This is a genomic window from Pseudomonas palleroniana, from assembly GCF_003031675.1.
Lineage (GTDB): Bacteria > Pseudomonadota > Gammaproteobacteria > Pseudomonadales > Pseudomonadaceae > Aquipseudomonas > Aquipseudomonas palleroniana.
The window spans coordinates 57,672-139,712 of sequence record NZ_PYWX01000017.1 but is presented as its reverse complement, the minus strand read 5'-3'; the positions used below and the strand labels follow the sequence as shown (position 1 = coordinate 139,712).

The window sequence follows — 82,041 nt, the reverse complement described above, 5'->3', positions numbered from 1 at the left end:
TAGGCCGCGCAGCGGCCTCAAAAATGGGCCTGCTACGCAGTCCATCGGGAGCAAGTCGAATCGTCGCACCGCCCCTCCCACAGTGACCGCGTTAATCCTTAACTGACTGGCATTAGGGCGAGCCCGCTCACTACAGTCAGTGCATCTTGCTGTGGTCCATGCCGTTCAAGGCACGGACCGCTGCTTTCACTTCGATGGACTGTTTCTCGCCCTTGGCGTCCTTGACGGTCAGGGTCAGCGGCACCTGGTCGCCTTCCTTGATCTGGCCGGTGAGGCCCATCAGCATCACGTGGTAGCCGTCCGGGTCGAGCTTGACGGCTTTGCCGGCGGGCAGGGCGACCGAGTCTACCGGGCCCATTTTCATCACGTCGTCCTTCATGCTCATCTCATGGATCTGTACGTCCTTGGCCACCGGCGACGCCACGCTGAGCAACTGGCTGTCGCTGTCGGCGGTGAGGGTCATGAACGCGCCGCTGGACGGCTGGCCCGGCACTGTGGCACGCACCCAGGCATCGCTGACTTGTACCTGGGCGCTGGCGTGGGCGGCAAGGCCCAGCAGGGTCAGGCCGAAGGCAACGCGTTTGAGGTGTTGAACGGCAGTCATTAGCAGACCTCCATGACGGTGAGCAGGTCTTCTGCGCACTCTTTAGCGGTAAGGGATGCCGACAGGCCCAGGCGCAGGTTGCCGCGGGTGTCGAAGACGAAACTGGTCGAAGTGTGGGACAGCGTGTAGGTGTCACCGGCCGGGATCTTTTCATAGAAGATCCCGAATTCCTTGGCGGCCACGGCGATTTCTTCCGGGGTGCCGTACAGCGCTTCGAAGCTGGGGTCGAAGGCTTTCACGTAGCGGTCGAGCAGTTGCGGTGTGTCACGCTCGGGGTCCAGGGTGATGAACACCACCTGCATGATCTCGCCGTCGCGGCCCATCAGCTTCTTGGCCTGGGCGGCACGCGCCAGAGTGGTGGGGCATACGGCCGGGCACTGGGTGAAACCGAAGAACACCACCGGCATCAGGCCACGGAACGAGCTCAGGGTGACGGTTTCGCCGTCGGTGTTCTTGAGCTTGAAGGTGCGGCCCATAATCTTGTCACTGAGGTCCTTGCCGTACTTGAAGTTCAGCTTGGGGCTGTAGTCACAGCCGCCCAGCAGGCTACCCAGGCCCAACAGGCCCATACCGGTCAGCACTTTGCGGCGGGTGAATAACGTACTCATCAACTGTGCATCCTGTGAAGCGCCTGCATGGCTCTGGATCTACACATCAGGCTTTGAAAAGGCATTGAAACGTAGAAACGAGGAGGGCGCACAGTCTACCAACCCAGGCCTGCCTGCGTAATCTGCGACGTTCTGCCACAGGGGCGCGTCGCGCTTCATCCTTTTACGGCTTCGGTGGTAGAGTCGCCGCCATGAAACTGAGCCATCCCGACCGTTCGCTGATCGCCTGGACCCTGTACTTCTGCGTGCTGATGAACGTGTTCGTGTGCGGTTTGGGCCATGGGCAGATGCTGGGCCAGCAGCTCAACGGTATCGGCGGCGCGTTCTGTTCGGTGGACGGTAGCCAGGCGCCACTTTCCGATAAAGGGTTGGGCACTCCGTCGTCCAGCAACATCTCGAACTACTTTGCCTGCCCGGTGTGCAACGCGGTCACCGTGGCCATCGTGTTTCTTATCGGCCTGGCCTGGCTGCTGAGCCTTCAGCAAACCCCGGGCCCGGCCCATGAGCGGCGCAACAAGGCGCCGCCGCGTTATTCCTGGCCCTCGGCCAACCCCCGCGCTTCTCCCGCAGCCTGACGTGTGCCTTGGGCTTCCTGTGATCAGGAGGCGTTCTATCGTCACGACTGTGAGTCCATCTGATGACCTCTCTATTGCCTGCAGGCGCCAGTCGCCTGGTCAGCAAGGCGTCCCGTCGCCCGCTTGCGCAACCCTTGCGTACGGAACCGTTGTTGGCGCACTACCCGAGTAATTCCCGTTGCTTCGTGCACCTGGATGCACGCCTGCTGCCTCATTGGCACAGCTTGTTCGACATCTGCCCGACGCTGCTCAAACTCGACCCGCCCGAGGGCTTGAACCTGTTCCGCAGCTTCATGACCTGGGCCTATCGCAAGCAGCCGCCACTGGATTGGACCTACCACCTGAATGTGGCGCGCTGGCTGCTGGGCTCCCCGTACCGTGCGCAAATCAATGAGGAGCCGATCGAGACGTTCATGGCGGCCGCAGCGGCGTGCTGGATCAGCCTAGACACCAGCCAGGCCCGGGGTCTGGTCCTGGCCTGGCAAGGCGCCACTCTCTTCGATTGGAAAGGCCCGCCGATCAGCGCCGCGCAACAGCAGGCATTACCCGCTTCTACTTTGGACTTCGCCTGGAGCCCGCTGAACGCACGGGGTGAATTCAGCGGTTGGTTGCCGGTGCCCTGAGCAGTCAGCAGCACGCTGCGATGGCTGCGCAATTTTAATGAACCCTTGGCGCATCGGCTTGACCTAACGCATACGACCTAGGAGGTGAAGCATGCAAACTGAATACATCTGGATCGGCCTGGCCGTGGTTCTGGTGCTGGTGGAATTGTGGGCGATCAGTACCGTGTTGCGCAGTACCGGGGGCTGGGAAAGCAAGGGTTTCTGGCTGGTGATCTTGATCTTTGTGCCGCTGTTCGGGCTGATCGCCTGGGCGATGTTCGGGCCTAAACGCGAGATGCCTGAGCAACGTAGAAGCTAACGTACAAGCTGAAGCAGAACAGGCGCCCTTGAGGCGCCTGTTTTCATTCAAGGGTTCGGCTTATCCAGCAACCGCCTTGGCAATCGCGTCATTGAACGCCGGCAGGTCATCGGGTGTGCGCGAGGTGATCAAGGTCCAGCCATTGGCCTTGCATACCTTGACCTCGGCGTCGACCCAGCCCGCAGCTCCGGCATTTTCCAGGTCGATGCGCACGCTTTTATACGAGGTCAGCGTCTTGCCCTGGATCACGCCGGCGTCGATCAGCGTCCACGGCCCATGGCAAATCGCTGCCACGGTCTTGCCGGCCTTGACGAAATCGTTGATCAACTTCAACGCGCCGGCGTCCTGGCGCAGGGTGTCGGCATTGACGGTGCCACCCGGGATGACCAGGGCATCGAAATCGCTGCTCAACACATCCGACAGCGCCACGTCGGACTCTACGGTTTTGTCTTTCTCTGTATCGCCGACGAACGTCTGCGTGGTGCCGCCCTTGCTGGAACCGTGGGTTACGGTCGCGCCGTAGCCGCGCAATGCCTCCAGGGGCTTGAGCAGTTCATCGCGCTCGATACCGGTGTTGGAGGTGATGACCAGAATCTTCTTGCCGCTAAGGGGTGAGCTCATGATCGAGAGTCTCCTGATGGCTGGGTTTATGCGTGGATATGGGAGAGTTGATCAAGGCCAGGGGCTAAAGGTTTAAATTAATTTGGGTTGATGGGCTGGACGGTTGTGCGGGGCAGTTTCCTTGAACTATCGAAAGGGGGCGGGCTCTGCTGCATAAGGGCTCGCCTTTATTGCGAGCATTAAAAAAAAGCCTGGAGACCAAGCATGACTGTCGATAAAACCCCTGACCCGATCAGTTCCGAGCAAGCGCAGAAGGGCGCGGAAAAACCCGTCAAAGGCCGCACGCTGGAGCATCCGAACCCGAAGACCGAAACCATCGACAAGGTGCTCACGCCCACCTCGATCAAGGACACCGAGCGCCAGGTGGAGGCGATCAACCGGCAGGCCGACAAGGCTGAGCGCAAGCTGGACCACTGATCATGGCCAAGTCGATCACCGCTTCCGAACTGGGTATCGAACTGGCGCCCGAAGACGACGCCAGCCTGTTCAAATGGTTTATTGCCAGTTTCCTGATGGGCAAGCGAATCCAGGCGCCGATTGCCGCGCAGGCGTACCGCGTGATCGTCGAGCAAGAGGGGCGTGATACTGCGCGCAAGTTGCAGCACTGCACTGCTGGCGAACTGGTCAGGATGCTGGGGCGTGCCCACTACGTGCGCTATGACGAAACCACCGCGCAACGGCTGTTGGACCTTAGCGCCAAGTTGAACGCCGAGTATGCCGGCAAGATCACGCAGATACGCGACGCCAGTGGCGACCGTCCGGGGTTCGAGAAACGCCTGGGTGAGTTCGAGGGGGTCGGCCCCAAGACGATCGAAATCTTCATGCGCGATGCGGCCAAGGTGCTGTTTTGACCGCACCGTTGTATCTAGGCTGTGCGGGGTGGAGTTTGCCCCGTGAGCACTGGCCGGCATTTGCCGACGAGGGCACGCATTTGCAACGTTATGCGTCGCGCTTCAATGCAGTGGAGATCAACAGTTCGTTTTATCGCGCGCACCAGCCCAAGACCTACGAGCGCTGGGCACAATCGGTGCCGGCAAGCTTTCGCTTTTCGGTCAAGGTGCCCAAGCGCATCACCCATGAACTGCGTTTGCAGCGTTGTGACACGGCACTGGATGAGTTTCTGGAGCAGTGTCTGCACCTGGGTGAAAAGCTCGGTTGCCTGCTGGTGCAGTTACCGCCCTCACTGAGCTATGACCCGGCCGTGGCGTCGAATTGGTTCCTGGCATTGCGCCAACGTTTTGCCGGCGCCGTGGTGCTGGAGCCGCGTCATCCCAGCTGGCGAGAGGCCGAGTCGCTGCTGATGGACCTGCACATCGGCCGGGTGATCGCCGACCCGGTTGTCATCCAGATGAGCACCGGTTGGCCAGGCGTGCAGTATTGGCGCCTGCACGGCGCTGAGCGCATCTATTACAGTGCCTATGGGCCCGAACGCGTGAAGGCGTTCGGGCAACAGCTCGACCTCTCGGTAGCGGCGGGCGTGCCCACGTGGTGCATTTTCGATAACACCGCCAGTGGCCACGCGACGGCCGATGCCTTGTGCCTACTCGACCTCTACCCGAACCACTTCCAGACCTAGCTGTTCATAGGCTTCGACACTCGGCACATGCCACTCGGTAATCAGCGTGTGAAGACGGTTGCAGGGTGCTACGACAAAGGGCTCCACCGCGCCGAGCTTGTCCGCCATGGTCACTGCGACCACGTGGGAGGCGCTGTCGAGCAAGGCCTGTTTGACCACCACTTCATCGAAGTGCAACGAGGTGATGCCCACTTGCGGGTGCAGGGCGCACACGCCCGTGAACAACAGGTCTGCCTTGATACTCTGGATCAGGCGCACGGCATCGTGGCCGCCGGTGGAAAGCGTGGCTGGGTTGAGCTGGCCGCCGGCCAGGATCACTTTCACATGGGGATGGTCGGCCAGGGCGATGGCGATCATCGGTGAGGGCGTGACCACCGTCAGGTGAATCGAGCGCGGCAGCGATTGGGCAATGCGCAGGGTGGTCGAACCGGAATCGAACAGCACGATCTGGCCGTCCTCCACGCGCTGCGCCGCCAATTGGGCGAGCTGACGCTTGGCCTCGTTGGTCTCGCCGACCCGGGTAAAGAAGTCTTTGCCGGTGTCCTTGGGCCGGGGCAGGGCGCCACCGTGTACGCGCTGCAACAAACCGGCGGCGGCCAGTTCGCCGAGGTCGCGGCGGATGGTGTCTTGGGATACGGCAAAATGCTCCACCAGCTCCGCTGCGGTGACTTTTCCGTCGCGCTCCAGCAGCAACAGGATCTTCTGTTTGCGCAAGGAAGGCAGGTCAGTGGCTTGATGAGTGTTATGCATGTTTGTGCGTCTTTTTGCTGGTTTGTGCGACATTAGCCGCCTGCTGCTATAAACGCAATGGCTGGTTGCGCAACCGCTGGACGGTTACTCTTCGTGCTCGGTTCAGGGAGAGGTGACCTAGATGACGTTGATCACAACCATCGAAGACTTACGCAAGCTGGCGCAAAAACGTGTCCCACGAATGTTCTACGATTACGCCGATTCCGGCTCCTGGACTGAAAGCACCTACCGGGCCAACGAAAGCGATTTCGCCCGGATCAAATTCCGCCAGCGCGTGGCGCGCAATATCGACCAGCGCTCGATCCGCACTACGATGATCGGCCAGGACATGGCCATGCCGGTGGCCCTGGCGCCGACGGGCCTGGCGGGCATGCAGCACGCCGACGGCGAAATTCTTACCGCCCGCGCCGCCGCCGCATTCGGCCTGCGCTACACCTTGTCGACCATGAGCATCTGTTCACTGGAGGACATCGCCGAGCATGTCGGCCAGCCGTTCTGGTTCCAGCTGTATGTGATGCGTGATCGCGGGTTTATCGAACAATTGATCGAGCGTGCCAAGGCTGCCGGCGTGGATGCGCTGGTGCTAACACTCGACTTGCAGATCCTCGGGCAACGCCACAAGGACTTGATCAACGGCCTGTCGGCACCGCCGCGATTGACCCTGCCGAATATCCTCAACATGGCGACCAAGCCACGTTGGGTGATGGGCATGCTCGGTACCAGGCGCCGTGGGTTCGGCAACATCGTTGGCCACGTGAAAGGCGTGGCCGACATGAGTTCGCTTTCGTCATGGACCGCCCAGCAATTCGACCCGCGCCTGAGCTGGGACGATGTGGAGTGGATCAAACAATGCTGGGGCGGCAAGCTGATCATCAAGGGCATTCTCGATGTGGACGATGCGCGTCTGGCGGCAGACGCCGGTGCCGATGCACTGGTGGTGAGTAACCACGGTGGCCGTCAACTTGATGGGGCGCCGTCGAGCATCAGCCAATTGCCGGCGATTGTCGACGCGGTAGGCCAGCGCATTGAAGTGTGGCTCGATGGCGGTATCCGCAGCGGCCAGGATGTGCTCAAGGCGGTCGCGCTGGGGGCCAGGGGCACGATGATCGGCCGCCCCCATCTGTACGGTCTGGGCGCGATGGGGGAGGCGGGCGTGACCAAGGCTCTCGACATCATCGCCCGCGAGTTGGACGTGTCGATGGCGCTGTGCGGCTATAACGATATACGCGATGTGAATCGCGAGATTTTGCTGCCGGGAACCTTGCCTGAAGGGAATTGCTGAGCAAAAAAATCGTAAAAAAGTAAAAAGAGTTGTCCACGAAAACCGTGGGTATCTCTGTGGATAACTTTGCGAAGACCCGGCTGGGTTGGCGATTTAACCTGCGGTTAATATTTGATCAACTGCCGGCGAGGGCCAGTATGGGCAGGGTTTGCGCTTGACAGGCAAGCGCGAACTCAGTGCCGAAATGCGTGTTCAGGAGTCGCCGTCGGGTGCTGTGGAGTGTGTCACGACCTGGGACGGCGCCTTCGCTTGCATCAACCTGTCCAGTGCCTGGCCATAACTGCGACCGGCCAGGCTCATGCTGTTGTTGTGGGTGGCACCGGGCACCAGCAGCAGTCTCTTGGGCTGCTGGGCGGCGTCGAATAATTGCTGGCTGAAACGCGGCGGCACGTACTGGTCGGCCAGGCCGTGGACCACCAGCAGCGGCATGTGCACATCAGCGATCTTGTCGATGGAGTCGAACTTCTGCGAGAGCAACCAGCGCACCGGCAGCGAGGTGTTGGCCACGGCGGTCGCCGCGTCCCCCAGCGAGGTGAAAGTGGATTCGATCACCAGGCCGCGCACGGGGATCGGCGTTTGCCGGCTCAGTTCGGCCGCCAGGTCGATCGCCACCGCGCCGCCCAGGGAGTGCCCGTAGATCAGGCGCTTGTTCGGGTCGGGTTGCAGCACCTTGAAGCGTTCCCAGGCGATACGCGCGTCTGCGTAGACACTGGTTTCCGACGGCAGATCACCCTGGCTCTGGCCGAAGCCACGATAGTCGATGGCCAGCACCGAATACCCCAAGGCGTGCAATTGCTCGATGCGAAACAGCTGGCCGGTGAGGTTCCAGCGCACGCCGTGCAGGTAGAGGATCGCCGGGGCGTCCTTCTTGTCTGCCGGGTACCACCAGCCGTGAATGTTCTGGCCCGACTTGAAACTGGCCGGCTTGAGGTCGAATTCCTGTACCGCTTTGGGCAGCCCGGTATACCAGCCGGCGGTGCCCGGTTCGATGCGAAACACCAACTCACGTTCTTTGTGTTGCAGCACGGCACACCCCACCGGCAGGCCGATGATCAGCAGCGCCATGCACAGCAGGGGAAACCAGCGCAGGCCGAGGCGAGACAGAAAACGAGAGGACATGAAGATTCCAGGACAAAAACAAAGCAGGGGTTTTACCAGATGGCACATCGGGTAAGGAATTAATTCGACAGTCGTGAGTGGGCATTGCTTGCAAAGTGTTACATCGCCTCCGTTGAACTCGAGCGCACCTGCCAACTTGACGCTGGCCGGCGCCCGGGAACATGCTCGCCCTCCCACGTACAGAGGCCCAACCATGGACAACAGCCCCGTTCGCATCACCGCCGAAGAAACCCTCTCGAAAAACTGGTACCTGTTGAAAAAATACAGCTTCGACTTGCGCCGCCAGGACGGCAGTTGGCAAGCCCAGACCCGTGAGGTGTACGACCGCGGCAATGGCGCGACCATCCTGCTGTACAACCGTGCGCAGCGCACGGTGTTGCTGATCCGCCAGTTCCGCATGCCCACCTTCGTCAACGACTACCACGGCTATCTGATCGAAGCGGCGGCCGGCTTGCTCGACAACGCCAGCCCCGAAGAACGCATTCGCCTGGAAGCCGAAGAAGAGACCGGCTATCGCGTCGGCCACGTGGAGAAAATCTACTCGGCGTTCATGAGCCCGGGTTCGGTGACTGAGCGCATTCACTTCTTTATCGGCGAGTACCAACCGACGGATCAGGTCGGTACGGGGGGCGGCCTGGAGGAGGAGGGCGAGGATATCGAAGTGCTGGAGCTGGGGTTCGAGCAGGCGCTGGCGATGGTACAGGACGGCGAGATTGTGGATGGCAAGACGATCATGCTGCTGCAGTATCTGGAACTGCGGATGTTGAAAGACGGCTGGTGAGCCCCGACTGGCGGTTATTGTCAGAAATTTCCCAGAGGAGTACAAATGTACTCCATGACGACTCTCACTCCCCGCCGTACCGCCATCCTGACCTTTATCCGCGACCGTATCGCGCAGCAAGGTCAGCCCCCCAGCCTCGCCGAGATCGCCGAGGCGTTCGGCTTCGCCTCGCGCAGCGTCGCGCGCAAGCACGTGGTAGCCCTGACTGAAGCCGGGTTCATCGAGGTCAACGCCAACCAGGCGCGGGGCATTCGCCTGCTCAACCAACCGGCGCGCCCCGAATGGCTGGATGTGCCGGTGCTCGGCCGAGTGGCTGCGGGCCGGCCCATCGGCGCCGACGCCGAAGTGCACAGCCGCCTGCAACTGGACCCTGCCACCTTCACGAAAACCCCGGATTATCTATTGCGGGTGCAGGGCGACTCGATGATCGATGACGGCATCCTCGACGGCGACCTGGTGGGCGTGCGCCGCAGTGCCGAGGTGCTGAACGGGCAAATCGTCGTGGCGCGGCTGGATGGCGAAGTCACCATCAAGCGTTTCGAGCGCAGTGGCGAGCGCGTGCGCCTGCTGCCGCGCAACCCCGCCTATCAACCCATCGTGGTCGGGCCCGACCAGGACCTGGCCATTGAAGGGGTGTTCTGTGGCCTGGTGAGGCAAGGCTGATGGGCGCCGTGGTTGCCCTGGACGCGCTGTTCAATGGTGGGCGCGTGTGGAAGGGCCGGCCCGTTGCACCACCGGCCAGCGTGCACCCCACGGGGTTGGCGAGGCTGGATGCGGTGTTGCCAACGGGCGGCTGGCCGGAGTCGGCCTTGAGCGAAATCCTGATGGCCAAAGAGGGCATCGGCGAATTGCAATTGGTGCTGCCGACCCTGGCGCGCTTGTCGGCGGCGGGGGAGCGAATTGTGTTGGTCGCGCCGCCTTACACGCCGTACCCCCACGCCTGGCAGAACGCCGGGGTGGATGTGCGCCAGCTGTCGGTGATCCGGGCCGAGGAGCGCGATGCGTTGTGGGCGGTGGAGCAATGCCTGCGCTCCGGCAGTTGCGGCGCGGTGCTGTGCTGGCCGCGCAAGGCCGATGACCGAGCACTGCGCCGCTTGCAGGTGGCGGCGGAAACCGGGCAGACCCTGGCGTTTGCCTGGCGTGCCTTGAGCGAGGCGGTCAATGCGTCGCCGGCGGCTTTGCGCCTGGCGGTTGAGGCAGCGCCTGCACAAGTGCGGGTGCTCAAATGCCGGGGCGGGTTGGCCCATCCGGCGCCCATCGCGTTGGCGGGGCACTGAGGTTGCCATGCGTTGGGTGTGTATTGTCTTTCCGCAATTGGCGCTGGATGGCGTGCAGCGTGCGCACCCCGAGCCGGACGCGCCCCTCGCGTTGTTGGCCGGTACCCCGCAACGTCGCGTGCTGCAGACCGTCAATGCTGCCGCCCGTGCCTTGGGCCTGCGCCCCGGGCAATCGCTGACGGCGGCCCATGCGCTGGCCAAGTCCTTTGCCTGCGCCGAATACGACCCCGCCGAGATCGAGCGTTGGCAGCAGTTCCTCGCGGCCTGGGCCTACTGTTTCAGCTCCCAGGTCAGCCTGCACTACCCACGCGCCTTGTTGTTCGAGATCGAGTCGAGCCTGGGCCTGTTCGGGCCGTGGCCGCAGTTCGAAGCGCGTTTGCGCCAGGAGCTGAACGAGTTAGGTTTTCGCCACCGTATCGTCGCCGCGCCCAACCCTGCGGCGGCGCGGGTACTGGCCAATCTCTACGATGGCCTGGCGGTGACTGACGACGCCTTGAGCCAGGCCCTGGCGTCGCTGCCCATCGACCGCGCCGGCCTCGACCCGCAGGCCGCCATCGCGTTGTCCCGCATGGGCCTGCGCACCCTGGCCCAGGTGCAGGCGTTGCCCCGGCACACCCTGGCGCGGCGTTTCGAGGCGGGCTTGCTCAAGCACCTGGATACCCTCACCGGGCAACGGCCATTGGCCTTGGCGTTCTATCAGCCGCCGGATCAGTTCGAGGCACGCATCGAATTGAATTTCGACGTGCAATCCCACCAGGCGCTGCTCTTCCCCTTGCGCCGTTTGACCGGCGACCTGTCCGCCTTCCTCTGCGGTCGTGACAGTGGTGTGCAGCGCTTTGACCTGCACCTGGAACACGCCCAGCAACCCGATAGCGTGATCAAGGTCGGCCTGCTCAGCGCCGAGCGGGAACCTTCGATGTTGTTCGAACTGGCCCGCGGGCGCCTGGAGCAGGTGCAAGTCAGCGCGCCGGTACGCGGCGTGCGCCTGCTGGCCCAGGACTTGCCCGTATTCGTGCCGCAGCGCCAGGACCTGTTCGACGACCGCCCGCAACAGACCTTGCCCTGGGAGCAACTGCGCGAACGCCTGCGTGCGCGGCTTGGCGATGACGCGGTGCAGAGCCTGCGTTTTCATGCCGACCATCGCCCCGAATGCGCCTGGCAAGCGGCAGCGGCCAAACACCCGTGCCAGCCCCTGGACAACGTGCGCCGCCCCGGCTGGTTGCTGGCCGAGCCGACCCTGCTGGCCGAGCTTGGCGTGCAGATCCTCATGGGCCCGGAGCGCATCGAATCCGGCTGGTGGGACGGCGCGGATATCCGTCGCGACTATTACCTGATCCGCACCCGTGCCGGCCAGCAAGGCTGGGCCTACCGCACCGTCGGCGAACCCGATGGGTTGTGGTTGCAGGGTTGGTTTGCATGAATTACGCCGAGCTGCATTGCCTGTCCAACTTCAGTTTCCAGCGCGGCGCCTCCAGTGCGCTGGAGTTGTTCGAGCGCGCCAAAGGCCAGGGCTACAGCGCCCTGGCGATCACCGACGAATGCACGCTGGCAGGTATCGTGCGGGCCTGGCAGGCGGCAAAGGCCGTGGCGTTGCCGTTGATTATCGGCAGCGAAGTGCGCATCGAAAACGGCCCGAAACTGGTGCTGCTGGTGGAAGACCTGAGTGGCTACCAGCACCTGTGCCGCTTGATCACCCTGGCCCGACGGCGTGCCGCAAAGGGCGGTTATCGCCTGCTGCCAGCCGATTTTGAACAACCGTTGCCGGGCCTGCTGGCATTGTGGGTGGCCGAAGACAGCGACACCCAGGCGTCGATCCAATGGCTGCGCCACACCTTCGCCGAACGCCTGTGGCTGGCGGTACACCTGCACTGCGGCCAGGACGATGCGCGTCATCTGGAACAACGCCTGCACCTGGCCGCCAGCCTGAATATCAAGGCGGTGGCCTGCGGTGATGTGCATATGCATGTGCGCGGCCGTCGGGCCCTGCAAGACACCATGACTGCTATCCGCCATCACGTGCCGGTGGCCGAGGCCGGCACGCGCCTGCACCCCAATGGCGAGCGGCACTTGCGTGATCTCGACGCCCTGGCTGCGCTGTATCCGCAAGCGTTGCTCGACGAGACCCAGGCCATTGCGCGCCGTTGCACCTTTGACCTCGGCCAGTTGCATTATCACTACCCACGCGAGCTGGTGCCGGAGGGGCATGACGCAACGTCCTGGCTGCGTGCCGTGACGCAAGAAGGCATTGTCCGGCGCTGGCCAAAGGGGGTTGATAGCAAGACCTTGCAGCAGATCGACAAGGAACTGGAGGTGATCGGCACCCTGGGTTATGAAAGCTATTTCCTCACGGTTCACGACATCGTGCGCTTCGCCCGCAGCCGTTCGATCCTGTGCCAGGGTCGGGGTTCGGCGGCCAACTCGGCCGTGTGTTTTGCCTTGGGCATCACCGAGATCGACCCTAGCCTGACGGCTATGCTGTTCGAGCGCTTCCTGTCCAAGGAGCGCAATGAGCCCCCGGACATTGATGTGGACTTCGAGCACGACCGACGCGAGGAGGTGTTGCAGTACGTGTTCCAACGCTACGGCCGCACCCGTGCGGCGTTGACGGCGGTGGTCAGTTGTTATCACGCGGCCGGCGCGGTACGCGACGTGGCCAAGGCCCTGGGGCTGCCGCCGGACCAGATCAACGCCCTGGCCGACTGTTGCGGGCGCTGGAGTGACGATGCTCCGCCCCTGGAACGCCTGCGTGAAAGCGGCTTTGACCCGCACAGCCCGATCCTGCGCCGCGTGCTGACGCTGACCCGGCAACTGATCGGTTTTCCCCGTCATCTGTCGCAGCACCCCGGCGGCTTCGTGATTTCCGAATACCCGCTGGACACCCTGGTGCCGGTGGAAAACGCGGCCATGGCCGAGCGCACCATCATCCAGTGGGACAAGGACGACCTCGATGCGGTCGGCCTGCTCAAGGTGGATATTCTGGCCCTGGGCATGCTCAGTGCGATCCGCCGCTGTTTCGACCTGTTGCGCCGCCACCGTGGCCGTGACCTGGCCTTGGCGACGATCCCCAAGGAAGATCCGGCGACCTACGCGATGATCAGCAAGGCCGATACCATCGGCGTGTTCCAGATCGAATCGCGGGCGCAGATGTCGATGCTGCCCAGGCTCAAGCCGAATAATTTCTATGATCTGGTGATTGAGGTGGCGATTGTGCGGCCGGGGCCGATCCAGGGCGGCATGGTGCATCCTTACCTGCGTCGTCGGAACAATGAAGAAGCCACCACTTACCCGTCGCCGCAATTGAAAACGGTGTTGAAGCGCACCCTGGGCATTCCGCTGTTCCAGGAACAGGTGATGCAGATCGCCATGGTCGCCGCCGACTACAGCCCCGGCGAGGCCGACCAGTTGCGCCGTTCGATGGCTGCCTGGAAGCGCCACGGCGGGCTGGAGCCGCACCAGGAGCGCTTGCGCGACGGCATGCTCAAGAACGGCTACACCGAAGCCTTTGCCGCGCAGATTTTCGAGCAGATCAAGGGCTTTGGCAGCTATGGTTTCCCCGAGTCCCACGCGGCCAGTTTCGCCTTGCTGACCTATGCCAGTTGCTGGCTCAAATGCCATGAGCCGGCGGCCTTCGCCTGTGCGCTGATCAACAGTTGGCCCATGGGGTTCTACAGCCCGGACCAGATCCTGCAGGACGCCCGGCGCCATCGGTTACAGATTCGCCCGGTGGAAGTCCAGGCCAGCGACTGGGATTGCAGCCTGGAGCCTATCGACGGCGCGCAACCGGCAATCCGCATGGGCTTGCGCATGATCGCGGGGTTTCGCGAGGAGGACGCACGACGTATCGAGGCCGCTCGCCAACACCAGGCATTCAGTGACATTGCCGACCTGGGCGCACGCGCCGGGCTGGATGCGCGGGCCCAGGCCTTGCTGGCGGATGCCGGGGCCTTGCGGGCGTTGGCCGGGCATCGGCACAAAGCGCGCTGGGAGGTGGCGGGCGTGCAGCAGCAACTGGGCCTGTTCGCCGGCCTGCCCAGCCCCGACGAAGCGGTGGTGGAGTTGCCGGCGCCTTCGGTCGGCGAAGACCTGCACGCTGATTACGCCACCGTTGGCACCACCCTTGGCCCGCACCCGTTGGCGCTGTTGCGTGAAGAATTGCGCAAGCGACGCTGCCGCAGCTCCCATGAACTCCTGGCGGTCGAGCATGGTCGTAACGTGAGCATTGCCGGGCTGGTCACGGGGCGGCAGCGGCCCGGCACGGCCAGTGGCGTGACCTTCGTCACCCTGGAGGATGAGTTCGGTAACCTCAACGTGGTGGTCTGGCGTGACTTGGCCGAGCGCCAGCGCCAGGCGCTGGTGGGCTCTCGGCTGCTCAAGGTGGATGGGCGCTGGGAGGCGGTGGGCGACGTGCGACACCTGATTGCCGGACGTTTGACCGACCTGACGCCGCTGCTGGAAGGGATCCATGTGCGCAGCCGGGATTTTCACTGAAGACTGTGACACGGGTTGCATTTACCTGCTGGCGTTAAGGCAGTGAAACGATCTAGGGTTGGCGCGCTCCAACGCTGGTCGATGTTTTCTTTTCGTACTGAGTCAACCCATGCATTTTTTATCCAACTCTCATGGCTGCGAAGGCTGGGCCGGTGAAATGGCCCGGCGAATCCGCGCGTTCGACTGGTCGACCACTGATCTTGGCCCCATCGACTCGTGGTCCACCAGCCTGGTCTGCAACGTGCAAATGATGCTGGCCTCGCCCGTGCCGATGGTGATGCTGTGGGGGCGGGCGGGGTACATGATCTATAACGACAGCTATTCGGCGTTTGCCGGTGGCCGCCACCCGTATCTATTGGGCAAGCCGGTGGAGTTGGGTTGGCCGGAAGTCGCCGACTTCAACCGGCATGTGGTCGACACCTGCCTGGCGGGCGGGACCTTGTTATTCAACAACAAGGACCTGGTACTGTCGCGCCATGGCAAGCCGGAGACGGTCTGGCTGGACCTGTATTACAGCCCGGTTGCCGGCGACAACCAGCAGCCGGCCGGCGTGCTGGCGATTGTGGTGGAGACCACCGAACTGGTGAAGTCCGAGCAAGTGCGCCAGGAACTCACCCACAATCTGGAACAACGCGTCGCCGCTGAAGTGCAGGCGCGCTCCGCTGCCGAGGATCAACTGCGCCAGTCGCAGAAGCTGGAAGCCATCGGCGGCCTGACCGGTGGTGTAGCCCACGACTTCAATAACCTGCTGCAGGTGATCGCCGGCAACCTGCACCTGCTGGCCCGGCATGAGCCGGATAACGCCCAGGTGCAGCGCCGGGTCAACGCAGCCATTGAGGCCGTTGAGCGCGGCGCCAAGCTATCGGCGCAACTGCTCGCCTTCGCCCGTCGCCAGCCGCTGTCGCCGGCGGTGTACAACCCACAGCGCATCTATGCGGGCCTGGGCGAATTGCTGCAGCGTGCGTTGGGTGAAACCATTCATATCGATGTGCAGATGCCCACGGATGCCTGGTGCATCAAGGTCGACCGCAACCAGCTGGAAAACGCGCTGCTCAACCTCGCGATCAATGCCCGGGATGCCATGCACGGCGAAGGCGTGATTCGTATCACCGGCGAAAACATCATCCTCAACCCTGACGATTGCGCCGGTAAAAGCATCAAGCCGGGCGAGTATGTGCGCCTGGCGGTCAGCGACACCGGCGTGGGGATGTGCCCGGAGGTGCTCAAGCGCGTCTTCGAGCCGTTTTTCACCACCAAGCTCGAGGGCCAGGGCACCGGGCTGGGCTTGAGCATGGTGTTCGGCTTCGTGCGCCAAAGCGGCGGGCACGTGGAGATGTGGAGCGAGGAGGGCAAGGGCTCGACGGTGCAGATGTATTTCCCCCACAGCCTGGAGCCGGAATGCCTGGACACACAGGAAGAACTGGCGCTGCACTGCGGCGGCCAGGAGACCATCCTGGTGGTGGAGGACAATGAAGGCGTGCGCCTGACGGTCGTCGAGTTGCTCAAGCAAGCGGGCTATACCGTACTCACCGCCGAGGACGGCGACCGGGCGATGCGGGTGTTGCAGGACGGTGTACGGCCGGACCTGATTTTCACGGATGTGGTGATGCCCGGCCGCGTCAAAAGCACGGACCTGGCCGACTGGGCCCGCGTGCAGCAGCCTCCCGTGCCGGTGCTGTTCACCTCCGGGCACACCCGTGACATTCTCTCCAGCAATCATTTGCTGAGCCCGGATATCAACTTGCTGAGCAAGCCCTACAGCCCCGATGCCCTGACGCAACGGGTGCGCTCGGTGCTCACTACCCGACAAGGTTGTCCATGACCTCACAGCGCAACATGCCCAAGCTTTCTACCCCGGTCGGCTTCGTCCGGGTGCGTGGCGCCCGCGAACACAACCTGCGCGATGTCGATGTGGACATTCCCCGTGACGCCCTGGTGGTGTTCACCGGGGTGTCCGGCTCCGGCAAGTCGTCGCTGGCATTTTCCACGGTGTATGCCGAGGCGCAGCGCCGTTACTTCGAGTCGGTCGCGCCGTATGCGCGGCGCCTGATCGATCAGGTCGGTGTCCCGGACGTGGACAGCATCGAGGGCCTGCCCCCCGCCGTGGCCCTGCAACAGCAGCGCGGCACGCCGAGTGCGCGTTCATCGGTGGGCAGCGTAACCACGCTGTCGAGCCTGGTCCGCATGCTGTACTCCCGCGCCGGCAGCTACCCGCCGGGCCAGCCAATGCTGTACGCCGAAGACTTTTCGCCGAACCTGCCCCAGGGGGCCTGCCCGGAGTGCCATGGCCTGGGTCGCGTGTATGAGGTGACCGAGGCGCTGATGGTGCCTGACCCGTCGTTGACCCTGCGCCAGCGTGCGGTGGCATCCTGGCCGCTGGCCTGGCAGGGCCAGAACCTGCGCGATATCCTCGTGACGCTAGGCTATGACGTCGATATTCCGTGGCGCGACCTGCCGAAAAAGCAGCGCGACTGGATCCTGTTCACCGAAGAAACCCCGACCGTACCGGTGTATGCCGGCTTCACCCCCGAACAGACCCGCGACGCCCTCAAGCGCAAACTGGAGCCGAGCTACCAGGGCACGTTCAGCGGTGCGAGGCGTTATATCCTGCACACCTTCACCCACACCCAAAGCGCACTGATGAAAAAGCGCGTCGCGCAATTCATGCAGGGCAGCGCGTGCCCGTTGTGCGAAGGCAAGCGACTGAACCAGGCGGCGCTGTCGGTGAAGTTTGCTGGGGTGGATATCGGTGAGTTGTCGCAGTTGTCGTTGTCCCGGTTGGCCGAGCTGTTGCGCCCGGTGGCGGCGGGGCAGGACAAGATGAAACTGTCGGTGGAAAAGCGCCTGGCGGCGCAGCGCATCGCCCAGGACCTGCTGGAGCGGGTCAACACCTTGATCGAATTGGGCCTGGGTTATCTGTCCCTGGAGCGCAGTACGCCGACCTTGTCGTCCGGTGAATTGCAGCGCCTGCGCCTGGCCACTCAATTGGGCTCGCAGTTGTTCGGGGTGATCTATGTGCTGGATGAGCCTTCGGCGGGCCTGCACCCGGCCGATGGTGAAGCGTTGTTCAGCGCATTGGAGCGTTTGAAGGCGGCGGGCAATTCGTTGTTCGTGGTCGAGCACGACCTGGAAACCATGCGCCGCGCCGACTGGCTGATCGACGTCGGCCCGGCGGCGGGCGAGCAGGGTGGGCAGGTGCTGTACAGCGGCCCGCCGGCCGGTTTGGCCGACGTTGAGGCGTCGCAGACCCGTGAGTATTTGTTTGCCGAACAGCGCCCGCCGAGGCAGCCGCACCGTGCGCCCTCGGGCTGGTTGAAGCTCGAAGGGGTGACGCGCAATAACCTCAATGACCTGGACGTGGAGTTTCCGCTGGGGTGCTTCACGGCGGTGACCGGTATTTCCGGCTCGGGTAAATCCAGCCTGGTCAGCCAGGCGCTGCTGGAACTGGTGGGCACGGGCCTGGGGCGCGTGCTGGAGAACGACGAAGAACCAAGCCTGGAAGACGACGCGCCGCAAGCCAGCGGCGGGCGGATCAGCAGCGGCCTGGAACACCTTCGCCGTCTGGTGCAGGTGGATCAGAAACCCATCGGCCGTACCCCGCGTTCGAACCTTGCGACCTACACCGGGCTGTTCGACAACGTGCGCAAGCTGTTCGCCGCCACGCCGGCGGCGAAAAAGCGCGGTTACGATGCCGGGCAGTTTTCCTTCAACGTCGCCAAGGGCCGCTGCCCGAATTGCGAAGGCGAAGGCTTTGTCAGCGTCGAATTGTTATTCATGCCCAGTGTGTATGCGCCGTGCCCGACGTGCCATGGCGCCCGCTACAACCCCGAGACTCTGGCGATCCAGTGGCAGGGCTTGAACATCGCCCAAGTGCTGGGGCTGACGGTGGCGCAGGCGGTCGAGGTCTTCGCCGAGCAGCCGGGGATATTGCGCTCCTTGCAGGTACTGCGGGATATCGGCCTGGGCTATTTGCGCCTGGGCCAGCCGGCGACGGAGTTGTCGGGCGGTGAGGCGCAGCGCATCAAGCTGGCGACCGAACTGCAACGCAATGCGCGGGGCGCCACGTTGTATGTGCTGGATGAGCCGACCACCGGCCTGCATCCGCGAGACGTCGACCGCCTGCTCAGCCAGTTGAATCAGCTGGTGGATGCCGGCCACACCGTGGTGGTGGTGGAGCATGAAATGCGCGTGGTTGCCCAGAGTGATTGGGTGATCGATATCGGGCCGGGAGCGGGCGCTCAAGGCGGCAAGGTGGTGGCGTGTGGCACGCCGCAGAAAGTCGCCAAGAGCAAGGCCAGCCGCACCGCCCCCTTCCTCGCCCGGGAACTGTGAGGCCGATGCGGGACAAACTGTGGGAGGGGGCTTGCTCCCGATGACGGCCTGTCAGTCACTTCATGTGTCGACTGAACCCCGCCATCGAGAGCAAGTGCGAATCAACGCATTCAGTGTTGAGCCCGTTGGATCTGCTGCCTGGCCAGCTCCACCACATTCTCAACCGTAAACCCGAACTTCTCCTGCAACTTGGCCAGCGGCGCCGACGCCCCGAAGCTGTTCATCACCACTTTGGCCCCGGTCTGCCCGACATAGCGGTCCCAACCCAGGGGGCCGGCCTGTTCTATCGCTACCCGAGCCTTCACTGCGGGCGGCAACACACTGTCGCGATAGCTGCGTTCCTGCTCTTCAAACAGCTCCCAACTGGGCATTGAAACCACCTGCGCGGCAATCCCTTCGGCGGTCAACTGTTCATAGGCCGCCACGGCCATGCTGACTTCACTGCCGGTCGCCAACAGCAACACCTCAGGGCGCTCGGCACCCGCCAGCACATAGGCGCCCCTGGCCGCCCCCGAGGCGCTCGCATACTGCGTACGGTCCAGGGTCGGCAACGCCTGGCGCGACAGCACCAGGCAACTGGGCCGGTGGGTTTGCGCCAGGGCTACCTTCCACAATTCCAGGGTTTCATTGGCATCGCCGGGGCGCAGGGTCAGCAACCCCGGCGTGGCCCGCAGCTGCGTGAGGTGCTCGATGGGTTGGTGCGTTGGCCCGTCCTCACCCACGCCGATCGAGTCGTGGGTAAACACGAACACCACCGGCAACTCCATGATCGCTGCCAGGCGGATCGGCGGTTTCATGTAGTCGCTGAACACCAGGAACGTCGAGGTGTAGGGCCGCAGGTAGGACAAGGCCATGCCGTTGGCGATGGCGCCCATGGCATGTTCACGAATCCCGAAGTGCAGGTTGCGCCCGCTGTAGTCGTCGGCGCTGAAACGCCCGGCACCATCAAAGGTGAGATTGGTCTTGGTCGAGGGCGACAGATCCGCCGACCCGCCGATCAGCCAAGGGATATGCTGGGCGAAGGCGTTCAGCACCTCGCCGCCCGAGGCACGGCTGGCGACGCCCTTGGTATCCGCCGCAAAGTCCGGCAGGTCGGCTTGCCATTGTGCCGGCATTTCCCCGGCGCGCATGCGCTGGAGTTCGTCGGCCAATGGCGCGTCGAGCTGGGACAGGGTCTGGTTCCATTGGCTGAACAAGGGCTCGGCGCGTTCGAGCAGCGCATCGCGCAACGCCGTACGCGCCGCATCGGGCACCAGGAAGCTGGAGTCCTGTGGCCAGCCATAGGCGGCCTTGGTCAGGCGGATTTCTTCTTCACCCAGCGGCTCGCCATGGGCGGCGGCTGTGTTGTGTTTGTGGGGCGAGCCATAGCCGATCACGCTGTCGACCACGATCAGGGTCGGGGCGCCGGTGTTGGCCTGGAAGGTTGCCAGCGCAGCACTCAGGGCCTGCAGATCATTGGCATCGGTGACGTGCAGGGTGTGCCAGCCATAGGCCTGGAAGCGCTGGATCACATCTTCGCTGAACGCCAGCTCCGTGTGGCCCTCGATGCTGATGGTGTTGTTGTCGTAGATCCAGCACAGGTTATCCAACTGCAGGTGCCCGGCCAACGATGCCGCTTCGCCGCTGATACCCTCCATCATGTCGCCGTCACCGCACAGGGTGTAGACGTTGTAGTCGAACAGCACCTTGCCGTCACGGTTGAAACGCTTGGCCAGCCAGCGCTCGGCCATGGCCATGCCGACGCTGTTGGCACAGCCCTGGCCGAGCGGGCCGGTGGTGGTTTCCACGCCGGTAGTCATGCGGTATTCGGGATGGCCTGGGGTCTTGGAGCCCATCTGCCGGAACTGCTTGATGTCGTCGAGGCTGATCGCGGGCGCTCCGGAGCGTTTGCCATGGGCATCGATCTCGACCACACCGGCCAGGTGCAGCAGCGAATACAGCAGCATCGACGCATGCCCCACCGACAACACAAACCGGTCACGGTTGGGCCAGTCGGGTTGCTGCGGGTGATAACGCAGGAAGCGACTCCACAACGTATACCCCACCGGCGCCAGGCCCATCGGCGTGCCGGGGTGGCCGGAATTGGCCTTCTGCACGGCGTCCATGGCCAGGGTGCGAATCGTGTTGATGCATTGGGTGTCGACAGCGGTGGCAGCATGATTCATGAACCGGTCTCCCTCGGGTGGCGATCTAGAGTGGAGGGCAGGGCTGGGCAAAAGGTTTGATCCCATCGCCCGCCTTGCGACGAACGGAGCCCTATTGATCCCGGACATGACAAGACCCTGCGCAATGGGCTAGCTTCAAGAGCGTAGGCCATTGATCAACGTGCAGAGGTACGCCATGCCAGTGAAACACGACCTGATTCAGGACTTGGGTAAAAGCAAGGAAGAGGTTCACCAACGTAGGGCGAGTGATAAGCGCCTGGACGCGCTGTTCGACCAGTACAAGGACGCCGACGACGCGGTACTGAAAGCGGAATCGGCCAGCGCCAGTGATGAACAGGTGGAGGTACTGAAGAAGAAGCGGCTGTTGATCAAAGACGAAATTGTGCAACGGATGTTGTAGGAACGAAGGCAATATTTGTTCAGAATTGTCTGGGGGACAGACGGCGCCTTACTGCCTATGATGCCCCCCGTCCACCCGGCTCTGGGGATTTTTGCAGCGCATGGAATGCGCAGCTGAGCCGGGCGGGCACCTTTAGAAAACACGCGATGTTGAGTTGAATCGGTGTGCGGAAAATGATGAGAGAGAGACAAAAGGTTGTTGGCCGACAGCAACGTTGGCCAAAGCATCACCGATAGCCGGGGCGAATTTAAACCCGTGTCCTGAGCAAGCGGACGCAAAGTAAGTCGACTTCAATGCTTCAGATTTACCGATCAAGAACGACTCATCAGGACTCATCGTGTAAAAGCAATTTTTTTCTTTTATAGGAGAGCGCTCCAGCTTTGGAAACAGTGCTTCTACCGCCTCAGTTATTTCTTTTACGCTACTATCTTGCACCGCAAAACTCTTCCAGTCCGGTCTAGCGAAACTCTGCTGTCTATTGTGAAAACCAATTTTCACACCTGGCTCATCGCTGGCGATTGAGGGCATTCCGTAAAGAATGCTTCCATTTGGGCATTCATAGAGAAAGACCGGAAAACGCTTCCTTGAAAACAGTTTCTCGGAGTCAATTTTAGGTTTGAACCAATAGATCGGGACCCGCCGCGGTTCCAAGAGCCCATAGAGCTCAGGCATTAGCTCACTGGCAATCCATGGGCCGGTGGTGACTACTACCGCTCTCGCACGATAAGACCGACTGTTTCGAGTAGTCACAAGCACTTCTGCTCCCTGATTTTTAATGTCTACGACAGTGTTGCCAAATTCAGTAGTGGCCCCTCTACGCAATGCCTCATCCAACATTCCTAATCTGGCAACCTGCGCCGATATTGCGTAGGCACCGGGCTCGTGCACAGTTTGCATTCCCTCCGGGATGCTGAATGCCGGGAAGACGTTTTTTGTTTCTGACGGGGTCCATATCTCGTGTTCGATTCTTCCCTGCCTGGCGGTTTCAATGCTTCCCGCCACCACGCGACTAGACTGCGGTCCGATAAAAATCCCCCGTGTCCGAAATATAATTTGCTTCTGCAGCAAATGTTCCAGCTCCTGCCAAAGCAAGTCGGCATGTTGAAGCAAAGGAAGATATTTATTGCCCTCCCAATACGCGCGGCGAAAGATTCTGGAGCTTCCTTGCGAGGAACCATAGCAATGAGTTGGGCCAGAGGCGTCAATGCCTAGTGCGCGATCGCATTTCGCTGCGACTCTCCACAAAGCTGCAGCACCCATAATGCCAAGACCTATAACAATAACATCATATGTGTTTTTCATTTTGGCACTCTTTCATGGAGAGCGAGTTTTTAATGTGTCGTAAGCGAGTAGTGTGATAAGTATGCTGATGATTGCGATGGTTGAGGCTAACGCAGTGGTAGATGCTACTTCCTGGTAGAAAAAAACTCCAATGACAGTTAATGTAAGTGGCAATATGAACTGTAGGAATCCAGTCAGCGATAGCGGTAGTTTGCCAGTTGCATGTGAGAACATTAATAAAGGCGCGACCGATACTGCCCCGGCCAGCCAGATAAGCGCCCCTGATTGGCTGGGAAGCTTGGAGGGCCATGGAACGGGAAAGCTGAATAAATAAATGGCTGTTATTAAGCCTGTTGTCAAAAAAAGCGTTTCTATAAAAAGGCCGTTTATAGCGTTAAGTGAGCTTTTCTTTTTGATATACGTGTAAAAGCCCCATGATGTTGAAATTGTCAGGTAGGTCAGGTGATTTAGGTTATCATTAAAAATGATTAACACGGCAGTCAGGGCTAAAGCGATGATTGTTAATGTGAGTTTTCTGAGATTTAGTGGTTCATGGTATATTATTGCTCCGCCAATAATGGATATGAATGGGGCTAGTAAATATCCGATTGCGCTTTCTAAGAAATAACCATTAATGGAAGACCCTATGAAAGCTCCCCAGTTTATGGCGACAAAAAAAGATGCGATGCAATGCAGGGTGATTGAGCTAAGGTTAAATATTTTTTGTGGGCGCATGTGTTTTAATAGGGTGAAAAAAAGTATGAGGGTGGCCGCAGATAATATTATCCTGTAGGCGACTATTGTTGTGGGGGAGATATCACGAAACTCTCGCCAGTACAATGAGGAGAGCCCGAGGAAAAAATTCGCGAAGCCAGCCAGAAGCATCGCTAAAGCTGGAGACTGTTTAAGCTCTTCACGTGTTTTCATTTTGATTTATATCGTGCGAAGGGAAAATTCTATAATTTCGTACGACCAGTAAATATTGCCATTATGATCGATGCAGTAAGTCGCTAGGTCTTGGCTGGACCAGTGTTCGAATTCTTTCGTCAAGTGTTTTCTGCACGCTTTCCAATTGGCCGAGTAGTAAAGAAGCGGCAAGGTATGGCGCTCTGCCAATTTATAGACTAGCGGAGGTGCGCCATTGTGACGTTGGTTGTATCTGCTCAATACATCACGTATACCTACTAGTGAGTTAAGTCCCACGATTGCTTTGCCCGTAGGTTCAAGGTATTGCGGAAGATCTTCAAGAAAGCGAGTAATGACCTGCTCACCATAAAACATTGATTCAATAGGTATCTCTCCCGGAAGCTCTATGGCTTTCAAACGTTGAAGAAGTGACGGGGAGGGAGTGCGCCATCCGGGAGGGTTGAAGACAATGGTATGAAATTTCCTTCCTGCAATATTGTTGAATAGGTCGCTGACAAGGAAAGAAATTTTAGCTTGATTGAAATTGATGTGTTCGTGGAGCCTTGCCTGATCAATAGATTTTTCAGAAATGTCTGTCGCAATAATATCGTGGCCGCCGAGTGCGCGTATCAATAGGGCATGTACGCCACTTCCCGTGCCGATATCCAAAAAACTTCTGTTGGGAATGTCGGGGGCTAATGTGTGTGTTAAATAGTTACCGAGTTTTATGCCTGCAACGCTTACCTTAAAAACTTCAGGTGTGTTGATGAGTGTTAGATGTTGACCTAATCCGAAGTAAATTTTATAGTTACTGTCCATGCAGTCTATATGCCCTTTATTCAGGTGGTGCAAGCCTGCTACTCCATGATCGATAAGTCCCTGCATCTCTAGGTTCTCCCGCCCAGAATTTTCGAGCGCCTGCTTGATTGCTTCAGTCCGCTGATGATTGTTGCGCGCACATGTTTTTTGTCAAAGTGGTTAATCGCTAATTCTGTGGTTCCTTTGGGTGTCATGACCTGTTGGCAAAGTTTTTCTGGGGGCTCTTGATTTATTTCTAAAAGTGCAGCTGTCCCTTGTAGTATTTTGGTTGTCATTAAAAACGCGCTTTTGCTCTCAAAACCGACGGACTGTGCATATTCAATGAGCGCTGTTGCAAAGTAGCAGATGTAGGCGGGGCCTCCACCAATTATAGCTGTAGCATCGTCAATAAGATTTTCATCTTTAACGTGGAAATATGTGCCGAGTGTGGAAAATAAGTTGTTGATCAGGCCTTTATTGTCTTTGCTTAACCGTGGGGCACAAATTAGAGCAGTGACACCTTCATTGATAGCGCAGGGAAGGTTGGGTATTGCTCTACATATTTTGGAGTTTTTTAAGCGTGATTTGAGTTCGGCTATATTTATGCCTGCCATAACCGAAATTATGACCCCTGGATATTGCTCTAGTTGAGGAGTTCTTTTTGAAAATTCCAAGAAGGTTTGAGGTGGTATTGCGAGAATTAGGACATCTGATAGAAGAGGATCCGAAAGGCACTCCAAAGACGGAATACCTGCGGTGATTATTTCGTTGCGACGGATAGGGTTCGATTCTATGACAGTTATCGATAGAAATGAATTGGAACGCCTAAGGCCTAGCGCGATTGCCGAGCCCATATGACCTGCACCGACAATTACCACGTTGGTTGACGTCATGATGAAATTGTCCTTTCTCACGATTAGCGTCGCATGTTGTCTGCATGCTTTCAGCTTCATGTCGAATAGGATTTACATCAAACCCCTAGCTTCCTAAAGCAACGTAGGTCATTTCTGATGCTGGAAGGTAGTTGGGTATGAGTGACCGGCCGGCTCTGGGGATTTTTGCAGCGCATGGAATGCGCAGCTGAGCCGGGCGGGCACTTCATTTCATTTCAGCAGGGTTTTCAGGCATTCGTCGATGGAGCGCTGCTGCGTCTCGCCATACAGCTGCAATTCATCAATCGTCTGACGCCCCAGCGCCTGTTCGAACTGCGCCTGGTTGGCGTTGGCTGCGTAGTGACTTTGCGCCGCATCCCCCAGGTTCGACTGGAAAATCCCCGCCGCACTCACCGGCAGGAAATCCTCATAGACCAACGGCTCTACCGCCACATGGCCGGCTGCGATCAATGCCGCCAGGGTCTGTGGTTGATCGGCGTGGCCGCGTGCCGTCAAGCCTTGTTCGGTGGCGAAGTAGCGAAAGTACGCCAGGCCCTGTTCACGCATCTGTGCATGATCATCGGGGAAGGCCTGGAAGTGTTGTTCCATCAACGCCACATAACGCGCAGCGTTGCTTTCATTGGGGAAGGCGCCCAGCGCGTCGCGGGCGGCGTTCAGCAACTGGTCGTACAGGGCGCGGCCTTTGGGTGTCAGGGCGACGCCGCGTTGTTCGATTTCGCCGAAGCGTGCGCTGTGGCTGCCCTGGGCATCGGTGAAGGCGATGGCTTCGTCGAGGGCCTTGAAGCTGGTCTGGCGCAGCAGGATCGGGCAGCGACGGCGGGGTGGGCCTTCGATCACCGCCTTGGGGGTGATGCCTTTGCCAGGCATGGCGGCCTGCACTTGGTCGATATCCAGGGTGCGCGGTGTCAGGTGGTTGATGTGCGGGCCCTTGAACGCCACGACATCGGCGATCAGGCGATGCTGGTCGCTCAATTGCTGGTATTGCGCAGCGGTGACGGTGGCGGTGTGGTGCCAGCGAAAGGTTTCCAGGGCCTGGCGGATGAATTCATCAGCGTCCTGGGCGTTGAGGCCGCCGTCCCGTTCTGATTGTGCAATCAGCGCCAGTGCGCCCGGGGTGAAGATCGCACGTTTGGCCAGGGCCTGTTCGGCGAAGGCGCGCAGCTCGGGGTTTTCGATCAGTTCCAGGCGTAGCAGCGAGGTGAACACGCGAAACGGGCTGACCTGCAGCGAATGTTCATGCACGGCGCGAAAGGCCGTTGAATGCACCGGCACCCCGGCGGGGGTCAGGTCGTAGTAGCCCACCGGTTGCATGCCCATCACCGCAAACAGGCGGCTGATGGTTGCCAATTCCTCGGCGGTGCCCAGGCGGATGGCACCGTGGCGCTCCATGTCCAGGCGCTCGATCTCTGCAGTGCGCCGCAACTGCCGGGCCAGGCCCGGATCAGCGCTCAACACCCGGCTGTTGGTTTCGGCCACCAGCGCCATCAACGCGCCGTACAGCGGAACTTCATCTCGGTACATGTCCGACATCGCCTTGGAAAAACCTTTGCGGATCTCGTCGGGGCTGACATACGCGGCGCTGGGCATAAAAAAATTCCTGAACACTAGAGAGAGGGACATGCAATGACGCGGCCTGTGTCTGGATTTTGTTGGGCTGGGTGCCGGCGCGCAAACGAAGAATCTTCAGGACTTCATTCTGCGAATGAATGACATGACGCAAATATGACAAAAACCATGCTCTGCGAAATTTCATTTTTCCCCGACTTTCCTAACAAATTCTTCACGAGGTGCGCCCAGGGCGTCATGAAACAATCGTCACGTTTGTAGGGATGAAAGCTGTTCTAAACACCGCACACATAAAAATAGATTTAGGGGCCGTCATTAATGAAAATTTCGACACTGGCGTTAGCCGTCACCGCCGCCGTGCTCGCACAGCAAGCGAGCGCCGATGGTTTTGGGCTGGGTTCTCTGGGTACAGGCAACGGTCACAGCGGTTTTCTTGAAGACAGCCATGCTTCCGTCAGTTCGCGGACCATGTACTACAGCGCCGATAACCGCTCGGGAACCAACAACGATTTGCGCGAAACCGCGACCGCCCTGCGTTTTGACTATAAATCCGGCTACACCCAAGGCACCCTCGGCGTCGGTTTCGACGTGATGGCCTTTGGTGCGTTGCGCCTGGACGGTGGCGATGGTCACACCGCAGGCCCGGGCCTGGCGGGTAACGGCAACAGCTTCTTCCCGACCAAGAACAACGGTACCGAACCGGCCGACTCTTTCAGCCGTGCCGCCGGCAATGTGAAGTTCCGCATTTCCCAGACCGAGCTGCATGTGGGTGGCGGCCTGGCGCCGGTGTTGCCGATCCTGGTCTCGAACGACAGCCGCGTGGCGCCGCAGACCTTTGATGGCGGCATCCTCACTTCCAACGACATCCCGAACGTGAGTATCACCGCCGGTGAGTTGAACAAGGCCGAAGGCCGTGCGTCGAGCAACTCCACCGGGCTGAGCGTGGCCGGTGGTACCCGTGACAGCGACAGCTTCAAATTCGGCGGGTTTGATTACAAGCCGTTTGGCTCCTCCGACAACGCCATCGCTAAAAACCTGACGTTGCAGTACTACTACGCCAACCTGGAAAACTTCTACAAACAGAACTATTTCGGCCTGGTCCACGTGTTGCCGCTGGGCAACGATCAATCGTTCAAGACGGACCTGCGCTACTTCGACAGCAGCAGCGACGGTAAAAACGGCGAGTCCGGCTACGCGTTCAACAACAACGGCGGCTACGCCAAGCACGCCGGCGAAGTGGACAACAAAACCTACAGCGCTGCGTTCACCTACCAGTTGGGCGGCAGCAGCCTGATGCTTGGCCATATCGGTGTGAGCGATGACGGTGGCTTCGTCTGGGTCAATCAGGGCAGCCTTGCCGACCCTAACCCGCAAGGCGCGGGCGGCAGCGACTTCTACCTGTTCACCGACGCCGTGGTCGGCCAGTTCTCCCGTGCCGGTGAGCAGGTCAACTTCGGTCAGTACTCTTATGACTTCAAGGCTTTCGTACCTGGCCTGAGAGCGTCCGTGGCCTACCTGGACGGTACCGGCATCAAGTCCAAAGTGGCCGGCGGTTCCGACCAGAAAGAAAACGAAACCGACTTCCGTCTCGACTACGTCGTGCAGGAAGGGCCGCTCAAGGGCTTCGGTACTACGTTGCGCACCGGTACTTACCACGGCCACAACACCGGCACGCCGGATCAGGACCAGACGCGCCTGATCTTCAACTACACCTACGCGATCTTCTAAGAACGCGCCGGGATAACAAGCGGCCGCTGAATCAGCGGCCGTTTTTTTTGGCGCTCATAAAATGAGACTTCATGTGCATCCGGGCACGGCGGGGCTCTACACTGCCCCTCACTGTGTCAGTGATGGAGGACTCGATGACGGCCAAGCCCGCAACCCACATCCTTGAAACCCTGGAAGGCCGGCGCCTGGCGGCTCAAGACGCCGAGCGCTGGCGCGAATGGGGGCCTTATCTGAGTGAACGCCAATGGGGCACCGTGCGCGAAGACTACAGTGCCGACGGCGACGCCTGGGCCTACTTTCCCCACGAGCACGCCCGCAGCCGGGCCTATCGCTGGGGTGAAGACGGCCTGGCCGGTTTCAGTGACAAGGCGCAACGCTGGTGCCTGGGCCTGGCCCTGTGGAACGAGCGCGACGCGATCATCAAGGAGCGCCTGTTCGGCCTGAACAATGCCGAGGGCAACCACGGTGAAGACGTCAAGGAGCTGTATTTCTTCGTCGACGGCGTGCCCAGCCATGCCTACATGCGCATGCTCTACAAATACCCGCATGCCGCCTTTCCCTATGAAGATTTGCTCAACGAAAACGCCCGGCGCGGTCTGGACGCCGCCGAGTATGAAGTGCTCGACACTGGGGTATTCGAAGACAACCGCTACTGCGATGTCAGTGTCGAATACGCCAAGCATCAACCCGACGATATCTGCATGCGCATCACCGTGCACAACCGCTCGGACCAACCGACGCGCTTGCAAGTACTGCCCCAGCTCTGGGCGCGCAATGACTGGAGCTGGACCTACGACGCGCCCAAGCCAAGCCTGACCCTCAGCGGCGAGCAGGTGCTGGCCCGTCACCCTGAGCTGCCCGATCGCCATCTCAGCGCGTGGGGGCAGGAGGGTGTCGAATGGCTGTTTTGCGAAAACGAGACCAACTTCCCCAAGCTGGATGGGCTGGCAGCCTTGGGGCCGTTCAAGGATGGCATCAACGATTACGTGGTGGGTGCGGTGCAATCGGCGATTCGCCGCGACCGCGGCACCAAGGTCGCGGCGCGCTTTGTCCTTGAACTGGCGGGCCTGGAAAGCAAGACCCTGTACCTGCGGTTTGCCCCCACCGATGCGCCTGAGCTGAATGCGCGCAAGCTCTTCGAGCAGCGTCGCCAGGAGGCGGATGATTTCTACGCGGCCTTGCAGCAGGGTATTGCCGATGAGGATGCGCGTAATGTGCAACGCCAGGCACTGGCCGGCCTGCTGTGGTCCAAGCAACTCTATTATTTTGACGTGAACCAATGGCTCGACGGCGACCCGGCCCAGCCCGCGCCGCCGCCCGAGCGCCTGCATATCCGCAATACCCATTGGCGGCACCTGTCCAACTTCGACATCCTGACCATGCCCGATACTTGGGAATACCCGTGGTACGCCTCCTGGGACCAGGGCTTCCAGGCGGTGGCGATCGCACTGATCGACCCAGGGTATGCCAAGCAACAGCTGCTGTTGCTGGTGAAAGACCGCTTCATGCACCCCAACGGCCAATTGCCGGCCTATGAATGGCGTTTTGACGACGCCAACCCGCCGGTACGCGCCTGGGCCAGCTGGCGGGTGTATCAGCAGGACAAAGCGCTCAACGGCGTGGGCGACATGGACTTTCTTGAGCGGATATTCCACAAGCTGCTGTTGAATTTTTCCTGGTGGGTCAACCGCAAGGACGCCGAAGGGCGCAACCTGTTCCAGGGCGGCTTCCTCGGCCTGGACAACATTGCGTTGTTCGACCGCTCGGCGGCGCTGCCGCCGGGTTACCAGTTGGATCAGGCCGACGGCACGGCCTGGGTGGCCGCCTATGCCCTGGACCTGATGCGCATCGGCCTGGAGCTGGCCAAGCGCAACGCGGTGTACGTGGACATCGCCGTGAAGTTTTTCGAGCACTTCCTGTATATCGCCGGCGCGATCAATCGCGTCGACGACAGTGCCGAAGGCTTGTGGGATGAGCAGGACCGGTTTTTCTACGACGTGCTGCACCGCCCCGACGGCCAGAATGAACCGGTGCGCCTGCGTTCCATCGTCGGCCTGATGCCGCTGTTTGCAGTGCTGGTGCTGGAGCAGCGTGAGCACGAAGGCTTGCCGGGCTTGCGTGAACGTCTGTTGGGGTTCATGAAGCACCGGCCAGACCTGGCCAAGCTGGTGTCACGCTGGAACGAACCGGGGCAGGGCAATCGCCTGTTGTTGGCGCTGTTGCGCGGCGAGCGCACCAAGGACCTGCTGCGGCGCATGTTGGAGGGCGATGAGTTCCTTTCGGCGTATGGCGTGCGCTCTCTGTCCAAGGCATTTGCCGAGCAGCCGTTGGCGCTGAAAATGAATGGCGACACCCTGTGTGCGCGCTACCAGCCTGCTGAATCCGACTCACGCCTTTACGGCGGCAACTCCAACTGGCGGGGGCCGCTGTGGATGCCGGTGAACTACATGCTGATTGAGTCGCTGCGCGAGTTTCATCGTTACTACGCGGATAATTTTTCGGTGGAGTACCCGACGGGGAGTGGTTATCTGTCTTCCCTGGAGGAAGTCGCCGACAGCCTGAGCCAGCGTCTGACGGGTTTATTCCTGCGCGATGAAAATGGCCTGCGGCCTTCGATGGCGGGGTATGCGCAGTTGGAGGCAGATCCGGCCAGCCGGGATCTGGTGTTGTTCCATGAGTATTTCCATGGGGAAACAGGACGGGGGTTGGGCGCATCCCATCAAACGGGATGGAGTGCGTTAGTGGCGTTGTTGCTACAGCCGAACCGCAGTTGAATGTAGGAGGGAGCAAGCCCCCTCCCACCATTGGAGTTTCAGTGCACTCAGGCTGGGAACAGTTCGCTCAGCTTCATGGCCAACATCATGTCGCCTTCAGTGCGCAGTTTGCCGCCCATGAACGCCTGCATGCCGTCGGTGGAGCCGTCGACGATGCCTTTCATGGTCTCGCCGTCCATGACCAGGGTCACTTGGGCGTCCGGGTTTTCGCCTTCCAGCAGTTCGCAGGTGTTGTTTTTAACCACCAGCGAGAAGTTCTGGGTGTCATCGATACGGAAACCGAAGACCAGGTCCAGGCCGTCGGCGGCAGCTGGGTTGAATTTGGCTTTCATTGCTTCTACGGCTTTAGCTACGTCAGTCATGGTTTCGATCCTTTAGGGTGAGTCCAGTGACCTTGGGGTCACGGTTGGCCGCAATTCATCGGAAAGTGATGAGCTGCGGCGCCTTCAACAATTGCAAGTGGGTATGACTGTTGAAGGAAGCCAGTGCCACCTCGCGACCGCGGAATTTCAGCTGGTTGAGCGAGGTGTTAACAATTTGCCAGTTCAGTTCGAAGGCCTGGGCGGCAGGCATCCGGGTAATCAGGTGGAGCAGGGCGGTGATGGTGCCGCCGGAGGTAAACACGGCGATCTTGTGGGTGTTGTCGGCCGCCTCGAGGATGCGCTGCAGGCCACCCTGGACGCGCTCGACAAACCCCAGCCAACTTTCCAGCCCGGGCGGGTCATAGGTGCCGGCCAGCCAGCGCTCGATGATCAGCGCGAAAATGCGCTGGAATTCGCTGCGGTTCTGCGCAGCATTGCGCAGGATCTCCAGGGCGTGGGGCTCGGTGCCGAGCAGGTCGGGCAGCAGGGCGCGGATGATCGCCTCGGCGTCGAACTCGTTGAAGGCACTGTCGACTTCAAGCGGTGGCACCGCGAGGCCCAGAGCCGTGTACTGATCGAAGGTAGCGCGGGCGGTGTGCTGCTGGCGACGCAGGTCGCCGGCGATGCAACGGTCGAATGCCAGGCCGAGGTCGGCCAGGTGGCGACCGAGCACTTGCGCTTGCTCCACACCGACGGGCGACAGCACGTCGTAGTCGTCTGCACCGAAGGAGGCTTGGCCATGTCGAATCAGGTAGATGCTGCCCACGTCCGTTTTCCCGGTACGTTGAAAGTCTGGCGAGGTTATGAGGATGCCCGCGAGCTGTCAATGAAAAAACATACGCTTGTTTTAAAAGCGCGTTAGAGGGGCATTGCTGGCGGTTTGAGCACTGGTCCGAAGGCGGTGCCGCCGGTATGCTGGGGCATCTGCGCCTGGCGCACATCCATTTAAATTGTCCTTATAAGGAGCGACATGGATTTTCTGGCTGAATACGCGAGTTTCCTGGCAAAGACCGTCACCCTGGTGGTCGCCATCCTGGTGGTACTGATCAGTTTCGCGGCGCTGCGCAACAAAGGCCGTCGCAAGTCCGCCGGCCAATTGCAGGTCAGCAAACTCAACGATTTCTACAAGGGCCTGCGTGAGCGCCTGGAGTCGAGCCTGCTCGACAAAGAGCAGCTCAAGGCCCTGCGCAAAGCCGAAAGCAAAACCGAAAAGAAAAACAGCAAGAAGAAACCCGAGGCCAAGCCGCGGGTGTTCGTGCTGGATTTCGACGGTGATATCAAGGCCTCTGCCACCGAGAGCCTGCGCAATGAAATCACCGCGTTGCTGAGCCTGGCCACGCCCAAGGACGAAGTGGTGCTGCGCCTGGAAAGCGGCGGCGGCATGGTGCACAGCTATGGCCTGGCGTCATCGCAACTGGCGCGTATCCGCCAGGCGGGCGTGCCGTTGACCGTGTGCATCGACAAAGTGGCGGCCAGCGGCGGCTATATGATGGCGTGCATCGGCGAGAAGATCATCAGCGCACCGTTCGCAATCCTCGGCTCCATTGGCGTGGTGGCGCAACTGCCGAACGTCAATCGCCTGCTCAAGAAGCACGATATCGACTTCGAAGTGCTGACGGCCGGTGAGTACAAGCGCACCTTGACGGTGTTTGGCGAAAACACCGAGAAGGGCCGCGAGAAGTTCCAGGAGGACCTGGACATCACCCATCAGTTGTTCAAGAACTTCGTCTCACGCTACCGCCCACAGCTGGCGATCGACGACGTGGCGACCGGCGAAGTGTGGTTGGGGGTTGCCGCCCTCGACAAACAACTGGTCGATGAACTGCAGACCAGCGACGAATACCTGGCGAACAAGGCCAAGACTGCCGAAGTGTTCCACCTGCACTATGCCGAGCGTAAAAGCCTGCAGGAACGTGTGGGCCTGGCCGCCAGCGGCTCGGTTGACCGCGTGTTGCTGACCTGGTGGAACCGGCTGACCCAGCAGCGGTTCTGGTAACCGATGCTGGACCTGTAGCTTGTAGCTGATCCCTTGTGGGAGGGGGCAAGCCCTAATGCCTGTCAGTTAAATGGTGATGTAGAAAACATCATCTGTAGTGAGCGGGCTTGCCCCGCGCTGGGTGGCGCAGCCGCCCCAAACCCAGGCACCCCGGTCCTGCTGAAATACCGCGGCGTCTTTGTTGGGGCGGCTTCGCCACCCAGCGCGGGGCAAGCCCGCTCACTACAGAGTTTGGTTGCGGCAGGTTCTCTTAACTGACTGGCATTAGCGCAAGCCCCCTCACACATTTGTTGTGTGCTGTTGAAATCAGCGGGTCGGCAGTGGCGATGGGGTGGCTGCCGGAATGGGCTTGCGCATCAAGATCCCCACTACCACCGCCCCGAGCAACCCCAACAATCCGGCCACCCACAATACCCCGCCGAACCCACCCACAAACGCCTGTTGCGCCAGCGGTTGCACGCCTGCCCGTGCCGATGGCGGCAACAAGCCCATCGCCGCCGGCATATCCCCGGCCACGACGCGCGATGCAATAGCCGCCACCTGGGCCTGCCACTGAGCGTCAAGACTCGCACTGAGCAACCGCTCGCTATGGTTGCTTAACAACGCCCCATACACGCCGATGGCCAGCATGATCGCGCTGAAACGCATGGTGGTGCTCATGCCCGACGCCATTCCGGCGCGGTCGCGTGGCACGCAGGCCATGATGTTTTTCTGTGTATCGCCATTGAGCAGCCCCGCACCGGCGCCGGTGACGGCAATCGCCAGGGCGAAGGGCAGATAGCCGCCGACGTTCACGGCCCAGGCGCTCAGCAGGTTGCCGCAGCCCACCAGGGTCAAGCCGGCGGCCATCATCGTCGCGGGTGCAAAGCGTCCAGCCAGGCGGGCGCCGATCCGGGGGCAGATGAGCATGGTCAAAGCAAACGGCAGCATGCCCAGCCCCGAGGCAATCGCGGAAAAGCCCAAGCCGTTTTGCAGGTAGAACGGCAGCAGCGTCATCATCACCTGGGCGCAACCGGCGTAGGCAAACATTCCCAACAGTGCGCCGATAAAGCGCGGGTGGCGCAACAGTTGCAAATCCACCATGGGCCGTTGTTGTAGGCGTTCGACGAGCACAAACACACCCAGCAACAGCGCACCACCGACCAGGCGGGCGTAGGTCAGCGGGTTGTCCCAGCCAATGCGATTGGCCTCGATCAAGCCCCAGATCAGGCACAGCAAGCTTGCGCTGAAGGCCAGGCTGCCCCATGGGTCGAGGCGTGCCGACTGGGTGTCGCGTGATTCAGGAATTGCGCGCAGCACCAGGCTCATCAGCATCAGGCCCACGGGCAGGTTGAGGTAGAAGATCCAGCGCCAGCCCAGATAGTGGGTAATCAGGCCGCCCAGGGTCGGCGCGGCGGTCATCGCCACGCCCATGCAGGCGCCCCAGAACGCCCAGGCTTTGGCACGTTCCACTTCATCGTGGAAGGTGTGGCCGATGGAGGCCAGTGCCGAGGTCAACAGCAAGGCCGCGCCGACCCCTTTGACGGCACGGGCGATATCGAGCAACAACGCGTTCGGCGCAGCACCACAGCCCAGGGATGCCAGGATGAAAATGCTCAACCCCCAGATCAGCGATTTCTTGCGGCCAAAGCGATCGGCAATGCTGCCGGCCGGCAGTAACAAGGCAGCGAAGGCGAGCATATAGGCGCTGACCACCCATTCGATATCGGCAAAATTGGCGCCCAGGTCGCGGGCGATGCTTGGCAATGTCACCGCGACGATATTGGTATCCAGCACGATCAACGAACAGACACCGGAGGCGGTCAGCAGCGTCAGGCGTGGGCTGGCCGGGTTCATGGTTGAATTACCTTGCAGGCAATCCTGAAAAGACAATTGACGGGCATCGCGAGGGCTCTCTAGTGTTGAAGTGGTATGAGCTTATCCTTGGCTGTTAACGTCTTTGTTAGCCGCTGCGAAGCACTTCATTACCTTTGAGCTAATCCTCTATGGAACTACGCCATTTCCGTTACTTTCTGGCCGTTGCCCGGCACCGCAACTTCAGCCGCGCGGCCGAGCAGTTAGGCATCGCGCCGCCGACCCTGAGCCGGCAGATCCAGGACATGGAAAACAGCCTGGGCACACGTTTGTTCATCCGCCGGCAGCGCGAGGTCAGCCTCACCGAAGCGGGCGCCGCCTTGCTGATTGAAGCCGAGGCCACGGTGCGGCAATTCGAGTTCGCCCAACGCAATGCCCAGCGCGCCGGCCGTGGGGAGATCGGGCATATCGAGTTGGGTTACGTGGCTTCGGCGCTGTACTGCGGTTTGCTGCAACGGCAAATGCAGGGGTTCAGCCAGGCGTTCCCCGACGTGAGCGTGAACGTGCGCGAGTGCGCGATGGCGACCTTGGCCAATGCGGTGGCGGATGGGCGCTATGACATCGGCTACATCCGCTCACCCATGACCTTGCCCGATGGCGTGGAGGCGGTACGCCTGGACAGTGAGGGCTTCGTGCTCGCGCTGCCGCAGGATTCCTGGTTGCTCGGGCTCAAAGCCATCGGCTGCGAACACTTGCAGAATGAGACGTTTATCCTGCCGGAACAGATCAGCGGCACCCTGCACGTGGCCGCACAAGGTGGCTATGCGCCGCGCCTGGGGCCGCAACCGGGAGGTTTGGTCGCGGTGGTGGCGCTGGTGTCATTGGGGCAGGGCGTGGCGGTGGTGCCGGCGTCCATGGTGGGGCATGTGAGTTTGCCGGGCGTGGTGTACCGCACGATTCAGGGATGCGAAGCCTCGTCATGGTTGTCGTTGATTCACCGGCGCTTTGAGCAAGCGCCGGCGGTGGTGCGCTACCTGGAGCACATCAAGCAATCAGTCGCGGTTGTACCGAGTCGGCCAGGCGCGTGAGGATCAGGCAGCATGACACCGCGCCCGCATCCAGCACCCCCAGGGAGCGCTCGCCCAGGCGACTGGCGCGGCCGATTTTCGCCACCAGGTCCTTGGTCGAATCGCGGCCGCGTGACGCAGCGCTTTTCATCGCCTCCAACGCATCATGGAAGGACGCGCCGCCGGCATGCGCGCCCTCAAAGGCTTCGACCGCCGGGATCAGCGTATCCATCAAGCACTTGTCGCCCACGCCGGCTTCGGTAATGTCCTGCAGCGAGGTCAAGCCGCCGCGCAGCAAGTGGGCGAAGGTGGCGGCGTCGATGTCATCACAGCTGCGTACCTCGTCGGCCATGCCGATAAACAGGCTGCCGTACAACGGGCCCATGGAGCCGCCGATGCCTTCCATCAGGCTCAGGGTCAGTTCATCCAGGGCTTCGGCCAGCGTCAGTTGGCGGCCTTCGATTGTGCGCCCGCAATGGGCGAACCCTTTGGCCATGTTGATGCCGTGGTCGCCATCGCCGATGGCGCCGTCCACTTCGCTCAAGTATTCACGGTTGGCGACGATCACGCTGACCAGGTCGGCAACGATGGCGCTGCCGTCGTGGGTGGAAAAATGCTGGCTCATGGTTCACTCCGCCTGGGTCATGCCGATGGAACGGCAGGGATGATCGATCAGGGTTTTCAGCTCTGCGTCCAGGCCGAGCAGGGTCAAGGTCACGCCCATCATCTCCAGGGAGGTGAAGTAGTTTCCGACGTAGCAACGGTGAATCTTCAAGCCCTTGGCGCTGAGCTGGCGCTCCACTTCGGCGTAGAACACATACAGCTCCATCAGCGGCGTGGCCCCCAGGCCTGAGACCAATACCACCACGCTGTCGTCCTGGCTGAAATCGCGGTCGGCGAGGATTGGCGCGAGCATGCGTTCAGCCATCGCGGCTGCCGGTTCGATGGCGACCACTTCGATGCCCGGCTCGCCATGATGGCCGATGCCCAATTCCATCTGCCCGTCGGGGATCTGGAAGTTCGGCTTGCCGACGGCGGCAATGGTGCAGGGGGTGAGGCCGATGCCGATCGAGCGGCAATGATCGACGGTTTTTTGCGCGACCCGTATGACCCCGTCCAGATCGTAATGCTGGGCTGCAGCGGCACCGCCGACCTTCCACATGAAAATTTCCCCAGCCACCCCTCGGCGCTTGGCGATATCGGCCTTTGGCGCGGAGGCCACGTCATCGTTGGCGACCACCGTGCGGATGCGCATGTCTTTGCTGGCCGCCATTTTCATCGCCAGCTTCACGTTCATATTGTCGCCGGCATAGTTGCCGTACAGGCAGGCCACGCCCGCGCCATGGTCGGCGGCGCGGAAGGCATCGAAAAAGCTTTTGGCGGTGGGTGACGAAAAAATTTCGCCGACGGCTACCGCGTCCACCAGGCCCGGGCCGACATAGCCGAGAAACGCCGGTTCATGGCCTGAACCGCCGCCGGTGACAATGCCTACGCGGCCCTGGCCGGAGGGCCTGGCTTTGGTGATGACCCGAGGGTTGGTCTCGTACTGGCGCAACTCGGGGTGCGCGACCAGGATGCCGCGCAGCATGTCCTCGACCACTTGGTCCGGATCGTTGATGACTCGATTCATAACGCGGGTTCCTGTGTTCTTGTTCTGTTGGACGACAGCAATCCAGTGTGGAGCGGCTTGCTCCCACGTGGTGCGCCTAAGGTTTGAGCACAACCTTGAGCGACTTGTCTCCACGCTCCATCACCGCAAACGCCTCCTTGAAATCCGCGAGTGCGAACGTATGGGTCACCACATCGCGCATGTCGATCTTGCGGTTACCAATAAAGTCGATGGCGCGCGGGTACATGTAAGGCCCCAGGTGGGAACCGAGGATATCGAGTTCCTTGCGGTCGCCGATGATCGACCAGTCGACCGTGGCCTCGTCGTTGAACACGCTGAACTCGACGAAGCGCCCCAGTTTGCGCAGCATTGCCAGGCCCTGGTTGACCGCTTTGTGGTGCCCGGTGGCCTCGATGTAAATATCGCAGCCGTAGCCATCGGTGATCTCGCGGATTTTGCCCATGACGTCGACTTCGGCCGGGTTCCAGACTTCGTCGGCGCCCAGGCGCAGGGCGAGGGCGGCGCGCTCGGGCTTCATGTCCAGCACGATGAGCCTTTTCGGATTGCGCAGGCGCACGGCGCCGATGATGCCCAGGCCCAGCGTGCCGGCGCCGGCGACCACCACAACGTCGTCGTGGTCGACATTGGCGCGCTCGGCGGCGTGCAGCGAACAGGCCAGCGGCTCGATCAGGATCGCTTCATCGGGGGCGATGGATTCCGGCACTTTGTGAATGATGCCCTCCTTGGTGAAGATCATGTACTGGGCCATCGCACCCTGGACATTGTTCTGGAAACCGTAGAGGTCATGCTTCTGGCACATCCAGTACTGGCCGTGGTTGCAGAAGCGGCAGCCCCAGCAGGGCACGATCTGCTCGGAGATCACCCGGTCGCCGACCTGTACACCCCGCTTTTGCGCGCCCGGGCCCAGGGCGACTACACGACAGACAAACTCATGCCCGGGAATCATCGGCGGTTTCACGTAGCGCGGTTGTTCGGCATCGCCCCAGAACGACGGTGCGCCGCGATAGGTCTTGATGTCGCCCATGCAGATACCGCACAGCTCGACTTTGGTGAGGATTTCATCGGGGCCCGGCGTCGGGACGTCGACGGTTTCCAGGCGATAGTCTTCCGGGCCGTGGCAGACCACGGCCTGCATGGTTTTCGGGATGACCGGGTGCAGTTGATCAGGTGTGCGTTCGGTAGCGGTGGACATGACAGAACCTCACGACAAAAAAGAATTACTGAATGCTGTAGCCGCCGTCGATCACCATGTTGGCGCCGGTAATCATCTGTGCGGCATCGCTGAGCAGGTACAGCGCCAGCCCGGCGATTTCTTCGGGCTGGGCAAAACGGCCCGCCGGGATCTGCAGTTTGGCCCGCTCACCCACTTCACCGGCCCAGGCTTTCTTGCCCAGGGCAGTCTCGACGATGGTCGGGGAGATGGCGTTGACGTTGATCTGCGGCGCCCATTCCATGGCCAATACCTTGGTCATGCCGACGATCGCGGCCTTGCTGGCGCAATAGGCAACGTGGCGGTCGAGGCCGATCACGGCAGCCTGGGAGGCGAGGTTGACGATACGCCCGGCGCCCTGGGCCAGCATGTGCCTGGCGCAGGCCTGGGCCACGAAAAAACTGGCTTTCAGGTTGATGTCCAGGGTGCTGTCCCAGGCGCTTTCGCTGACGTCGATGGCTTTGTCCAGCAGCGCGATGCCGGCGCTGTTGATCAAGTAATCCAGGCGTTGAAAGTGTTCGAACACCTGGTCGATGGTGTGTTGCACCTGGCTGATCCGGCTGAGGTCGACGGCGATACCCAGATGTTCGGCACCCAGGCTTGCCGCGACATCCACGACCGCCGGATCACGGTCCAGCAGCGCCACGCGGGCGCCGCGTTCGGCCAGCAGGGTGGCGCAGGCCAGGCCGATCCCGGCGGCACCGCCGGTGATCACGGCGCAACGGCCGCTGAGGTCGAAGGCTTGGTTCCAGAATCCAGACATGCATGGCTCCTCTTGTGAGTGCTGTGACGATCCAATGTGGGCGGTGTTTCAGGCCAATAGCTATTTGCCGCCGCTGACTTGTTTGTACAGGGCGTCGGCGTTGGCGTCGGTCACCGGCACCCACGGCAGGATGTAGTTCTTGGCCGTGCCCTCAGCCCATTTCAGCTCTTTGGCATAGCGCTCCCAGATCACCGACTGGGGTTTGTAGTCCTTGCCGGCCAAGGCGCGCAGCGCTACATCCAGCGCACCTTGGGACTGGGCCTGGGCGTCCTGGAGGAAGGTGGTGACTTCGCCTTTCTTCGCCGCCTGGATCGCATCGGGCATGCCGTCAATCGAGGTCACCGGCACGTCTTTGGCGGTCAAGCCGTGGGACTTCAGCGCCTGCACGGCGCCCAGGGCCATGTCATCGTTCTGCGCGATCACACCGTTGATGCCTTTGGGGTGGGCGTTCAACCAGTCTTCGGTCAGTGCGAGGGCTTGGGCGCGGTCCCAGTTGGCGGTTTTTTTCTCGATGATCTTGATCTCGGGGTGTTGACCGAGCACTTCCAGCTCGCCTTTTTCCCGGTCGATTTGCGCCGATTGGCCAATCGGGCCCTGGATGATCACCACGTTGCCTTTGCCGTTGAGCTTGTCAACCATGGCCTGGGCCTGCAGGCGACCACCCTCCACATCGTCGTTACCCACATAAGGGACGGCGGCATCGGCGACTTTGGTATTGGACGCGATGACCACTACGTCGTTGCTCATGGCTTGCTTGACGGTGCCGACGCCGGCCTTGGTGTCGATCGGCACGAACAGGATGGCGTCGTAGTGCTGGGTCACCATGTTTTCGATCTGGTTGTTCTGGGTCAGGGCGTCGTAGTTGCCGTCGAAAATGGTCAACTGCACGGTGCCGTCCTTGACGGCCGGGTGTTCCTTCAGCTCGCGCACCCAATTCTGCATGAACTGGCCCTTGAGGCCGTAGACGGCCGCGCCGATCTTGTAGGACTTGCCTTCGGCGGCCAGGGTGATACTGCTGGCGAGCAGGGAGAGGGCCGCCACGGCGGCCAAGGTGGTACCAAGTTTCATGAGTAGAACTCCGGTTATTGTTGTGGGTCGTTCTTTAGGGTTTTTTCTTGCGCCACACGTCAATCAGTACTGCGAACACGATGATCAGGCCCTTGGCGACCTGCTGGTAATAGGAGGACACGCCGAGCAGGTTCAACCCGTTGTTGATCACGCCGATCAACAACGCACCAAACAGCGTGCCGACAATGCTGCCGGTGCCGCCCGACAGGCTGGTGCCGCCGATCACCACCGCGGCAATCGCGTCCAGCTCATAGGACACCCCGGCCTGGGGCAGGGCGGATGTGGTGCGGGCCGACAGCACCACGCCGGCCAGCCCGGCGAGCAGGCCCGAAACCACGTACACCGAAAACATCACTTTGCGTACGCCAATGCCGGAAGTGCGTGCGCTCTTTTCGTTGCCGCCTACCGCATACACATAACGGCCGTAGGTGGTGTAGCGCAGCACCATCCAGAAGATCAGCGCGACCACGGCAAAGATGATGATCGGCACGCCAATCGGGCCGATCTTGCCGATACCCAGCGCCAGGTAAGCGTCGGGCAGGTCGGTGATCGGGCTGCCGTCGTTGAGGATGAACGTCATGCCTCGTGCCACGCTGAGCATGCCCAAGGTCGCCACGAAGGGCGGGATCGACAGGTTGGCGACCATGAAGCCGTTCACCACGCCGAGCATCGCCCCGGCAAACATCCCCGCGCTCACGGCGGCCAGCAGGCCGTAGCCCTGAGTGGCAACCATGGCGCTGCACAGCCCGGCGAAGGCCAGGATCGAGCCCACCGACAGGTCGATGCCCTTGGTCAGGATCACGTAGGTCATGCCTACGGCCAGGATGCCGTTGATGGAGGTCTGGCGCAGGATGTCCATCCAGTTGCGCCAGGTCATGAAGTATTCGCTGGAAAATGCCATCACCCCGCACAGCAGGATAAACACCAGCGGCAGGCCGAAGCGGTCGATGGAAAGGCGCAGGCGATTGCGCGGCGCGGCGGTAATCGGAGCAGCAAGGGTTTTGGCATTCATGAGGCAAGACTCAACAAGGCTTCCTGGGAAAGGGCGGTGTCAGTACTGATGGTCACCAGCCTGCCGCCTTTGAATACGGCGATGCGATCACTCAGGTGCAGCAACTCAGGGGCTTCCGACGACACCACGATGGCCGCGCCGCCGGCCCTCACGAACTGATCGAGCAGGTGGTAGATCTCCTGTTTGGCGCCTTCGTCGATACCGCGGGTCGGTTCATCGCACAGCAGGCACACCGGCTCGGTGGACAAGCATTTGGCGAGCACGACTTTCTGTTGGTTGCCGCCGCTCATGGAGGCCACCGGCAGGTCCAGTGACGTGGTCTTGATCTGCAGGCGCTTGACCATGTCGCGGGCCAGTTGGGTTTCCTTGCGCGCATTGATCAACGACCAGTTCGACAAGCGCTTGTAGGCCGACAGGGCAATGTTGGAAAGAATGCTGCCGGTCAGCACCAGGCCGCTGTCTTTACGGTCTTCGGTAACCAGGGATACGCCGGCATTGATCGTGGCCTTGGGCAGGCCGATCGGCATGGGCTTGCCGTGCAGGGTGACGCTGCCGGAATCCGGTGTGGTCAGGCCATAGATGCAGTTGAGGAATTCACTGCGCCCCGACCCCATCAGGCCATAGATGCCGAGGATTTCCCCCTGGCGCAGTTGCAGGCTGATGTCGTGGAATTCGCCGGCGCGACTCAGGTTGTCCACTTGCAGGCAGGTACTGGCGGCGCATTCGCGGCCGACCTTGTGGTCGATGCGCGTCAGTTCCTGGCCGACGATGCCACGCACCAGGTGGTTGCGATCGATATCTGCCATGCGCCCGCTTTCTACAAAGGCGCCATCGCGAAAGATGCTGTAGTCGTCGGCGATCTGCGCCAGCTCGCTCAGGCGGTGCGACACATACACGATACCGGCACCTCGGGCGGTGAGGCGGCGGATCGCCTTGAACAGGGTTTCAGCCTCGCGCTCGCCGATGGCCGAGGTGGGTTCGTCCATGATCATCACCTGACAGTCATGGCTGAATGCCTTGGCTATTTCCACCAGTTGGATCTGCGCCACGCTCAGGCGGTGCATGGGCTGGGTCGCGTCGACGTCGAACTCCAGGCTTTCAAGCAGCTCGCGGGTGCGACGGTTGAGGGTCTTGCTGTCGACGATACAGCCGGCGCGGCGCGGTTCGCGGCCCAGCCAGATATTTTCGGCGACGGTCATGTAGGGGATGGGCTCCAGCTCCTGGGTGATCATCGCGATCCCCGCCGCCAAGGCTTCGCCTGGGCGGTTGAACTGCACCGGTGCGCCGTTGAGCAGAATGGTCCCGGCGTCACGTTGGGTGATGCCCATCAGGATACTCAGGAACGTCGATTTGCCTGCGCCATTGCCACCGCACAGGGCGTGGACGCTGCCGGCCCGCAGCGAGAGGCGCCCATCACGCAGGGCAGGCACCCCGGCATAAGCCTTGGCGACGTGTTCAGCCTGGAGCAGTAATGGCGTAGCCATCGGCGTGTCCTCGTGCTGTGAATTCTTATTAGGTCGCACAGTGATGTTTTGCTGTGATCATATGTGTATCAAATGAAATTCTGATCAGTCAATCTCTTTCATTGAAAAGCCATGATTCTGGTCCTGAGTGGCAATATCGCCTCTTTAAGCCGCTTTGACTGCTAGGTCAGTTAGAACTTGCTTGACAGAAAGGGGTGAATGCAAGCGAAATGACTGAGAGAAATTTCACTGAATGATCATATGATCAGTCGCAAGCATAAACACGGCAGCGGAGTCAGACGCCATGAACACACCTTTCCCGGTGGCTATCGGATGCGATGAAGCGGGTTTCGAGCTCAAGGAGCTGTTGAAGCGTCATATCGAGGCGCTGGGTTATCCGGTCACCGACTTCGGCACTCATTCCACCGCGCCGGTGCTGTATCCGGATATCGCCCTGGCCGTGGCCAACGCCATTAATGCCGGTGAGCAACGCTTGGGTGTGCTGGTGTGCGGCACCGGTATCGGCATGGCCATTTCCGCGAACAAGGTATTGGGCATTCGTGCAGCCCAGGCCCACGATACCTACTCGGCGGAGCGTGCCCGCAAGAGCAACGATGCGCAGATACTGTCCATCGGTGCGCGAGTGATCGGTGCGGAATTGGCCAAAAGCATCGTCAAGGCATTTCTGGAGTCGGAGTTCGAAGCGACGCGTTCCGGGGCCAAGGTCGAGCGCATCAATGCGATTGAGCGCGATGGGCATCAGTAGTGGACTAAACGGGGCAAGAGTCGGGAGAATGCGCCTTTGACGCCGAAACGGAAGCCCGTCCCCATGAGTGACAGTACCCAGCGCATTGCCAGCGATATCGATCAGATGACCGAAGTGGCGATGCTCTATTACCTTGAGAACGTCACTCAGGAAGCCATCGCCAAGCGCTTCGACCTGTCGCGGGCCAAGGTCAGCCGCCTGCTCAAGCGTGCGCGGGATGAAGGTATCGTCGAGGTGCGCGTCTTGCAGCATCCGGCGATGAACAACGAACTGGAGCGGGCATTGGTGGAGCGCTTCAAGTTGGATCGTGCGTTGATCGCGGTCGACCACAGCGACCCCGACACCCAGCGCTCGGCAGTCGCCAGCCTGGTGGCCAACTACCTGAACAAAACGTTGAGCGATGGCATGATCGTCGCCGTAGGCATGGGGCGCAATGTCGGCGCAGTGGCCGATAACGTCTTTCTGCCGGTGACGCGCAACTGCACATTTGTGTGTGCTATCGGTGGTTCGCTCAAGGCCGGCGAATACATGAACCCTGACCATATCTGCCGGCGCCTGGCGCTGCGCTTTGGTGGCGAAAGCGAAAGTCTGTATGCCCCTGCCTTAGTGGCCAACCCGGAATTGCGCGGCGTACTGATCAACAACGACACCGTGCGTTCCACACTCGACCGCGCCCGGCGCGCTGACATCGCGTTGATCGGCATTGGCGATATGAGCGAAAACAGCAATATGGTGCGCATGGGCTGGTTCTCGCCCCAGGAGATTGCCCAGGCGCGGTTGTCCGGTACGGTCGGGGACATGATGGGCTATGACTTCATCGACATTCATGGCCAGCCGGCGGTCAACGCCATTCAAGGGCGGGTGATCGGCTTGACGGTACAGGAACTGGTCCGCATTCCGGATGTGGTAGCGATTGCCAGCGAAAACACCAAGGCGGCGGCGACGCTGGGTGCGTTGCGCTCGGGGGTGATCAACACGCTGGCAACGACGGTTACCAACGCTCACACCATCCTGGCGCTGGATGATGCCACCCGTAAAGGCTGACTCAGCCGAGATCGGAATGAGGGTGGGGCGGTGCGATGATTCGGCTGGTTCCCGATGGCGGCGGATCAGTCGGTAGATAGGTTGACTGACAGGCTGTCATCGGGAGCAAGCCCCCTCCCACAGGGTGGCGGGGCGGCGTTGAGGACAGGTTTTGTAATAGTTTTGCGTTGTAGGAAATTTGTGTTCAGGCTGTACGATTCAAGTCCTTTTATGATTTCAGGACCTGCATGAACACCCTCTCGGAGCCTCCCAGTCGTCTTTCCCCAAGACCACCATTGCCGCTGTTCCAGCTGAAACCCTACCGTATTGCGCCTGCTAACCTTGTCCCGGTCCATCGACCGCACATTGCCGTGCCCGGCATTCTGAAAAATTCTAAAGAGGTTCTATAAATGGAGTGGTTAGCGGACCCCACGGCCTGGCTCGGCCTGTTGACGTTGATTGTGCTGGAACTGGTGCTGGGTATCGACAACCTGGTGTTTATCGCGATCCTGGCCGACAAGTTGCCGCCGGAGCAACGCGACCGTGCGCGGTTGATCGGTTTGTCCCTGGCGTTGCTGATGCGCCTGGGCCTGCTGGCAAGTATTTCCTGGTTGGTGACCCTCACCCAGCCGCTGTTCGAGGTGTTCGACAAGAGCTTCTCCGGCCGTGACCTGATCATGCTGTTTGGTGGCGTGTTCCTGTTGTTCAAAGCCACCATGGAACTGCACGAGCGGCTGGAAGGTCATGTGGCCCAGCGCACGGGCAATGTCGCCTATGCGATGTTCTGGCCGATCGTGGCGCAGATCGTGGTGCTCGACGCGGTGTTCTCCCTGGATGCGGTGATTACCGCTGTGGGTATGGTCGACGAGTTGGCCGTGATGATGATCGCGGTGATCGTATCCATCGGCCTGATGATTGTGGCGAGCAAGCCGCTGACCCGTTTCGTCAACGCGCACCCGACGGTGATCATGTTGTGCCTGGGCTTTTTGATGATGATTGGTTTTGCCCTGACCGCCGAGGGCTTGGGCTTCCATATTCCGAAGGGCTATCTGTATGCGGCGATCGGCTTCTCGATCCTGATCGAACTGTTCAACCAGATTGCCCGTGCCCGTCGCAAGAAGTCGGCGCAAGGTACGCTGCCGGTTCGCCAGCGTACCGCGCATGCGGTCATGCGCTTGTTGGGTGGCCGCAGCCTGGCGGTGGAAGGCATGGATGACGACGTGGCTGACTTGCTGGGCGAGCCCGACGCCAGCCAGGGGCCGTTATTTGATCGGCGCGAGCGCGTGATGATCAGCGGTGTGCTGCAACTGGCCGAGCGGCCGATCCGCACGTTGATGACGCCCAGGGCCAAGGTCGACTGTATCGATCTGGCGGACGATCCCGAGACGATTCGCCTGAAGCTGATGCATTCGTCCTACTCGCGTTTGCCGTTGATCCGCAACGGTGCGGTGGATGAACCGCTGGGCTTTGTGCACAAAAAGGAGCTGCTCAAGGAGTACCTGGCCGGTCACGAGTCTGACCTTGAGCGCCTGGCGCGCCGTGCGATCAACCTGCTGGAGAGTTTTTCGATCCTCAACGCCCTGGAGCAGATGCGCCAGGAATCCACCCACATTGCCTTCGTGATCAACGAGTTCGGCGATTTCATGGGCGTGTTGAGCATGACCGACATTCTGGAGTCCATTGCCGGTGAATTGCCCGATGCCAGCGAAATCGAAGGGCCGGATATCGTCGAGGAAGGCAACGGCTTCCGCGCCAACGGCGCATTGACCCTGAGCCAGGTCAGTCGGCGCACCGGCTTCAATGCCGTAGCCACCGAGGATTACCAGACCCTGGCCGGCCTGGTGATGAGCCTGCTCGACCGCCTGCCGGTGGTGGGCGACAGCCTGGAACATGCAGGCTGGCGCCTGGCGGTGGCGACGGTGGAGGAGCGGCGAGTGACCCAGGTTCACCTGGCACCCCTGCCTAGCCCGTAACCGGTCGCCGGGTGTGCGCTTCGAAAGCGCTTTCGAGCGCTTGCTCACCGAGCCCGGGAATGCTTTGGATCAGGGTCTGATTGAGGTAGATCAGCAGCATCGGAATACGATCGACCCGAGGGTGGCGCGGCGTATTGGCGCAATCGAGGATCAAGAGTTTGATTTGGTCCTTGTAGGGTTCGCTGATGCGCATGAACACTGGCATTCTCTCGCGACAGGCTCCGCAGCTCTCTGAGGTGAACACCACGAATACTGGCCTCGGTGTATCAAGCGCACGCTCAAACGCAGCCTTGTCCTCAATCACAGCGTTGACATAGTTCATCTGTATCTCTCCCGTTGGCACCTTGGCTTACGCTAAGGCCGGGCGAGATACGGGTCTACTGTCAACCTTCACAGGTACCTGCACCTCACGCGTCGCGGTCGCGCTCCAGTCGCTCGCGTTCCTTGCGCGCCTGGCTTGCACATTTGCGGTATTCCTCATTGTCCCGAGAGGCCTTGGCCTTGCGATAGCCGTGGTGGTTCTGGCTGGTGTAATTGGTGTCGAAGGCTTCCTTGAGTTTTTGCAGTTCTTGCGTGCATTCGTGGCGGTCGCTGGCGGCTGAAACGCTGCCGGCGGCCAGAAAGCTGAGCAGAACCAGAATAAGGCTGAGCTTCATCAGTGAGGTCCTTGTGGGGTGGCAATCTGCCAAGGCTAGTCCAGCGCAGGCTTTTTTGCACCGGTGTGGGCGCACTCGAAGGGGGCGCGGTAACACGCTTGTGACGCACTTTGCTGGAGCAATCACTGCGTGGTGGGGCATTGGGTAGCAAGGTGACCCTGGATGCTGGCGCAACGCCTTATATGGCTATTTGAATTAGCACGCTGATTTATAACGACTTTATCCCGCTCATATTTTTCTGCTGGCGCCTGTGGCACACTTTCTGCTGTCTATTCCGTTGTTACAAACCAAGTTCCGGTATAGCGGAATACACAATCCCTGGAGTGCTTGTCATGCATCACCGACCTTCCGTGTTTAAAGCGTGTGTTTTTCTCTTCGCCGCATCGGCTTCCCTCGCAAGCCTGGTGCAGGCGGCGGACAGCAAGCTCGATGATGTGCTCAAGCGTGGGCATCTGATCGTGGGTACAGGCAGTACCAATGCGCCGTGGCACTTCCAGGGAGCGGATGGCAAGTTGCAGGGTTTTGATATCGACATCGGCCGCATCGTGGCCAAGGGATTGTTCAACGACCCGAGCAAGGTGGAGTTTGTGGTGCAGTCTTCCGACGCCCGTATTCCCAACCTGCTGACCGACAAGGTCGACATGAGTTGCCAGTTCATCACCGTCACCGCCAGCCGTGCGCAGCAGGTTGCCTTTACCTTGCCGTACTACCGCGAAGGGGTGGGCCTGCTGTTGCCGAACAACAGCAAGTACAAAGAGATCGAAGACCTGCAGGCCGCCGGCGACGGCGTCACCGTGGCCGTGCTGCAAAACGTGTATGCCGAAGAGTTGGTGCACCAGGCACTGCCCAAGGCCAAGGTCGATCAGTACGACAGCGTCGACCTGATGTACCAGGCCGTGAATTCCGGTCGCGCCGATGCCGCCGCCACCGACCAGTCTTCGGTCAAGTACCTGATGGTGCAGAACCCCGGTCGCTATCGCAGCCCGGCCTATGCCTGGAGCCCGCAAACCTATGCGTGTGCCGTCAAGCGTGGCGACCAGGACTGGCTGAACTTCGTCAACACCGCGCTGCATGAAGCCATGACCGGCGTGGAGTTCCCGACCTACAAAGCCTCGTTCAAGCAATGGTTCGGCGTAGATCTGCCGGAGCCTGCGATTGGTTTCCCGGTTGAATTCAAGTGATGTGTAAACCGCGGGCGCCGCACATGGCGCCCCGTTTCAGGTACTGCCGACCATGAACTATCAGTTGAACTTTGCCGCCGTGTGGCGCGACTTCCCCAGCTTGCTGGCAGGGCTTGGCCTCGGCCTTGAGCTGGCGTTGCTGTCGATCGCCATCGGCTGCGTGATCGGCCTGATGATGGCGTTTGCCATGCTGTCCAGGCACCGTGCGTTGCGCCTCTTCGCCTCGGTGTATGTGACGGTGATCCGCAACACGCCGATCCTCGTGCTGATCCTGTTGATCTATTTTGCATTGCCCAGCCTGGGCATCCGTCTGGACAAGATCCCGTCGTTCATCATCACCTTGTCGTTGTACGCCGGTGCCTACCTGACCGAAGTGTTCCGCGCCGGGCTGTTGAACATTCCCAAGGGTTTGCGTGAAGCCGGCCTGGCCATCGGCTTGGGTGAGTGGCGCATCCGTGCCTACATCACGGTGCCGGTGATGCTGCGCAACGTGCTGCCGGCGCTGTCGAACAATTTCATTTCGCTGTTCAAGGACACCTCGCTGGCCGCCGCCATCGCGGTGCCCGAACTGACTTACTACGCCCGCAAGATCAACGTCGAGAGTTACCGGGTCATTGAAACCTGGCTGGTCACGACGGCGCTCTATGTGGCCGCCTGTTACCTGATTGCCATGCTGCTCCGTTACCTGGAACAGCGTCTGGCGATCCGTCGTTAAGGAGGGTTTCCATGTACGAATCTCCCAGCTGGTTGCACGAGTTGTGGGTCGCCCGGGACACCCTTTGGGCGGGGTTTGAAACCAGCGTGTATTGCTCGGCACTGGCGATTGTGTTCGGCACGCTGATCGGCATCGTCGCCGGGTTGATCCTGACGTACGGCAAGTTCTGGATGCGTGCACCGTTTCGTCTGTATGTCGACCTGATCCGCGGTACGCCGGTGTTCGTGCTGGTGCTGGCGTGTTTCTACATGCTGCCGGCCCTCGGCTGGCACATCAGCGCATTCCAGGCCGGCGCGGTCGGGCTGACGTTATTCTGTGGTTCCCACGTCTCGGAAATCGTGCGGGGCGCACTGCAAGCCATTCCGCGTGGGCAACTGGAGGCGGGCAAGGCCATCGGCCTGACGTTCTACCAGTCCCTGGGTTACGTGCTGTTGCCCCAGGCGCTGCGCCAGATCCTGCCGACCTGGGTCAATTCCTCCACGGAAATCGTCAAGGCCTCGACCTTGCTCTCGGTGATCGGCGTGGCCGAGTTGCTGCTCAGTACCCAGCAGGTGATCGCACGCACCTTCATGACCCTGGAGTTCTACCTGTTCGCGGGTTTTCTGTTCTTTGTCATCAACTACGCCATCGAGCTGTTCGGGCGTTACCTTGAAAAGCGGGTGGCCTTGCCATGAATCAACCTCAAACCCAGCAACCGCTACTGAACATCAGTGGCCTGCGTAAACAATACGGTCAGGTGGAAGTGCTCAAGGGCGTCGACCTGTCCATGCAACGCGGTAACGTGGTGACGTTGATCGGCTCCAGCGGCTCGGGCAAGACCACGCTGTTGCGCTGCGTCAACCTCCTCGAAGAGTTCCAGGGCGGGCAGATCACCCTGGACGGCGAGTCCATCGGCTACAGCGACGTTGCCGGCAAGCGTGTGCGCCACCCCGAGCGCGTGATCGCCCAGCACCGGGCGATGACCGGCATGGCGTTCCAGCAATTCAACCTGTTCCCGCACCTGACGGCGCTGCAGAACGTCACCCTTGGCCTGCTCAAGGTCAAGAAGATGAACAAGGATGAAGCCGTGGCCCTGGCCGAAAAATGGCTGGACCGCGTCGGCCTGCTGGAGCGGCGTAACCACTTCCCCGGGCAATTGTCGGGCGGCCAGCAACAGCGCGTGGCGATTGCCCGCGCCATTGCCATGAACCCCAGCCTGATGTTGTTCGATGAAGTCACCTCGGCCCTCGACCCGGAACTGGTCGGTGAGGTGCTCAGTGTGATCAAGGGCTTGGCGGAAGAGGGCATGACCATGCTGCTGGTCACCCACGAAATGCGCTTCGCCTATGAAGTGTCTGACAAGATCGTATTCATGAACCAGGGGCGCATTGAGGAACAAGGTTCGTCGAAGGACATCTTCGAACGCCCGCAATCGCCGCGCCTGGCTGAATTTTTGAAGAACATTCGTTTTTAATCAGGAGTTATTTTATGAGCATTACTCGTTACGGCACCGGCAGCACCGCCGGCGGCGGCCAGCCACGTCCTTTTGCGCGTGCGGTGGAAGCGGACGGTTGGCTCTACGTCTCGGGCCAGGTGCCGGCGGTGGACGGTGAAATCATCACCGGCGGCATCGTCGAGCAGACCCGGCAGACCCTGCGCAATGTGGTGGCGATCCTCGAAGAGGCCGGTTACGAACTCAAGGACGTGGTCCGCGTTGGCGTGTGGCTGGAAGACCCACGGGACTTCTGGAGTTTCAACAAGGTCTTCGGCGAATACTTCACCCCGGAACACGCTCCGGCGCGGGCCTGCGTACAGGCCAGCATGATGGTCGACTGCAAGGTCGAGATCGATTGCGTGGCCTACAAGAAAAAAGGCTAAATGCCCCCGACTCTAAATGATTGTTCCCGCGCTCTGCGTGGGAACGCCGCCTTGGACGCTCTGCGTTCGCTTCTGTGACGCAGAGCGTCACGGTATGCGTTCCCACGCGGAGCGTGGGAACGATCAATAACTCGGACCGATTACCGTTATGACCGAAGACACCATCAAACGCCGCGCCAAAGGCCTGGACCGTGCATTCGATATCCTCGATTTTCTCAAGGAAGTCGGCCAGCCCCTGCGCCCGAATGATATTGCCAACGGCATCGGCAGCCCCAAGTCCACGGTCTACGAATTGGTCGCCTCCTTGCTCGAGCGGCGCATCCTGGAAACCGTGGGCAAGGACGGCCATGTCTACCTGGGCCGCCAGCTGTATTTTCTCGGCCAGGCGCACCTGCGCCATTTCGACCTGACCCGCGAGGCTGACCATGCCTTGCAGGAAATCGTCAGCCAGACCCGCGAAACCGCGCAGATGTGCCTGCTCAACGGGCGCAAATACACCGTGGCGCTGATGCGCGAAGGCGAGCGGCATTTCCGCATTTCGTCGGACATCGGTGAAAACGCGCCGATCCCATGGACCGCGTCCGGGCGCCTGTTGCTGGGGCACTTGAGCGACCAGCAGATCATCGACTTGATCGACCCCGACGACTTTATCCTGCCGGACGGCCAGCGCTTGCCGCTGGAGACGTTCCTGGCGCAAATCCGTCAGGCCACCCTCGACGGGTTCTTTTCCTTCGACAGTGTGGCCGACACCTTTACCCATTGCTTTGCCGCCCCGGTCAGGGACGCGCAGGGCGTCAGCATCGCGACGCTGTGCATCGTCGCACCGCGTGCGGATGCCATCACCCATTACCACGACTATCGCCGGGTGCTGATCGAAAGCGCCAACAACCTGGCCCGTCGCATCAACGAATAGGAGCATGTCATGTCTGCCTTCAATGCTGTCGAAAAGGGCGCCGCCGCAGTGGGAGCCCACCTGGTCCGTGATGTCAGCCTGCCGGCGCTGGTGCTGCATCGCGACGCCCTGGCACACAACATCCGCTGGATGCAGGCGTTTGTCAGCAACAGCGGCGCCGAGCTCGCGCCCCATGGCAAAACCAGCATGATGCCTGCGCTGTTTCAGCGCCAGATCGCGGCAGGCGCTTGGGGCATCACCCTGGCCAACGCCGTGCAAACCCGTGCGGCCTATGCCGGTGGCGTGCGCCGTGTATTGATGGCCAACCAGCTGGTGGGCGCGCCGAACATGGCGCTGATCGCCGACCTGCTGGCCGATCCGGCTTTCGACTTTCACTGCATGGTCGATCACCCGGACAATGTCGCCGACCTGGGCCTGTTCTTCGCCGCCCGTGGCCTGCGCCTGAACGTGATGATCGAGTACGGCGTGGTCGGAGGCCGTTGCGGTTGCCGCAGCGAGCAGCAAGTGCGTGACCTGGCCAAGGCGATCAAGGCGCAGCCGGCGCTCGCGCTGAGCGGCATCGAAGGGTATGAAGGCGTGATCCACGGCGAGCATGCCGTCAGCGGCATTCGCGAGTTCGCCGCCAGCCTGGTGCGTTTGGCGGTGGAGCTGCAAGACAGCGGCGCTTTCGACCTGCCCAAGCCGATCATCACGGCGTCGGGTTCGGCCTGGTATGACCTGATCGCCGAGTCTTTTCAAACCCAGAACGCCGCCGGCCGTTTCCTCAGCGTATTACGCCCGGGCAGCTATGTGGCCCACGACCACGGCATCTACAAAGAAGCGCAGTGCTGCGTGCTCGACCGCCGCAGTGACCTCGACGAAGGCTTGCGCCCGGCCCTGGAAGTCTGGGCGCATGTGCAGTCGCTGCCTGAGCCGGGCTTTGCGGTGATCGCCCTGGGCAAGCGCGATGTAGCCTACGACGCCGGTCTGCCGGTGCCGCTCAAGCGCTACAAGGCCGGTATTGTGCCGGCGCAAGGTGATGATGTGAGCGCGTGCAAGGTCACAGCGGTGATGGACCAGCATGCGTTCATGACTGTGGCGCCGGGGGTCGAGCTGCGCATCGGCGATATCCTTTCGTTCGGTACTTCGCACCCGTGCCTGACCTTCGACAAGTGGCAAGTCGGCTGCCTGGTCGATGAGCAGTTGCAGGTGATCGAGTCCCTGGAAACCTGCTTCTGAACCGAGTCGCTCCTTTCGCGAGCACGCCCGTCCCACCGTTGAAATGCATTCCAAATGTGGGAGCGGGCCTGCTCGCGATGAGGCCATCAGCCACACCCGAGACCATCGCTATGAGCACCCATCCGCACATCGCCCTGATCGGCGAATGCATGATCGAATTGCAACACCGCGCTGACGGCAGCCTGCACCAGAGCTTCGGCGGTGACACCTTGAACACGGCGGTGTACCTGCGCCGTGAGCTGGGCGACAGCGGCAGTGTCGACTACGTCACCGCGCTGGGCGATGACAGTTTCAGCGATGCCATGTGTGCCCAGTGGACACAAGAAGGCGTGGGCCTGGGCATGGTCCAGCGCTTGCCTGGGCGCTTGCCGGGGTTGTACTGCATCCAGACCGACGCCAACGGCGAGCGCAAATTTCTCTATTGGCGCAACGAGGCCGCCGTGCGTGATTGTTTCACCACGCCTGCGGCCGAACCGATCCTCGCGGCCTTGCCGGGTTACGACGTGGTGTATTTCAGTGGCATCACCCTCGCGGTACTGGGTGAGGTCGGGCGTCAGCGCTTGCTGCAGGCCCTGATCGAAACCCGTCGACGCGGCGGCAAGGTGGTGTTCGACAACAACTACCGCCCCCGGCTGTGGGCCACTGTCGAGGCGGCGCGCGCGGCGTATCACCAGGTCATGGCCGAGGTGGATATCGCCTTGCTGACCGAGGATGACGAACGTGCATTGTTTGGCTATGCCGACAGTGAGCAGGTGTTCGCAGCGTATCCGAGGTTGGCCGAGGTGGTGCTCAAGCGTGGGGCGGATGCGTGTCTGATCCGTTGTGATGGCGAGCGTTTTGCGGTGCCGGCCTTGAAGGTGGAGAGGGTGGTGGACACCACGGCAGCGGGGGATTCGTTCAGTGCGGCGTATCTGGCTTGTCGGCTGAAGGGCGGCTCGCCTGGGCAGGCGGCTTTGGCTGGGCATCGATTGGCTAGCCGGGTGATCCAGTCTCCCGGCGCTCTCATCCCCCGAGTGTAGTGAGCGGGCTTGCCCCGCGCTGGGCGGCAACGCCGCCCCAACAAAGACGCCGCGGTATTTCAGAAGGACCGAAGTGCCTGGGTTTGGGGCGGCTTCGCCACCCAGCGCGGGACAAGCCCGCTCACTACAGACACTCGGTTCGACTTGCTCCCGATAGCGGTTTGAAGTCAAACGCTCAGTCGCGGTAGAACACCTGTACCAGGTGGTACCCGAACTTGCTCTTGATCGGCCCGTGAACCACCTTCACCGGTTTCTTGAAGATCACCGCATCGATCGCCCCGACCATCTGCCCTGGCCGTACTTCGCCCAAGTCGCCGCCGCGCTTGCCCGAAGGGCAGGTGGAGTACTTTTTGGCCAACACATCAAACGCTTCGCCCTTGGCGATGCGTTGCTTGAGCTGTTCGGCTTCTTCACTGGTTTTCACCAGGATGTGACGGGCTAGGGCTTTCATCTTGTTACCTTGCAACGGTCAAACGTCAGGGCGCGCGATTATGCCTGAACTCAGGCGTCAACGCCGATCATGCTGCGGATTTTCGTGGCCAGTAACTCGATGGAAAAGGGTTTGGCGACCATGTCCATGCCGTCTTCCAGAAAGCCTTGGCGCTCGGCGGCTTTTTCAGCGTAGCCGGTCATGAACAAGACCCGCAGGCCCGGGCGGTGCTGGCGGGCGATTTCCGCCAGTTGCCGGCCGTTCAGGCCCGGCAGGCCGACATCGGTCACCAGCAGGTCGACACGCAGGTCCGACTCCAGCAACGGCAGCGCCGTGCGTGCATCGCCAGCCTGGTGCGCGGTGTAGCCCAGTTCACCGAGCACGTTGACCACCAGCATCCGCACGGCGGGGTCGTCCTCGACCACCACGACGGACTCACCGGCCAGTGCCAGCGGGGCTTCGCTCAAGTTCGCGGGCTGGCGGCTTTCCAGTGCGGTGCCATGCAGGCGCGGCAGATACAGGCGCACGCAGGTGCCCTGGCCCGGTTCGCTGTGAATGGTCACATGGCCGCCGGACTGCTGGGCAAAGCCGTAGATCATCGACAACCCCAGGCCCGTACCCTGGCCGATGGGCTTGGTGGTGAAGAACGGGTCGAAGGCTTTGGCGAGGATTTTCGGTGCCATGCCGGTGCCGTTATCGCATACGCCGAGCATCACGTAATCGCCGGCCTTGACCGGTTCCAGGGTGGTGATATCAGTGCCATCCAGGTAACTGTTGGCGGTTTCGATCAGCAATTCGCCGCCGTCGGGCATGGCGTCGCGCGCGTTGATCACCAGGTTGAGCAGGGCGTTTTCCAGTTGGCTGGCGTCGGTGTTGACCGGCCAGATGTCCTTGCCCAACTGCACCTTGAGCGTGATATGCGCGCCTTTGGTGCGGCGGAACAGATCTTCCAGGGAGGCCACCAACTGGTTGGGATCGATCGGCCGACGGTCCAGCGACTGGCGCCGTGAAAACGCCAGTAGCCGGTGGGTGAGGGCGGCCGCGCGGTGGGCGGAGGACACCGCCGCGTCAGTGAAGCGGCCGATTTCGTCGCTGCGCCCGGCGGCGATATAACGCTGCATCAGGTCCAGGCTGCCAATGATGCCGGTGAGCATATTGTTGAAGTCGTGGGCGATGCCGCCGGTGAGCTGGCCCACCGCCTCCATCTTCTGCGCATGGCGCAGTGCGTCTTCGGCGCGCTCGCGCTCGAACATTTCGTTTTGCAGGCGCTGGTTGGCCTCGGCCAGCGCCTGGGTGCGCTGGGCCACGCGTTCTTCAAGGTTTTCGTTGAGGTGACGCAAGGCTTCTTCAGTGAGGATGCGTTCGGTCTCGTCGATCACAAAGATGTAGAAGCCGTTGACCGAACCGTCATTGCTGAAACGCGGCAGGTACTTCATCAAGGCGTGGCGCGCCCGGCCGTCGCGATGCGGGGTGATGGTCAGGAAACTGCAGGCCTTGCCCTTGAGGGCGGCGGCGATCTTGTCGGCGCGCCCGGCATACACCTCGTCGCCGAGCACTTCACGGATGCTCTTACCGTACAGCTCCTGGGGCGTCAGGCCGTACCAGTCGAGGTAGGCGCTGTTGTTCAGGCGAAAGCGCTCTTCGTGGTCGACGTAGCCGATCAGCACCGGCATGGCGTTGATGATCAGCTGCAATTCGGTCTGGCTTTGACGCAGGGCCTGCTCGGTGTGCTTGCGTTCGGTCAGGTCCAGTGCGGCACCGAGGAAACGTGCCGGGCGACCCTGCGGGTCCTTGTAGCAGCGGCCGCGGGCAAACACCCAGCGCAACTGGCCGTCGGCTTGCAGCAAGCGGTACTCCTCGGCGTATTCGGTGCCGAAGGTGATGCAGTGCTTGATGCTGCGCGCCACCATGCCACGGTCTTCGGGGTGCACGCCTTGCAGGTACGCGCTGATCGGCAACAGGTCGGCGTCTTGCGGGTCGACGCCGTGCAGGTAGGCGAAATGGGCGTCGGCGATAAAGCGGTCTTCGCTGATATCCCAATCCCAGGTGCCGACCGCGTCGGTCGCGGCCAAGGCCAGTTGCAGGCGTTGTTCGGTGTTGTGCTGGGCCTTGAGGCTGTCTTCGGAGCGTTGCTGCAGTTCGAGGGTTTTGCTGCGGCGTTCGTTGGTTTCAATCGCGGTGACCAGAATGCCGGCGACCGTGCCGTGCTCATTGCGTACCGGGCTGTAGGTCAGGTCGAGCCAGATCTCGGTGTCGCGGTGGTCACGCTGCAAGACGAAGCGCTGTTCGCTGAAGGTGCGTACCTGCCCGCCAAGGACCGCGTCATAGATCGGCGCAGCGAAACTCTCAAGCTCCGGCCAGGTTTCATGTGCCGGTCGGCCCAAGGCCTCGGGGTGCTTGTTGCCGGCGAGCCGGGCGAACCCATCATTGTAGAGTTGGGTCAGTTGGCTGCCCCACAACAGCAGCATCGGCATCGGTGAGTGGACGACGATATCGACGGCGGTGCGCAGGCTTTGCGGCCAGTTAGCCGCATCACCGAGAGGGCTTTGCGCCCAGTCCAGCCGCGCGATCAAGACTGCTGCTTCGCTGTCGGTGGATGTTCCATTCATGAAAAAAACCCTACGCTTGACGCTTTGAAATACGACAAAAGCCGATTATCCCGTGAGAGGGGAACGGCTGACTACCCCACGAAAAATAGCATGCATTGGGCGTTTGTCTTCAAATCAGTGCGTCAGGCTGAAACCTTTCCGCTTCATGTCGCCAGTTCAGGGCGGTCGCGAAACTGCGCCAGGGCCTGCGGGTTGGCCAGGGCGTCGGTGTTTTTCACCGGCTCGCCGTGAACCACATTGCGCACCGCCAATTCGACGATCTTGCCGCTGATGGTGCGCGGGATATCGGAGACGGCGAGAATCCTCGCCGGCACGTGGCGCGGTGTGGTGTTGGCGCGGATTACCTGGCGGATCTGCTGTTGCAGGGCGTCGTCCAGCTCGATACCGTCATTGAGGCGTACGAACAGCACTACACGCACATCGTCTTGCCAGCGTTGGCCGATGGCCAGGCTTTCCAGCACTTGCGGGATTTTTTCCACCTGGCGATAGATCTCTGCGGTGCCGATCCGTACGCCGCCGGGGTTGAGCACGGCGTCCGAGCGCCCGTGGATCAGCAGGCCGCCATGGGGGCGCTGCTCGGCGTAGTCGCCCTGAGCCCACACCCCGGGAAATTGACTGAAATACGAGGCGCGCAGTTTCTGCTGGTCCGGATCGTTCCATAAGCCGATCGGCATCGCCGGAAAATGCCGAGTGCACACCAGCTCGCCTTTTTCGCCGATCAACGGCCGGCCGTGTTCATCCCACACTTCGATGGCCATCGCCAGGCTCTTGCACTGCATTTCGCCGCGCCGCACCGGCAGCACCGGGTTGCCGATCACAAAACAGGAGACGATGTCGGTACCGCCCGACATCGACGCCAGGCACAGCTCGGGTTTGATCTCGCGGTAAACATAGTCGTAGCTGTGGGGCGACAGCGGCGAACCGGTTGAAATCAGACCCTTGAGGCTGTGCAGATCATGGCTCAGGCGCGGTTGCAGCCCGGCTTTTTCCAGGGTGGCGAGGAATTTCGGGCTGGTGCCGAACACGCTGATGTGTTCCGCATCGATCAGGTCGATCAACCGTTCAGGCCCAGGGTGGAATGGCGAGCCGTCATATAGCACTGCGGTTGCGCCAAGGGCCAGCACCGACACCAGCCAGTTCCACATCATCCAGCCGCAGGTGGTGTAGTAGAACAGGCAATCATCCCTGGACAGGTCGGCATGCAGGCCGTGCTCCTTGAGATGGGTGAGCAGCACGCCGCCGGTGCCGTGGATGATGCATTTGGGCACGCCGGTGGTGCCGCTGGAATAGAGGATGTACAGCGGGTGATCGAACGGCACGGCCACAAACTCAGGCTCGCCGCCAGGTTGATAGAAGTCGTGCCACAGCGTGACCCTGGCTCGGCTGCGGTAGTCGTCGACCCGCGCCTGAGGCCGTGCGTACGGCACGATGATCAGCTGTTCGAGGGACGGCAGGCGTTCGAGGATTTCATTGAGCTTGGCGCTCTGGTCGATGTCTTTGCCGGCATAGCGGTAACCGGCGCAGGTGATCAACACTTTGGGCTCGATCTGGCCGAAGCGGTCGATCACGCCCTGGGTGCCGAAGTCCGGCGACGAACACGACCAGATCGCGCCGAGGCTGGTGGTGGCCAGCATACCCACCAGGGTTTGCCAGGTGTTGGGCATGCACGCGGCGACGCGGTCGCCCTGGGTTACGCCGGCGTCGCGCAGGCTGCGCTGCAAGCCGGCGACATGCTGGGCGAGTTCGGCGTAGGTCAAGGCTTCGCGGTGGCCATCCTCACTGATGGCGACCACGGCCGGGTGTTCGTCGCGGCGGCGCAGCAGGTGTTCGGCGAAGTTCAGCGTGGCGCCGGGAAACCACTGGGCGCTGGGCATCTCGGCCTCTTCGATCAGCGTCGCAATGGGCGGGCTGCGAAACGCTACGTCGAAATAGCTGACGATGGCTTGCCAGAAATCCGGGCGCTGGTCGATGCTCCACTGGTGCAGGGCGGGGTAATCGTCGAGCTGCACGCTGTAGCGTTGGTTGATGTAGCGGCGGAACTGGTCCATGCGCGTGTTGGCGATGCGTTCCGGGGAGGGTTGCCAGAGGATGTCGGACATAGGCGAATCTCTTGTTCGTCAACGACGATCAAATAGGGGGGCGGGCTGCCTCACCCCTATTTGAATCTTCAGTGCCTGGATTACTGCGCCAGCCAGCCGCCGTCAATATTCCAGGCGGCGCCGCGCACCTGGGCACCGGCTTCGCTGCACAGGAACAGCACCAACTCGCCCAGCTGCGGTGGGGTGACAAATTCCAGCGACGGTTGTTTCTCGGCCAGCAGGTCATGCTGCGCCTGCTGGGGATCGACACCCGCGGCGGCACGATCGTCAATCTGCTTCTGCACCAGCGGTGTCAGCACCCAGCCTGGGCAGATAGCGTTGCAGGTGACGTTGCTGGTGGCCGTCTCCAGGCCCACGACTTTGGTCAGGCCGATGACGCCGTGTTTGGCCGCCACATAGGCCGCCTTGCCCACCGAGCCGACCTGGCCGTGCACCGACGCGATGTTGACGATGCGCCCCCAGCCCTTGGCCTTCATTCCCGGCAAGCTCAGGCGTGTGCTGTGGAACACCGAGGACAGGTTGATTGCGATGATCGAGTCCCAGCGCTCCACCGGGAAATCTTCTACCGCCGCCACATGCTGGATACCGGCGTTATTGACCAGGATATCGACGCCGCCGAACTCACGCTCGGCATAGGCGATCATGTCGGCGATCTGCGCCGGATCGCTGACGTCGGCCGGGTGGTGGCCGACCTTGCCGCCGAACGCCTGTACCTGGGCGATCACCGCGCTGGCATCGCCGAAGCCGTTGAGGATCAGGTTGGCGCCGGCCTTGGCCAGGCTCAGTGCGATGCCCAGGCCGATGCCGCTGGTGGAGCCGGTAACCAGGGCGGTCTTGCCATTCAAAGTCGTCATGAAAACCTCACACAATGCCGGTGGCGTAGAAAGTACCAATCACCACGAAGACCGCGAGGGTCTTGATGAGGGTGATGCCGAAAATGTCCTTGTAGGCTTCGCGGTGGGTCAGGCCGGTGACCGCCAGCAGCGTGATCACCGCGCCGTTGTGGGGCAGGGTGTCCATGCCGCCGCTGGCCATGGCCGCGACCCGGTGCAGCACTTCAAGAGGAATATTGGCCGCGTGGGCCGCCGAAATAAAGCTCTCGGACATCGCCGCCAGGGCGATGCTCATGCCGCCGGAGGCGGAACCGGTGATACCGGCCAGCAGGGTCACGGTAATCGCCTCGTTGACCAGTGGGTTGGGGATACCCTTGAGCCAGTCCGCCAGCACCAGGAAGCCCGGCAGCGAGGCAATCACCGCGCCGAAGCCGTATTCCGACGCGGTGTTCATCGCCGCCAGCAAGGCGCCGCTGACCGCACTTTTGCTGCCGTCGGCAAGCTTGCTCTTGATCGCCGACCAGCCGAATGCCAGCACCATCAGGATGCCCACCAACAGTGCCGCCTGCACCGCCCAGATCGCGGTGAGCTTGGCGATCTCGGTGGTCACCGGCGCGCTCATGCCCGGCAGGCTGAGGCTGTGGGTCTTGCCGTACCACTGTGGAATCCAGTGGGTGAACAACAGGTTCATCACGCCCACCAGAATCAGTGGCGACAGGGCGATCCAAGGGTTGGGCAGCCTCAGGTTTTCGGCGGTTTCCGGTTCGTTGCGCAACTCGGTGCCATAACCCTCGGCGGCGCGTTGTGCCTTGTTGCGCTGGCGTGTCAGGTAGAGCATGCCGGCGCAGAACACGAAAATCGTGCCGATCAGCCCCAGCCACGGCGCTGCCCACGCCGTGGTGTTGAAAAAGGTGCTGGGGATGATGTTCTGGATCTGCGGTGTGCCGGGCAGGGCGTCCATGGTGAACGAGAACGCGCCGAGGGCGATGGTCGCCGGAATCAGGCGCTTGGGGATATTGCTCTGGCGGAACATCTCGGCGGCGAACGGGTACACCGCGAACACCACCACGAATAGCGACACGCCGCCGTAGGTGAGCAGGGCGCAGACCAGCACGATCACCAGCATCGCCTGGCGGGTGCCGAGCAGGCGGATCGCTGCGGCAACAATCGAACGCGAAAAGCCCGACAGCTCGATCAGCTTGCCGAACACCGCACCGAGCAGGAACACCGGGAAATACAGTTTGATGAAGCCGACCATTTTCTCCATGAACACCCCGGTAAAGGCAGGGGCGACGGCGGAGGGGTCGGTGAGCAGTACCGCGCCGAGGGCGGCGATGGGCGCAAACAGGATAACGCTATAGCCACGGTAGGCAGCCAGCATCAGCAGCGCCAGGGCTGCCAGGGCAATGATCACACTCATGGTGTGTCTCCAGATTGTTATTTTTGTGGGGTGGTGCTTTGGAGAGGAGCTATAGCTAGATGTGTGCCAAAAATTTAACTGGTTGATATATAAAAGAATTTTCCGGAGGTTGACTGATAATTTGAATTTTTGTCTCTAATCTGAGACAGGTGAAAATCCACTCTGGGAGGGGGCTTGCTCCCGATAGCGGTGTTTCAGTCGGTACTTGTGCCAGCAGGAATGCAGCTATCGGGAGCAAGCCCCCTCCCACAGAAGGATGTCTCTACTTTGAGATTTGTATCTCTTTATTGAGATTTGATGATGCCTAGCGCCACCATCTTCTTGTACAGCGTCGACCGCCCAAGCCCCAGGCGCCTGGCCGCCTCCACCACATTGCCGTCACAGGCTTGCAATGCGCCCGTGATCACCTGCCGATCAAAGCGTTCCCGTGCGGCACTGAACGATTCACCCTCGATCGCCCGCAGCGTACTGCGCTCCACCGGGCTGAACGTACCGATCGCCGCTCGAATGTCTGCGGCATTCAACACCAGGTCATCACTCAACAACGCCGCACGCTCCAGCACATTGCGCAGCTCGCGAATATTCCCCGGCCACGCATGTTGCGCCAGCAGCCCCAGAGCCTCGGGGGCGAGTTCGTGGCGGCTGAGCAGTTCTTCAAGAATCGCCTCGCTCAGCGCCGGGATGTCCTCCAGGCGCTCACGCAAGGGCGGCACCTGGATCGGCAGCACGTTGAGCCGGTAATACAAGTCCGCACGGAACTCACCGCGCTTGATCGCCGCTTCCAGGTCCATGGAGGTGGCGGCGATCACGCGCACATCGCTGTGCAGCATCTCGTTGGAGCCGACCGGTTCATATTCCTTTTCCTGCAGCACCCGCAGCAGTTTGCTTTGCAGCGGCAGTGGCATATCGCCGATTTCATCGAGAAACAGCGTGCCGCCCTGGGCGATCTGCAGTTTGCCGGGGCGCCCCTTGCGGTCGGCGCCGGTAAACGCGCCGGGGGCGGTGCCGAAGAATTCGGCCTCGAGCAGGTCTGCGGGGATGGCCGCGCTGTTGATACTGACAAAGGCTTTGCTCGCCCGATTCGAAGCGCCATGAATCGCCTGGGCGAGCAGCTCCTTGCCGGTGCCGGTTTCGCCCAGCAGCAATACCGGTGACTCGGCACTCGCACTGCGGCGTGCCCGGCGTTTGACTTCCAGGCTGGCAGTGCTGGTGCCGATAAAGTGGGCGAAGTTGTACTTGCTCTGACGCTTGCGCAGCAGCGAGCGGGTCGACGCCAGCTCCTGTTGCATACTCAGGTAACGTTCGATCATCGGCGACAGGTTGCGCAGTTCATCAAACAGCGCAAAGCCAATCGCCCCGATCACTGCCCCGGCATCGTCATGGATCGGCAGGCGCATCACCACCAGCGGGCCTTTGGGCGTGTCCTGGATATCCAGCAGAATCGGCCGATCGGTGCGCACCACTTGGCGCAGCAGGCTGTTGGAAATGACCTTCTCACAGGGCTGGCCGATGGCTTCGTCAGCACTGTTGAGCCCGAAGCGCTTGGCGTAGCGCTCGTTCATCCAGACGATATTTGCGTCGCGGTCGACAATCACCGTGCCTTCACTGGACTGCTCGATGATCTCGAACAGCGACTGGATCGCCTGGCCGCGAACCTGTTGGTAGTCCTTGAGGCTGGTACTCATGCGTGCAGAATCCTGTAGGCGCGAGCTTGCTCGCGAAAAACATCAACGATAACGCAGCGCTGCCCGATACCCCGTGTCGCCTGTCTGTGCTTCGCGAGCAAGCTCGCTCTTACAAGGGGATGTGCGCCGCTGCCAGCAGCTCTTTGGTGTAAGGGTGTTGCGGTGCATCGAACACGTCGTGGCTCGCGCCGCGCTCCACCACTTTGCCGTCCTTGATCACAATCATGTCATGGGCCATGGCGCGTACCACGGCCAGGTCATGGCTGATAAACAGGTAGGTCAGGCCGTATTTTTCCTGCAACTCGCGCAGCAGCGCTACCACCTGTTTCTGCACTGTCCGGTCGAGTGCCGAAGTGGGTTCGTCGAGCAGCATCAGTGCAGGCTTGAGCACCAATGCGCGGGCGATGGCGATGCGTTGACGCTGGCCGCCGGAAAACTCATGGGGGTAACGATGCCGGCTCTCTGGGTCGAGGCCCACATCCTTGAGCACCTGGATCACCTGGGCGTCGCGATCTTCCAGGCTGCACGGCGCATGCACTTCCAGGCCTTCGCTGATGATCTGTTGTACCGACATGCGCGGGCTGAGGCTGCCATAGGGGTCCTGGAACACCACCTGCATCTGCTTGCGCCACGGGCGCATCTGCTGAGGGTTCAGCGGGTCGAGGGCTGCGCCCTGGAAGCGGATGCTGCCGGTGGACTCCAGCAGGCGCAGGATCGCCTGGCCCAGGGTGGATTTGCCCGAGCCGGATTCGCCGACAATCCCCAGGGTCTTGCCGCGCTGTACGCTGAGGCTGATGCCATCCACTGCGCGCAGGTAGGTCTTGCGTCGAAACAGACCGCCGCCGAGCGGGAATTGCACGCTCAGGTCGTCCACCTGCAACACCGTTTCGCGTTCGTCACGGCACAGCACATCACCGCTCGGCTCGGCGTCCAGCAGCAGGCGGCTGTAAGGGTGCTGCGGTGCGTTGAACAAGGTCTGGCAGTCCGCCTGCTCGACAATGTCCCCGGCGCGCATCACGCACACGCGTTGAGCAATGCTGCGGACCAGGTTGAGGTCGTGACTGATCAATAGCAGCGACATGCCCAGGCGTTCCTGCAGGGACTTGAGCAGCAGCAGGATCTTGCGTTGTACGGTGACGTCCAGCGCGGTGGTCGGTTCGTCGGCGATCAGCAGTTCCGGTTCGCACGCCAGGGCCATGGCGATCATCACCCGCTGGCGCTGGCCACCGGAGAGTTGGTGCGGGTAAGCCTTGAGCCGCTCCCGGGGTTTCTGGATGCCCACCAGGTCGAGCAATTGAAGGATGCGCGCCTGCGCCGCCTTGCCGCCCAGGCCCTTGTGCAGCAGCAAGGTTTCGCCGATCTGTTTTTCGATGCTGTGCAGCGGGTTGAGGGAGGTCATCGGCTCCTGGAAGATCATTGCAATCCGGTTGCCACGCAGCTTTTGCAGGGTGGCTGGCGACGCCCCGATCAACTCCTGGCCACGGTACTTCACCGAGCCGGTGGTACGCGTACCGGCTTCGGGCAGCAGTTGCAGGATCGAATGCGCCGTCACCGACTTGCCCGAGCCCGATTCACCCACCAGCGCCAGGCATTCGCCAGGACGGATATCCAGGCTCAGGTTGCGCACCACGGTCTGGCCGCTGAAAGCGACGCTGAGGTCGCGGATTTCGATCAGGTTCATACGGCGTCACTCATGAACGTGGGTCGAAGGCATCACGTAATGCCTCACCGATAAAGACCAGCAGCGACAAGATCAGCGCCAGGCTGAAAAACGCCGTCAGGCCCAGCCAGGGCGCTTGCAGGTTCTGCTTGCCCTGGGCGATCAGCTCGCCCAGGGAAGCGCTGCCCGCAGGCATGCCGAAGCCGAGGAAATCCAGGGCGCTCAAAGTGGAAATCGCCCCGGTCAGGATAAACGGCAGGTAGCTCAGGGTGGCGGTCATGGCGTTGGGCAGGATATGCCGGCGAATGATTTTGCCATTGCCCAGGCCCAATGCCCGTGCGGCCTTGACGTATTCCAGATTGCGTCCGCGCAGGAACTCGGCACGCACCACGTCCACCAGGGCCAGCCAGGAAAACAACGCCATGATCCCCAGCAGCCACCAGAAATTCGGCTCGACGAAACCCGACAGGATGATCAGCAGGTAAAGCACCGGCAACCCGGACCACACCTCGAGGATGCGCTGGCCGAGCAGGTCGACCCAGCCGCCGTAAAAGCCTTGCAATGCGCCGGCAGCGATGCCGATAGCGGCGCTGATGGCGGTGAGCGCCAGGGCAAACAGGATCGACACACGGGCGCCGAAGATCACCCGCGCCAGTACATCCCGCGCCTGGTCATCGGTGCCCAGCCAGTTCACCGCAGACGGTGGGCTGGGCGCTGGGCGGGTCAGTTCGTAGTTGGGCGTGTCGTCGCTGAACGGAATCGGCGGGAACAGCATCCAGCCGCCGTCCTGCTTGATCAGCTTTTGCACGTAGTCGCTGCGGTAATCGGCCTGGAACGGCAACTGCCCGCCGAACTGCTGTTCGGTGTAGCGCTTGAAGACCGGGAAATACAGCTCGTTCTTGTAGCTGAGCACCAGGGGTTTGTCATTGGCGATCAGCTCGCCGCCCAATGTCAGGATAAACAGCCCGATAAACAGCCACAGTGACCACCAGCCGCGACGGTTCTTCTTGAAACGCTCGAAACGCCGACGGGCCACGGGGGAAAGATTGAGCATCAGGCGTTCCTCGCGGCGAAGTCGATACGCGGGTCCACCAGGGTGTAGCAGAGGTCACCGATCAGTTTTATCAAGAGCCCGAACAGGGTGAAGATAAACAGCGAGCCGAACACCACCGGGTAATCGCGGGACACCGCCGCTTCGTAGCTCATGCGGCCCAGGCCATCGAGGGAAAAGATCACCTCGATCAGCAGCGAGCCGGCAAAGAACACCGCGATAAACGCTTGGGGAATGCCCGAGATCACCAACAACATCGCATTGCGGAACACATGCCCGTACAGCACGCGTCGCTCGCTCAAGCCCTTGGCGCGGGCGGTCACCACGTACTGGCGTGTGATTTCATTGAGGAACGAGTTTTTGGTCAGGATAGTCAGCGTGGCGAACCCGCCGATCACCAATGAGGTGACCGGCAAGACCAGATGCCAGAAATAGTCGGCGATTTTGCCCACGGTGCTCAGCTCTTCGAAGTTTTCCGACACCAGCCCGCGCACCGGGAACCAGTTCAACGAAGTGCCGCCGGCAAAGAGCACGATCAGGAACATGGCGAACAGGAACGCCGGCATGGCATAGCCGATGACAATCGCGGTGCTGCTCCACACGTCGAAACTGCTGCCATGGCGCACGGCCTTGCGAATCCCCAGGGGGATCGACACCAGGTAGGTGATCAGCGTGGCCCACAGGCCGAGAGAAATGGTCACCGGCATTTTTTCGAGGATCAGGTCGATCACAGTCTTGCCGCGAAAGAAACTGTTGCCAAAGTCCAGTTGGGCATAGCTCTTGAGCATCAGCCAGAGGCGTTCCGGCGCCGGCTTGTCGAAGCCGTACTGTTTCTCGATGTCGGCGATCAACTTCGGGTCCAGGCCCCGGCTGGCGCGCGAGCCGCCGCTGACGCTTTCGCCGGACGAGCCGCCGACGCCACCGCCGCCGATCCCCTGCAAGTGGGCGATGGCCTGTTCCACCGGGCCACCGGGCGCGGCCTGTACGATCACGAAATTCACCAGCAGGATGATCACCAGCGTCGGGATGATCAGCAGCAGGCGCCGTACGATGTAGGCAAACATCAGTGGGTCGCTCCGCGTTTTTTCAATTCGGCGTTCATTTGCTCATTGGTCAACGGTGTCGGACTGATCTCCCACCAGGTTTCCAGGGCTTCGTCGTTTTTGGCCTCGATGGCGGGGCGGCCGAAGCGGTTCCACCAGGCCGCCGAGGTGCCGGGCGGGTAGTAGTTGGGAATCCACAGGTAGTTCCACTGCAGCACCCGGTCCAGGGCGTGGGCGTAGGTGAGCATCTGGGCTTGGGTGTCGGCTTTGACCAGGCCCTTGATCAACGTGTCGACGGCCGGGTCCTTGAGCACCGCGTAGTTGTTGGCGCCTGGATCGTAGGCCGCAGCTGAACCGAAGTAGTTGTACAGCCCCATGCCGGGTGAGGTGGTGACCGGGAAGCCGATCACGATCATGTCGTAGTCTCGGGCCATGATTCGATTCACGTATTGGGAAGCGTCGATACGCCGGATATTCAGGGTGATGCCGATCTGCGCCAGGTTGCGCTTGTACGGCAGCAGCAGGCGTTCCAGCCCGGCCTGGGCGCTGAGAAAGGTGAACTCCAGCGCTTCGCCGTCGGCGTTGACCAGTTTGTCACCGTCGGGTTTCCAGCCGGCTTCTTCCAGCAGGGCCAGCGCTTGCAGCTGTTTGTCGCGGATCATGCCGCTGCCGTCGGTGACCGGTGCCTTGAACACCTGGGTGAACACCTCGTCGGGCACTTGCCCACGCAAGGGTTCGAGAATCGCCAGTTCCTCCTGTGTGGGCGGTTGGCTGGCGGCCAGCGGGCTGTTGGAGAAGAAGCTCTGCTGGCGGATATACATATTGCGCATCATCTGCCGGTTGGCCCATTCGAAATCCCACAGCATTGCCAGGGCCTGGCGCACGCGGCGGTCCTTGAACATCGGTTTTTGCACGTTGAACACATAGCCCTGGGCCGGTTGCGGCATTTCCTTGGCCAAATGGGCGCGTTGCAGGCGGCCATCGTCCAGGGCCGGCCCGTTGTAGCCGATGGAATAGCCGGTGGCGGAAAACTCGCGGTTGAAATCATAGGCGCCACCGCGCAGCACCTGGCGGGCGACTTCGGTGTCGCCGAAATATTCCAGGCTCAGGTGGTCGAAGTTGTACAGGCCACGGCTGACCGCAAGGTCCTTGCCCCACCAGTTGGGGTCGCGGGTAAAGGTGATGGTGCTGCCGGAGTCGATCTTGCTGATGGTGTACGGGCCACTGCCCAGTGGGGCTTCGTAGCCGCCGCCGTTGGCGAAGTCGCGGGTTTTCCACCAGTGCTCGGGAAACACCGGCAGGGTGGCGACATCCAGGGGCAGGGTGCGGTTTTCATTGCTGGAAAAGTCGAAACGTACCTGGCGCTCGCCTTCGACTTCGACGTGCTTGACGTCGGCGAACAGCGTCCGAAAGCGCAGGCTGCCCTGGGTCATCAGCAGGTCGAAGCTGTAGCGCACGTCTTCGGCAGTGATCGGCGTGCCATCGGCGAAGCGTGCCTTGGGGTTGAGGAAGAAGCGCAAGGACAAACCGTCATCGGCGCGTTCCATCTTCTCTGCCACCAGGCCATACACGGTGTAGGGTTCATCCAGGGAGCGCTGGGCGAGGGGCGCATAGAGCCAGCCGTCGACCTGGGATACGCCGATGCCTTTGTCGATATACGGCAGCACGTGGTCGAAGCGCCCGATCTCGATGGCCGAGCGCCGCAGGCTGCCGCCCTTGGGGGCGTCGGGGTTGACATAGTCGAAGTGGCTGAAGCCGGCGGGATACTTGGCCGGTTCGCCGTACACCGTCAGGTAGGTCTGCGGGGCCGCGATCACGGCGGTACTGGCCAGCAGCAGGGCCAGGGAGGTACTGAGCAGTCTGGAAAAAGCCAATCGCATTATCAGCCTTGAACGCCGGGTGAAGAAGAATAGGGACTTGTACGCTAACGGCATCCGTGTCGCCAGTCATCACATGCACAACGGCCCACCAAGAGGCGGGCCGTTGTTTATCGCATCAGCGCGGACGGGATCAGTCCTGGCGGCTGGTGACTTCCAGCAGGTGGTAACCGAACTGGGTCTTCACCGGGCCTTGCACGGTATTGATCGGGGCGCTGAATACGACGGTGTCGAATTCCTTGACCATCTGGCCTGGACCGAACGAACCCAGGTCACCGCCTTGACGGCTGGAAGGGCAGCTGGAGTTGGCTTTGGCGATTTCTGCGAAATCAGCGCCGCCTTCGATTTGGGCCTTCAGTTCGTTGCACTTGTCTTCGGTGGAAACGAGGATATGACGGGCGGTGGCTTTGGCCATGGGAGTAACTCCTTGAATGAAAAGGGTGAGCCTACCGGATTCAGGCGGTTATTTCCTGGCAAAGTTCCGATCCGATGAACCAGCGGTCATTCTTGAACGCCCAGGAACTGCCTGTGCTCAGCCCAGGACGATATAGTCATTTTGCTGAATGATGGGGCGATGCGAGCCTTGTACGAGGTGAATATAGCGGCCGTCCACCAGGTCGATGGGCAGGCAGTCGTCGACATCCATCACACGGTCGGTGTGGGCCAGAGACCAGTGGCTCAGCATCTTCTGTTTGCCTTTGGCCTTGGCTTCCTGCGGGTTGCGGGCCACGACCAGCACGTAGTGATGAGCTTCGCCAAAGGCGCCGGCTTCATAGCCGCCGAGGTTGATGAAGTACAACCGCTGGGCATCGGCGCTTGGCGCCAGGTGGCTCACTTCGACTTTCCAGCCATCCACACCGTCGACCCCCATCCACGCATCGATGTGCATACCGGACGGGCTGCCGAACCAGTTGTCGCGCAATTGCGGATAAGTGGCTTGCAGCGTATCTGCCACGGTAAAGACCACATCGTGCACTTCGATCCTGGCCCTGGGGTGCTTGCCCCCGAGCATCACTACAAACAGCATGGGAGAGCTTCCTGGCGAGTGGGCAAAACGTAACCATACTTCGATTGAACCCTTCTGTCCGCTCAGTGCCACACTCTAGACCTGCGAACTCATCAGGAGATTGTCATGCGTACCATTGATCTGGCTGGCATTCCTGTGCCGGTCATCGGCCAGGGGACCTGGCGCATGGGCGAAAACCCGGACCAGCACCGCGCCGAAGTGGCCGCGTTGCAGTTGGGTATCGACGAGGGCATGCGCCTGATCGATACCGCCGAAATGTACGGCGAGGGCGGCGCCGAACGGGTGGTCGGCGAAGCTATTCGCGGCAGGCGTGACCAGGTGTTCCTGGTCAGCAAGGTGTACCCTCACAATGCCAGTCACCAGGGCGTTCCACGAGCCTGCGAAGCCAGCCTGCAACGCTTGGGCACGGACTACATTGACTTGTATCTGTTGCATTGGCGTGGTCAGTATCCCCTTGAAGAAACCGTCGAAGCGTTCGAGCGCCTGCGTGAGGCCGGCAAGATCGGCCGTTGGGGTGTCTCCAATTTTGATGTCGCCGACCTGCAGGAGCTGGCATCGCCGGCCTGTGCGACCAACCAGGTGCTCTACAACATCGAAGAGCGCGGTATCGAGTTCGACTTGCTGCCGTGGTGGCAGCAACATCATTTGCCGTTGATGGCTTATTGCCCGATTGCGCAAGGCGGTGAGCTGTTGTCCAGTTCCACGCTCAAGCAGGTTGCTCATCGCCATGATGTGACGCCTGCCCAGGTTTGCCTTGCTTGGGTTTTGCGGCAGGAAGGGGTGATTGCGATCCCCAAGGCGGTCAAGCCTGAGCATGTGCGGCTTAATGCCGGGGCTGCGAAACTGGTGTTGGATGAGCATGATCTGGATGCGATTGATCGTGTATTTGGTGCGCCCAGGCGTAAGCATCCGTTGGCGATGGTGTAGCCCCTGTGGTGAGGGGGCTTGCTCCCGTGGCGGCCTATGGGCCGACCAGGATGTCGGAATGGGTTGTGTACATATCCATTGCTGCGGTAACGGCGGCTTAGGGTTCCGCTCTTACAGCGGCTCACTTTTGGAAAGGCCCAAAAGTAAGCAAAAGGCCTTTGCCCCACCACTCGGCACCTCGCTCAGGCTCGGTGTGCCCGAACGCAGGTTTGAATCCGTGGGCCGCCGCCACGCGCCATCCATGGCGCGGGGCGGCTAACCCGGCGTCCTGCCGGGTTACCCACGGATTCAAACCTGCGTTCGGCCAGCGTGGTTTAACGGGGCGCCTGAGATCAAGATCAAAAGCAGATCTAGAGCAGATCTAGAGCAGATCAAAAGCAAGATCAAAACACGGCAGACAGCGCGTCACGGCCGTTGTTGCTGTAGGTACCCACGCCTCCAGCAGCAGGAGCGGCGCCTTCCCTGGCTGCCGGTCCTGCGTGAGCCTTACTTAACTGGCCACTGGGCTGCGCCAGTCGTCAGAGCCGGACGTGCCGGCGACTTCGTGGGTCCAGACGATTTTGCGATAGGTGAAATACACATCCTCCAGATGGGTGAAATGCGCGTTGTCAGGGTCCTGGCAGTTGGGCATGCGCGATTGAATGTCCACGATGGTCGCGCCCTCGAGCTCCATGGTGAAGTAGTGTTCCTGGGTTCCGGCTGACGAAGTGCGGAACCATTCGAGCCGGCACGACACTTCCTCGCCTGAGGTCAGTGCGCTGAATAGCAGCGGTGAGGATTTGTCGAAAATCTTGCTGATCATGAGGGGCTTATGTACCCGTTGCCCCGTCGGCTGGCCTGATTGCGGGTCGCGGGGAATGATCACCTGGTGAGCAAATGCCTGCACCAGGATCTGATCTTCATGACCTTCCTGAAAAAGATTGCCTACTGAGTCCTGGGTGAATGTACCCGCCGTAATCAAACCTTGTTTGACGCCGGTGACGGAGAGGTACGCGGGTGTTGGCATGACTGGTTTCCTTGCCTGATTAAGTAGGGATTGCCGAACGGCTTCGTTGCCGGACGGGCGAGTAGTTCCTATAACAAGAAGCGTGCCTGAAATTGGAAGGGTCAATGAAATAAGGGGGCGGAAGAATTAATCGGGGAATGTTGGTAAGTTGTGATGAGAGTTTCGCAATTTTTTTGGTAGTTGTTTGCGCATGTATGTGCAGTTAGTTGCTCGTGCAGTTTTGGTTGTTACTGTTGAGTGCTGGGGTATGACGCGATTTTTTGATCGTTTTGACTGTGCAATTTGTTGCGCAGTCCTTGTTTTTATTGGGTTGTAGGAAATTCCTTAAGTGATTTTCTGTTGCTTGATGATTGGCTCGGGCATGGCTAGTGTTCGCACACTTCATTCACTCGCTGGATGAAAGTTAAATGGCATTCTGATACGCATCTAAAAAGCGGTTAGTTTGCTTTTCCTGTGATGGATAGTTGTGTGCGCCTCTAAATGGATTACTCAGAAAAGCTTTGCGACTATTACCTTGAATTGGCGCGGCGACCGTGTTCGCCAAACGCGTTTGCTGGAAGTGATATGCGCTTCTCAGGCGAGTTCGAGGCACTGGAAGCGGAGCTGGGCAAAGCGCATTCGATTCATGGCGCGAGCCTGCCCGATTGGCAGAAGGTCAGTGCGCTCAGCGAGCACTTTTTGCGTGAGCATTCCAAGGACCTGCGAGTCGCCGTCTGGTTGACCTGGGCCCTTCATCAGCGTGATTCATTCGCCGGGCTGTTGGCGGGGCTCGGCCTGCTGCGGCATCTCTGTGAGCATCACTGGGTTGTGGTCTACCCGGTCAAGCCGCGTACACGCGTTGCCGCGTTGGGCTGGTTGGTGCTGCGGCTGGAGCAGCTCTTTGCGCAGGACCTTTCGCTTCTGGATCAGCGGCCTTTGTTTCAGGCGTTGCATGACCAACTCATCCGACTCGATGAGCTATGGGACCAGCATCTTGGAGCGGACGCACCCCTGTTGTTACCGATCCGCAGGCAGCTGTCGGAGCGTTTGGCACGTACTTCGCGAAGCGAGGCTGAGCCTGGCGGTGTCTTGAGTGTGATTGCCCAGGTCAAGCAGGCGACCACGCAATTGCTCAAGCCGGAGCCGGCGGTGAACAACGAAAAAGACGCGTACAAATTACTACGCGCCTTGCAGGAGCAGGCCCGTCCTTTGTGCGCCTGGTGGTTGCGCCAGAGTGCCAGTGACGTTCGTGCATTGCGCCTGAGCCGCACCTTGGCGTGGCTGACGCTCATCAATTATCCCGACGCCAATGGTGAGCGCGTTACGGCTCTGCGCCCGCTCTCTGCCGACAAACTCAAGCGTTGTCAGGAGCGCCTCAGCCAAGGTCATTACGCTGATCTGTTGCTGGAGCTTGAAGTCAGCCTGGCCGGTGCATTGTTCTGGTTTGACGGACTGCGTATGGCCTGGGAGTGCCTTGAGGCGTTGCAGGCAGAACCCGCCAGGACCGAGCTGGAAATGCATTTCGCTTTGCTCCTGCAACGCCTGCCGGGCTTGCCTGACTACAGGTTCGACGACGGCACACCGTTCGCGGATCCGGCCACCTGTGAATGGATCAGCCTGCACGTCATGCGTCACCTGCAAAGGACCGAGCCCTCCAGCGTTGTGCCCGATGTGGCAGGCGAATCGTGGGATGCGGCCTTGCAGGCGGTGATGCCGGTGCTGCGCAAGGAAGGACTCAAGGCCGCGGTTGCTGTGCTCAAGCAAGGGCAGCAGGCGGCACGCGGCGAACGGGCCCGTTTCCACTGGCAACTCGCACTCGCCCGGTTGTGCATGCGGGCCGGCAAGCACGACCTGGGCAGGGTTCAGCTGGAACAACTGGACCTCGAATTGCAACGCGCCGGGCTCGAACGCTGGGAGCCGCAACTGGCTCTGCAAGTCGCTCGGCTGCTGTATCGCTGCTATGACCGCTTGCCACAAAGTCACGCCGTGCGCGAAAGCAAGGATCTCACCCATCGCCGGTTGTGCCACTTCGACCTTGAAGCAGTACTTGAATGAAGCCCGATCAAAAAGGAGAAACAACATGGCCAAAGACGGTTCGGTAGCCCCCAAGGAACGTATCAACATCACCTTCAAACCTGCGGTCGGCGGGGTTCAGGAGGAGATCGAGCTACCGCTGAAGTTGCTGGTGCTGGGGGATTTCTCCCAGCGTGAAGACCCGCGCAAGCTCGAGGATAGAAAGCCCATCGGCATCGACAAGAACACCCTTGATGAGGTGTTGGCGAAACAGGCGCTCAGCTTGACGTTGAGTGTGCCCAATCGCCTGCAGGAGGCGGCTGAGGTCGAGGAGCTGGCCGTCGAGGTGCGGATCAATTCGATGAAGGATTTCAACCCGGCGAATCTCGTCGAGCAAATTCCCGCATTGCAGAAGCTGATGGTACTGCGTGAAGCGTTGATGGCACTCAAGGGGCCGCTGGGTAACACCCCCAGTTTTCGCAAAGCCATCGAACAGGCGTTGGCCGACGACGGTTCCCGCGCTCGGGTTCTGGCCGAACTCGGGTTGAACAATCCAGATGCCTGACATTTTCAGTAAAAGGACACTGACAGCATGACGACCACCCCAAGCAACTCGCAGCCGCTGCAAGGCTCCGTCGAGGGCAGCATCCTCGATAACATTATTGCCCAGACATTATTGAGCGCCGACGACGAGGCTTACGGCATCGCCAAGCGCGGCGTGTCGGCGTTTATCGAAGAGCTGGTCAAGCCGCACAACCGTGCAGAACCGGTCAAGAAACACCTGGTCGACCGGATGATTGCCGAGATCGATATCAAGCTCAGTCAACAAATGGATGAGATTCTGCATCATCCGGATTTCCAGGCGCTGGAGGCTTCCTGGAGAGGGTTGCAGTTACTGGTCGAACGCACCGATTTTCGCGAGAACATCAAGATCGAACTGCTGAATGTCTCGCGCACGGACCTGCTGGACGATTTTGAAGACGCCTCGGAAATTACCCAGTCGGGGCTGTACAAGCATATCTACAGCGCCGAGTACGGCCAGTTCGGCGGTCAGCCGGTAGGCGCGATCATTTCCAACTATTACCTATCCCCCAGCGCACCCGATGTGAAGCTCATGCAATACGTCGCCAGTGTCGCGTGCATGGCCCATGCCCCTTTCATCGCCGCTGCCGGCCCGAGCTTCTTCGGGCTGGAAAGCTTCACCGGATTACCCGACCTGAAGGACCTCAGGGACCATTTCGAAGGCCCGCAGTTTGCCAAGTGGCAAAGTTTTCGGCAGAGCGAAGACGCCCGTTACATTGCCTTGACCGTACCGCGCTTTCTGCTGCGAACCCCGTACGATCCCCTGGAATGCCCGGTGAGAACCTTTGCCTACCAGGAAAATGTGGTCAACAGCCACGAGCATTATCTATGGGGTAATACCGCCTACGCGTTTGCCACAAGATTGACCGACAGCTTCGCGCGTTTTCGCTGGTGCCCGAACATCATCGGCCCACAGAGTGGCGGGGCGGTCGAAGATCTTCCCTTGCATCATTTCCAGAGCATGGGTGAGATCGAAACCAAAATTCCTACCGAGGTCCTGGTTTCAGATCGGCGTGAATATGAACTCGCGCAAGAGGGCTTCATTGCCCTGACCATGCGCAAGGGCAGTGACAACGCAGCGTTCTTTTCCGCCAGCTCAGTGCAAAAGGCCAAGACCTTCGGCATCAGTGAAGAGGGCAAGGCCGCCGAGCTGAATTACCGGCTTGGCACCCAGCTGCCTTACATGATGGTCGTAAACCGCCTGGCCCATTACCTCAAGGTGCTGCAACGCGAGCAATTGGGCTCGTGGAAGGAGCGCACGGACCTGGAGCTGGAGCTCAACAAGTGGATTCGCCAATACGTGGCCGACCAGGAAAACCCCAGTGCCGAGGTGCGTGGGCGTAGGCCATTGCGTGCAGCGCGCATTGTCGTCAGCGATGTCGAGGGCGAGCCGGGCTGGTATCGGGTCAATTTGAGTGTGCGCCCGCACTTCAAGTACATGGGGGCAGACTTCACATTGTCCCTGGTCGGAAAGCTCGATAAAGAATGAGCGGAGGCCAGGGAATGCCCCATCGCAATAGCCTGTTCGAGCGCCTGGAATGTGAGGGCTCGAGCCGAACGTGCGGCGTGATGTCCGTCGCCGCACATCTGGGAAAAATGCTCAGTACGCGTGCAGGCAGTGTTCAGACATTGCCGGACTATGGTCTGCCCGACCTCAATGACATGCGGCTCAGCCTGCACGAGTCGCTGTCCCGGTCGCGCTTGCTGATCGAGCGTTTTATCCGGGCTTATGAACCGAGGTTGGCGAATGTACATGTCAGAGTGTCTCCCATTGCTCGGGAACCCCTGGCCTTGGCATTTGCCATTGAGGCCGAAATGGCCATCGACGGTGTCAACCAGGCGGTCGTGTTCCATGCGCGCCTGGATGATGCAGGACGGGTTGAGGTCGGCACCGATGGCTTTTAACCGTTATTTTCAGAGCGAACTCAGTGCACTTCGCCAGCTGGGTCGGCGTTTTTCCGAGCGTAATCCGGCCTTGGCACCGTTTCTCGCGGAGCCGGGTCAGGACCCGGACGTCGAGCGATTGCTTGAGGGGTTTGCGTTCCTGACCGGTCGTCTGCGCCAGAAGCTGGAGGACGAACTGCCGGAGCTGGCGCATTCCTTGATGCATCTGCTGTGGCCCAACTACATGAGGCCCTTGCCGTCGTTCAGCATCCTGCAATTTGACCCTTTGAAACGCGCGGGCCCCAGTGTTCGTGTGGCGCGGGATACGGCAGTCGAGAGTCTGGCTATCCAGGGCGAGCGCTGCCGCTTTCGAACGTGCTACGCCACGGATGTCATGCCATTGCAACTGTGTGGCCTGGAGTACCTGTGCCGAGGCGAGGGCGCCTGGTTGGACCTGCGCCTGGTGATGAGTGCCGAAGGGCATTTCGGTGACTTGGTGTTCGACTCGTTACGCCTGCATCTGGCTGGCGACCGCTACGCGAGCCAGGCGCTTTATCTTGACCTGTTGCGCCATCTGGATGGCATCCATCTGTTGCTGTTGGACGAGGCTGGTTCGCAGGTGACGGGAGCCGATGGCCAACCCATGACGGTGAGGCTCGGTGCCGGCCAGGTTCAACCGGTGGGGTTTTCCCAGGAGCAGGCGCTGATTCCCTATCCGCAGAACACATTCCGTGGTTACCGCCACTTGCAGGAGTACTTCGCATTTCCCGAGAAGTACCTGTTTGTCGATATTGCGGGGCTGGATGTACTGCACACACTCCCACGAGCATCGCTGGAACAGGTGCACGGCATGGTCATGCGTTTTGAATTGCGCACCCAGACATCCAGCCCCCTGCGGCCCACCCTGGACAACGTCAAGCTGTACTGCACCCCCATCATCAATCTGTTCAAGCTGGATGCGGTGCCCATTCGGCTGGATTGCAAACAGGATGAGTACCTGTTGATGCCCGGGGATTACACGCCGGGCAACGCGGCGGTGTTCGCGGTGGACCGGGTCATCGGCTGGCGTCCTGGCGGGTTGGGCTACCAGACGTATGTGCCGTTCGAATCGTTCGAGCATGACGGCGATGCCGAGTCTCTGGAGGCGCGTCCCAGCTACAGCATTCGTCAGCGCCTGTCGGTGCAGCATGACGGGCTCGACACCTGGATGGGATTCGACGGTCGTCGCGAACAAGGTCATGAAACCGTATCGGTCGAACTGACCTGCACCAACTGCAACTTGCCACGGCGGCTGCGAGCAGGCGAGATCAATCAGCCCAGTGAGCAGACCCCAGAGTCGTTGACGTTCCGAAACATCACGGCGCCCACCGCAAGTTTCGCGCCGCCACTGGATCAGGACTTCCTGTGGAAAGTCATCAGCAACATGTCGCTCAACTATTTGTCACTGGCCGATATCAACGCCTTGAAAGTGATTCTCGAAACCTACGATCTGCCGCGTTATCACGATCGGCAAGCGTTGAAAGTCAGCCGCAAGCGCTTGGGTGCACTGCGTTCCATCAGCCACGAGGCTGTTGATCGATTGCATCGAGGGTTGCCCGTCCGGGGGGTGCGGGTGGACCTGAGCATCGACCCCCAAGGCTTTCTGGGGCAGGGCGACATGTTTGTGTTTGCGTCGGTCCTCAACGAGTTCTTTGCGCTTTACGCCAGCCTCAACTCGTATCACGAGTTGCGAGTCATCAGCACACAAGGAGATGTGTACCTATGGCCATCCCGGATGGGACAGCAACCCCTGCTTTGACCCTGATCTGCCAGGTTATCCGCGAGTACACGCTATTTCAGGCCGTGCTGCAGGTGATGGAACGATTGCGCGAGGCTCATCCGTTGCTGGATGACGACACGCTGTACGACCAACTGGAGTTCCAGGCCAATCCAGGGCTGGGATTTGCAGGGCATGACATTGACCGGGTGGAGTTCTTCAGGGAGCACGGGCAATTGCGTGCTCGCCTGCGCCTCAACGTATTGGGGCTGTTCGGTGCCGGATCTCCTTTACCGGCCTTTTATGCCGAGCAGGCCTTTGCCGAGCAGCCGAATGGGAATCCTACCCGCGATTTTCTCGACCTGTTTCACCATCGCCTGCAACGGCTGATGCTGCCGATCTGGCGTAAATACCGCTACCGGGTCTGTTTCCAAACGGGAGCCCGTGATGCTTTTTCCGAGCAGATGTTTGCACTGATTGGCTTGGGGGGCACTGCGATACGAGAGGCCTCGCAACTCGACTGCAAGCGTTTACTGCCTTACCTGGGGCTTTTGAGCTTGCGCGCCCACTCGGCCGCCTTGATTGAGTCGGTGCTGCGTTACTACTTCAAGCACGACCTCATAGGGATCGAGCAATGGGTCGAACGCACGGTGGAGATTACCCACCCACAGCGCAATGAACTGGGCTGCGGCAACAGCTCGCTCGGTCTCGACCTGGTGCTGGGGCACCGGATTGCCGACCGCAGTGGCAAATTCAGGGTGCACATTCTGGCGCTGTGTTGGCGGCGCTTTCACGAGTTCCTGCCCATGGGGCCTGCGTATCAGCCCCTGTGTTCGCTGGTGCGCCTGGCCACGCGTGACCCACTGGAATACGACCTGCGGCTGGTATTGGCGCAAGGGGAAGTGCGGGCGTTGCACATCGGTGAGAGCAATGTCTGTCGCCTGGGTTGGACCAGCTGGCTGGGAACCGAGCGCGCCGATGGTGTGGTCACCCTCTCCGGTAATTTTCATTAGGGACTGATGGTTATGATGAATGTGGACCTGCAACAACTGATCCGCACCTTGACAACCCAGGCACGCCAGGACCTGGAGCGCGCGGCCGAGCGGTGCGTGATGCGCGGCGGTCGTGAAGTGTTAGTGGAAGATTTGCTCCTGGCCTTGCTTGAGCATCCCGAGGGAGTAATGGCCAAGGCATTGGCAGACGCCAATGTCAACGCCGGTGAGCTGCATGCAGCCTTGCAGCCCCGCAGTGAGCAGAGTGCAACCCGCAACCCGGTCTTCGCGCAGGCACTGGTGTGTTGGCTGCAGCAGGCATTGATGGTTGCTCATGTTGAGTTGGGGCAGTCTTTCGTGGACCACGGCGCATTGATGCTGGCACTCCTGCGTCACCCACTGGAGTATGCGGGCAGTGGTTATCACGAGGTACTGAGCCGCGTGGATGCAGATCGGGTACGTGATTTTCTGACGAGCCAGCCTGCCGAAACCGAACCGGTAGCCAGCGCTTCTCTACTGCAGCGTTTTACCCATGACCTGACCCGACAGGCGCGTGAAGGGTTGATCGACCCGGTGCTGTGCCGTGATGGGGAAATCCGCCAGTTGATCGAGATCCTGGTACGACGACGCAAGAACAACCCGATGCTGGTTGGAGAGGCCGGAGTGGGCAAAACGGCGATCGTCGAAGGGCTTGCTCGGCAGATCGTTGCTTCGCAGGTGCCTGCGGCTCTGAAAGGGGTTCGCTTACTGACCCTGGATATGGGCTTATTACTGGCAGGCGCCAGCCTCAAGGGCGAATTCGAACGGCGTCTCAAAGGCCTCATCGATGAAGTGAATGCATCGCCGGAGCCGGTGATCCTGTTTATCGACGAGGCCCATACCCTGACCGGTGCCGGGGCACAGGCGGGCGGTGCCGATGCGGCAAACCTGCTCAAGCCGGCGCTGGCGCGGGGAGCCTTGCGGACCATCGCCGCCACCACCTGGTCGGAGTACAAGCAGTACATTGAGAAGGACCCGGCGTTGGCGCGGCGCTTCCAGCCAGTGTCGGTCGATGAACCCAGTGTCGAGGCGGCGGTGTCCATCCTGCGTGGCCTGGTTCCTGTTTATGAGGAAAGCCACGGCGTTTATGTTCGCGATGATGCTGTCGTCGCGGCGGCGCATATGAGCGCTCGCTATCTGGTGGGGCGGCAGTTGCCGGACAAGGCTGTGGATGTGCTGGACACCGCCTGTGCCGCGGTTCGCACGCGCCAGGCAATGCCACCTGAGGCGTTGCAGAAACTGTGTGTGGAGCTGGGCGAAGGTCGACGCCAACAGCGGGCGTTAAGTCGAGACACCGACCTCGGATTGCCCGTGGATACCCAGGCGCTGCAAACCTTGAACCTGCGTCTTGAAGCGCTTGAGCGACAGCATCAGGCGTTGGAGCAGTCGTGCGGGCAACCCACTCAGAACCTTGAGGTGTGCCCGCATCAGGTGGCTCGCGTTATCAGCGCCTGGACCGGCATCCCGGTCGAGCAGTTGGCCCTTGAACCGGATGAAAAAATCCTCGGCCTGGCCGGCGCCCTGCGTAAGCGCATCCTGGGACAGGAGCACGCGGTGCAAGCCCTTGACCGCGCTTTACGTGCTGTTGCCGCCGGCCTGAACAACGCGGATGCACCCGCAGGCGTATTTTTGTTGGTGGGGCCGAGCGGTGTCGGCAAGACTGAAACGGCACTGGCCCTGGCGGATCTTTTGTATGGCGGCGAGCGTTTTGTTACCACCATCAATATGTCGGAATACCAGGAGAAGCACACGCTCTCGCGCTTGATCGGGGCGCCTGCGGGTTATGTCGGTTACGGCGAAGGTGGGGTGCTGACGGAGGCCGTACGCCAGCGCCCTTACTCGGTGGTGTTGCTCGACGAGGTAGAGAAAGCCGACCCGGAGGTGTTGAGCCTGTTTTACCAGGTTTTCGACAAAGGGCGCGTCAACGATGGCGAGGGGAGAGAGATCGATTTTCGCAATACGTTGCTCCTGCTGACCTCCAACCTTGGCAGTGACCGC

At 60.9% G+C, this 82,041-nt stretch carries 74 protein-coding genes (1 of these 74 cut by a window edge); 38 read left to right on the top strand and 36 right to left on the bottom strand.

Going from position 1 to position 82,041, the window contains the following annotated elements; translation table 11 throughout:
- Positions 1 to 136 precede the first annotated feature (136 nt).
- The gene (locus C9383_RS06170; RefSeq protein ID WP_060752521.1) at positions 137 to 604 is read right to left on the bottom strand and encodes a copper chaperone PCu(A)C; all 468 of its coding nucleotides are present in this window, start codon (positions 602 to 604) and stop codon (positions 137 to 139) included.
- A complete protein-coding gene (locus C9383_RS06165; RefSeq protein WP_060752522.1) occupies positions 604 to 1,212 on the bottom strand; it encodes an SCO family protein in 609 nt (202 codons plus the stop codon). The genes C9383_RS06170 and C9383_RS06165 overlap by 1 nt, the downstream gene beginning before the upstream one ends.
- Positions 1,213 to 1,403: 191 nt before the next feature.
- On the opposite strand from C9383_RS06165, the gene C9383_RS06160 reads away from it, so the two are divergent.
- The 3 genes from C9383_RS06160 (at position 1,404) to C9383_RS06150 (ending at position 2,708) form a co-directional block, all read left to right on the top strand.
- Entirely contained in the window at positions 1,404 to 1,787 is a 384-nt protein-coding gene (locus C9383_RS06160; RefSeq protein ID WP_060752523.1) for a DUF2946 domain-containing protein, read from the top strand.
- A 62-nt stretch (positions 1,788 to 1,849) separates the two neighbouring features.
- Positions 1,850 to 2,410, top strand: a complete 561-nt coding sequence (locus tag C9383_RS06155) for a putative natural product biosynthesis protein (RefSeq protein WP_090370510.1) — start codon at positions 1,850 to 1,852, stop codon at positions 2,408 to 2,410.
- Positions 2,411 to 2,501: 91 nt separating this feature from the next.
- A complete protein-coding gene (locus C9383_RS06150; protein ID WP_060752525.1) occupies positions 2,502 to 2,708 on the top strand; it encodes a PLD nuclease N-terminal domain-containing protein in 207 nt (68 codons plus the stop codon).
- 60 nt (positions 2,709 to 2,768) lie between these two features.
- Here C9383_RS06150 and C9383_RS06145 read toward each other — a convergent pair whose 3' ends face one another.
- On the bottom strand, positions 2,769 to 3,329 hold the full coding sequence (locus C9383_RS06145) for a type 1 glutamine amidotransferase domain-containing protein (RefSeq protein ID WP_090370511.1): 561 nt from the start codon (positions 3,327 to 3,329) through the stop codon (positions 2,769 to 2,771).
- Positions 3,330 to 3,533: 204 nt separating this feature from the next.
- Between C9383_RS06145 and C9383_RS06140 the strand changes: the two genes are divergently transcribed.
- Genes C9383_RS06140 through C9383_RS06130 form a run of 3 tightly spaced genes read left to right on the top strand, consistent with a single transcriptional unit; the run spans position 3,534 to position 4,905 of the window.
- Positions 3,534 to 3,746, top strand: coding sequence for a hypothetical protein (locus C9383_RS06140; protein ID WP_090370513.1), 213 nt, complete (start codon positions 3,534 to 3,536; stop codon positions 3,744 to 3,746).
- A 2-nt stretch (positions 3,747 to 3,748) separates the two neighbouring features.
- On the top strand, positions 3,749 to 4,180 hold the full coding sequence (locus C9383_RS06135; RefSeq protein WP_060752528.1) for a hypothetical protein: 432 nt from the start codon (positions 3,749 to 3,751) through the stop codon (positions 4,178 to 4,180).
- Positions 4,177 to 4,905 (top strand): DUF72 domain-containing protein, encoded by a 729-nt coding sequence (locus C9383_RS06130; RefSeq protein ID WP_090370515.1) that lies wholly within the window; start codon positions 4,177 to 4,179, stop codon positions 4,903 to 4,905. The genes C9383_RS06135 and C9383_RS06130 overlap by 4 nt, the downstream gene beginning before the upstream one ends.
- On the opposite strand, the gene C9383_RS06125 is transcribed toward C9383_RS06130, so the two are convergent.
- Entirely contained in the window at positions 4,870 to 5,655 is a 786-nt protein-coding gene (locus C9383_RS06125) for a DeoR/GlpR family DNA-binding transcription regulator (protein ID WP_060752530.1), read from the bottom strand. The two genes, C9383_RS06130 and C9383_RS06125, sit on opposite strands and share 36 nt — an antisense overlap.
- Positions 5,656 to 5,776: 121 nt before the next feature.
- Here C9383_RS06125 and C9383_RS06120 point away from each other — a divergent pair, with 121 nt between their 5' ends.
- Positions 5,777 to 6,937 carry an alpha-hydroxy acid oxidase gene (locus tag C9383_RS06120; protein ID WP_090370517.1) on the top strand — a complete coding sequence of 387 codons (1,161 nt, stop codon included), beginning with the start codon at positions 5,777 to 5,779 and terminating at the stop codon, positions 6,935 to 6,937.
- Positions 6,938 to 7,129: 192 nt separating this feature from the next.
- Here the strand turns inward: C9383_RS06120 and C9383_RS06115 are convergent, their stop codons facing one another.
- Positions 7,130 to 8,056: an alpha/beta hydrolase gene (locus tag C9383_RS06115; RefSeq protein ID WP_060752532.1), complete on the bottom strand. Its 927-nt coding sequence runs from the start codon at positions 8,054 to 8,056 to the stop codon at positions 7,130 to 7,132.
- A gap of 193 nt (positions 8,057 to 8,249) precedes the next feature.
- Here C9383_RS06115 and C9383_RS06110 point away from each other — a divergent pair, with 193 nt between their 5' ends.
- From C9383_RS06110 to uvrA, 7 genes are all read left to right on the top strand, one after another.
- Positions 8,250 to 8,837: an NUDIX domain-containing protein gene (locus C9383_RS06110; protein ID WP_090370519.1), complete on the top strand. Its 588-nt coding sequence runs from the start codon at positions 8,250 to 8,252 to the stop codon at positions 8,835 to 8,837.
- 45 nt (positions 8,838 to 8,882) lie between these two features.
- On the top strand, positions 8,883 to 9,500 hold the full coding sequence (gene lexA, locus C9383_RS06105; protein WP_090370520.1) for a transcriptional repressor LexA: 618 nt from the start codon (positions 8,883 to 8,885) through the stop codon (positions 9,498 to 9,500).
- On the top strand, positions 9,500 to 10,114 hold the full coding sequence (gene imuA / locus C9383_RS06100) for a translesion DNA synthesis-associated protein ImuA (protein ID WP_060752535.1): 615 nt from the start codon (positions 9,500 to 9,502) through the stop codon (positions 10,112 to 10,114). Before lexA ends, imuA begins: the two co-directional genes overlap by 1 nt.
- 7 nt (positions 10,115 to 10,121) lie before the next feature.
- On the top strand, positions 10,122 to 11,534 hold the full coding sequence (locus C9383_RS06095) for a Y-family DNA polymerase (protein WP_090370522.1): 1,413 nt from the start codon (positions 10,122 to 10,124) through the stop codon (positions 11,532 to 11,534).
- Positions 11,531 to 14,602: an error-prone DNA polymerase gene (locus tag C9383_RS06090; protein WP_090370524.1), complete on the top strand. Its 3,072-nt coding sequence runs from the start codon at positions 11,531 to 11,533 to the stop codon at positions 14,600 to 14,602. Before C9383_RS06095 ends, C9383_RS06090 begins: the two co-directional genes overlap by 4 nt.
- A gap of 109 nt (positions 14,603 to 14,711) precedes the next feature.
- A complete protein-coding gene (locus C9383_RS06085) occupies positions 14,712 to 16,424 on the top strand; it encodes an ATP-binding protein (RefSeq protein ID WP_060752538.1) in 1,713 nt (570 codons plus the stop codon).
- Positions 16,421 to 18,934, top strand: coding sequence for an excinuclease ABC subunit UvrA (gene uvrA, locus C9383_RS06080; protein WP_090370525.1), 2,514 nt, complete (start codon positions 16,421 to 16,423; stop codon positions 18,932 to 18,934). The genes C9383_RS06085 and uvrA overlap by 4 nt, the downstream gene beginning before the upstream one ends.
- A gap of 110 nt (positions 18,935 to 19,044) precedes the next feature.
- Here the strand turns inward: uvrA and tkt are convergent, their stop codons facing one another.
- Positions 19,045 to 21,099 carry a transketolase gene (tkt, locus tag C9383_RS06075; protein ID WP_090370528.1) on the bottom strand — a complete coding sequence of 685 codons (2,055 nt, stop codon included), beginning with the start codon at positions 21,097 to 21,099 and terminating at the stop codon, positions 19,045 to 19,047.
- A 175-nt stretch (positions 21,100 to 21,274) separates the two neighbouring features.
- Between tkt and C9383_RS06070 the strand changes: the two genes are divergently transcribed.
- Entirely contained in the window at positions 21,275 to 21,499 is a 225-nt protein-coding gene (locus tag C9383_RS06070; RefSeq protein WP_060752759.1) for an HP1242/YdcH family protein, read from the top strand.
- A gap of 132 nt (positions 21,500 to 21,631) precedes the next feature.
- Here C9383_RS06070 and solA read toward each other — a convergent pair whose 3' ends face one another.
- The 5 genes from solA to hglS form a co-directional block, all read right to left on the bottom strand.
- Complete coding sequence (gene solA, locus C9383_RS06065) at positions 21,632 to 22,801, bottom strand: N-methyl-L-tryptophan oxidase (RefSeq protein ID WP_090370530.1); 1,170 nt, start codon at positions 22,799 to 22,801, stop codon at positions 21,632 to 21,634.
- A 12-nt stretch (positions 22,802 to 22,813) separates the two neighbouring features.
- Positions 22,814 to 23,707: an EamA family transporter gene (locus C9383_RS27975; RefSeq protein ID WP_143038208.1), complete on the bottom strand. Its 894-nt coding sequence runs from the start codon at positions 23,705 to 23,707 to the stop codon at positions 22,814 to 22,816.
- Between the two features lie 6 nt (positions 23,708 to 23,713).
- A complete protein-coding gene (locus C9383_RS06060; protein ID WP_090370532.1) occupies positions 23,714 to 24,571 on the bottom strand; it encodes a methyltransferase in 858 nt (285 codons plus the stop codon).
- 2 nt (positions 24,572 to 24,573) lie between these two features.
- Positions 24,574 to 25,377, bottom strand: coding sequence for a pyrroline-5-carboxylate reductase family protein (locus C9383_RS06055; protein ID WP_159438937.1), 804 nt, complete (start codon positions 25,375 to 25,377; stop codon positions 24,574 to 24,576).
- Positions 25,378 to 25,587: 210 nt separating this feature from the next.
- Entirely contained in the window at positions 25,588 to 26,964 is a 1,377-nt protein-coding gene (gene hglS / locus C9383_RS06050; RefSeq protein WP_090370536.1) for a 2-oxoadipate dioxygenase/decarboxylase HglS, read from the bottom strand.
- 297 nt (positions 26,965 to 27,261) lie between these two features.
- Here hglS and C9383_RS06045 point away from each other — a divergent pair, with 297 nt between their 5' ends.
- Positions 27,262 to 28,671, top strand: coding sequence for an OprD family outer membrane porin (locus C9383_RS06045; protein ID WP_060752542.1), 1,410 nt, complete (start codon positions 27,262 to 27,264; stop codon positions 28,669 to 28,671).
- A 134-nt stretch (positions 28,672 to 28,805) separates the two neighbouring features.
- Positions 28,806 to 31,445, top strand: a complete 2,640-nt coding sequence (locus tag C9383_RS06040; RefSeq protein WP_090370540.1) for an MGH1-like glycoside hydrolase domain-containing protein — start codon at positions 28,806 to 28,808, stop codon at positions 31,443 to 31,445.
- Between the two features lie 47 nt (positions 31,446 to 31,492).
- On the opposite strand, the gene C9383_RS06035 is transcribed toward C9383_RS06040, so the two are convergent.
- On the bottom strand, positions 31,493 to 31,807 hold the full coding sequence (locus C9383_RS06035) for an SCP2 sterol-binding domain-containing protein (RefSeq protein WP_003215671.1): 315 nt from the start codon (positions 31,805 to 31,807) through the stop codon (positions 31,493 to 31,495).
- Positions 31,808 to 31,862: 55 nt separating this feature from the next.
- Positions 31,863 to 32,573 carry a histidine phosphatase family protein gene (locus C9383_RS06030; RefSeq protein WP_090370542.1) on the bottom strand — a complete coding sequence of 237 codons (711 nt, stop codon included), beginning with the start codon at positions 32,571 to 32,573 and terminating at the stop codon, positions 31,863 to 31,865.
- A gap of 204 nt (positions 32,574 to 32,777) precedes the next feature.
- Between C9383_RS06030 and sohB the strand changes: the two genes are divergently transcribed.
- Positions 32,778 to 33,803, top strand: coding sequence for a protease SohB (gene sohB, locus C9383_RS06025; RefSeq protein ID WP_060752545.1), 1,026 nt, complete (start codon positions 32,778 to 32,780; stop codon positions 33,801 to 33,803).
- A gap of 306 nt (positions 33,804 to 34,109) precedes the next feature.
- Here the strand turns inward: sohB and C9383_RS06020 are convergent, their stop codons facing one another.
- Positions 34,110 to 35,639 carry an MFS transporter gene (locus C9383_RS06020; RefSeq protein WP_090370543.1) on the bottom strand — a complete coding sequence of 510 codons (1,530 nt, stop codon included), beginning with the start codon at positions 35,637 to 35,639 and terminating at the stop codon, positions 34,110 to 34,112.
- Between the two features lie 149 nt (positions 35,640 to 35,788).
- On the opposite strand from C9383_RS06020, the gene C9383_RS06015 reads away from it, so the two are divergent.
- Positions 35,789 to 36,685 carry a LysR family transcriptional regulator gene (locus C9383_RS06015; protein WP_060752547.1) on the top strand — a complete coding sequence of 299 codons (897 nt, stop codon included), beginning with the start codon at positions 35,789 to 35,791 and terminating at the stop codon, positions 36,683 to 36,685.
- On the opposite strand, the gene dhaL is transcribed toward C9383_RS06015, so the two are convergent.
- The 7 genes from dhaL to C9383_RS05980 all read right to left on the bottom strand — a co-directional run bounded on the left by dhaL (position 36,642) and on the right by C9383_RS05980 (position 43,831).
- A complete protein-coding gene (gene dhaL / locus C9383_RS06010; protein ID WP_090370545.1) occupies positions 36,642 to 37,289 on the bottom strand; it encodes a dihydroxyacetone kinase subunit DhaL in 648 nt (215 codons plus the stop codon). The genes C9383_RS06015 and dhaL overlap by 44 nt on opposite strands.
- 3 nt (positions 37,290 to 37,292) lie before the next feature.
- Positions 37,293 to 38,294 carry a dihydroxyacetone kinase subunit DhaK gene (locus C9383_RS06005; RefSeq protein WP_090370547.1) on the bottom strand — a complete coding sequence of 334 codons (1,002 nt, stop codon included), beginning with the start codon at positions 38,292 to 38,294 and terminating at the stop codon, positions 37,293 to 37,295.
- A 76-nt stretch (positions 38,295 to 38,370) separates the two neighbouring features.
- Entirely contained in the window at positions 38,371 to 39,486 is a 1,116-nt protein-coding gene (locus tag C9383_RS06000) for an MDR/zinc-dependent alcohol dehydrogenase-like family protein (RefSeq protein WP_090370548.1), read from the bottom strand.
- A gap of 25 nt (positions 39,487 to 39,511) precedes the next feature.
- Entirely contained in the window at positions 39,512 to 40,267 is a 756-nt protein-coding gene (locus C9383_RS05995; RefSeq protein ID WP_090370549.1) for an SDR family oxidoreductase, read from the bottom strand.
- 60 nt (positions 40,268 to 40,327) lie between these two features.
- Positions 40,328 to 41,335, bottom strand: a complete 1,008-nt coding sequence (locus C9383_RS05990; RefSeq protein ID WP_090370551.1) for a substrate-binding domain-containing protein — start codon at positions 41,333 to 41,335, stop codon at positions 40,328 to 40,330.
- 34 nt (positions 41,336 to 41,369) lie between these two features.
- The gene (locus C9383_RS05985) at positions 41,370 to 42,347 is read right to left on the bottom strand and encodes an ABC transporter permease (RefSeq protein ID WP_090370553.1); all 978 of its coding nucleotides are present in this window, start codon (positions 42,345 to 42,347) and stop codon (positions 41,370 to 41,372) included.
- Positions 42,344 to 43,831 (bottom strand): sugar ABC transporter ATP-binding protein, encoded by a 1,488-nt coding sequence (locus C9383_RS05980; protein WP_090370555.1) that lies wholly within the window; start codon positions 43,829 to 43,831, stop codon positions 42,344 to 42,346. Before C9383_RS05980 ends, C9383_RS05985 begins: the two co-directional genes overlap by 4 nt.
- A gap of 283 nt (positions 43,832 to 44,114) precedes the next feature.
- Between C9383_RS05980 and rpiB the strand changes: the two genes are divergently transcribed.
- From rpiB to C9383_RS05965, 3 genes are all read left to right on the top strand, one after another.
- Entirely contained in the window at positions 44,115 to 44,576 is a 462-nt protein-coding gene (rpiB, locus tag C9383_RS05975) for a ribose 5-phosphate isomerase B (RefSeq protein WP_060752555.1), read from the top strand.
- Positions 44,577 to 44,639: 63 nt separating this feature from the next.
- Complete coding sequence (locus C9383_RS05970) at positions 44,640 to 45,620, top strand: sugar-binding transcriptional regulator (protein WP_060752556.1); 981 nt, start codon at positions 44,640 to 44,642, stop codon at positions 45,618 to 45,620.
- A gap of 389 nt (positions 45,621 to 46,009) precedes the next feature.
- The gene (locus tag C9383_RS05965) at positions 46,010 to 47,572 is read left to right on the top strand and encodes a TerC family protein (protein ID WP_090370557.1); all 1,563 of its coding nucleotides are present in this window, start codon (positions 46,010 to 46,012) and stop codon (positions 47,570 to 47,572) included.
- On the opposite strand, the gene C9383_RS05960 is transcribed toward C9383_RS05965, so the two are convergent.
- Together C9383_RS05960 and C9383_RS05955 are read right to left on the bottom strand one after the other, a co-directional pair.
- Positions 47,562 to 47,894, bottom strand: coding sequence for a thioredoxin family protein (locus C9383_RS05960; RefSeq protein WP_090370559.1), 333 nt, complete (start codon positions 47,892 to 47,894; stop codon positions 47,562 to 47,564). The genes C9383_RS05965 and C9383_RS05960 overlap by 11 nt on opposite strands.
- Before the next feature lie 85 nt (positions 47,895 to 47,979).
- Positions 47,980 to 48,228 carry a hypothetical protein gene (locus tag C9383_RS05955; RefSeq protein WP_060752558.1) on the bottom strand — a complete coding sequence of 83 codons (249 nt, stop codon included), beginning with the start codon at positions 48,226 to 48,228 and terminating at the stop codon, positions 47,980 to 47,982.
- Positions 48,229 to 48,560: 332 nt separating this feature from the next.
- Here C9383_RS05955 and C9383_RS05950 point away from each other — a divergent pair, with 332 nt between their 5' ends.
- From C9383_RS05950 to C9383_RS05915, 8 genes are all read left to right on the top strand, one after another.
- Positions 48,561 to 49,409, top strand: a complete 849-nt coding sequence (locus C9383_RS05950) for a transporter substrate-binding protein (RefSeq protein WP_060752559.1) — start codon at positions 48,561 to 48,563, stop codon at positions 49,407 to 49,409.
- Positions 49,410 to 49,461: 52 nt separating this feature from the next.
- On the top strand, positions 49,462 to 50,124 hold the full coding sequence (locus tag C9383_RS05945; protein ID WP_060752560.1) for an amino acid ABC transporter permease: 663 nt from the start codon (positions 49,462 to 49,464) through the stop codon (positions 50,122 to 50,124).
- Between the two features lie 11 nt (positions 50,125 to 50,135).
- On the top strand, positions 50,136 to 50,798 hold the full coding sequence (locus C9383_RS05940; protein ID WP_060752561.1) for an amino acid ABC transporter permease: 663 nt from the start codon (positions 50,136 to 50,138) through the stop codon (positions 50,796 to 50,798).
- A complete protein-coding gene (locus C9383_RS05935) occupies positions 50,795 to 51,577 on the top strand; it encodes an amino acid ABC transporter ATP-binding protein (protein WP_090370561.1) in 783 nt (260 codons plus the stop codon). Before C9383_RS05940 ends, C9383_RS05935 begins: the two co-directional genes overlap by 4 nt.
- A gap of 14 nt (positions 51,578 to 51,591) precedes the next feature.
- Complete coding sequence (locus tag C9383_RS05930; RefSeq protein WP_060752563.1) at positions 51,592 to 51,981, top strand: RidA family protein; 390 nt, start codon at positions 51,592 to 51,594, stop codon at positions 51,979 to 51,981.
- A gap of 148 nt (positions 51,982 to 52,129) precedes the next feature.
- Complete coding sequence (locus tag C9383_RS05925) at positions 52,130 to 52,894, top strand: IclR family transcriptional regulator (protein ID WP_060752564.1); 765 nt, start codon at positions 52,130 to 52,132, stop codon at positions 52,892 to 52,894.
- A 9-nt stretch (positions 52,895 to 52,903) separates the two neighbouring features.
- The gene (locus C9383_RS05920; protein WP_090370564.1) at positions 52,904 to 54,112 is read left to right on the top strand and encodes an amino acid deaminase; all 1,209 of its coding nucleotides are present in this window, start codon (positions 52,904 to 52,906) and stop codon (positions 54,110 to 54,112) included.
- Positions 54,113 to 54,222: 110 nt separating this feature from the next.
- The gene (locus tag C9383_RS05915) at positions 54,223 to 55,131 is read left to right on the top strand and encodes a sugar kinase (protein WP_090370566.1); all 909 of its coding nucleotides are present in this window, start codon (positions 54,223 to 54,225) and stop codon (positions 55,129 to 55,131) included.
- A gap of 175 nt (positions 55,132 to 55,306) precedes the next feature.
- On the opposite strand, the gene C9383_RS05905 is transcribed toward C9383_RS05915, so the two are convergent.
- The 12 genes from C9383_RS05905 to C9383_RS05850 form a co-directional block, all read right to left on the bottom strand.
- Positions 55,307 to 55,582, bottom strand: coding sequence for a peptidylprolyl isomerase (locus C9383_RS05905; RefSeq protein WP_060752567.1), 276 nt, complete (start codon positions 55,580 to 55,582; stop codon positions 55,307 to 55,309).
- 50 nt (positions 55,583 to 55,632) lie between these two features.
- A complete protein-coding gene (locus tag C9383_RS05900) occupies positions 55,633 to 58,170 on the bottom strand; it encodes a PAS domain-containing sensor histidine kinase (protein WP_090370568.1) in 2,538 nt (845 codons plus the stop codon).
- Positions 58,171 to 58,313: 143 nt separating this feature from the next.
- Entirely contained in the window at positions 58,314 to 60,269 is a 1,956-nt protein-coding gene (locus tag C9383_RS05895; protein WP_090370570.1) for an acetoacetate--CoA ligase, read from the bottom strand.
- Between the two features lie 80 nt (positions 60,270 to 60,349).
- Positions 60,350 to 61,123: a 3-hydroxybutyrate dehydrogenase gene (locus C9383_RS05890; RefSeq protein ID WP_060752570.1), complete on the bottom strand. Its 774-nt coding sequence runs from the start codon at positions 61,121 to 61,123 to the stop codon at positions 60,350 to 60,352.
- A gap of 7 nt (positions 61,124 to 61,130) precedes the next feature.
- Positions 61,131 to 62,522: a GntP family permease gene (locus C9383_RS05885; RefSeq protein WP_060752571.1), complete on the bottom strand. Its 1,392-nt coding sequence runs from the start codon at positions 62,520 to 62,522 to the stop codon at positions 61,131 to 61,133.
- A 284-nt stretch (positions 62,523 to 62,806) separates the two neighbouring features.
- Positions 62,807 to 64,207 (bottom strand): sigma-54 interaction domain-containing protein, encoded by a 1,401-nt coding sequence (locus C9383_RS05880; protein WP_090370572.1) that lies wholly within the window; start codon positions 64,205 to 64,207, stop codon positions 62,807 to 62,809.
- A gap of 109 nt (positions 64,208 to 64,316) precedes the next feature.
- Positions 64,317 to 65,888: an ABC transporter ATP-binding protein gene (locus C9383_RS05875; RefSeq protein WP_090370575.1), complete on the bottom strand. Its 1,572-nt coding sequence runs from the start codon at positions 65,886 to 65,888 to the stop codon at positions 64,317 to 64,319.
- A 10-nt stretch (positions 65,889 to 65,898) separates the two neighbouring features.
- A complete protein-coding gene (locus C9383_RS05870) occupies positions 65,899 to 66,921 on the bottom strand; it encodes an ABC transporter permease (RefSeq protein WP_060752574.1) in 1,023 nt (340 codons plus the stop codon).
- The gene (locus C9383_RS05865; protein ID WP_060752575.1) at positions 66,921 to 67,982 is read right to left on the bottom strand and encodes a microcin C ABC transporter permease YejB; all 1,062 of its coding nucleotides are present in this window, start codon (positions 67,980 to 67,982) and stop codon (positions 66,921 to 66,923) included. The genes C9383_RS05870 and C9383_RS05865 overlap by 1 nt, the downstream gene beginning before the upstream one ends.
- Positions 67,982 to 69,841 (bottom strand): extracellular solute-binding protein, encoded by a 1,860-nt coding sequence (locus tag C9383_RS05860; RefSeq protein ID WP_090370579.1) that lies wholly within the window; start codon positions 69,839 to 69,841, stop codon positions 67,982 to 67,984. Before C9383_RS05860 ends, C9383_RS05865 begins: the two co-directional genes overlap by 1 nt.
- Positions 69,842 to 69,971: 130 nt before the next feature.
- Positions 69,972 to 70,253, bottom strand: coding sequence for a peptidylprolyl isomerase (locus tag C9383_RS05855; RefSeq protein ID WP_090370581.1), 282 nt, complete (start codon positions 70,251 to 70,253; stop codon positions 69,972 to 69,974).
- Between the two features lie 117 nt (positions 70,254 to 70,370).
- Positions 70,371 to 70,865 carry a DUF1543 domain-containing protein gene (locus C9383_RS05850; protein WP_090370584.1) on the bottom strand — a complete coding sequence of 165 codons (495 nt, stop codon included), beginning with the start codon at positions 70,863 to 70,865 and terminating at the stop codon, positions 70,371 to 70,373.
- Positions 70,866 to 70,970: 105 nt separating this feature from the next.
- On the opposite strand from C9383_RS05850, the gene C9383_RS05845 reads away from it, so the two are divergent.
- On the top strand, positions 70,971 to 71,792 hold the full coding sequence (locus C9383_RS05845; protein ID WP_090370586.1) for an aldo/keto reductase: 822 nt from the start codon (positions 70,971 to 70,973) through the stop codon (positions 71,790 to 71,792).
- A 490-nt stretch (positions 71,793 to 72,282) separates the two neighbouring features.
- Here the strand turns inward: C9383_RS05845 and C9383_RS05835 are convergent, their stop codons facing one another.
- Positions 72,283 to 72,798 carry an Hcp family type VI secretion system effector gene (locus C9383_RS05835; RefSeq protein WP_090370588.1) on the bottom strand — a complete coding sequence of 172 codons (516 nt, stop codon included), beginning with the start codon at positions 72,796 to 72,798 and terminating at the stop codon, positions 72,283 to 72,285.
- Positions 72,799 to 73,278: 480 nt separating this feature from the next.
- On the opposite strand from C9383_RS05835, the gene tssA reads away from it, so the two are divergent.
- The 7 genes in view from tssA to C9383_RS05800 are tightly spaced (at most 27 nt apart) and all read left to right on the top strand, a layout consistent with a single transcriptional unit that may run on beyond the window.
- Positions 73,279 to 74,832 (top strand): type VI secretion system protein TssA, encoded by a 1,554-nt coding sequence (gene tssA / locus C9383_RS05830; RefSeq protein WP_090370590.1) that lies wholly within the window; start codon positions 73,279 to 73,281, stop codon positions 74,830 to 74,832.
- A gap of 25 nt (positions 74,833 to 74,857) precedes the next feature.
- Positions 74,858 to 75,355 carry a type VI secretion system contractile sheath small subunit gene (gene tssB, locus C9383_RS05825; RefSeq protein ID WP_090370594.1) on the top strand — a complete coding sequence of 166 codons (498 nt, stop codon included), beginning with the start codon at positions 74,858 to 74,860 and terminating at the stop codon, positions 75,353 to 75,355.
- A 27-nt stretch (positions 75,356 to 75,382) separates the two neighbouring features.
- Positions 75,383 to 76,861: a type VI secretion system contractile sheath large subunit gene (gene tssC, locus C9383_RS05820; RefSeq protein ID WP_090370595.1), complete on the top strand. Its 1,479-nt coding sequence runs from the start codon at positions 75,383 to 75,385 to the stop codon at positions 76,859 to 76,861.
- Positions 76,862 to 76,875: 14 nt separating this feature from the next.
- Positions 76,876 to 77,277 (top strand): type VI secretion system baseplate subunit TssE, encoded by a 402-nt coding sequence (gene tssE, locus C9383_RS05815; protein WP_090370597.1) that lies wholly within the window; start codon positions 76,876 to 76,878, stop codon positions 77,275 to 77,277.
- Positions 77,267 to 79,054 carry a type VI secretion system baseplate subunit TssF gene (tssF, locus tag C9383_RS05810; RefSeq protein WP_090370599.1) on the top strand — a complete coding sequence of 596 codons (1,788 nt, stop codon included), beginning with the start codon at positions 77,267 to 77,269 and terminating at the stop codon, positions 79,052 to 79,054. The genes tssE and tssF overlap by 11 nt, the downstream gene beginning before the upstream one ends.
- On the top strand, positions 79,018 to 80,025 hold the full coding sequence (gene tssG, locus C9383_RS05805; RefSeq protein WP_090370601.1) for a type VI secretion system baseplate subunit TssG: 1,008 nt from the start codon (positions 79,018 to 79,020) through the stop codon (positions 80,023 to 80,025). Before tssF ends, tssG begins: the two co-directional genes overlap by 37 nt.
- Positions 80,026 to 80,037: 12 nt before the next feature.
- Positions 80,038 to 82,041, top strand: the 5' portion of a protein-coding gene (locus C9383_RS05800) for an AAA family ATPase (protein WP_090370604.1). It continues 423 nt past the right edge of the window; 2,004 of the gene's 2,427 nt are visible here — the first part of the coding sequence; its start codon is at positions 80,038 to 80,040; the stop codon falls past the right edge of the window.

Coding starts and splice junctions, on each gene's coding strand:
- C9383_RS05875 (WP_090370575.1), bottom strand. CDS start 65,888: ATGAACCTGATCGAAATCCGCGACCTCAGCGTCGCTTTCAGCGGCCAG.
- C9383_RS06095 (WP_090370522.1), top strand. CDS start 10,122: ATGCGTTGGGTGTGTATTGTCTTTCCGCAATTGGCGCTGGATGGCGTG.
- C9383_RS05850 (WP_090370584.1), bottom strand. CDS start 70,865: ATGCTGTTTGTAGTGATGCTCGGGGGCAAGCACCCCAGGGCCAGGATC.
- C9383_RS05970 (WP_060752556.1), top strand. CDS start 44,640: ATGAGTGACAGTACCCAGCGCATTGCCAGCGATATCGATCAGATGACC.
- C9383_RS05920 (WP_090370564.1), top strand. CDS start 52,904: ATGTCTGCCTTCAATGCTGTCGAAAAGGGCGCCGCCGCAGTGGGAGCC.
- C9383_RS05885 (WP_060752571.1), bottom strand. CDS start 62,522: ATGAGTGTGATCATTGCCCTGGCAGCCCTGGCGCTGCTGATGCTGGCT.
- tssF (WP_090370599.1), top strand. CDS start 77,267: ATGGCTTTTAACCGTTATTTTCAGAGCGAACTCAGTGCACTTCGCCAG.
- C9383_RS06020 (WP_090370543.1), bottom strand. CDS start 35,639: ATGAACCCGGCCAGCCCACGCCTGACGCTGCTGACCGCCTCCGGTGTC.
- tssA (WP_090370590.1), top strand. CDS start 73,279: ATGGATTACTCAGAAAAGCTTTGCGACTATTACCTTGAATTGGCGCGG.
- C9383_RS05995 (WP_090370549.1), bottom strand. CDS start 40,267: ATGTCTGGATTCTGGAACCAAGCCTTCGACCTCAGCGGCCGTTGCGCC.
- hglS (WP_090370536.1), bottom strand. CDS start 26,964: ATGCCCAGCGCCGCGTATGTCAGCCCCGACGAGATCCGCAAAGGTTTT.
- C9383_RS06045 (WP_060752542.1), top strand. CDS start 27,262: ATGAAAATTTCGACACTGGCGTTAGCCGTCACCGCCGCCGTGCTCGCA.
- C9383_RS05890 (WP_060752570.1), bottom strand. CDS start 61,123: ATGACGACTTTGAATGGCAAGACCGCCCTGGTTACCGGCTCCACCAGC.
- C9383_RS05935 (WP_090370561.1), top strand. CDS start 50,795: ATGAATCAACCTCAAACCCAGCAACCGCTACTGAACATCAGTGGCCTG.
- C9383_RS06110 (WP_090370519.1), top strand. CDS start 8,250: ATGGACAACAGCCCCGTTCGCATCACCGCCGAAGAAACCCTCTCGAAA.
- C9383_RS06140 (WP_090370513.1), top strand. CDS start 3,534: ATGACTGTCGATAAAACCCCTGACCCGATCAGTTCCGAGCAAGCGCAG.
- tssC (WP_090370595.1), top strand. CDS start 75,383: ATGACGACCACCCCAAGCAACTCGCAGCCGCTGCAAGGCTCCGTCGAG.
- C9383_RS05860 (WP_090370579.1), bottom strand. CDS start 69,841: ATGCGATTGGCTTTTTCCAGACTGCTCAGTACCTCCCTGGCCCTGCTG.
- C9383_RS06170 (WP_060752521.1), bottom strand. CDS start 604: ATGACTGCCGTTCAACACCTCAAACGCGTTGCCTTCGGCCTGACCCTG.
- C9383_RS05960 (WP_090370559.1), bottom strand. CDS start 47,894: ATGAACTATGTCAACGCTGTGATTGAGGACAAGGCTGCGTTTGAGCGT.
- C9383_RS06005 (WP_090370547.1), bottom strand. CDS start 38,294: ATGAATCGAGTCATCAACGATCCGGACCAAGTGGTCGAGGACATGCTG.
- C9383_RS06165 (WP_060752522.1), bottom strand. CDS start 1,212: ATGAGTACGTTATTCACCCGCCGCAAAGTGCTGACCGGTATGGGCCTG.
- C9383_RS06000 (WP_090370548.1), bottom strand. CDS start 39,486: ATGTCCACCGCTACCGAACGCACACCTGATCAACTGCACCCGGTCATC.
- C9383_RS06150 (WP_060752525.1), top strand. CDS start 2,502: ATGCAAACTGAATACATCTGGATCGGCCTGGCCGTGGTTCTGGTGCTG.
- C9383_RS06120 (WP_090370517.1), top strand. CDS start 5,777: ATGACGTTGATCACAACCATCGAAGACTTACGCAAGCTGGCGCAAAAA.
- C9383_RS06035 (WP_003215671.1), bottom strand. CDS start 31,807: ATGACTGACGTAGCTAAAGCCGTAGAAGCAATGAAAGCCAAATTCAAC.
- tssG (WP_090370601.1), top strand. CDS start 79,018: ATGGCCATCCCGGATGGGACAGCAACCCCTGCTTTGACCCTGATCTGC.
- C9383_RS06040 (WP_090370540.1), top strand. CDS start 28,806: ATGACGGCCAAGCCCGCAACCCACATCCTTGAAACCCTGGAAGGCCGG.
- C9383_RS05915 (WP_090370566.1), top strand. CDS start 54,223: ATGAGCACCCATCCGCACATCGCCCTGATCGGCGAATGCATGATCGAA.
- solA (WP_090370530.1), bottom strand. CDS start 22,801: ATGAAAAACACATATGATGTTATTGTTATAGGTCTTGGCATTATGGGT.
- C9383_RS05835 (WP_090370588.1), bottom strand. CDS start 72,798: ATGCCAACACCCGCGTACCTCTCCGTCACCGGCGTCAAACAAGGTTTG.
- C9383_RS05980 (WP_090370555.1), bottom strand. CDS start 43,831: ATGGCTACGCCATTACTGCTCCAGGCTGAACACGTCGCCAAGGCTTAT.
- C9383_RS27975 (WP_143038208.1), bottom strand. CDS start 23,707: ATGAAAACACGTGAAGAGCTTAAACAGTCTCCAGCTTTAGCGATGCTT.
- C9383_RS06115 (WP_060752532.1), bottom strand. CDS start 8,056: ATGTCCTCTCGTTTTCTGTCTCGCCTCGGCCTGCGCTGGTTTCCCCTG.
- C9383_RS05870 (WP_060752574.1), bottom strand. CDS start 66,921: ATGCTCAATCTTTCCCCCGTGGCCCGTCGGCGTTTCGAGCGTTTCAAG.
- C9383_RS06155 (WP_090370510.1), top strand. CDS start 1,850: ATGACCTCTCTATTGCCTGCAGGCGCCAGTCGCCTGGTCAGCAAGGCG.
- C9383_RS06160 (WP_060752523.1), top strand. CDS start 1,404: ATGAAACTGAGCCATCCCGACCGTTCGCTGATCGCCTGGACCCTGTAC.
- lexA (WP_090370520.1), top strand. CDS start 8,883: ATGTACTCCATGACGACTCTCACTCCCCGCCGTACCGCCATCCTGACC.
- C9383_RS05990 (WP_090370551.1), bottom strand. CDS start 41,335: ATGAAACTTGGTACCACCTTGGCCGCCGTGGCGGCCCTCTCCCTGCTC.
- C9383_RS06055 (WP_159438937.1), bottom strand. CDS start 25,377: ATGACGTCAACCAACGTGGTAATTGTCGGTGCAGGTCATATGGGCTCG.
- imuA (WP_060752535.1), top strand. CDS start 9,500: ATGGGCGCCGTGGTTGCCCTGGACGCGCTGTTCAATGGTGGGCGCGTG.
- C9383_RS05845 (WP_090370586.1), top strand. CDS start 70,971: ATGCGTACCATTGATCTGGCTGGCATTCCTGTGCCGGTCATCGGCCAG.
- C9383_RS05895 (WP_090370570.1), bottom strand. CDS start 60,269: ATGTCCGACATCCTCTGGCAACCCTCCCCGGAACGCATCGCCAACACG.
- C9383_RS05905 (WP_060752567.1), bottom strand. CDS start 55,582: ATGAAAGCCCTAGCCCGTCACATCCTGGTGAAAACCAGTGAAGAAGCC.
- sohB (WP_060752545.1), top strand. CDS start 32,778: ATGGATTTTCTGGCTGAATACGCGAGTTTCCTGGCAAAGACCGTCACC.
- C9383_RS05930 (WP_060752563.1), top strand. CDS start 51,592: ATGAGCATTACTCGTTACGGCACCGGCAGCACCGCCGGCGGCGGCCAG.
- C9383_RS05985 (WP_090370553.1), bottom strand. CDS start 42,347: ATGAATGCCAAAACCCTTGCTGCTCCGATTACCGCCGCGCCGCGCAAT.
- C9383_RS05955 (WP_060752558.1), bottom strand. CDS start 48,228: ATGAAGCTCAGCCTTATTCTGGTTCTGCTCAGCTTTCTGGCCGCCGGC.
- tssE (WP_090370597.1), top strand. CDS start 76,876: ATGCCCCATCGCAATAGCCTGTTCGAGCGCCTGGAATGTGAGGGCTCG.
- C9383_RS05900 (WP_090370568.1), bottom strand. CDS start 58,170: ATGAATGGAACATCCACCGACAGCGAAGCAGCAGTCTTGATCGCGCGG.
- C9383_RS06085 (WP_060752538.1), top strand. CDS start 14,712: ATGCATTTTTTATCCAACTCTCATGGCTGCGAAGGCTGGGCCGGTGAA.
- C9383_RS05945 (WP_060752560.1), top strand. CDS start 49,462: ATGAACTATCAGTTGAACTTTGCCGCCGTGTGGCGCGACTTCCCCAGC.
- tkt (WP_090370528.1), bottom strand. CDS start 21,099: ATGAATCATGCTGCCACCGCTGTCGACACCCAATGCATCAACACGATT.
- C9383_RS06015 (WP_060752547.1), top strand. CDS start 35,789: ATGGAACTACGCCATTTCCGTTACTTTCTGGCCGTTGCCCGGCACCGC.
- uvrA (WP_090370525.1), top strand. CDS start 16,421: ATGACCTCACAGCGCAACATGCCCAAGCTTTCTACCCCGGTCGGCTTC.
- C9383_RS06090 (WP_090370524.1), top strand. CDS start 11,531: ATGAATTACGCCGAGCTGCATTGCCTGTCCAACTTCAGTTTCCAGCGC.
- C9383_RS05880 (WP_090370572.1), bottom strand. CDS start 64,207: ATGAGTACCAGCCTCAAGGACTACCAACAGGTTCGCGGCCAGGCGATC.
- dhaL (WP_090370545.1), bottom strand. CDS start 37,289: ATGAGCCAGCATTTTTCCACCCACGACGGCAGCGCCATCGTTGCCGAC.
- C9383_RS06060 (WP_090370532.1), bottom strand. CDS start 24,571: ATGCAGGGACTTATCGATCATGGAGTAGCAGGCTTGCACCACCTGAAT.
- C9383_RS06070 (WP_060752759.1), top strand. CDS start 21,275: ATGCCAGTGAAACACGACCTGATTCAGGACTTGGGTAAAAGCAAGGAA.
- C9383_RS05940 (WP_060752561.1), top strand. CDS start 50,136: ATGTACGAATCTCCCAGCTGGTTGCACGAGTTGTGGGTCGCCCGGGAC.
- C9383_RS05950 (WP_060752559.1), top strand. CDS start 48,561: ATGCATCACCGACCTTCCGTGTTTAAAGCGTGTGTTTTTCTCTTCGCC.
- C9383_RS05865 (WP_060752575.1), bottom strand. CDS start 67,982: ATGTTTGCCTACATCGTACGGCGCCTGCTGCTGATCATCCCGACGCTG.
- rpiB (WP_060752555.1), top strand. CDS start 44,115: ATGAACACACCTTTCCCGGTGGCTATCGGATGCGATGAAGCGGGTTTC.
- C9383_RS05965 (WP_090370557.1), top strand. CDS start 46,010: ATGGAGTGGTTAGCGGACCCCACGGCCTGGCTCGGCCTGTTGACGTTG.
- C9383_RS05925 (WP_060752564.1), top strand. CDS start 52,130: ATGACCGAAGACACCATCAAACGCCGCGCCAAAGGCCTGGACCGTGCA.
- C9383_RS06145 (WP_090370511.1), bottom strand. CDS start 3,329: ATGAGCTCACCCCTTAGCGGCAAGAAGATTCTGGTCATCACCTCCAAC.
- C9383_RS05855 (WP_090370581.1), bottom strand. CDS start 70,253: ATGGCCAAAGCCACCGCCCGTCATATCCTCGTTTCCACCGAAGACAAG.
- C9383_RS06135 (WP_060752528.1), top strand. CDS start 3,749: ATGGCCAAGTCGATCACCGCTTCCGAACTGGGTATCGAACTGGCGCCC.
- tssB (WP_090370594.1), top strand. CDS start 74,858: ATGGCCAAAGACGGTTCGGTAGCCCCCAAGGAACGTATCAACATCACC.
- C9383_RS06125 (WP_060752530.1), bottom strand. CDS start 5,655: ATGCATAACACTCATCAAGCCACTGACCTGCCTTCCTTGCGCAAACAG.